At 56.9% G+C, this 82550-nt stretch carries 74 protein-coding genes (1 of these 74 cut by a window edge); 42 read left to right on the forward strand and 32 right to left on the reverse strand.

What is annotated here, in order from left to right; genetic code table 11:
- Positions 1-255, reverse strand: partial view of a coiled-coil domain-containing protein gene (locus ACFSAG_RS02615; RefSeq protein ID WP_381511123.1) — the start only. Its footprint begins 2037 nt before the window's first position; the window shows 255 of its 2292 coding nt (coding positions 1-255); its start codon is at positions 253-255; the stop codon falls past the left edge of the window.
- Between the two features lie 70 nt (positions 256-325).
- Here ACFSAG_RS02615 and ACFSAG_RS02620 point away from each other — a divergent pair, with 70 nt between their 5' ends.
- The 4 genes from ACFSAG_RS02620 (at position 326) to ACFSAG_RS02635 (ending at position 4282) form a co-directional block, all read left to right on the forward strand.
- The gene (locus ACFSAG_RS02620; RefSeq protein ID WP_374610943.1) at positions 326-631 is read left to right on the forward strand and encodes an Hpt domain-containing protein; all 306 of its coding nucleotides are present in this window, start codon (positions 326-328) and stop codon (positions 629-631) included.
- A 204-nt stretch (positions 632-835) separates the two neighbouring features.
- Positions 836-1909 (forward strand): hypothetical protein, encoded by a 1074-nt coding sequence (locus ACFSAG_RS02625; RefSeq protein WP_381511125.1) that lies wholly within the window; start codon positions 836-838, stop codon positions 1907-1909.
- Positions 1910-1982: 73 nt separating this feature from the next.
- The gene (locus tag ACFSAG_RS02630; protein WP_381511127.1) at positions 1983-2918 is read left to right on the forward strand and encodes a hypothetical protein; all 936 of its coding nucleotides are present in this window, start codon (positions 1983-1985) and stop codon (positions 2916-2918) included.
- Positions 2915-4282, forward strand: coding sequence for a sensor histidine kinase (locus tag ACFSAG_RS02635; protein ID WP_381511128.1), 1368 nt, complete (start codon positions 2915-2917; stop codon positions 4280-4282). The genes ACFSAG_RS02630 and ACFSAG_RS02635 overlap by 4 nt, the downstream gene beginning before the upstream one ends.
- Here the strand turns inward: ACFSAG_RS02635 and ACFSAG_RS02640 are convergent.
- On the reverse strand, positions 4279-5565 hold the full coding sequence (locus ACFSAG_RS02640; protein ID WP_374610951.1) for a citrate synthase: 1287 nt from the start codon (positions 5563-5565) through the stop codon (positions 4279-4281). The two genes, ACFSAG_RS02635 and ACFSAG_RS02640, sit on opposite strands and share 4 nt — an antisense overlap.
- 277 nt (positions 5566-5842) lie before the next feature.
- Here ACFSAG_RS02640 and ACFSAG_RS02645 point away from each other — a divergent pair, with 277 nt between their 5' ends.
- Entirely contained in the window at positions 5843-8068 is a 2226-nt protein-coding gene (locus ACFSAG_RS02645) for a ComEC/Rec2 family competence protein (RefSeq protein ID WP_381511131.1), read from the forward strand.
- Here ACFSAG_RS02645 and lexA read toward each other — a convergent pair.
- From lexA to ACFSAG_RS02685, 8 genes are all read right to left on the reverse strand, one after another.
- Positions 8062-8766, reverse strand: a complete 705-nt coding sequence (lexA, locus tag ACFSAG_RS02650; RefSeq protein WP_374610955.1) for a transcriptional repressor LexA — start codon at positions 8764-8766, stop codon at positions 8062-8064. The two genes, ACFSAG_RS02645 and lexA, sit on opposite strands and share 7 nt — an antisense overlap.
- Positions 8767-8851: 85 nt before the next feature.
- The gene (locus ACFSAG_RS02655; RefSeq protein WP_381511132.1) at positions 8852-10033 is read right to left on the reverse strand and encodes a molybdopterin molybdotransferase MoeA; all 1182 of its coding nucleotides are present in this window, start codon (positions 10031-10033) and stop codon (positions 8852-8854) included.
- The gene (gene moaC / locus ACFSAG_RS02660) at positions 10030-10500 is read right to left on the reverse strand and encodes a cyclic pyranopterin monophosphate synthase MoaC (RefSeq protein WP_381511133.1); all 471 of its coding nucleotides are present in this window, start codon (positions 10498-10500) and stop codon (positions 10030-10032) included. The genes ACFSAG_RS02655 and moaC overlap by 4 nt, the downstream gene beginning before the upstream one ends.
- Positions 10497-11276: an indole-3-glycerol phosphate synthase TrpC gene (gene trpC / locus ACFSAG_RS02665; RefSeq protein ID WP_381511135.1), complete on the reverse strand. Its 780-nt coding sequence runs from the start codon at positions 11274-11276 to the stop codon at positions 10497-10499. Before trpC ends, moaC begins: the two co-directional genes overlap by 4 nt.
- Positions 11276-12244, reverse strand: coding sequence for an anthranilate phosphoribosyltransferase (gene trpD / locus ACFSAG_RS02670; RefSeq protein ID WP_381511138.1), 969 nt, complete (start codon positions 12242-12244; stop codon positions 11276-11278). Before trpD ends, trpC begins: the two co-directional genes overlap by 1 nt.
- A complete protein-coding gene (locus ACFSAG_RS02675; protein ID WP_381511139.1) occupies positions 12241-12837 on the reverse strand; it encodes an anthranilate synthase component II in 597 nt (198 codons plus the stop codon). Before ACFSAG_RS02675 ends, trpD begins: the two co-directional genes overlap by 4 nt.
- Entirely contained in the window at positions 12834-14354 is a 1521-nt protein-coding gene (gene trpE / locus ACFSAG_RS02680) for an anthranilate synthase component I (protein ID WP_381511140.1), read from the reverse strand. The genes ACFSAG_RS02675 and trpE overlap by 4 nt, the downstream gene beginning before the upstream one ends.
- A gap of 16 nt (positions 14355-14370) precedes the next feature.
- The gene (locus ACFSAG_RS02685) at positions 14371-16314 is read right to left on the reverse strand and encodes a peptidylprolyl isomerase (RefSeq protein WP_381511142.1); all 1944 of its coding nucleotides are present in this window, start codon (positions 16312-16314) and stop codon (positions 14371-14373) included.
- Positions 16315-16470: 156 nt separating this feature from the next.
- Here ACFSAG_RS02685 and tpiA point away from each other — a divergent pair, with 156 nt between their 5' ends.
- From tpiA to ACFSAG_RS02700, 3 genes are all read left to right on the forward strand, one after another.
- Positions 16471-17214, forward strand: a complete 744-nt coding sequence (gene tpiA / locus ACFSAG_RS02690) for a triose-phosphate isomerase (RefSeq protein WP_381511144.1) — start codon at positions 16471-16473, stop codon at positions 17212-17214.
- Positions 17215-17340: 126 nt separating this feature from the next.
- Positions 17341-17721, forward strand: coding sequence for a preprotein translocase subunit SecG (gene secG / locus ACFSAG_RS02695; RefSeq protein WP_381511146.1), 381 nt, complete (start codon positions 17341-17343; stop codon positions 17719-17721).
- A 114-nt stretch (positions 17722-17835) separates the two neighbouring features.
- A complete protein-coding gene (locus ACFSAG_RS02700; RefSeq protein ID WP_381511148.1) occupies positions 17836-19470 on the forward strand; it encodes a CTP synthase in 1635 nt (544 codons plus the stop codon).
- 38 nt (positions 19471-19508) lie between these two features.
- On the opposite strand, the gene ACFSAG_RS02705 is transcribed toward ACFSAG_RS02700, so the two are convergent.
- The gene (locus ACFSAG_RS02705; protein WP_381511150.1) at positions 19509-19988 is read right to left on the reverse strand and encodes an Hsp20 family protein; all 480 of its coding nucleotides are present in this window, start codon (positions 19986-19988) and stop codon (positions 19509-19511) included.
- A 431-nt stretch (positions 19989-20419) separates the two neighbouring features.
- Between ACFSAG_RS02705 and ACFSAG_RS02710 the strand changes: the two genes are divergently transcribed.
- From ACFSAG_RS02710 to ACFSAG_RS02735, 6 genes are all read left to right on the forward strand, one after another.
- Positions 20420-21670: a lipoprotein-releasing ABC transporter permease subunit gene (locus ACFSAG_RS02710; RefSeq protein WP_381511152.1), complete on the forward strand. Its 1251-nt coding sequence runs from the start codon at positions 20420-20422 to the stop codon at positions 21668-21670.
- Positions 21663-22349 carry an ABC transporter ATP-binding protein gene (locus ACFSAG_RS02715; protein ID WP_417766382.1) on the forward strand — a complete coding sequence of 229 codons (687 nt, stop codon included), beginning with the start codon at positions 21663-21665 and terminating at the stop codon, positions 22347-22349. Before ACFSAG_RS02710 ends, ACFSAG_RS02715 begins: the two co-directional genes overlap by 8 nt.
- Complete coding sequence (locus ACFSAG_RS02720) at positions 22346-22825, forward strand: glutathione peroxidase (protein ID WP_381511154.1); 480 nt, start codon at positions 22346-22348, stop codon at positions 22823-22825. The genes ACFSAG_RS02715 and ACFSAG_RS02720 overlap by 4 nt, the downstream gene beginning before the upstream one ends.
- Positions 22826-22910: 85 nt before the next feature.
- Positions 22911-26396 (forward strand): DNA polymerase III subunit alpha, encoded by a 3486-nt coding sequence (dnaE, locus tag ACFSAG_RS02725; RefSeq protein ID WP_381511156.1) that lies wholly within the window; start codon positions 22911-22913, stop codon positions 26394-26396.
- A gap of 25 nt (positions 26397-26421) precedes the next feature.
- Positions 26422-28026, forward strand: a complete 1605-nt coding sequence (locus tag ACFSAG_RS02730; protein ID WP_381511158.1) for a long-chain fatty acid--CoA ligase — start codon at positions 26422-26424, stop codon at positions 28024-28026.
- On the forward strand, positions 28026-28466 hold the full coding sequence (locus ACFSAG_RS02735) for a DUF1330 domain-containing protein (RefSeq protein ID WP_381511160.1): 441 nt from the start codon (positions 28026-28028) through the stop codon (positions 28464-28466). The genes ACFSAG_RS02730 and ACFSAG_RS02735 overlap by 1 nt, the downstream gene beginning before the upstream one ends.
- On the opposite strand, the gene ACFSAG_RS02740 is transcribed toward ACFSAG_RS02735, so the two are convergent.
- The 4 genes from ACFSAG_RS02740 to ACFSAG_RS02755 are packed head-to-tail and all read right to left on the reverse strand — an operon-like array spanning position 28467 to position 32640.
- Positions 28467-29555, reverse strand: a complete 1089-nt coding sequence (locus tag ACFSAG_RS02740) for a PA0069 family radical SAM protein (RefSeq protein WP_381511162.1) — start codon at positions 29553-29555, stop codon at positions 28467-28469.
- A 40-nt stretch (positions 29556-29595) separates the two neighbouring features.
- On the reverse strand, positions 29596-30123 hold the full coding sequence (gene moaB, locus ACFSAG_RS02745; RefSeq protein WP_374610986.1) for a molybdenum cofactor biosynthesis protein B: 528 nt from the start codon (positions 30121-30123) through the stop codon (positions 29596-29598).
- Positions 30110-31873 carry a lytic transglycosylase domain-containing protein gene (locus ACFSAG_RS02750; protein ID WP_381511164.1) on the reverse strand — a complete coding sequence of 588 codons (1764 nt, stop codon included), beginning with the start codon at positions 31871-31873 and terminating at the stop codon, positions 30110-30112. The genes moaB and ACFSAG_RS02750 overlap by 14 nt, the downstream gene beginning before the upstream one ends.
- 2 nt (positions 31874-31875) lie before the next feature.
- Entirely contained in the window at positions 31876-32640 is a 765-nt protein-coding gene (locus ACFSAG_RS02755; protein ID WP_374610990.1) for a uracil-DNA glycosylase family protein, read from the reverse strand.
- 116 nt (positions 32641-32756) lie between these two features.
- Between ACFSAG_RS02755 and ACFSAG_RS02760 the strand changes: the two genes are divergently transcribed.
- Genes ACFSAG_RS02760 through ACFSAG_RS02790 form a run of 7 tightly spaced genes read left to right on the forward strand, consistent with a single transcriptional unit; the run spans position 32757 to position 41168 of the window.
- Positions 32757-34403 (forward strand): electron transfer flavoprotein-ubiquinone oxidoreductase, encoded by a 1647-nt coding sequence (locus tag ACFSAG_RS02760; RefSeq protein WP_374610992.1) that lies wholly within the window; start codon positions 32757-32759, stop codon positions 34401-34403.
- 43 nt (positions 34404-34446) lie between these two features.
- Positions 34447-35994, forward strand: coding sequence for a tetratricopeptide repeat protein (locus tag ACFSAG_RS02765; protein ID WP_381511167.1), 1548 nt, complete (start codon positions 34447-34449; stop codon positions 35992-35994).
- Between the two features lie 4 nt (positions 35995-35998).
- Positions 35999-36838 (forward strand): 4-(cytidine 5'-diphospho)-2-C-methyl-D-erythritol kinase, encoded by an 840-nt coding sequence (locus ACFSAG_RS02770; RefSeq protein ID WP_381511169.1) that lies wholly within the window; start codon positions 35999-36001, stop codon positions 36836-36838.
- Positions 36835-37569, forward strand: a complete 735-nt coding sequence (locus ACFSAG_RS02775; RefSeq protein ID WP_381511171.1) for an N-formylglutamate amidohydrolase — start codon at positions 36835-36837, stop codon at positions 37567-37569. The genes ACFSAG_RS02770 and ACFSAG_RS02775 overlap by 4 nt, the downstream gene beginning before the upstream one ends.
- A gap of 57 nt (positions 37570-37626) precedes the next feature.
- Positions 37627-39483: a dihydroxy-acid dehydratase gene (gene ilvD / locus ACFSAG_RS02780; RefSeq protein ID WP_381511173.1), complete on the forward strand. Its 1857-nt coding sequence runs from the start codon at positions 37627-37629 to the stop codon at positions 39481-39483.
- Positions 39484-39542: 59 nt separating this feature from the next.
- A complete protein-coding gene (locus tag ACFSAG_RS02785; RefSeq protein ID WP_381511175.1) occupies positions 39543-39917 on the forward strand; it encodes a hypothetical protein in 375 nt (124 codons plus the stop codon).
- A 48-nt stretch (positions 39918-39965) separates the two neighbouring features.
- On the forward strand, positions 39966-41168 hold the full coding sequence (locus tag ACFSAG_RS02790; protein WP_381511177.1) for a class I SAM-dependent RNA methyltransferase: 1203 nt from the start codon (positions 39966-39968) through the stop codon (positions 41166-41168).
- Positions 41169-41175: 7 nt separating this feature from the next.
- Here ACFSAG_RS02790 and ACFSAG_RS02795 read toward each other — a convergent pair whose 3' ends face one another.
- The 6 genes from ACFSAG_RS02795 to ACFSAG_RS02820 form a co-directional block, all read right to left on the reverse strand.
- Complete coding sequence (locus tag ACFSAG_RS02795; RefSeq protein WP_381511179.1) at positions 41176-41613, reverse strand: MAPEG family protein; 438 nt, start codon at positions 41611-41613, stop codon at positions 41176-41178.
- Positions 41614-41639: 26 nt separating this feature from the next.
- Positions 41640-42062: an MAPEG family protein gene (locus ACFSAG_RS02800; RefSeq protein ID WP_381511181.1), complete on the reverse strand. Its 423-nt coding sequence runs from the start codon at positions 42060-42062 to the stop codon at positions 41640-41642.
- Positions 42063-42130: 68 nt separating this feature from the next.
- On the reverse strand, positions 42131-43342 hold the full coding sequence (locus tag ACFSAG_RS02805) for a type III PLP-dependent enzyme (protein ID WP_381511183.1): 1212 nt from the start codon (positions 43340-43342) through the stop codon (positions 42131-42133).
- A gap of 186 nt (positions 43343-43528) precedes the next feature.
- Entirely contained in the window at positions 43529-44311 is a 783-nt protein-coding gene (locus ACFSAG_RS02810) for a hypothetical protein (RefSeq protein ID WP_381511185.1), read from the reverse strand.
- Between the two features lie 105 nt (positions 44312-44416).
- The gene (locus ACFSAG_RS02815) at positions 44417-45571 is read right to left on the reverse strand and encodes a carboxynorspermidine decarboxylase (RefSeq protein WP_381511187.1); all 1155 of its coding nucleotides are present in this window, start codon (positions 45569-45571) and stop codon (positions 44417-44419) included.
- The gene (locus tag ACFSAG_RS02820; RefSeq protein WP_381511189.1) at positions 45571-46779 is read right to left on the reverse strand and encodes a saccharopine dehydrogenase family protein; all 1209 of its coding nucleotides are present in this window, start codon (positions 46777-46779) and stop codon (positions 45571-45573) included. The genes ACFSAG_RS02815 and ACFSAG_RS02820 overlap by 1 nt, the downstream gene beginning before the upstream one ends.
- Before the next feature lie 54 nt (positions 46780-46833).
- On the opposite strand from ACFSAG_RS02820, the gene ACFSAG_RS02825 reads away from it, so the two are divergent.
- Positions 46834-47820, forward strand: a complete 987-nt coding sequence (locus tag ACFSAG_RS02825; protein WP_381511191.1) for a threonine ammonia-lyase — start codon at positions 46834-46836, stop codon at positions 47818-47820.
- A complete protein-coding gene (locus ACFSAG_RS02830; protein WP_381511193.1) occupies positions 47817-48407 on the forward strand; it encodes a GNAT family N-acetyltransferase in 591 nt (196 codons plus the stop codon). The genes ACFSAG_RS02825 and ACFSAG_RS02830 overlap by 4 nt, the downstream gene beginning before the upstream one ends.
- Here ACFSAG_RS02830 and hemA read toward each other — a convergent pair.
- Both hemA and murI read right to left on the reverse strand, forming a co-directional pair.
- Positions 48404-49624, reverse strand: coding sequence for a 5-aminolevulinate synthase (gene hemA / locus ACFSAG_RS02835; protein ID WP_381511195.1), 1221 nt, complete (start codon positions 49622-49624; stop codon positions 48404-48406). The two genes, ACFSAG_RS02830 and hemA, sit on opposite strands and share 4 nt — an antisense overlap.
- Positions 49625-49706: 82 nt before the next feature.
- On the reverse strand, positions 49707-50522 hold the full coding sequence (gene murI, locus ACFSAG_RS02840; protein ID WP_381511197.1) for a glutamate racemase: 816 nt from the start codon (positions 50520-50522) through the stop codon (positions 49707-49709).
- A 94-nt stretch (positions 50523-50616) separates the two neighbouring features.
- Here murI and plsY point away from each other — a divergent pair, with 94 nt between their 5' ends.
- From plsY to topA, 3 genes are all read left to right on the forward strand, one after another.
- Positions 50617-51210, forward strand: a complete 594-nt coding sequence (gene plsY / locus ACFSAG_RS02845; protein ID WP_374611024.1) for a glycerol-3-phosphate 1-O-acyltransferase PlsY — start codon at positions 50617-50619, stop codon at positions 51208-51210.
- Positions 51211-51216: 6 nt separating this feature from the next.
- Entirely contained in the window at positions 51217-52308 is a 1092-nt protein-coding gene (gene dprA / locus ACFSAG_RS02850; protein WP_381511199.1) for a DNA-processing protein DprA, read from the forward strand.
- A gap of 80 nt (positions 52309-52388) precedes the next feature.
- Entirely contained in the window at positions 52389-54926 is a 2538-nt protein-coding gene (gene topA, locus ACFSAG_RS02855; RefSeq protein ID WP_381511201.1) for a type I DNA topoisomerase, read from the forward strand.
- Here the strand turns inward: topA and era are convergent, their stop codons facing one another.
- The 3 genes from era to lepB are packed head-to-tail and all read right to left on the reverse strand — an operon-like array spanning position 54927 to position 57342.
- Complete coding sequence (gene era / locus ACFSAG_RS02860; protein ID WP_381511202.1) at positions 54927-55820, reverse strand: GTPase Era; 894 nt, start codon at positions 55818-55820, stop codon at positions 54927-54929.
- A complete protein-coding gene (gene rnc / locus ACFSAG_RS02865; protein ID WP_381511204.1) occupies positions 55817-56533 on the reverse strand; it encodes a ribonuclease III in 717 nt (238 codons plus the stop codon). The genes era and rnc overlap by 4 nt, the downstream gene beginning before the upstream one ends.
- Positions 56482-57342 carry a signal peptidase I gene (lepB, locus tag ACFSAG_RS02870; protein ID WP_381511206.1) on the reverse strand — a complete coding sequence of 287 codons (861 nt, stop codon included), beginning with the start codon at positions 57340-57342 and terminating at the stop codon, positions 56482-56484. Before lepB ends, rnc begins: the two co-directional genes overlap by 52 nt.
- A gap of 114 nt (positions 57343-57456) precedes the next feature.
- Here lepB and pgi point away from each other — a divergent pair, with 114 nt between their 5' ends.
- From pgi to ACFSAG_RS02885, 3 genes are all read left to right on the forward strand, one after another.
- The gene (gene pgi, locus ACFSAG_RS02875; protein WP_381511208.1) at positions 57457-58953 is read left to right on the forward strand and encodes a glucose-6-phosphate isomerase; all 1497 of its coding nucleotides are present in this window, start codon (positions 57457-57459) and stop codon (positions 58951-58953) included.
- Positions 58954-59035: 82 nt separating this feature from the next.
- Positions 59036-60379: a glutathione-disulfide reductase gene (gorA, locus tag ACFSAG_RS02880; protein ID WP_381511210.1), complete on the forward strand. Its 1344-nt coding sequence runs from the start codon at positions 59036-59038 to the stop codon at positions 60377-60379.
- Positions 60380-60434: 55 nt separating this feature from the next.
- Entirely contained in the window at positions 60435-61451 is a 1017-nt protein-coding gene (locus tag ACFSAG_RS02885; protein ID WP_381511212.1) for an SDR family oxidoreductase, read from the forward strand.
- Here ACFSAG_RS02885 and ACFSAG_RS02890 read toward each other — a convergent pair.
- Positions 61448-62851 carry a short-chain fatty acyl-CoA regulator family protein gene (locus ACFSAG_RS02890; protein ID WP_381511214.1) on the reverse strand — a complete coding sequence of 468 codons (1404 nt, stop codon included), beginning with the start codon at positions 62849-62851 and terminating at the stop codon, positions 61448-61450. The genes ACFSAG_RS02885 and ACFSAG_RS02890 overlap by 4 nt on opposite strands.
- A gap of 129 nt (positions 62852-62980) precedes the next feature.
- Between ACFSAG_RS02890 and ACFSAG_RS02895 the strand changes: the two genes are divergently transcribed.
- The 10 genes from ACFSAG_RS02895 to ACFSAG_RS02940 are packed head-to-tail and all read left to right on the forward strand — an operon-like array spanning position 62981 to position 73081.
- Entirely contained in the window at positions 62981-64513 is a 1533-nt protein-coding gene (locus ACFSAG_RS02895; RefSeq protein ID WP_374611041.1) for an acyl-CoA carboxylase subunit beta, read from the forward strand.
- Complete coding sequence (locus ACFSAG_RS02900; protein ID WP_381511216.1) at positions 64513-64752, forward strand: hypothetical protein; 240 nt, start codon at positions 64513-64515, stop codon at positions 64750-64752. The genes ACFSAG_RS02895 and ACFSAG_RS02900 overlap by 1 nt, the downstream gene beginning before the upstream one ends.
- Complete coding sequence (gene mce / locus ACFSAG_RS02905) at positions 64749-65189, forward strand: methylmalonyl-CoA epimerase (protein WP_381511218.1); 441 nt, start codon at positions 64749-64751, stop codon at positions 65187-65189. Before ACFSAG_RS02900 ends, mce begins: the two co-directional genes overlap by 4 nt.
- 26 nt (positions 65190-65215) lie before the next feature.
- On the forward strand, positions 65216-66001 hold the full coding sequence (locus tag ACFSAG_RS02910; protein WP_374611045.1) for an enoyl-CoA hydratase-related protein: 786 nt from the start codon (positions 65216-65218) through the stop codon (positions 65999-66001).
- Positions 66001-66612 carry a glutathione S-transferase family protein gene (locus ACFSAG_RS02915; protein WP_381511283.1) on the forward strand — a complete coding sequence of 204 codons (612 nt, stop codon included), beginning with the start codon at positions 66001-66003 and terminating at the stop codon, positions 66610-66612. Before ACFSAG_RS02910 ends, ACFSAG_RS02915 begins: the two co-directional genes overlap by 1 nt.
- Before the next feature lie 11 nt (positions 66613-66623).
- A complete protein-coding gene (gene scpA, locus ACFSAG_RS02920) occupies positions 66624-68756 on the forward strand; it encodes a methylmalonyl-CoA mutase (protein ID WP_374611048.1) in 2133 nt (710 codons plus the stop codon).
- A complete protein-coding gene (gene bioB, locus ACFSAG_RS02925) occupies positions 68693-69760 on the forward strand; it encodes a biotin synthase BioB (RefSeq protein WP_381511220.1) in 1068 nt (355 codons plus the stop codon). The genes scpA and bioB overlap by 64 nt, the downstream gene beginning before the upstream one ends.
- Positions 69757-70230, forward strand: coding sequence for a DUF6998 domain-containing protein (locus ACFSAG_RS02930; RefSeq protein ID WP_381511222.1), 474 nt, complete (start codon positions 69757-69759; stop codon positions 70228-70230). The genes bioB and ACFSAG_RS02930 overlap by 4 nt, the downstream gene beginning before the upstream one ends.
- Complete coding sequence (locus ACFSAG_RS02935) at positions 70230-72236, forward strand: ATP-binding protein (protein ID WP_381511224.1); 2007 nt, start codon at positions 70230-70232, stop codon at positions 72234-72236. Before ACFSAG_RS02930 ends, ACFSAG_RS02935 begins: the two co-directional genes overlap by 1 nt.
- Complete coding sequence (locus tag ACFSAG_RS02940) at positions 72233-73081, forward strand: aldose 1-epimerase (protein ID WP_381511226.1); 849 nt, start codon at positions 72233-72235, stop codon at positions 73079-73081. The genes ACFSAG_RS02935 and ACFSAG_RS02940 overlap by 4 nt, the downstream gene beginning before the upstream one ends.
- A gap of 16 nt (positions 73082-73097) precedes the next feature.
- Here ACFSAG_RS02940 and ACFSAG_RS02945 read toward each other — a convergent pair whose 3' ends face one another.
- On the reverse strand, positions 73098-74492 hold the full coding sequence (locus ACFSAG_RS02945; RefSeq protein WP_381511228.1) for a peptide MFS transporter: 1395 nt from the start codon (positions 74490-74492) through the stop codon (positions 73098-73100).
- A gap of 131 nt (positions 74493-74623) precedes the next feature.
- Here ACFSAG_RS02945 and ACFSAG_RS02950 point away from each other — a divergent pair, with 131 nt between their 5' ends.
- Positions 74624-75028: an MAPEG family protein gene (locus ACFSAG_RS02950; RefSeq protein ID WP_381511230.1), complete on the forward strand. Its 405-nt coding sequence runs from the start codon at positions 74624-74626 to the stop codon at positions 75026-75028.
- On the opposite strand, the gene ACFSAG_RS02955 is transcribed toward ACFSAG_RS02950, so the two are convergent.
- Genes ACFSAG_RS02955 through ACFSAG_RS02965 form a run of 3 tightly spaced genes read right to left on the reverse strand, consistent with a single transcriptional unit; the run spans position 75025 to position 77965 of the window.
- The gene (locus ACFSAG_RS02955) at positions 75025-75792 is read right to left on the reverse strand and encodes a cyclase family protein (protein ID WP_381511233.1); all 768 of its coding nucleotides are present in this window, start codon (positions 75790-75792) and stop codon (positions 75025-75027) included. The genes ACFSAG_RS02950 and ACFSAG_RS02955 overlap by 4 nt on opposite strands.
- Positions 75789-76865, reverse strand: a complete 1077-nt coding sequence (locus ACFSAG_RS02960; protein WP_381511235.1) for a phosphotransferase family protein — start codon at positions 76863-76865, stop codon at positions 75789-75791. The genes ACFSAG_RS02955 and ACFSAG_RS02960 overlap by 4 nt, the downstream gene beginning before the upstream one ends.
- Positions 76862-77965, reverse strand: a complete 1104-nt coding sequence (locus ACFSAG_RS02965; RefSeq protein ID WP_381511237.1) for an Rv3169 family protein — start codon at positions 77963-77965, stop codon at positions 76862-76864. The genes ACFSAG_RS02960 and ACFSAG_RS02965 overlap by 4 nt, the downstream gene beginning before the upstream one ends.
- 125 nt (positions 77966-78090) lie before the next feature.
- Between ACFSAG_RS02965 and ACFSAG_RS02970 the strand changes: the two genes are divergently transcribed.
- Together ACFSAG_RS02970 and alr are read left to right on the forward strand one after the other, a co-directional pair.
- Complete coding sequence (locus ACFSAG_RS02970) at positions 78091-79677, forward strand: MFS transporter (RefSeq protein ID WP_381511239.1); 1587 nt, start codon at positions 78091-78093, stop codon at positions 79675-79677.
- Positions 79674-80702 (forward strand): alanine racemase, encoded by a 1029-nt coding sequence (gene alr / locus ACFSAG_RS02975; RefSeq protein ID WP_381511241.1) that lies wholly within the window; start codon positions 79674-79676, stop codon positions 80700-80702. The genes ACFSAG_RS02970 and alr overlap by 4 nt, the downstream gene beginning before the upstream one ends.
- Positions 80703-80798: 96 nt before the next feature.
- Here alr and ACFSAG_RS02980 read toward each other — a convergent pair.
- A partial coding sequence (locus tag ACFSAG_RS02980; protein ID WP_381511243.1) for a TonB-dependent receptor occupies positions 80799-82550 on the reverse strand: 1752 nt, incomplete at its 5' end.

Consider the following 82550-nt stretch of genomic DNA (forward strand, 5'->3'; position numbering starts at 1 on the left):
TATTTCCGATTGGTGCACCCACAGGAAAAAGCCAGTCCATGCGGCCGTTGCCAGCAAAAGCAATGTAGCAATGACAATCTTGCCCCAGGGACGACGGGCTGCGGGCTCTTCCTCCCAATAATCGGGATATTCTTCGGCTTCATTATCATCGCTGGAAGCCTCGAAGCTGGTCACTTCGTTGGTCTCATCGACGTCAGAGGTTGCAGGATCGTTCGAGGAACGATTGATTTCGATGATTTTCGATTGTCCCGTCATGGAACACATTTACCATATTTTCACAGGGTTGAAACGCAAAGTTAACCTGCCTGTGGATAAAATTCGCATTATGTCGATGGATTATGGTGCATTTGATACTTCGTTGAACGCCGCTGCGGGCGATGATCCTGCCTTGGTCGAGGAACTTCGGCGTGCGTTTCTGGAGAGCGCAAAGCGGCAGGTGGACCTTTTGGGGCGCTCCCGCTGCGACGCCAACTGGCAGTATTGCTGCTACCGCCTGAAGGGGCTGGCAGCGAGTTTTGGCGTCACCGAAGTGATCTCGCTTGCAGATGAAGCCAATGCCGGTGCGCCGGGTGATCCGGTGGTCGTGCGCAAACTGTCGAGTTATCTGCAGCAATTGGAGCAGGCGCACTAGCCAACGCTTCTGTGCCAGTCTTGAACCGAATTTGCTTGGCAATTCGGTTGGCTTGGGCATAGCGGATGCATGTCGAGCACAGCGATCAGGACGGGGGGCGTCCACTCCGCATTATTATGTGTAGAAACGCCGCTAGATGCAGCAGGCAGCCCCACTGCCTTGCCAAGGCTTTACGGAAACCCTGTAATTTTTCACCAAATCAAGTTGTTGGAACGATGTGGCATTCGGGAGATCGCGATTGCTGTCGACTCGGTTCCGGCTGAACTTCCTGAATTGGTCGAGCGTGTCGCGGGTGCAAACCTGCAAGTCCGCATCATCAGATCTGGTGAGGTGCCTGCGCAGGAAGGGCTGCTTACCGGCGATTTCCTTTTGGTGGCGCCGGGAATCTGGATGGGTGCCGAGTTGATTGCAGAAGCCCTTTCATGGCCCAAAAACTCAATTGCAATCCTTGCTGAAAGCGCAGGAAGCGAACGCTTCGAACGTATTGACCTTAACAGGCGTTGGTCGGGTTTTGCTGTCCTGGATCCATCAGCCATCGGCCATTGCGCGAAAATGCCCGAAGGTTGGAGCATCGCATCATTCCTTTTGCGGCATGCTTTGCAAAGCGGCGCACGCGAAGAACTGCTCGATCAGGCCCTGCTGACCAATGGCAAATTGCGCAACATCAGCGATGGCGCAAATGTCGCCGATATCGCTTCGCAGCTTGCCAGCGAAAGCCCACAAGACGGTTTCCTTGAGAAAATCATACTCAAGGGCAGTCGCAGCTTTGTTCCGTCGATTGCCGGCTTGCCTTGGTTGTCTGCGACGATTGCATGGTCGCCGCTGGTATTCGCGTTGGCTTCCGCTTTGACGGCCTATCTGCGTTATTCCAGTGCCGCGCTAGCGCTTGTGGTTCTTTCCCTCGTCTTAGGGGTAATACGCACGAAAATGCAGGATGTTGAATATCGCAGCGGCAAACCCGATTATCCGCGTTTCGCCAGCTATTCAGCCATTTTTGTGACCCTGTGGCTGGTCATATTCAACAATGGTGCGGAACCGATCGATGCAACTTTCATAGGCCTTTTGCTTCTCGGCGCGTTGCTTCTGGGCCGAGGATCGTCAAGCGCGCTGGTTCGCGATGCAATGTCGCCCTTGAACCTTGGAGTCGTGCTGGTCGCGATTTGGGTCGCCGTGCCATTCTTGACCACCGTCAAACTCGCCATCCTCGCAATGTTTGGTGGACTGATCTGGGCGAGCTGGCGGGACAAGAGAATTCAGTCAAAGTTAAAACCAAATTAACCCCGTTATTCCTATATCGGGGCCGGGCTAAGGCACATCGGATCGGATATTGGGAGAAAAGGACTCAAATCTGTTGCTGGATGCAGCAACCGCTTCCGCAAATGATGCGCAAATGTTGTGCGAAGATATCGCCCAGCAATTGTTCCCGCGTGCCCAGCGCGCGCCCAGCGAAGCCATATTGGCTTCTACCCGACTGATCCTGCAGAATTTGGTGCAAGCGATCGAAGCTAAGTTGGGCATAAGCTCCGATGTCGCAACGCCTCTCAGTTGGGACATGCTCAGCCGTTCGGGCCTGCTTCGTGAGGCTGCGCTGCTGGAATTTGCGCTTGCTCGCATGGCGGAACATCACATCAGCCAGCGACTGGAAACCGGCGGTGCCGCCTTCCTCTCCCAATTACCGAACCGACTGCTCGATAGCGACGATCCGCTCGTCGCGGAATGTGCCCGTAAACTTCTGATTGCCCAAAATGCCGCGCAAATCCGATCCCCAGAATCCTTTCTGCGCCAGCTGCCCGCCGATGTCCTCCACCTTCTGGTCTGGCGCGTGGTCGCCGTTTTCCAGATGGATGGCAGCCGATCAGCGGGAAATCTGATAGCATCGGGCAACCAACTGCTCGCCACCCATGACGAAGCGGCCGCGGTGCATGCAACGGCTGCAAAGCTGGTGTATTTCCTGCCCGAAGAGGAGCGGGGATCGCTGCTTAATCCCAAAGATTGCGGCTTGGCTCTATATGCCAGCGGTCTCGCGCACGACTATCGCTTGCCGCATGACCGTATCCTGCGTTTCATCGATGAGCAGGATGTTGCGCCGTTGCTCCTGATGCTTCGTGGACGTGGACATCAAGCGCAAGCAGCCTTGGCAATTGTCCAGCATTTGCGTGGGCGCCGGTCAGATGATCACCTTTTGCCCGATTTGCTTGTTCAATATGAAGCGCTCGATCCGGAAGCTGCTCGTAGCGAAGTACTTGGATGGCGCCTTGCTGCCGCACCCGTCTGGAAGGCCGGATGATGCAGGCATCGCCGCGCCTTGCTTTGCCAATTAAATGCGTGGTCGACGCAGAGGGCAAACTGATGGCTGCAGATGCGGCTGTTCGCAGGCTGCACTTTGGTAATGGCGGGGTCGAAGGTGGAACGATCGCGGTACCGGGCCTGTTGGAACTCGCCTCGCTGTGCTGGCGCACCGGTTTGAAGTTTGAACGCACTGTCCATGTTGCTGACAAAGAGCATGACCTTGAATTATGGGTCGAGGCGGAAAAGCGCGAAAACTTGGTCAACCTGTCGATTATCGGATGGCAGGAACGAGCGTCTGCACCGCGCGCTTCATCGCCAATCCGCAGTCCAGAGCTGGGCATTACACAACGTACCAACTTGCCGGTCATGTATCTCAATGGAACGGGATTGATCTTGCGGGCTGACCCGGCGCTGCTGGGCATTTTTTCGACCGATTGCATCGCAACACCCTTTGTTCAGCATTTCCGGCTGATTGATGAAGCGGTCGATATCGCTGCGCTGTTGCGAACAAATGATATTCCGGGTCGAACCAAGATTGAGCATATCGGATCGCAAACGCGCCACGACGTGCTGGTTGATGCAATAAAGTCCGACGATGACCACCTACTGGGTGCGCGTCTGGTTTTCCTCACGGATGAAGCTAAGGCTTCCAAAGCCGAGGTCGACGAAGCACCGTCAGCGCCAGCCCATCCGGGCCTTGGCTTGGGGCGCCACTTCGCGACCGCGGTCCGCCAGCCTTTGGGGCGGATATTGGCAAATGCCGAAACCATTGGATCGGAATTGAATGGTCCGATTCTGGAGCAATATTCGAGCTATGCCAAGGATATCGCCTCAGCAGCGCGCCATTTGGCCGAATTGGTCAGCGATCTTGAAGACTTGGACGCCATCGACAAGCCCGACTTCAAGGTCGCGCAGGAACCAGTGGAATTTGGAGATATCGCAAAACGGGTGGCGGGCTTGTTGGCGCTGAAAGCCGCCGATCACCAGATTGAACTTTCGGTACCCGACCCCGAAATCCGCTGTCATGCGATGGGAGAATTCCGCCGCGTTCTGCAAATTGTGCTCAACCTGGTGGGGAATGCCATTCGCTACTCACCGGGTGGAAGCACGGTAACGATTGTGATCGATCCGAGCGACTGTTCGATTTCGGTAATCGACCAAGGGGCTGGAGTGGCGGAAGAAGATCGCGAACGCATCTTCACCAAATTTGAACGGCTTGGCCGTTCGGGTGATGGTGGCAGTGGCCTCGGTCTTTATATTTCGCGGAAATTGGCGCGCGCCATGCGCGGTGACCTTACGGTAACTGCAGCCGATGGCGGCGGAGCGAAATTCACGCTCCGCCTGCCGTCTGCAAACAATTAACGCTTGTCGACCGAAACGTAGGGACGCGCTGCAGGGCCCGTGTAAAGCTGGCGCGGGCGGCCGATTTTCTGGCCAGGATCCGAAATCATTTCGTTCCACTGGGCGACCCAGCCAACGGTGCGCGCAAGTGCGAACAACACGGTGAACATCGTGGTCGGGAAGCCGATCGCCGACAGGATAATGCCCGAATAGAAGTCCACATTCGGGAAGAGCTTCTTTTCGATGAAGTAGGGGTCATTGAGCGCCATTTCTTCGAGCTGCATGGCAACTTCGAAAATGGGATCGTTGACCTTTAGCGCGGCGAGCACTTCACGGACCGTTTTCTGCATCACGGTGGCGCGCGGATCGTAGTTTTTATAAACGCGGTGGCCAAAGCCCATCAGGCGGAACGGATCGTTCTTGTCCTTCGCGCGGGCGATGTAGTGCGGGATGCGATCGGGCGTGCCGATTTCGCGCAGCATGTTGAGCGCGGCTTCGTTGGCGCCGCCATGCGCAGGGCCCCAAAGGCATGCGATACCGGCAGCAATGCAGGCAAAAGGATTGGCGCCCGACGAACCGGCAAGACGCACGGTCGAGGTTGAGGCATTCTGTTCATGGTCCGCATGCAGGATGAAGATGCGGTCAAGCGCCTGTTCAACCGCCGGAATGACTTCATATTCTTCAGCGGGAACGCCAAAGGTCATGCGCAGGAAATTGCCGGTATAGGACAATTTGTTATCCGGATAGATGAACGGCTGTCCGACCGAATATTTGTAAGCCATTGCGGCAATGGTCGGCATTTTCGCGATCAGGCGATGGCTGGCAATCTTGCGCTGCACCGGATCGGAAATGTCGGTCGAATCATGATAGAAAGCTGAAAGCGCGCCAACAACACCACACATGATTGCCATCGGGTGCGCATCACGGCGGAAACCCCGGTAAAAGGTCGAAAGCTGCTCGTGCAGCATGGTGTGGCGTGAAATGGTGTAGCTGAAATCATCCAGTTCCTGCTTCGACGGCAATTCGCCATTCAGCAGCAGATAGGAGACTTCCATGAAGCTCGACTTTTCAGACAGTTCTTCGATCGAATAGCCACGGTGCAGCAAAACGCCCTGGTCACCATCGATATAAGTCAGTTGGGATTCGCAGCTTGCGGTCGAAGTGAATCCCGGATCAAAAGTAAAGCAATCCGACTGGGCGTAAAGTTTGCGGATATCCAGAACATCCGGGCCAACTGTTCCTGAAACAACGGGCAGATCGATTTGCTGATCGCCCAAGTTGAGAGTCGCAACCTTGTTTGTCATGCGTGTTCCATTCACTCATTTGGCCGGGGAAAGCCGATTATATATTACCCTTGCCAACCGCCAGTTTCTTATCGATTTCTCTATATGGCGGCCCAGCCAAAGGCGGGAGACCGTTATAGCGCGAGAAGCCCGAACAATGCCGTTCTGCGACCCCCGTCGCGGCCTCCTTGCGCAGTTTTGCGTTTACGTCAAGGGCATCGAAAACAGCTTGTTAATCGACAAATCACGCGCATAACAAAGCATGTGGTGGCGCACTGGTTTCAGGGCGGCCCGCAGCATGAAGTTTGCATCCCACATAGCCGATGAAATTGCCCGGTCGAATTCTGCACCGGCACGGGCTTCTTATGCCGAAACATTGGAAAACTGGCTGGATAGCGAAAGGGAACGGCTGCCCCTTCTGATACCTGTGGCATTGGGTTCGGGCGTGTCCTTCTGGCAAGCCTACGGGCCGGCAAACGGTTTGTTCTTTGCCATCTTGTGCATTGGTCTTTGCGGGATTGGACTGTCGTTAAGAGGGTGGACGCGGTTGTCGACCGTAATCATCGCGGGCGCGCTGCTTTTACTCGCGGGAATTTTTGTAATCTCCTTCAAATCCGCCAATGTTGGCGCGACGCCGCTGGAGAGGCCGTGGATCGGGCGGATTGCCGGCAAGATTGAAAGCGTCGAAGATGTCTCGGCACGAGACATTATCCGACTGAGGCTATGGATAGGGCCAAGCGGCCATTTGCCCTCCACGGTGCGCGTGAATGTCGAAGCAGACCAAGCCAATCCGCAGTTGCAACCGGGCGCAATCATCGTGGCGAAGGTACGCCTGATGCCGCCGCCAGGTCCAGCGTTGCCAGGTGGTTATGATTTTGCGCGTGCCGCATGGTTCAGCGGCTTGGGTGCGACCGGAAGCGTGATTGGCCCTGTTGAGATAGTGCAACCGCCCGTGACGAATGAAAATTTCTGGAACCGAAGTCGTATCAGTCTTTCGTCGCATATAGGTTCGGCGATGGGGCCCGAAACCGGTGCCGTTGGCAGCGCGCTCCTGGTCGGGACACGAGGAGGCATTGCCGAGGACGATGCCGAGGCGCTACGCGATTCCGGCTTGGCCCACCTGTTGTCGGTCAGCGGGCTTCATGTGACGGCTGTCGTGGGCGGAAGCTTCATACTGGTATCGGCGCTATTATCCTTATGGCCATGGCTGGCCCTTCGGATCAAAGTTCCGCTCTTCGCCGCCGCCGCCGCCGCTGTCATTGCCATTTGCTACACTTTATTGACGGGTGCCGAAGTGCCGACCGTCAGGGCGTGTATCGCCGCTTTGCTGATATTGGTGGCAATGGCCATGGGAAGGGAGGCGCTGTCGTTACGATTGCTCGCATTTGGCGCGACCTTTGTCTTGCTCTTTTGGCCTGAAGCGCTTGCCGGCCCCAGTTTCCAGCTCAGCTTTGCGGCGGTCGGAACGATAGTCCTGCTCCATCAAAGCAAGTGGATGACCGATTTTCGCGGGCGCCGTGATGAGGGCGTGTTTTTGCGCCTTGGGAGAACCGCTGCCAGCCTTTTGCTGACCGGACTGGCGATAGAGATAGTGCTGGCTCCGATCGCATTGTTCCATTTTCACAAGACGGGCGTGTACGGCGCGCTGGCCAATATGGTCGCGATTCCGGTGACGACTTTTTTCATCATGCCAGTGCAAATGATCGCGCTGTTGATGGACTCCATCCGTGAAGGTTTCGGCGCGCCATTTTGGTTGCTTGCATCGCAAGGAATAAAATTGATCCTGTGGCTGGCGCACAAAGTCAGCAACACTGCAGGCGCGGTTTTGCTGCTTCCCGAAATGCCGCTCTGGGCCTTTGCAACTGCGGTCTTCTCAGCACTGGTCATTGCAATTTTCAACGACCGACGGCGCTGGTTTGCTCTGTTGCCGTTGCTTGCTGCATTGGGTGCAATGGCTGTTGCCCCACGGCCCGACCTGCTCGTCACTAGCGACGGCCAGCACTTGGCCGTTATCATGGAAGATGGCCGATTGGCGCTTCTGCGCCCGGGGGCAGGGGATTATGTGCGTTCAACCCTGGAAGAAACAGCGGCGATCAGAGGCAATGTTCATGATCTCCAAACATTGCCAGCTGCGAGATGCAATGCCGATTCCTGCGCCTTTCAGATCAACAGTGAGAAAAGGCGATGGAACATACTCGCCTTGCGTTCGGGCTATATGATCCCGTCGATGGAACTGGCCGCCGCATGCACGCGAAGCGACATAGTCGTCAGCAGCCGATGGCTGCCTTTCAGTTGCAAACCGCGTTGGCTTAAGATTGACCGCAGGCTGATCGAGAAGGCAGGTGGGATGGCGCTATATCTGAACGAACCGCGCGTTGAATATGTAGCGAAGGAAAATGCGCATTTGCCTTGGTCGGCTTATTCGCCGGAGCGGTTGCAGATTTTGGCCACACAGCGCAGAAAACAAAAAGCGGCGGAAATCACTCCGCCGCTTTTGCAGAAACATTCAGTTCAAACTCAATGATAACGGCGGAGCAGGCCGGCCAAACGGCCCTGCACCTCTACCTCGTGCGCATCATAATATTGCGGGTCATAGCTGCTGTTCGCGGGGTCGAGCCGGATTTTCTGGCCCTCGCGGCGAAGATATTTCAGCGTTGCTTCTTCGCCGCGAACAAGGGCGACAACGATTTCGCCATCGCGCGCGGTTTGCGTCTTGCGGATCAGCGCATAATCGCCGTCCAAAATGCCCGCTTCGATCATCGAGTCCCCGGAAACCTCCAGGGCGTAATGCTCACCTGATCCCAACAATGCCATCGGCACCGAAAGCGAGTTCTGGCCTTCAAGCGCCTCGATTGGGACGCCGGCAGCAATTTTTCCATGCAATGGAATTTCAATCACATCATTGGCAGCAATCGGCAGCGATTTTTGCGGGGCAGGGCGATGGTCAGTAATGCTGACCACCTTATTGTTGACTGCCTCATCCTTGGTGAGGCCGCGTGCAGAGCCGCCATCAGGCATTTTCATCACTTCCAGCGCGCGTGCACGATTGGGCAAACGGCGCAAGAAGCCCCGTTCTTCCAATGCACCGATCAAGCGATGAACGCCGGACTTGCTCTTGAGATCGAGCGCTTCCTTCATTTCTTCAAAAGAAGGCGAGATTCCAGTCGCTTCCAGTCTTTCATGGATAAACATCAGGAGCGCGTGCTGCTTGGCGGTCAACATAGGTTTGTTCCAATGCTGTTGAACAGATGTGGAACGATTAGGAAACAAATAGGGGGGTTGTCAAGCCCTGCTATGGGCCAGCATCTCAACTGCCCAAGGGATAATAGAGCACTTCGCTCCTCGCATTGGCCATTGCCGCATTCGGATCACGTATAATCAATGCGTTAGCTTCGGATAAAGCCGCGAGCATGGCGCTATCGTTGATGCCGACGGGATGCAGGACTCCGTCGATCAACCGCGCCCGTAAATGATCGGTGCGTTCGCCGTTCTGGGCGAGTTCGACGCCGGTTTTTGCCTTGAGTCGCGTCGGCAAGGGCTGCGCAGCGCCGCAAAGATGCGCAATCAAGGGTTTCAGGAAGAGCGTCGCGGTGACGAATGCGGACACCGGATTGCCAGGCAAACCCAAGGCAATCGCATTGCCTATGCTTCCGGCAATCACAGGTTTTCCCGGGCGCATCGCGATTTTCCAGAAATCCAGCTTTCCCCCAGCTGCCTTTAGCGCGGGAACGATAAGGTCATGGTCGCCTACCGAGGCACCGCCCGTGGTGACTATGATATCGTGCTCTGACAAGTCACGGAACAAAGCGGTCAAGGCGTCAAGTTTGTCCTCCACCGCAGGAAATTCGCTGATGTCGGCAGGCAAGTGACGGAGCATCGCTGCGAGCATGAAACCATTGGACGAGGGGATTTGATCGTCAGCGCAAGGCAAGCCCGGTGTCACAAGTTCATCGCCGGTCGAAACCAATGCGATGCGGAGCTTTCGGGCAACGCGCAAGGCTCCATGGCCAGCCATTGCCGCCAATGCGATGTGGCGCGCGTGCAATTCGGCTCCTTTGGAAATGACGATTTTTCCTTCGATGAAATCGCCGCCTGCATGGCGGACATTTGCACCGGCCTTCTTGGGTACATCGCCGCTAAGCGTAATGGCGTCGCCATCGCGTGCGACATTTTCCTGGATGATCACGGTATCGGCACCCTCAGGAACCACCGCTCCTGTAAAGATGCGAACTGCTTCGCCAGCGCCGACTGTCCCGCTAAAACGCTTGCCCGCGGCACTTTCGCCGATCACTTTCCAGGGTCCGCCCTTATCAGCAAAGCGGATGGCGTACCCATCCATTGCGGAGAGATCGCGTGCGGGTTGGGTGCGCAGGGCGATGACATCCTCGGCCGCCCAGCGGCCCGCAGCGTCGGTGAGCGGCATTAGCTCTGTCTCAACTGGACCCTTGAGCGCAAAAATCCGCGACTGCGCTTCCTCGATTGAAATCATGCAGCCCGCCAGTCGCCCGACTTGCCTCCGCTTTTCGAGAGCAAGCGAACGCCGGAAATAACCATCGCTTTATCGAGCGCTTTGGCCATGTCGTAAATGGTCAGCAGCGCCACGGAGGCGGCTGTCATCGCCTCCATCTCCACCCCCGTCTGGCCGGTCAGCCGGGCAAGGGCGGTGACGCGGATTCCATCGCTTTCGAATTCAAAATCGACCGCCACCTTGGACAATGCAAGCGGATGGCACAGCGGTATCAACTCGCTTGTCTTCTTTGCAGCCATTATGCCGGCGATGCGCGCGGTGGCGAGGACATCACCCTTCTTCACGGCACCCTCGCGGATCGCTGCCAGCGCCTCTGCCGACATGGAAATCCGTCCTTCGGCCTGCGCTTCCCGGACGGTGGAATCCTTCGCCGATATATCGACCATTGCGGCATTTCCCGCGTCGTCGAGATGAGTCAGCTTGGTCATGCGCCTGACAATAGCATTTTCGTCGCGGCTTCAACATCCGCCTGTCGCATCAAGCTTTCGCCCACAAGGAATGTGCGAACGCGGCTTTCGGCCATGCGCAGGCAATCCGCATGGGTAGCAATGCCGCTTTCGCAGACCAGCAATACATCATCAGGCACCATGCCCGCCAAACGCTCGGTCGTTGCCAGATCAACCTCGAAGGTTTTGAGGTTGCGGTTGTTGACCCCGATCAGGCGGGATTGAAGCTTGGAAAGGGCTCGCTCCATCTCACTCTCGTCATGCACTTCAACCAGGACATCGAGTCCCTCGGCACGCGCTGCGTCTTCGATTTCCGACATCAGCGAATCTTCAAGAGCGGCGACAATAATCAATATCGCATCGGCCCCCATCGCCCTTGCTTCGGCGCACTGCCATGGATCGACCATGAAATCCTTGCGGATGACGGGCAAGTCGCACGCAGCACGCGCTGCGATCAGGTAATCCTCATGGCCCTGAAAATAAGGCGCGTCGGTGAGGACAGACAAACAGGCAGCGCCACCCGCTTGATAAGCCCGGGCGTGGGCGGGCGGATTGAAATCGGGTCGGATAAGCCCTTTTGACGGACTGGCTTTCTTGATTTCGGCGATCAGTGCGAAACCGGTTTGCGCCTTGGCGCGCAAGGCGTTTTCAAAACCGCGAACCGCGGACGGGGACTGCCAGTGTGACAGGCCCAAGGGCTTGCGTTGGGCAACTTCGACGCGTTTCGTCGCGCAGATCTCGTCCAGTTTGTTTGCCATCAGAAATTGATCCAGCAATCGAGCAGGGCTTTGGCCAGTCCCTTGTCAATGGCCTCGGCGGCCTCTTCGACCCCTGACTTCCAATCATTCGCATGGCCTGCAACCATCAACGCGGCGGCGCTGTTGAAAAGGACGGCATCGCGATAGGCGCGGTCCTGCCCGGTTTCCTGCAATCCTGCGAGCAAGCGGCGGAGTGCAACTGCATTATAGTCAGCATCGCCGCCTTTCAGCGCTTCGGATGCATGGCAGGGCAGACCGGCCTCTTCCGGGCTGACGCGCTCTTGCGACTGGCCCAACCGAACAAAACTGCTCGGACCGGAAATCGACAGTTCGTCGAGCGGTTCATCACCGGCAACGAGCATCGCATCCTCATAGCCCAGCATTTCAAGCGCGCCGGCATAAACTGGCAGAAAGTCTGGTCGCGCGACACCGATCAATTGGCGTTTTACGCCGGCAGGATTGCAAGCCGGCCCGCACAGGTTGAAAATGGTGCGTCGGCCAATTTCTTTGCGGATTGGGGCGAGACGACCGAGTGCGGGATGGTATTTCTGAGCGAAGAGGAAGGCGATGCCGAGGTCGGCCAAGGTTTGCTCCGCAGTTTCCGCAGCGCGGTCAAGATTTAGGCCTAGCGCCTCCAGTGTATCGGCACCACCAGCCTTGCTTGATGCCGCACGATTACCATGTTTGGCGACCGGCACCTCGCAGGCCGCAACTACGATGGCGACTGCGGTCGAGACATTCAGGCTGTGCGCGCCGTCACCGCCCGTCCCGCAGACATCAATGGCGCCTTCGGGAGCGATGACGCGTATCATTCGTGCGCGCATCGCGCGGATGGCGCCTGCAATTTCCTCTGACGTCTCGTCGCGCTCTGCCATTTCGACCAAGGTTTCCTTGATCTCGACATCGGACATCGCGCCATCGAGCATTTGGCCGAACAGCGCTTCGGATTGGGCGAGCGAAAGCGTCATGCCCTATCCTTTGGCGTCATTCCGGCGGCCTTCATGAAATTGGCGAGCATCGCATGGCCGTGCTCGGTAGCGATGCTTTCTGGGTGGAACTGCACACTATGGATGGGCAGTTCGCGGTGGCGGAAGCCCATCACATGGCCATCGTCGCTGGTTGCGTTGACGATCAACTCGTCGGGAATGTCTTCGACAATCAGCGAGTGATAGCGGGTGGCGGTGAACGGTGAGGGCAGGCCAGTAAACAGCCCAGTACCATCATGGCTGACTGGGCTGGTCTTGCCGTGCATCAACCCGCCGCGCACGACCTTGCCGCCAAAATGCTGGCCAATGGTCTGGTGCCCAAGGCAAACGCCGAGAAGTGGCTTCTTTGCCTCTGCACAGGCCGCGACCATATCGAGGCAAATACCTGCTTCATTGGGTGTGCATGGACCGGGGGAGAGCAGGAAAGCTTGCGCACCGCTCGATAGCGCCTGGCCGGCGGAAATCGCGTCATTGCGAACTACCTCCACCTCAGCGCCCAGTTCCTGCAGATAGTGGACGAGGTTGAAGGTAAAGCTGTCATAATTGTCGATGACAAGGATGCGGTTATTGCTCATTGTCCGAACCCTGCTTCTCCAGCCACGCGAACGGCTTCGCGGGCGGCGGCCATAAGGGCGCCTGCCTTGGCTTCGCATTCGCGCTGTTCATATTCGGGGTTGCTGTCGGCGACGATGCCGGCGCCCGCCTGAACGTGCAACATCCCGTCCTTGACGATGCCGGTACGCAGCACGATGCAGCTGTCCATATTCCCGTCCGGGCTGAAATAGCCGACACCGCCGGCATAGGCGCCGCGGGTTTCAGGCTCGAGCTCGGCGATGATTTCGCAGGCGCGGACTTTGGGCGCGCCGCTGACGGTACCTGCGGGAAAACCCGCGAACAGCGCGTCCAATGCGTCCTTGCCCTTTGCCAAGCGGCCGACCACGTTGGATACGATGTGCATTACATGGCTATAGAATTCGACCATATAGCTGTCGGTGACCGTCACACTGCCGCCCTCAGTTACGCGGCCGACATCGTTGCGGCCAAGGTCGAGGAGCATCAGATGCTCGGCACGCTCCTTGGGATCGGCAAGCAGGCTGTCACGGTTTTCGGCATCTTCGAGTGCAGTTTTGCCGCGTGGGCGAGTGCCGGCGATCGGGCGAATGGTGACTTCGCCATCGCGGACACGCACAAGGATTTCCGGGCTCGAGCCGATCAGCGCGAAGCCTGGCATGTCGAGGAAATAGAGGAAAGGCGAGGGGTTGATCCGTCGCAATGCGCGGTAGAGATCGACCGGAGGAAGGGTGAAGGGCAGTGAGAAACGCTGTGCGAGCACCACCTGGAAGATATCGCCTGCCGCAATATAGTCCTTAGCCTTCAAAACCATCTCGCGATATTTCGAAGGCGGAACGGCGGCGACCGGTTCTGGCAGTGCAGCAAGGTCGACATGCGCCGATCCGGTTGGAACTGGTTGCGCAAGTTTTGCAGCGACTGCATCAATCCGCTCAAAAGCGGCGTCGATCAAGCGCTCCGGGTCTCCGCCTTCTGGCCATATTGGGGCTGCGATATAAAGCCGGTCGGCCAAGCGATCGAAAACCAGCACCACCGTTGGGCGAACAAACATCATGTCCGGCAGATCAATCGGATTTGCCGGTGGTCGCGGCAGTTTTTCTACAAGACCGATGGTTTCATATCCGAAATGGCCGACAAGCGAGGCAAAGGCTGCAGGCAGCCCATCGGGCATATCAATCCGGCAAGCTTCAACCAACTTGCGCAGCGAAGCCAACGCGCCTTCGCCGGTCGTTACAAAAGCAGCCCTGTCAGTCTGCCAATTTCGGTTGATCTCGGCTGCATCGTCATTCGCGCGGAACACAAGGTCAGGGGCAAGGCCAATGAGGCTGTGGCGCCCGCGAACCGCCCCGCCTTCAACCGATTCCAGAATGAAGTCGCCGCGTCCGGCTTCGAACAATTTCAGTGCCGCGGAAACAGGGGTTTCGGTATCAGCGATAAGATCGCGCCAGACGATTGCCGATTTTCCTTCGGCAAGCTGGGCACGCGCAATATCGGCCTGACGGGTAGAGCTGTTGTCGTGCATACCCGTCCAAATAGCCTTACTGTGCCGCATCCTGATTGGTCAGGCGGCGGCGGATATCCTTGATTGCGCTTTCGTTCTTGCTCACGCCGACTTCGGTGCGTGCAGCATTGATAAGCTGGGCGGCATATTCCTGTTGCAACAGGCTGAGCATTTCTTGCTGTCGCGCTGCAACCAGTTGCGGGTCCTTGCTGGCGTCGCCCTTGATGACCTCGTTGAGGTGAACCACGAACCAACCCTGATTGCGTCCAGCATCCAAAGTCTTTGCAGTGCCTTTCTTCATGGCAAACATCATGGCCAGCGGAGGCGGCATCTGCTGGCCTTCGCGGTTGAGGTCCATCCGCGTTCCCGAAACCGTTTCGACACCTGGCAGTTTGACCGGGAGCGAAGCCATCGCTTCGGCCAGCGACTTCCCGCCCAATACGGCGCGCTGCACTTGTTCGGCTGCAGTTTTTGCGCGCTTGGAGCCTTCTGCCAGCGCCCATTGCTGGACAACAATATCACGTACCTCCGCGATGGGCGGCGGAGCAGCCTCTTCGAAATCGGCGACCGAAACCATTGCGAACTTCTCGCCCGGAACGATTTCGATCAGCTGCGCCTCGCCATCGGTTTCCATTTCAAATGCGGCGGGCAGTATACGCTGCATTTCGGGGATCGGCCGATAGGCAGGTGATGCCGGGTTCTGGCCATTTGCAAACAGCTTGGGGGTGGTTTCGACCTTCAGTCCATTGGCTTTTGCCATGTCGGCAATGGTGGCACCGCCAGCAAATTCGTCTTCTATCTCGGAAGTCAGGTCCGACAATAGTTCGGCTCTCTTTTCGGCTTCAATAGTCTTGGCGATTTCGGCGCTGACCGAGGCAAGCGGACGCGCGGCGATCTGTTTCACCGCATTTACCTTGACCAAATACCAACCGAGGCCGCCACGCGTCGGTGCGGCGGTTTTACCTGCTGCGGTTGCAAAAACGGCATCGGCAACCGCCTTGGATGCAGAGCTGGTCAGCGCTTCACGGGTTACGCCGCTGCTATTGGTTGCGCTGAGGCCCAGTTCGGAAGCGACAGCCGCCATTGACTGTCCTGCGTTCAATTTCGCGAGCGCAGCCTTTGCAGCCGCTTCGGTCGGGAAGACGAGCTGGCTAATGTCCAAAGTCTGCGAAGCCGCATATTGCTTGGCATTGGCTTTATAATAGTCGGCGATTTCCTGGGGGGTCGCGTCAGCTTTGCCCTCTACAATCGATGCGTCGAAAAAGGCGTAGCTGATGGCCCGCTTTTCAGGGATGGTGAAACGCGCCGAGTTGGCGCGGTAAAATGCCTGCAACTGTGCGTCGGTTGGCGGCGTGGTCGGCAGGAATGCCTGCGAGGGAACCAGCGCTACGTCGCCTGAGCGCCGTTCCAGAAGCAGCGAAGCATAAGGCAGGACAAGGCTGTTCGGTGCGGGCGCACCAACGCCGGCAACCGGCAGGATTTGCTGCGCGTACAGATTCTGCGTGAAATCATCACGGATCATCTGCTCGGTCAGGTCGAGTCCTTGCAGGAAGGCTTGGAACGCCTGTTCACTGAACTTGCCATCAGGACCATTGACGTTGGGCAGCTTGCGAATTTCGGAATCGACGAGGCGCTTGCTGACAGCAATTCCATGTTCTTCACCAAATGCCGACAGGGCATAACGATTGATCAAGCGATCCAGCGTGCCGTCAAGGCCGCCGCTCTCTACGAATTTGGCCATATCAAGCGTTGGGTTGTCGCGGCGCTCGGCACGAAGGCTGTTGTCTAGCAGGTCCTGGAATTCACCAAGGCCGATGCTCTTTTTACCCACCTTGGCTACATGGCCTTGGCCCAACCCGCCAAAGCTGCCCGAACCAGTAACGTCGCCCAAGGCAAAGGCAAAGCCGACGAGCACGACGAAGGCGAGGGCGAACATGGCACCCCAGCGTGAACCCAGAAGCTTGCGGATGAAACTGATCATATCGGTCCTGAAAATGGTATGGCTAAGCGCAATCGGTGCCCGCTTTAGGCGGCAGTCGGCGGGCAATCAAGCGCGAAGGCCATTTGGATTTGCACCTTGGATTTGCTAGCGCGCCGAATCACAATTTCCAGACACAGACCGCCAGGGGGATTAGACATGCGCAAGCTTATTGCGGGCAATTGGAAAATGAACGGATTGCAGGCTGAGCTTGCAGATATTGCCGCCATAGCCGATGCGGTTTCTGCTCATCTGGGTGTCGACACAGCATTGTGCGTTCCAGCAACATTGATCCAGACCGCGGCAACGCGGTTCGCGTCAATGGCTATCGGCGGGCAGGATTGCCATATGGCGGTATCTGGCGCTCACACTGGTTGCGTCTCGGCGGAAATGCTTGCTGATGCTGGAGCAAAGCTGACGATCGTCGGCCATAGCGAGCGACGTGCAGCCCAAGGTGAAAGCGATGCCGACATTCGCGGCAAGGCGCTAGCCGCCAAGCGCGCGGGAATAGGGGCCATAGTTTGCGTGGGGGAAACCGAGGCAGAGCGTGACGCCGGGCAGGCTGAGGCCATTGTGTTGGGGCAATTGGCCGGCTCGCTTCCGGATGAAGCAGCAAGCAATTGGCTCTCGGTCGCCTATGAACCTGTATGGGCTATCGGTACCGGTCGGATACCTTCTGTCGAAGATGTGGCCGCGATGCATGCCGCCATTCGCGGCGCGTTGGTCGCTCGTTTCGGTGAAGATGGTGCTGCCATTCGCATTCTTTATGGTGGTTCGATGAATGGTGAAAATGCCGCAAGCCTGCTGGCAATTGCCAATGTCGACGGCGGATTAATTGGCGGCGCGAGCCTGAAAGCGGAAAAATTCCTGCCGATAGTTCAAGCTGCCGCAGCTGCAGCTTGAGGAATTGGGGCAATCCGTTCGAACCTTTGCGGCTCCCACAAAACCAATAACATTTGAAAAACTTGGCGTGCGTCCTTATGTGGGCGGCATTCCAGCCTTCTGGGCTTCATTTAATCGGACATTCCAATGGGTCTTTTTCACTTTCTTCTCGTCGTATTTGCTGTGGTCGCGGCTGCGCTTGTCGGTGTCATCCTGATGCAGCGTTCTGAAGGCGGCGGCCTTGGCATGGGAGGAAGCCCGTCCGGCCTGATGTCGGCGCGTGGGGCAGGTGACTTTTTGACCCGTACAACGGCGATCCTTGCGACCTTGTTCATCGTTCTTGCCATTGCCATGGCCTTTGTTTCTGCAAAGCGCGGCGCGCCGGCGGGCGTTGATGAGACGCTGGAACGCGCTGCACCGGCGGCCCCTGCGCAGAATGTCGATCCTGCAGCCGCGCCTGCGGCCGATGGTGCAACCGGGCAGGCAGCTCCTGCCGCTCCTGCTAGCGACGTCCCGCTGGATAAATAAGCAGAAAATCCGGAAGCGCGGGCGCCGATGTGCTCGGGCTTCCACAATTATTTTACTTCGGCGGGCATTCGCCCCTTGCCGAATCCCCGAAACTCGTCTTAGGCCTTTCCTCCCATGGCGCGGTACATTTTCATCACCGGCGGCGTGGTCTCCTCGCTTGGCAAAGGTCTTATGGCAGCTTCGCTGGCAGCCCTTTTGCAAGCGCGCGGCTACAAGGTCCGCATTCGTAAATTCGATCCTTATCTTAATGTCGATCCGGGCACGATGTCGCCCTATCAGCATGGCGAAGTCTATGTGACCGATGATGGCGCAGAGACCGACCTTGATCTCGGCCATTATGAGCGCTTCACGGGGGTGTCGGCCCGGCAATCGGATAACGTCACCTCAGGTCGTATCTATCGTGACATCATAACGAAAGAACGACGCGGCGATTATCTGGGCGCAACGGTGCAGGTGATCCCGCACGTCACCAACGAGATCAAGGAATTCGCAAAGGCCGACACCGAAGGCCTCGATTTCGTACTGTGCGAAATCGGCGGGACCGTCGGCGATATCGAGTCGCTGCCGTTCATCGAAGCCATCCGCCAAATGCGCAACGAACTGGGGCGTGAGCAGACTGTTTTCGTCCACGTCACGCTTGTGCCCTACATAGCCGCAGCGGGCGAGCTTAAGACCAAGCCGACACAGCATAGCGTCAAGGAATTGACTGCACTGGGTGTGCAGCCCGATATCCTGCTGTGCCGCTGTGAACATCCGTTGCCCGAAGGCGAGCGCGCGAAAATTGCGGCTTTCTGTAACGTGCGCAAAGAAGCTGTCATTCCGGCGCTCGATGCGAAATCAATCTATGCTGTGCCACTGCAATATCATGCAGAGGGCCTCGATTATGAGGTGTTGCGTGCATTTGGCATCACTCCTGGCGTAGCTCCGGATCTGCGCCGGTGGGAGGATATCCTCGATCGACAGCAGAATCCCGAAGGGGAAGTCACCATTGGCGTGGTCGGCAAATATGTCGGTCTGGCAGATGCCTATAAGTCGCTAAACGAAGCGCTCGCCCATGGCGGTTTTGCCAACCGGGTGAAGGTCAACATCAACTGGATCGATGCAGAATTGTTCGAAAAAGACGACAGCGATATCGCTGCGGCGCTTGAACCGATGCACGCGATCCTTGTTCCCGGCGGATTCGGCGAGCGCGGTTCCGAAGGCAAGATTGCCGCTGTGCGCTTTGCCCGCGAACGCAAGGTACCGTTTTTCGGTATATGCCTCGGCATGCAGATGGCCTGCATCGAAGGTGCCCGGAATACGGCGGGGATCGAAAAGGCATCGAGCACCGAATTCGGCCCGACTGATGAACCGGTTGTCGGCATCATCACCGAATGGATGACCGAAGAAGGCTTGCAAACGCGCGAAGCGGGCGGCGACCTTGGTGGTACGATGCGTCTTGGTGCCTATGAAGCCAAGCTGGCGGGTAACAGCCATGTTTCGGGGATTTACGGCGCAACCACCATATCGGAACGCCATCGGCACCGTTATGAGGTCAATGGTGCCTATAAGGAGTCACTCGAAAAGGGCGGCCTGATATTCTCCGGCATGTCACCCGATGGCTTGCTGCCTGAAATCGTCGAAAGGCCTGATCACCCCTGGTTCATCGGGGTTCAGTTCCACCCCGAACTCAAATCCAAGCCATTTGATCCGCATCCATTGTTCGCCAGCTTCATAGAAGCAGCGGTGGAACAGAGCCGGTTGGTTTAATAGAAGTCCCCTCCCGCAAGCGGGAGGGGCTTTTTCATTCAGGCAGCCTTGCCGCCCTTTTTCTTTGCATCGTCATGTTCGATCACGGTCGGGGTTGAACCACCGATCAGGATCTTGCGCGGTTTCAGCTCTTCAGGAACCTGACGCTCCAGCTGGACGGTCAGAAGACCATCGGCGAGGTCAGCTCCGCGCACGAACACATGGTCCGCAAGCTGGAAGCGGCGTTCGAAATTCCGGTTGGCAATACCGAGGTGCAGGAAATCGCGATTGTCGTTGCTGTCGACCTTCTTCTGGCCGGAAACAACCAGCAGGTTCTGCTGAGCAGTGATGTCGATTTCATCGGGCTTGAAACCGGCGACTGCAATCGTCACCAGATATTCGGTTTCCGAGGTGCGTTCAATGTTGAAAGGCGGATAGTTATCGCCATGAGTTACGCCTCGGGCATTTTCCAGCATGTCGAACAAGCGGTCAAAACCGACGGTGCTACGGCGATAGGGGGTGAAATCAAAACGGTTCATGTCAAATTCTCCTGTTTGAGCAATTTGGTTCTGTTGAAAGCCCGCATGCACGGCGCTTTCGTTCTGGTTGAGGGACCGTCTCCGGCTCCCTCAACGCTTAGATGGATTGTGCGAAACAAAAATCAAGGCCGCCCAATCGAAATTGGACGGCCTGATTGACGAAAACTCGTCGAAGCCCTGCCGCTATGCGTTCTCGCAAGTCGCGCGGGGCTTAATCCCCCTGAACCATGGCCATTCAGCGATGAACCTATTCAGCCCGTGCAAGATGACGCAATCCGATGCGTTCGCAACGATTCTCTGGTTCGGACTGACGCTTTTTCCGAGAGTGTGTCCTGACTGCAACAATTGTGTAATATAGGCTTTGGCTTGCGCGTATCAGATACGCCCCCTAAAGGCTGGGGCAACAATACTATGCCGGAACCTAGACCGACATGATCCTCAACCGTTATGAACGCATGATCGCCAGGCGCTATGTGCTGCCAGGCAAGGGCGAAGGGTTCATCTTCCTCGTCGCGACGATCAGTCTAATCGCGGTTGCGCTTGGCGTCGCGGCGTTGATTATCGTCATGAGTGTGATGAACGGCTTTCGCGCCGAGCTCTTCGACAAGATTGTAGGGCTTAACGGGCACGCTGTTGTCCAGGGATATGGCGGTCGGCTCGCGGATTGGCGCGATGTGCTCAAGGATGTTCGCGAAACACCGGGCGTGGTCGAGGCATCCCCGTTGATCGAACAACCCTTGCTTGCCACCAGCGAAGGACGGGTCGAAGCCATCTTGGCGCGCGGGATGGAAGTGCGCGACATTCTCACTAACCCGACGCTCAAAGGCAAGACGCTGGCGGGAGACATGAAATCGCTACGCCCGGGCAGCGAACGGGTGGCGATCGGTTCGCGACTTGCACAGAATTTGGGCGTCAGGCTCGGGCAGCGGATTACCATCATTAACCCCGCAGGCCGAACCACCCCATTCGGCACCGTGCCGCGCGAAATATCCTATGAGATTGCGGCGATTTTCGAAGTCGGCGTCTATGATTATGACAAAGCGTTCGTAATCATGCCGATCGAGGATGCACAAATACTGATGCTGATGGGCGACCAGATCGGGATGATCGAATTGACAACCACCGATGCGGATCAGGTCAACGATATCCTTGCACCGCTGCAGCCGAAGATCGCGGACAAGGCAGTCATCGTTGATTGGAAAAGCATGAACGCCTCTCTGTTCGAGGCGCTCGCCATCGAGCGGGTGGCAATGTTCATCGTGCTGTCGATCATCGTGCTGGTCGCGGTATTCAACATTCTTTCGTCGCTGATCATGCTGGTGCGCGCCAAAACCCGCGACATAGCCATATTGCGGACAATGGGGGCATCGCGGCAATCGCTGCTCAAGATTTTCGTGACGGTGGGACTGTTGATTGGCGTGGCCGGCATGGTCGCCGGGCTCATCCTCGGTTTCATATTCCTGTTTTTCCGGCAATCGATCGTAACGGCTATCCAGTTCGTCACCGGCCTCGAACTGTGGGATCCTTCGATCCGCTTCCTTACCGAATTGCCGTCGCGTACCGACCCGTTCGAAGTATTGGCGATCTGCACATTGGCGCTGTTTTTCAGTTTCCTTGCAACGCTCTATCCCGCCTTCAAGGCTGCAGGAACCGATCCGGTGCAGGTGCTGCGCTATGAATAAGACAGTGGCCGAAATGCGCGATGTGCGGCGCAGTTTCACGCAGGGTGATGTCACGATAAACGTGCTCCGCGGCGTCGATCTTTCGATCCGCGAAGGGGAGTTGGTCGCATTGCTGGGGCCATCGGGCACGGGCAAATCGACATTGTTGCAGGCTCTTGGCCTGCTCGAGGGCGGCTTTACCGGTTCAATCCTGATCGATGGCGAAGAAATGCGGGATGCCGGGCCGGATCGTGCGACTGTGGTGCGTCGCGAGAAACTTGGGTTCGTTTACCAGTTCCATCATCTGTTGCCCGATTTCGATGCGCTCGAAAATGTTGTCCTGCCGCAACTGATTGCGGGAGTAGAGCCTGATGCAGCCCGCGACCGCGCTACACAGTTGCTGTCAACGCTCGGCCTTGGCGAACGGCTCGAACATCGCCCGTCAAAGCTATCGGGTGGAGAGCAACAGCGTGTTGCAGTGGCGCGTGCGCTCGCGAACAAGCCAAGGCTGGTGCTGGCTGACGAGCCTACCGGCAATCTCGACGAACATACCGCCGATGTCGTTTTGGGCGAATTTATGGCGCTGGTGCGCGAACAAGGCTCTGCCGCGCTGGTCGCCACGCATAATGAACGCCTCGCGGCCAAAATGGACCGCGTCGTGCGCTTGCACGATGGCGTGTTGGAGGAGAGAAGACCATGAATGTCCACGATTTCACAGTCGATATGCCGGGCGGCGCCAAACAGGACATGTCTGAATTTAAGGGCAAGGTGCTGTTGCTGGTGAACACCGCGTCCAAATGCGGCTTCACACCGCAGTATAAAGGACTTGAAGCGCTGCACGAGAAATATGCCGACAAGGGCCTGGTTGTCATGGCATTCCCTTGTAACCAGTTCGGTGCGCAGGAGCCTGGCGACGAAGAGGAAATCAAGAATTTCTGCTCGCTGACCTACGACGTCACTTTCCCGCTCGCGAAGAAGATTGAGGTCAACGGCGACAATGCGGACCCGCTTTGGAAACATCTGAAAGACCAGCAAGCCGGCCTTTTGGGAACGCGCGCCATCAAATGGAATTTCACCAAGTTCCTGGTGGATCGCGATGGCAAGGTGGTTGGACGCTATGGTCCGCAAGTTACGCCGGGTTCGCTCGAAAAGGATATCGAGAAGCTGCTCGGTTAAGTCTGCGGTTTCGCGGTATTAATTGTCCACAAATTAGCCGCTGGTTCTGATTGCAGAATCAGCGCCGCTGCACCACGTTGCTGTCATGGCAATTGCACCCTTCGTCCCTTTGCGGGTTTTTTCCGCCTATACGATGCTCGAAGGGGCGATCGAACCCAAGGCAATCGGCAAATATGCCAAAGGCCTCGGCTTTCCCGCAGTCGCAATCACCGATCGTAACGGCTTGTATGGCGTCATGCCTTTTGAGGATGGCTGCCGCGGCGTGGGCGTCCAGCCGATCATGGGGCTGATGCTCGGCCTGCAAAGGCCGCCCGAATTTAGTGGCGGGCAATCAGTGCGTGACTGGATTGCGCTCTATGCGCAGGATGAGCGGGGTTATGAAAATCTGTGCCGCCTGACGTCGATGGCGCATCTCGAAAATCCGGATGACAGCGAAGCACAGGTGCGCTTTGCGCAGTTGGAAGGTCATACCGATGGCCTAATCGCGTTAACTGCAGGCGGAGAAGGCGGCCTTGCTCGGCTTTTCGCAGATGGCCAACTCGATAGTGCTGCGGAATATTGCACCCGGTTACAGAAACTATTCCCGGATCGTCTCTATATCGAGCTTGCCCGTCGCGGCGATGCTGTCGAAGATGCAGCCGAAGAAGCGCTAATTGCGCTGGCTTTTGAGCGAAACCTGCCATTGGTGGCCACAAATCCGGCCTGTTTTGCCGAACCCGATTTCTATGCGGCGCACGACGCGATGCTCTGCATTTCCGACGGCGAATATGTCGAGAATGAAGATCGGCGGAAAAGTTCACCGCACGCATGGATCAAGACCTGGCAGCAAATGTCGGAACTGTTCGCCGATGTACCGGAGGCTTTGGCGAACAGTTTGGTCGTTGCGCAGCGCTGCGGCGTCGGGGCGCCAAAGCGCAAGCCGATCCTCCCCAGTCTCGCGGGCAACAGGGAGGCGGAGGAGCAGCAACTACGCAATGACGCTCGCGAAGGCCTGATCGCAAGGCTTGAGCATGCGGGGATTACCGATGAAGCAGCGCGGAAGCCCTATTTCGAACGGCTCGAGTTTGAGTGCGACGTTATCTGCTCTATGGGTTTTCCGGGCTACTTCCTGATCGTTGCCGATTTCATCAAATGGGCGAAGGCGCATGACATTGCGGTGGGGCCGGGGCGCGGTTCGGGTGCAGGCTCTGTGGTCGCATGGGCGCTTACCATCACCGATCTTGATCCGTTGCAGTTAGGCCTTCTGTTCGAACGTTTCCTCAATCCTGAACGCGTATCGATGCCCGACTTCGATATCGACTTCTGTGAAACGCGTCGCGGCGAAGTCATTCGCTATGTGCAGGAAAAATATGGGCGCGATCAGGTCGCGCAGATCATCACCTTCGGTAAGTTGAAGGCGCGCGCGGTTCTTCGTGATACCGGGCGCGTGTTGCAGATGAGCTATGGCCAGGTGGACCGGTTGTGCAAGCTGGTACCCAACCATCCAACAGATCCGTGGGATCTAGAAAAGGCGCTGGGCGGCGTTCCCGAGTTGCGCGAGGAATATCGTCGCGACGAACAGGTGAAGCGCCTGTTCGATCTTGCCATGAAGCTGGAAGGTCTTCCGCGCCACAGCTCGACCCATGCTGCCGGTGTGGTGATCGGTGACCGCCCCTTGTCAGAACTGGTGCCGCTCTATCGCGATCCGCGATCGGACGTGCCGGTAACGCAGTTCGACATGAAATTTGTCGAGGCGGCAGGGCTGGTCAAGTTCGACTTCCTCGGTTTGAAAACGCTGTCGGTGTTGCAGAAAGCTGCGCAAATGCTCGCCAAACGCGGGGTGATTGTCGAATTTGACAAGCTGACGCTAGATGACCCAGCGACTTACGAGCTTTTGCAATCGGGCGATACGGTGGGCGTGTTCCAGCTCGAATCTGAAGGCATGCGGCGCACGCTGGCGGCGGTGCGCCCCACAAATTTCGGCGACATTATTGCGCTCGTTTCACTCTATCGCCCGGGTCCGATGGATAACATCCCGATGTTTGGACGCCGCAAGAATGGCGAGGAGAAGATCGAATATCCGCATCCGCTGCTCGAGGGCATCCTTGCGGAAACCTATGGCATCTTTGTCTATCAGGAACAGGTGATGCAGGCCGCGCAGATCCTTGCCGGCTACTCGCTTGGCGGTGCAGATCTTTTGCGCCGTGCGATGGGTAAGAAGATCAAGTCGGAGATGGATGAGCAGCGTGCCATCTTCGTCAAAGGCTGCGCAGAGCATAACCAGATCGAAGCAGCAAAAGCGAACGAACTGTTCGATTTGATCGACAAGTTCGCCGGCTATGGCTTCAACAAATCGCATGCTGCGGCCTATGCTTTGCTTTCCTATCACACGGCATGGCTCAAGCGGCATCACCCGGAAGCCTTTTACGCAGCATCAATGTGTTTCGACATGCACCAGACCGACAAGCTTGCGGTTTTTGTCGACGATATGCGCCGCATGGGGACGCATTGCCTGCCGCCATCGATCAACCACAGTGATGCCGAATATAGCGTGGAAGAATGCGATCAGGGGTTGGCAGTGCGTTATGCCTTGGCGGGCCTCAAAAATGTTGGCGAAAAGGCGATGGATGGAATTGTCGCCGAACGGTTGGCCAATGGTGCTTATCGTGAACTGGACGATTTTGCCAACCGGGCCGATCCGTCGCAAATCAACCGGCGTAGCCTTGAAAACCTTGTTTCGGCAGGGGCTTTCGATGAATTCGAAGCCAATCGTGCATCGGTTTTTGCGGGTATAGAGACCATATTGGCGACCGCACAATCGGCCCGCGACCAGCGGGAAAGCGGGCAGGGCGGTCTCTTCGGCGGCGATGCCGCAGCAGATGCCACGAAGATGCGGCTTCCCAGTGCCGAAAAGTGGACGGTGGCCGAAACGATGGAGCATGAACGCGAAGCCTTTGGCTTCTATTTCTCCTCACACCCGATTTCACAATTTACCCAGATCGCCGCCAGCCATGGCGCCAAAAGCTATCTCGAAACGATCGATTGCGGGCCAATCCCGGAAGGCAGCCGAAAATCCGGTGTCATCGCCGCGATGGTGCAATCGGTCAAATGGCGTGAATCCAAACGTGGCAACCGCTTTGTCCAGGCCGAGTTTTCCGATAGCAGTGGGCAGTTTCAGGCAAGCTGTTTTGACGAGGGTGTTTGCACCAGTCTCGCCGAATGGGCGAAGAGTGCTGAATGCCTGCTGTTGAATGTTGAAATGGATCTACCCTCGGGCGAAGAAATTCCGCGGATTGCTGTGCGCAGTGCGCGGCCGCTGGCAGGCCTGGTTTCCAACACGCAGTTCAAGATGCTACTCGATATTGAGCGAGAAGACGCCTTTACCCGCTTGCAGGACCTGATCCTGCCGCTGGGTGGTGGACGCGGGGAAGTGGTGGTCCGTACCCGCGCTGCTAACGGCAAAACTGCAGACATTGTGCTTGGACGAAAATTCCGTCTTGACGTAGAGCTTGTTGACAAGGTGAAAGAAATCGATGGCGTTGGTCATGTCGAGCTGGCGCCGATAAAACCGCATCTGATGAGTGTCCGCTAAAAACAGACGGGCAGGGGAGAGTATAATGCTGGGTGGAATGCAGGATTGGGACCTAAGGGTCACGCATCTTATCGATTATGCAGAACGAGAGCATGGAACACGCGAAATCGTGACGCGCTGGGCCGACGGTAGCATTGAGCGAACGAATTGGGCCAATGTTGCAAAGGAAGCGCGCAAGATGGCGCAGGCCTTTGTTGCAATGGGACTGAAACCGGCCGATCGTGTTGCCACTTTTGCGATGAACCATCATCGCCACCTCGCTGCCTGGTATGGTGCAATTGGCTGCGGCGGTGTGATTCACACCGTAAACGTCCGCCTGTTCGATGAAGACCTGATCTACATTATGAACCATGCTGAGGATAAGGTGCTGTTGTATGATGCGCAGTTCCAGCCGATCATTGACCGGTTGAAGCCGCATTTGAAAACGGTTGAGCACTATATCGTGTTCGACAGCGAGCAATATGAGCAGTGGATTGGTGCGCAGGACGGCAATTTCGACTGGGTTTGGGGCGACGAACGCGATCCGTGCATGCTCTGCTACACCAGCGGCACGACGGGAAATCCCAAAGGCGTTCTATACCAGCATCGTTCGACAATGCTGCACGCTATGGCTGAAGTGGCGCCGACGATCTTCAACCTTTCGATGACGTCAGCCTTGCTGCCCATCGTGCCGATGTTCCATGCGGCAAGCTGGGGCCTGCCCTTTGCCGGCGCGTTGGCAGGCGTAAAGTTCGTCTTTTCGACCACCAACGAAGCAGCAGTGCTTCACAAATTGATGCTCGACGAAGGCATCACGCACAGCGCGGGCGTGCCCACTGTGTGGCTTGCCATGTTCCAGCACTTGGACGCTGAAAAGGCGGCAGGCCGCCGTTACGATCTTGGCAAGCTGCAACTCGTCACCATTGGCGGCACCGCAGCACCGCGGATGATGATCGAGCGGTTGATGGGGCAGGGCGTGCGTGTTGCCCACGCTTGGGGAATGACCGAAACCTCACCAATCGGAACGATGGGTGCGCCGATCCCGGGTTGGGATGAAATGACTCTCGACCAGCAGATTGACGTCGTTTCCAAACAGGGCAAGATTCCCTTTGGCGTCGAACTGCGGGTTATCGACAAGGACGGCAATGTTGCACCGCGCGACGGCAAGACTGAAGGCGCGCTTCAAATCCGTGGGCCCTGGGTCATCAAGCGCTATTTCAAGGCTGATGCCGATGCGACCGACGCGGAGCAGTGGTTTGATACCGGTGACGTTTCGGTGATCCATCCCGATGGCACGATGCAGATTACCGATCGCGTGAAGGATGTCATCAAATCAGGCGGCGAATGGATTAGCTCGGTTGAGCTCGAAAACGCCGCAGTCGGATGTCCGGGGGTCGCCCAAGCGGCGGCTATTGGCGTCTATCACCCGAAATGGGATGAGCGCCCGATCATCGTTGCGGTGAAAAAGCCAGAGGCTGAGACCCTGACTGAAACCGACGTAATCGAATATCTGCGCGAGCGTATCGCGAAATGGTGGCTGCCCGATGAGGTGCATTTTGTCGACAGCATGCCGATCACCGGCACGGGCAAAATTCAGAAGGCCGAACTGCGCAAGCAGTATAGGGATTACAAGCTGCGGAGCCTCGGCTGATGTCGGGCGAGGCCCATGTCGATCCGACGCGTGAGGCGTTCAATGCCTTTAAGGCGCTGCCTCGCGACGTTCCGATCCACATGCTCAACCTCATTCGCTATCGGGAGGTGGCCGCCTATCCCGAGAGGCATGAAAATGCTGGTAAGGGGTGGAGCGGCGAGCGGGCCTATCAGGAATATGGCAAGACAAGCGGGCCAATCTTCCAGCGTGTCGGCGGAAGCGTCGTTTGGCGCGGTGCATTCCAGACCGTGCTGACCGGCCCGGCCGATGAACATTGGGATGCGGCCTTTATCGCGCAATATCCCAATGCCGGGGCGTTTCTGGAAATGGTGACCGATCCCGAATATCGGGTTGCCGTCATTAATCGGCAGGCTGCCGTTCAAACCAGTCGACTGATCCGCTTTACACCTATGGAAGGCGATCCCGGCAGCTTTGGCTGATCAGAAAAGCGCCAATTGGCCGTCGCTGCGCGGCGGAACGAACAGGTCGCTTCGCAATTGTATTTTTGTCTGATTGAGGCCCAGCTTGCGGGCAGCGATCTTGAAACGCGTTCGGATCAAGTCAGCCCAAGGCCCTGACCCGCGCATCCGCTGGAAGAAATTGGGATCATTGTCCCGTCCTTCGCGGATCGAGCGGACGATTGACATAACTTTGCCTGCCCGTTCCGGAAAATGGACCTGTAGCCAATCCTGAAAAAGCGGCGCAACTTCATGCGGTAACCGCAACGGAATCCAGGTTGCGGTCTTTGCCCCCATCAGGGCGGCTTGTTCGAGAATCGCTTCTATCTCGCCATCATTGATCGCAGGGATGATAGGGGCGACATTGACGTGCGCGGCTATGCCAGCGTCAGCAAGCCCTTTTAATACAGCCAATCTTTTGCGTGGATGCGGTGCTCTGGGCTCAAGAATGCGATGCAAATCAGGATTAAGCATGGTCACCGATACAGCGACTGCGACCAAGCCTTTTGCGGCCATGGGCGCAAGTAGATCAAGGTCACGAAGCACGCGATCTGACTTTGTGGTAATTGTCATTGGATGGTTGGCCTCGGCCAGCACCTCTATGCATTGCCGCATGATCCGCCAGTCGCGCTCAATCGGCTGATAGGCATCGGTGTTGGTGCCAAAGGCAATTGGCGTTGGCACATGCCCTTTCTTGGCAATTTCTGCTCGCAGCAGTCTTGCTGCGTCTGGCTTTGCGAACAGGCGGCTTTCGAAGTCCAGACCGGGGGACAGATCATGAAAGGCGTGGGTAGGGCGTGCGTAGCAATAGATGCAGCCATGTTCACAACCGCGATATGGATTGACCGATTTGTCGAAAGGAATGTCCGGAGATGTGTTGCGCGCAAGAATTGTCTTGGGGCGCTCTGTGGTCACATGGGTACGGATAGGAGCAATGGCTCCGTCCAATACTTCTCTCTCGTCAAGCCAGTCACCATCGGCTTCGCGCGACTTGAGGTTGAAGCGGGTTGGTGTGGCGTTAGCGGGCGCACCCCGGCCAGAAACAAAGTCAGGATAACAGCTTTTGGACACCCCTGTAGGGTATCATGTCATTTGGAACATATAAAGAACATTATTGTTCGCGCAGGCGCGGCATTAACTCGACAAAGTTGCACGGTTTGTGGCGGCTATCTAGCTGGTGGACGAGGATTTTCTCCCATCCATCGCGCACAGCGCCGTTCGAACCCGGCAAAGCAAAAATGTAAGTCCCACGGGCAAGGACAGCGCAGGCTCGGCTCTGGATCGTGGAAGTACCGATGCTGTCATAGCTAAGCATGCGGAATAGCTCGCCAAAGCCGGGAATATCCTTGCTCTTCACCTTGTCGAGAGCTTCGGGCGTGATATCACGACCCGTCAGGCCGGTGCCGCCGGTGAGGATGACCGCATCGACATTGTCGTCATCGATCAATGTGTGCAATCGCGCCACCAACCGAGACGTATCGTCGCGTTCGATCATCCGATCGACCAGATGATGCCCCGCGCCGACGATGAAATCAGCGAGCAGATCACCACTGGTGTCGTTTTCGTATGTGCGGGTGTCCGAAACCGTGATCAACGCGATGTTGACCGGCTTGAATGGCTTGTTTTCATCGAGCGGCAATGCTGCCTCCATTTTTCGGGGGCGACATGCGCACAGTGGCCACGCGACCTTCCTTGGGAACGGTGGGCCACAAATATTGGGCAAGTCCCTTCATGCTGCCACCATTCTTGCCGCGCTGGATTTCGTACATCCAGTAGTTGCGCAGTACGATCGAGACATAGCCGCGCGTTTCCCAGAAAGGGATGGATTCGATGAACAGCAACGGATCTCCATTGTCGCGGATTTCGCTGTTCCAACGCGAAAGCGGGGCAGGCCCGGCATTATAAGCAGCGATAACCTTAGGCAGCAAACCGCCCGTCGCGTTCATGTCGCGCAGCTTTTCGATATAGCTCTGGCCATATTCGAGATTGACCGAAGGCCTGTCGAGATCACTCGCCGAGATGAAATCGCCGCGTGCCCGGGCCATTTCCTGCGCCGTGCTGGGCTTCACCTGCATCAGGCCGCGAGCACCGGCGCCGCTGATAACCGAGGTGCGGAACGCCGATTCCTGCAGCGAATGCGCGTAAACCAGCGAAGGATCTATCCGCCAGCCGCCGGCAGGTGTCCAATTGGGGTAGGGATAGCGCATCATCGGGTCGAGCTTCTGCCCCGACGGCCCATAATGCCCCATCCACAATTGCGTCGCGGGAAGGTTCAGTGCCCCTGCAACTTGCGCCAAGGCCGCGTGGTGTGCCGGATTGCCGATACGCGCCTGGTGCCGGAGTGCTTCTTCGGCGAGGTTTTCCTTGCCGATTGCGGCCAGAGCAACGGCGGTGCGGACATTTTCCGTTTGGCCTAACTGTTTCCAGTCGCCTGCATGGTAGCGCATAGTCTTGCGCGCAACAGGCTCCATGCCGAGCGCTTCGCTCGCCAGCAGCCCGTAAAATGTTTCCTGCAACCTAGCGGCTGCCTGCAAACGCGGCTGAACCTGCTGCGGTTGGCGCGATGCCATGGCAGCACGACTGCTCCAGAACAGAGCTGCGCTTCGCAACTCATCATTGCCGGCCATTCGGGAAACTTTGTCAAAGCTGGAAAACGCTTCGCGGTGATTGCCAAGTCGCCAGTTGGCCAGCCCATGCACCCATTCGGATTGGATGCCCCATTCACCTGCAGCGAGACGCCCTTCGGCTGCCACTCGCTGGGCGTTCGTGTCGTCATTTTCGATATAGTAAGACCAAGCTACCCGATAACGCAGTTCTGCCAAACCAGCCGCGTCAAGCGTCGCGGATTGATCGATGAGCAAGGCTTCGGCTTCGGACGGGTTGTCGGCCTTGATCAGTTCCTGGATTTGCGAACGCAAAGCGGCAGCGGTCGGGACGCTGCCCGGAAGGTCGCGTTTCGGGGCGCTTCCCAAAAAGGAGAAACGCCGTGTACCCGGGCGTTGCGGCAAAACCGCTGCACCACGCTTGATCGCCATGCGCTCAAGCTGTTCAGCCTGCGGAAGCCATGGGGCCTCTTGCAAAAGTTCTTCGAGTTGCGCGACTTCTACCTTCGGGCTGCCTGCTGCGAGATAAAGCTCTGCACGCGCCATGGACTTCATCGGTCCGGCCGGTGACCCGTCGATCAATCGTGCGGCTTCGGCCCAATTCCTGCCATCGATTGCCGCGAAAATGGAAGCAAAATTCTGGCGTTCCTTGCCGCTCGGCATAGCACCCAGCGCGTCCAACGCGCTAGGAGTAACGGCTTGACGCACATTGTCAGCCGTACCCGCCCAAGCCGGGCTGGTGAGCGATGTAGCAACAAATGCCAGTAAAACTGTCTTTTTGGACACGATTACGCCTGATCTCTCTTCACGATCCGCAGAAGATCCTTCCAAGCCTGCGCCTTCAAAGCCGGGCGCACTAACAGGGTTCGCGGATGGAATGTTATCACGCCAGCCAAATTGCCGCCATTTTGGTTAAAATCAGGTAAAATTCCGCGTGTTTCCATCAATTCTTTGCCCGTCAAAGCCTCCGAAACGGAGTTACCGAGCAGCAGCAATTTCTCTGGACGGATGATATTCGCCTGATGGCGGGCAAAACTGCCGAGCAAAGGAAGGTCCTGAGCAGGTAACGCACCGCTGGTAGGGCGGCTATGGGCGAGGGCGCCGATATGCACTTCGCCGCTATCGTAACCACAGGCTTTGAGCATCGCTTTCAGCAGGTTGCCGACTGGCCCATGGCCAAGGCTGCCTGCACGCAGGTCCTCCTCTTCCGGAAAATCGATGAGGACCATGAGCTTAGGCTCAATGATCGCAATCGGAGCGGCGCGGGCCGGGCTGTAGGCATTACCGGGAAGCAATTGGTCGGTTGCAATGGCGGCCATCAATTGCCCGAAGTCGGCGGGCCATTCGGTTCGGGCCGGTTGAACCGCAGCAACGGCGGCGGGTGCAATCGGTGCTGCGCGCTTGGGTTCTTCAAATGCACTTGGCTGGACGGTCTGCTCTTCAAGCCAGTTCACAGGTTGTTCAGCGCACAGATAGTCGACGCCGGCGTCACGCCACCAGCTGATTATCGAGTCTGCGAGGATTTTTCCCCTGTCCTGCGGCGCGACCTGCATGTTTCGTATCAGTCACCGGTTGACGTGAAGGTCAATTGCTTGGCATGGCGAATCCTGTCAGTTGAGGCATATTCGAGACAGCCCGATACGTCGGGCCAAGGGAAGGATGAGTTGAGATGAGCGAACGGGAGTCAATGCCCTATGATGTAGTGATCGTCGGCGGCGGTCCTGCAGGTCTTTCGGCGGCAATTCGCCTGAAACAGATCAATCCCGAAATCTCGGTCTGCATCCTCGAAAAGGGCTCGGAAATTGGGGCGCACATCCTGTCCGGTGCTGTCTTCGATCCCAAGGCGATTGATGAACTGCTGCCTGATTGGAAAGATCAGGGCTGTCCGATGGCGGAAGTTGCCGTCACCGAAAACCACCACTGGGTGCTTTCGCGCGGCGGTCACATGGCAATACCGCACCTTTTCACGCCGGGCTGGATGCATAACAAGGGCACCTATACGGGTTCGCTCGGCAATCTTTGCCGCTGGCTTGGTACGCAGGCCGAAAATCTGGGCGTTGAAATCTTCCCCGGCTTTCCGGCTGCGGAAATCCTTTACAACGACGATGGTTCAGTAAAGGGCGTCGCCACGGGTGACATGGGCGTTGCCCGCGATGGCAGCCATAAACCAGACTATATGCCGGGAATGGAGCTCCATGCAAAATATACCCTTTTTGCAGAGGGTGCGCGCGGACATCTGACAAAGACTCTAAAATCGAAATTCGATCTGGAACGCGACAGCCAGCCGCAGGTCTACGGCCTTGGCATGAAGGAATTGTGGGATATCGATCCTGCCAAGCACAAGCCGGGCCGGGTCATACACACGCAGGGCTGGCCGCTTTCCGAAAGCGAAAGCTGGGGCGGGGGCTTCCTCTACCATCAGGCCAACAACCAGGTTGCCTTGGGCTTTGTGGTCGCACTTGATTACAAAAACCCGCATGTGTTCCCGTTTGAGGAATTCCAGCGCTGGAAGCAGCACCCTGAAATCCGCAAGATTCTCGAAGGCGGCAAGCGCGTTTCCTATGGCGCACGTGCGATTAACGAGGGTGGTTGGCAGTCGATACCGAAACTTGCCTTCCCCGGTGGTGCGCTGATCGGTTGCTCGGCAGGTTTCGTCAACGTGCCGCGCATCAAGGGCAGCCATACAGCTATGAAATCCGGCATGCTGGCGGCGGAGAGCATTTCGGCGGCGCTCGCTGCTGGCCGTGCGCATGATGAACTCAGTGACTACCAGGCTAATCTCAACGAGAGCTGGATCGCGACCGAACTGAAAATGGTCAAAAACGCCCAGCCTGCGGTTGCAAAATATGGCGAAACCTATGGCACCGTGCTGGCCGGTATCGACATGTGGATGCGCACCTTGAAGATCGGCCTTCCAATCGAGATGAAGCATCATGCGGATAATGAATCGATCGGCCGCAAGGATTTGTATCGTCCGATCAACTATCCCAAGCCCGATGGTGTGATCAGTTTTGACCGGCTGTCATCGGTGTTCCTGTCGAACACCAATCATGAAGAAGACCAGCCTTGCCACCTGCAGCTCAAAGATCCTGAGGTGCCGGTAAAGGTCAATCTCGAGCTCTACGACGCACCTGAGCAGCGTTATTGCCCGGCAGGCGTTTATGAAATCGTCGGTAAGGAAGAAGGGCAACCTCGCCTTCAGATAAACGCGCAAAACTGCGTCCATTGCAAAACATGCGACATCAAGGATCCGACCCAAAACATCAATTGGGTCACGCCGGAGGGCGGAGGTGGCCCCAATTACCCGAATATGTAAGCCTCTATCTGCAGTTCTGTTGCTGGCACTGGGTGTGCCGGCAATGGCTGCACAGGACGTCGGTGACCTTTACTGGCTGGCGCAGCGGCACGAAATTGCGGGACGCGGTGATGAAGCCCTGAAAAGCTATGCCAAATTGCTGGCGAAAAGCCCGACGAGCGAAGCTGCCGCCAGCAACCTTTTTTCAGCGGCTGTGCGCGAAGGCAGCTTTGCTGATGCTTTGGCGGCGGTGAAAGCGGCGCAGCGGGCAGGACAGGTCGATAGCGACTTGCCCTTGATGCTGTTCGCAGACGCTTATCGGCGCAAGAAATGGGGCGAGGCTGAAATCGCGCTTCGTGAAGTGGAAGCGCAAGGCGACTTTTCGTTCATGATGCCGATGTTACAGGGTTGGCTCAATGTCGCACAGGGACGCGACTCCCGCGTTTCTGCGCAATCTCTGCAGACGTCGGGGCTTGCCGCTTATTACAGCGATGACCAGTTGATCTATTTCGATCTCGCTGATTGGAATATCGCATCGGCAAAGGTGCGGCTGCGCAATTTCCGCGGATATGACGAACCCTACGGCCGTTTCCTTGCGGGACATGCGATGGGCGAGTTTTCACGCGCGGGAGATTCCGAATTCGCTTCGGCACTTGGACGGCAAATCGGGTTGGATGCGGGCAATTATGGAACCCCGCCGGTGACGGCAGACCTTGGCCTCGCCATGCTTTTTGCGCGACTGGGTTTGGCACTTGATGAACAGCGGCAACCGCAAAAAGGCCTGTATTTCGCTCGGATTTCCACCTGGCTTGCACCATCGAGCGATGCAGCCAAGCTCGCATTGGCAGAGTTGCTCGACCGGCAGGATATGGACGCGAAGGCGTCTGCGATGTTGAAGACGATCGCACCTAATTCACCATTCTGGTTTCCTGCCGTAGTGAACCAGACCCAATTGGCGTCGACAGCAGAGGAGGCTGCAGCGATCGCGAAAGCTGCGACTGAAAGCCAGGCCGCATCGTCGCAGCTCAAACTGCTTTATGCACAAACGCTGGAAAAGGCCGGTAATCGGGATCTTGCGGTTACCGTTTATCGCAGCCTGCTCGACCAGGACAAAAGTGGAGCTGAACCAAAGAAGCGTGCCGTACAACTGCTACTGCTCGCCTCTGCTCTCGATAACAACGGAGATTGGGACAGCGCCCGCAATGCGCTGGAAGACGCCATGCAACTGGATCCCAAAAATCCGCAAATCCTGAACTATCTGGGATATTCGCTGCTCGAGAAGCGTATCGATGTGGTGCGCGGCTTTGAACTAGTATCGAAAGCATACCAACTGGCCCCCTTGTCGGCAGCGATAACGGATTCGCTGGGATGGGCGCATTTCCTGAAAGGCGATGTGGATACTGCCATTCCGTTGCTGGAACGCGCGGTAAAAGGGGCGATTGCCGATGCCGCTATCAACGAACATCTCGGTGATGCCTATTGGGCTGCAGGAAGGCGAAGCGAAGCACGTTTTGCCTGGAAAGCGGCCGCGCTATCGGCAGAAGGACCGGCGACCGAGCGATTGAGCAGAAAGATCGACTTTGGCTGGACCAAAGAGACCGCTGCACCTTGATCCAATGCAATTTCGCGAAACAGCCTATGCCAAGATCAATCTTGCCCTGCATGTGCGCAAACGGCGCGATGACGGCTATCATGAGCTCGAAACTTTATTCGCGTTTGTCGATGGTGGTGACGAGCTGACCGTCGAAACTGCCGATACGGACAGTTTGCACATCTGCGGGGAATTTGGCGAAGGCCTTTCAAATGGCGCAGATAACCTGGTTTTGCAGGCATTGGCAGTGATGCGGCAGTTAGCCGCCGATAAAGGTGTGCTAATACCCCCATTGTCGATTACGCTTGAAAAGCGGTTGCCAGTGGCAGCGGGTATTGGCGGTGGTTCCGCTGATGCAGGCGCGATGATCCGGATGCTCGACGCGCATTTTCTTCACAATGGAAACCAGGGCGAGCTCGTCGCTTCGATGCGTGGCCTGGGGGCAGATGTCGGTGCCTGTATCGTAAGCGAGACACGCATCGGAAGCGGGCTGGGCTGGGAATTGGCTGAGCCTGCGATTGATGATCTTCAAGGGTTCCCCGTGCTGCTGGTCAATCCGCGTATTCCGCTATCAACCGGGCCAGTGTTCAAGGCCTGGGATGGCTTGGATCGCGGGCCGTTACCGGAAGCCAGTGTGCGACAGGCCGCATTGTCTGGCCGCAACGACCTTGAAGCACCAGCGCTAATGCTTTGCCCTGAAATCGGCAGCGTCTTGGCTTCGTTGAGGGCAACCCAACCGATACTCGCCAGAATGTCGGGTTCTGGCGCCACCTGTTTCGCTCTTTATGAAACTATCGAACAGCGCGATGCGGCCCAACGCGAGATGCCGGGAATGTGGTGGATATTATCGGGGAGGCTGCGTTGAACGAGCATGAAGCCTGGCGCGTGGTAGGAACGCCGTCTGCAGGCGGCATATTGATCATCAGCGATCATGCGTCCAACCGCGTGCCCGACGATATCGATCTTGGTATCGATCCCCCGCTTTTGGACCAGCATATTGCGATCGATATTGGTGTTGCCGCTGTCGGACAGCAAATGGCGGAACAAAGGGGTTTTGCGGCATTCCAGGGTAATGTCAGCCGACTTGTCTGCGATTTCAATCGTGAAGAACAGCAGCCGGCTGCAATACCCATCGCCTCCGACGGCCATGCAATTCCGGGCAACGCACTCGATCATGCAGGGCATGAGCAAAGGCTTGACCGGTTTTTTCGCCCTTATCATGCCAAATTGGCCGAACTGCTTGGGAAATATCCGCCCGCGTTGATCCTGTCTTTGCACAGCTTTACGCCGCAATTGGAGAGTCATCCCGAACAAAAGCGCCCATGGCAGGTTGGTGTGCTTTATAATGAGGATGATCGCGCCGCGCGCGTCGCCATTCCCATGCTGGAGGCGGACGGCTTGTGTGTCGGCGATCAACAGCCTTATTCGGGCAAATTGCTCAATGCCACGATGAACCGCCATGCTGAAGCGCATGGGCGCGCCTATCTGGGTATTGAAATACGGCAGGACGAAATTGCTAACGCAGATGGCCAAAAGCTTTGGGCCGAACGACTAATACGAATTTGCAACGATGTGGCGTTGAAACTCCAAGCTTAGCACTGTAAGGCGCTGCAAAAGCCATAATGGCGAAATAAAATTTCAGGAGTCTCCCAAATGCCAGCCCTTCGCTCGCGTACTACCACTCACGGACGCAATATGGCAGGTGCGCGGGGGCTTTGGCGCGCTACGGGCATGAAAGACAGCGATTTCGGAAAGCCCATTGTGGCTGTCGTCAACAGCTTTACCCAATTCGTTCCGGGGCACGTCCACCTCAAGGACCTTGGCCAAATGGTCGCCCGCGAAATTGAGGCCGCAGGCGGGGTTGCCAAGGAGTTCAACACTATCGCGGTCGATGACGGAATTGCGATGGGCCATGATGGCATGCTCTATTCTCTGCCCAGCCGCGACCTGATTGCAGACAGCGTCGAATATATGGTCAATGCCCATTGCGCCGATGCGATGGTTTGCATTTCGAACTGCGACAAAATCACGCCCGGCATGCTGATGGCGGCGCTTCGGATCAACATCCCGGTGGTCTTTGTCTCGGGTGGCCCGATGGAAGCGGGTAAGGTCGTGCTTAAAGGCAAGGAAGTAGCACTCGATCTTGTCGATGCCATGGTTGCTGCGGCCGATGAGAGTTACACCGACGAAGAAGTGGCAACGATCGAGCGCTCTGCTTGCCCGACCTGCGGTTCCTGTTCGGGCATGTTTACCGCCAATTCGATGAACTGCCTTACCGAGGCACTGGGCCTCTCCTTGCCGGGCAACGGTTCGACGCTGGCGACCCATGCTGATCGCAAGTCGCTATTCCTGAAAGCAGGGCGCCTCGCGGTAGAATTGTGCCGCCGTTATTATGAGGAAGAGGATGAAAGCGTCCTTCCCCGCAATGTGGCGAGTTTTGAAGCTTTCGAAAATGCGATGAGCCTCGACATCGCCATGGGAGGTTCCACAAACACCGTTCTCCACTTGCTTGCCGCAGCTTATGAGGGCGGCATAAACTTTACGATGGCGGATATTGACCGGCTTTCGCGCAAGGTGCCTTGCCTGTCCAAGGTCGCGCCGGCGAAGAGTGACGTGCATATGGAAGATGTGCACCGGGCGGGGGGCATCATGTCCATTCTCGGTGAGCTGGACCGCGCCGGCCTCATCCATCGCCATTTGCCCACCGTACACAGTCGCACCATGGGCGATGCACTCGACAAATGGGACATCACGCGCACCAACGATCCGGAAGTGCACGAGTTCTTCAAGGCAGCGCCCGGTGGCGTGCCGACGCAAACCGCATTCAGTCAATCGCGCCGTTGGAGTGAATTGGACACAGACCGCGAAAATGGCGTCATTCGTTCGGCTGAGCACGCCTTTTCCAAGGATGGCGGTTTGGCGGTGCTTACCGGCAATATCGCGCTCGACGGCTGCATCGTGAAAACTGCGGGCGTTGACGAAAGTATTCTGAAATTCACCGGTCCTGCGAAGGTTTATGAAAGCCAGGACGCGGCGGTTACCGCAATCCTGACTGGTCAGGTTGAGGCCGGCGACGTGGTTGTTATCCGTTACGAAGGGCCGAAGGGTGGCCCTGGCATGCAGGAAATGCTGTACCCGACAAGCTACCTCAAATCGAAGGGGCTTGGTGCCGCTTGTGCCTTGCTGACCGATGGGCGCTTTTCGGGCGGCACATCGGGCCTGTCGATCGGCCATGTTTCGCCAGAAGCCGCAGAAGGTGGAACGATTGGCCTGGTCCAGAATGGTGATCGCATCGAAATCGATATCCCCAACCGTACGATCCATCTGGCGGTAAGCGATGAAGAACTGGCGCAACGGCGTGCGGCGCAGGATGCCAAGGGTTGGCAGCCCGCAAAGGAGCGTCCGCGCAAGGTATCGGTCGCGCTACAAGCTTATTCCGCGATGACCACCAGCGCAGCACGCGGAGCAATCCGGGATATTTCGCAATTGGTGGGCAAACCCCGTTCCTGAAGCAAAGCAAGGTTAATGGGCTAGGGCGAAAAGGCCGGTCGCGTTATAGCGTTGGGGTCATGAACCGACGCATCTTCTTCCCTGCCTGCCTTGCCAGCTTGGCACTTGGTGCCTGCGGCGCAGATAGTGGCTCCCAGCCCACGCAAAGTGGGGAAGCGGACCGTGTCGAATGCGCGTTGGCGGGATCCAAGAAGTTTGAACGCGTCTGTCTCACCGAAACCATGCCCGGAGAAAAGGGCCGGATGCTGGTTGTGCGTCATCCTGATGGCGGGTTCCGCCGCTTCAATATCCTGACCGACGGGCGCGGACTGGCACCTGCGGATGGCTTTGATGAAACGACAATCAAGATTTTGGGTGGGGGGATGATCGAAGTCAGTTCTGCCGACGACAGCTATCGCCTTCCCGCGAGCATCAAGCCAAGCGCCGAAAAATAAGCGGCAGCAAAGCTTGCTTCGAACGCATCACACGGGCAAGGCGCTGTAGTGACCGATACCGGGGAAATCATTCGCATAGCATCGCGCGGCGATGGCGTAACTGCCGACGGGCGTCATGTGCCTTTTGCAGCACCCGGAGATCGGTTGAACCCGGGTGGTGGACTGATCCACGGGCCGCACCATGCGGAGCCGCCTTGTCCGCATTTCCAACTATGCGGGGGATGCCAGTTGCAGCATCTCGACGATGCAACGCTTGAAATATTTGTCCGCGATCGGATTATTCACGCGCTCACAGCGCAGGATATTCCGATGCCCGAATTCATGCCGGTGCATGTATCGCCGCCGCAGAGTCGTCGCCGCGTGGCGGTTCGGTCGGCATGGGCAGGCAAGCAGTTCCAATTGGGGTTCAGCTCGGAAAAGAGCCATCGCATCGTCGATCTCACCCAGTGCGATACGATGGTGCTCGAACTGTTTGCCGTGCTTCAGCCGCTTCGCGCTTTTCTTGCGCCCCGCATTGGCCCAAAGCGCAATGTCGAAATCAAGCTGGCCCTGGTTGACCAAGGTGTGGACGTCCTGATCGAAAATTGGTCGCCTGAAGGCCTTGAAACGCATGAGGCCATGACGGGGTTTGCAACCGCGAACAGGCTGGCAAGACTGTCGATTGATGATGGCTTTGGCCCGACAACCTATTGGGAACCAGAACCCGCGACCGTGACTCTTGGCGGGATCGCCGTGGCATACCCGCCTTATGGGTTCCTGCAGGCCACAAAAGATGGCGAGCAGGCTTTGCTGCGTGCCGTTCAAGACATTGTTGGCGAATCTAAATTGGTTGCCGATCTGTTTTCCGGTCTGGGCACATTTGCCTTCGGCATTGCGAGCGGCCGTAAAGTGTTCGCCGCAGAGGCGGAGCGGGCCGCGTTGCTGTCAATGAAAGCTGCTACAGGCAAGGCTGGGCTACAACTATTTGCAGAGCATCGAGACCTGTTCCGGCGGCCTTTGATTCCGGCAGAGCTCAATCGGTTTCAAGCGGTGATTTTGGATCCGCCGCGTGCGGGCGCGCGCGAACAAGTGACTGAACTATCAAAGTCGGAAGTTGCGAAGATTGCCTATGTCAGCTGCAATCCGTCGAGCTTTGCCCGCGATGCGAAGATGTTGATTGCGGCAGGCTATAAGTTGCAGCGTATTTGGCCCGTGGGGCAGTTTCGCTGGTCTACGCATGTCGAACTGGCGGGTGAGTTCACCCGCCAGTAGCGATCAATCAGTGGAATACCGCCAAGATTGCGTGCAGCACGAGCGCCATCAGCGCGAGTGATGACAGGGCGAACAGCAGGAAGCGGACAGCCACCTTGTTCACCAGCGATTGCCACAGGCTGTGTGCAATGCGCAGGCCGACATAGGCCCAAGCCATTGTTGCGTTAAGGCCGTCACCCTGACCAATCATCGCAAGCAAAAGAGCAACGGCGTAAAACACCGTCGGCGCTTCGTGCAGGTGGTTATAATTGTGCGCTTTCCATTGGATGTTGCCGGGCAGCAGGCCTTCAAGCTTCGCCCCGGTCCAGCCCACATCGGCACCCGGTGTTGCATCCTTGGGAAGCTTGTTGATTGCCGGAATACGTGTTGCGTACATCCAGATCCACATCAACATCGTCCAGCCCGCAAGTAGCGCGACCGGTTTCAGAATTTCAGCATGTTCCATATTCAATCTCCCCCCGTGTTAAATGTTTATAGCGTGGCCATCAGAGCATTGACCGCAAGCACGATCAGGCAAACCGTTGACAGCATGAAGATCGAAAAACGCACCATCACTTTGTTGATGGTCGACTGATAGACCGAGTGGATTATACGCAGCGCGACATAGGCCCATGCGAATTTGACCATCAGCGGCGATGCCGCCTGTGTGATGTGCAGGATGAATACAGTCGCGTAAAAGATGGTCGGCTGCTCCATTAGATGCGCATAATTGTGTGATTTCCACGCGGCAGTGCCAAGCATCGGATCGATATCCTGGCCGCGAAGCCCCGGCGCTGGTGGTTCCGATGTCTTGATTTTCGCCAATTTACTGAAGCGTGCGAAGGCCAGCCAACCAAGCATGACCAATGACCATGCGACGAGCACCGCCGCTGGTGCGAGTATAGTTGTATCCATAAAGAAAACCCTCCCCGTTTTCGATGACGGGGAGGGTGCTTCAGTCTTGGTTGATTGTCAAATGCAACTTATTGCGCGGAACGTTTGCCGATCCGGTGGACATTGCCAAGGTCATTGGCGGCGACACGCGCGTAAAGGCTCGCCATCGGTTCATCTTCGACGGTGAAGTCTTCGGTCTCGCCAAAGCCGTTGAATTCGGTGCGCATTGCACATCCATATGCGCCGAGCATCCCGATTTCGATATAGTCACCCGCTTCGATATCGGCAGGCAACACAAAGGGGCCAGCCATATAATCCATGTCGTCGCAGGTGGGGCCATAGAAGGCGAATTCACCATTTTCGGCGCCATCGCTTTCGCGCATCATCTCGACCGGGAAACGCCAGCCGACATGCGCTGCATCGAACAGCGCGCCATAGGCACCATCATTGATATACAATTCGCTGCCGCGGCGCTTTTCGACGCGCACGAGCAACGACGCATATTCGGCGCACAATGCCCGACCCGGCTCGCACCACAATTCTGCGGAGTAGCTGATCGGCAGATCTTCGAAACAGCGATGGATCGTTTCGAAATAGGCTTCGAGCGCCGGCGGCTCCATTCCCGGATAGACTGACGGGAAACCGCCACCGACATCGACGATGTCAACGGTAACCGATGCCTCGACGATCGCGGCGCGGACCTTTTCCATGGCTTCGGCATAGGCAACGGGTGTCATGGCCTGGCTGCCAACATGGAAGGCGATACCGAGGCTGTCTGCAACCTGGCGGGTGGCGACGAGCAAAGCCGCAACTTCGGAAGGCTCTGCGCCGAATTTGGAAGCAAGGCTCAGCTTCGCATGATCCGAAGACACACGGATGCGCACGCACAGTTCAAGATCTGTTGCGGCAATGCCATCTACCGAAGTGGCACGTACGATCTTCTCCAGCTCTTCATGACTGTCGAGGCTGAAAGTACGCACGCCATGATTGTGGTAAGCCTGCGAAATCGCACGCTCCGACTTCACCGGATGCATGAAGCACAGCTTCGCATCGGGCAGGAATTTGTGCACGAGGCGTACTTCGCCAAGCGATGCTACATCATAATGCGTGATGCCAGCTTCCCACAGCGTTTCCAGCAACGCCGGCGAAGGATTGGCTTTCACGGCATAGAGCGAGCGTCCCGGAAACTTCTCTACAAAGAAGCGGGCGGCGCGCGTCGCAGCATGCGGGCGAAGGAGTGTTACGGGCTCGTCCGGGCGCAGGGCGCGGACTAGGGACGCAGCATCAGGATAGTTGTGCAACTCAAGGGACCCCCAATAGTCTGTTAAACCGATAAAAGCGAACAATGCTGCCTTGCGGTTATTGGAAGTCCCCCTGGGGCAGCGGCAGGGCGCTATATGATTCGGGGGGGTAAATGTAAAGAAAAAATGGACCCCATTTGCCCGGTCATGATTGAATGTTTCCGCATGGGGTGGAGTGACTTTCGGTCAGGCCTTCGCCATTTTAACTGAAGGCTTTTTGACGCCGCCTGCACGCCAGCCAAACCAGGCCGCTAGAACGCCGGCCAGAAGACCGGCAACCATCGTTAACACTAACGGGATATGGGCATATGCCCGGAACAGGCCCCCCAATTCTGGGAAGAATGGAGCAAACCACATCACGATTGCTTGCAAAGCCATGAAGAACGCTGCGACCAGCCACGGCGCACCATGCTTTCTGTCCATGAAATACAGAATAAGTGCAAACAGGATGCCGAGACCGTCGCTGATCGCGATAGTATCCTGAACGGCCTGCGGGCCTTCACTGCCAATGAAATTCATCCAAGGCATGAACTGTTCAATCACCCTGGAAAATGGCGATTCAAACAGGATCAGCGGCGTGGCCAGCATATAGCCGGCATGCAGTTTGACGTTCCTTCGCGTTTTCAACGCCTGATAATAGAGGGTCAGGTAGGCGGCGATGGCGATCGCCATGCCCAATCCGAATGACGGGCCATTGTGCAGGATGAATTCATTTTCTGCCGACGCAAACCGATTGGCGGAAACATCAATGATCATCATGAAGCCAAGGATCAGGAATGGAAACAGCGCAAAGCTGGCTAGCCCCATCTGCTTGTGAAAGGCGTTTTCCCGCCTGTGTATCGAAATGCTTTGAACGATTAGCAGCAGCAGCCAAGTCGATGAACTGATCGCGTGCATGTGAAACGCAAACGGGACTTCGCCGATTGCCGACCAATAGCTGGCCCAAAAGCCGCCAAGGATGATCAGCAATACAAAGCCAACAAAATAATGTGCGTGACGGTAAGGCATCGAGAAACTCCCCCGAACTCGATGCGACCCTGTTTTTTCCTAAGTTACATGAAGAGAGATTGCCGGTCAACTTAACCGGTCGCGGAACTCTTCCCAGCCAAATTCGCGCACACAGCGCAGCTCATCACTCTCGCTGTTCCATAGCCAGATAGAGGGCAGGGGGACGCCATTGAAAGTGTTGGTCTTCACCATCGAATAATGTGCCTGATCGAGGAAAGCGAAGCGCTGGCCCGGCTCGGCTGCGACGGGAAGGCGATAGTCGCCGATGATATCGCCCGCGAGGCAGGATGGACCGCCCAAGCGCACAGCCGGGCCATCTGAGAGTTCACCCAGCATGGCAGGGCGATAGGGCGCTTCGATCACGTCGGGCATATGGCAGGTGGCGCTGATATCGGTGATACCAATGGGCATCCCATTTTCGAACACATCGAGCAATTCGCCCACCAATATTCCCGCATCAAGCGCAATCGCTTCGCCGGGCTCCAGATAGACCTCGCATCCGGTTTCGTTGCGGACCGACTTGATGAACTCAACCAGTTCATCACGCTGGTAATCAGCGCGTGTGATATGATGGCCCCCGCCGAAATTGAGCCACTTCAGGCGATCGAAATAGGGCGCGATTTTTGGTTTCAAGCTGTCCCATGTCCGCTGCAGGGGCTCAAAGTCCTGCTCGCACAATGTGTGGAAGTGGAGGCCTGATACACCATCCAGATGGTCCGGCTTCAACTGGCTGACAGGAAAGCCCAGCCGCGAACAAGGCTGGCAGGGATCATATTTTGCAACCTCCCCTTCGGCATGTTCGGGGTTGATGCGCAGGCCAACATCGACACTGCCATTCAGATAGCCAGCAAAGCGGCGATGCTGGGCAGGTGAATTGAAAATGACATGGTCAGAGATCGCAACAATCTCTGCCATGTCCGCTTCCTTGTAGCCGGCGCAATAGGTAGCGATCTCACCCTTATAATGGTCCCTCGCGAGCCGCGCTTCCCACAAGCCGCTAGTGCACACGCCGTCGAGATATTCGCCAACCACATCAGCAAGCGACCACATCGAAAAGGCCTTGAGCGCCGACAGCACCTTTGCCCCCGACCGTGCCCTGACGTCTGCCAGTATTGCAAGGTTTCGCCGCACCGCGACCTCGTCCACCACAAAAGCGGGCGTGGGCACACGGTACAGGTCAAATCGGGCAAAAGCCCCGGGGTCGCCAGCTCTGGTCTCCATCAGAAGTTCAACGGCCCTTCAAGTTCCTTCACCTGCCAAGGCAGGCCATGCTGGTTGAGCATGTCCATGAACGGATCTGGGTTGAACTGTTCCATGTTGAAAACGCCATGCCCGCGCCACAGGCCCTTCACGATCAGGGCAGCGCCAATCATCGCGGGTACGCCGGTAGTATAGCTGACCGCCTGGTTGCCGGTTTCGGCATAGGCATCTTCATGATCGCAGATATTGTAGATGTAGAGAGTCTTTTCCTTGCCATCCTTGCCAATGCCGGTTGCGATGCAGCCAATATTGGTCTTGCCCTTGGTTGTCGGGCCGAGGCTGGCAGGCTCTGGCAGCACGGCCTTGAGGAACTGCAGCGGGATGATTTCCACGCCCTGATATTTCACCGGATCAATGCGGGTCATGCCGACATTCTGCAGCACGGTGAGGTGCTTGATATACTCGTCTCCAAAGGTCATCCAGAAACGGATGCGCTTGATTTCGGGCAGGTGCGTTTTCAGGCTTTCGATTTCCTCATGGTACATGAGGTACATGTTCTTCGGGCCGACGCCCTCGAAATCGAATTGCTGCTTCACCGACATTGGCGGGGTTTCGACCCAATCGCCATTCTCCCAGTGGCGCGCGACTGCGGTCACTTCGCGGATGTTGATTTCCGGGTTGAAGTTGGTGGCAAAGGCCTGGCCATGGTCGCCGCCATTGCAATCGAGGATGTCTAGCGTGTCGATCCGCTCGAAATGATGCTTGTGCAGCCAGGTTGTGAATACGCTGGTCACGCCAGGGTCAAAGCCTGATCCGAGCAATGCCATCAGGCCGGCATCCTTGAAACGATCCTGATAAGCCCATTGCCAGTGATATTCGAACTTGGCCTCATCCTTGGGCTCATAATTCGCGGTGTCCATATAGTGCACGCCGGCGGCAAGGCAGGCGTCCATGATGGCGAGATCCTGGTAGGGCAGGGCAAGGTTGACGACGAGCGCAGGTTCGATCTTCTGGATCAAACGGGTGAGCGCGGGCACCTCTTCTGCATCGATTTCATAGGTGTCGACGGTAACACCGGTGCGTTCCTTCACTGATGCAGCAATCGCGTCGCACTTGCTCTTGGTGCGGCTTGCTAGGCTGATATGGCTGAAGATATCGGTGTTCATTGCCATCTTGTGCACCGCCACCGATCCGACGCCGCCAGCGCCGATTACCAAAACCCTGCTCATCTGTTACGTCCTTCGACAAAGATTCGTTATGGCGACGGCATATAGAGGGCTTTAATGACAGAACAAGAATTGCGCGACCCGAAACGTAAGCCGAGCCATGAAGGTGTGCTGCGCGCGATGACGAAAATCGCCGCAATATTGCCGCCTACACCTCTCTTGCCACTTGAAGTCGACGGCACGACTATCTGGTGCAAGGCGGAAATGCTGCAGCCGATCGGTGCGTTCAAGATCAGGGGCGCCTGGAACCGGCTTACCGATTTGACCGATGAGGAGCGTGCGCGCGGTGTGGTTGCCGTTTCGAGCGGAAATCATGCGCAGGGCATTGCCTGGGCGGCGCAGCGGCTTGGCATAACGGCAACCATCATCATGCCGGAAAATGCACCCAAGGCGAAGATTGAAGCGACGCGCGGCTATGGAGCCGAGGTAGTCCTCTACCAGCGCCCGGGGCAGGATCGTGACGCTATTGCTGCGGAGTTGATCGCTCGAACGGGTGCAACTTTAGTCCATCCCTTTGGCGATCCTTGGGTGATGGAGGGACAGGGAACCTTGGGCTTGGAGGCCGAAGCGCAATTGAAAGCGCGAGGTGTCGAAGGCCCGCTCCACATCATTGCCTGCTGCGGCGGAGGCGGGCTTTCGGGCGGGCTTGCCTTGGCTTGCCCCGATGCAACCCTGTCTATTGCCGAGCCGCAAGGATGGGATGACATGATCCGGTCGATAGCGGCGGGCGAAATATTGTCGGTCGAGGATCAAGCCTTTCCCACGCCATGCGATGCGCTGCAAACGCCGCGCACCTTTCCGATCAATTTCGATGTGTTGCGTGATCGTGTGCACAGTAGCGCTGTTGTCACCCCGGCTGATATTTCCGCTGCAATGCGGGTGACATTCGAAAAACTGCATCTTGTCGTCGAACCGGGTGGAGCTGCAGCACTCGCCGCAGTCCTTTCGGGAAAGATCGATCCAGTCGCTACGCCGGTTGTCACCTTGTCGGGCGGAAATGTGGATTGGGAAAGTTACCGACAGATGGTGGGAGGAACAGCATGACCGAGATTATCGATGCCCAAGGCGCTCACTACCCAATGGTAGCGGAAACACTGGCGCAAGCCTTCCACACTGATCCTGCCCTATCTTACATATTGCAGGATGAAGGATCACGGCCGCGCCGCCTGAAACGCCTGTTCGACCTCATCATCGCGGACGATGCGAATGTTGGCCGGGTGGTCCAATCAGCAGGTAATGAAGCTGCGGCCTTGTGGCGATCACCGGGAAATGCAGATAGCGGAGACGAGCCGCTCATAGCCCAACTCATGCCGATGTTGCGCATCTTTGGTTTTGCCCTTCCGCGAGCCATGCGCGTTGTCGAGGGCATCGATAAGAACCGACCCAAAGGCGATTTCTGGTACCTGCATTTCGTTGGCGTGCGTCCAGCCCATCAGGGCAAGGGCTGGGGCGGTCGCATTATCCGCGAAGGGCTAGCGCGTGCTGACGCAGAAGGGCTGCCCAGCTGGCTGGAAACCGCAACGCCTGAAAATGTGCCGCTCTACCAACGACTCGGATTCGTTATCCAGTGCGAATGGGATGTGCCCAAAGGCGGCCCCCATTTCTGGGGTATGATGCGCGAAGCGGCTTAAGCCGCCTCGGCGAGTTTCAACTCCATCCGGTCCCAGATCTCGACCAGCGCCTGCGTCAGTTCCTGCATCATTTCTTCGGTATGTTGCGGACCGGGGGTGAAGCGTAGGCGCTCTGTGCCGCGCGGCACCGTCGGGAAGTTGATCGGCTGCACATAAGCGCCATATTCGGCGAGCAACGTGTCGCTGATCTTCTTTGCCTTCACCGGATCGCCAACCATCAGTGGAACGATGTGCGTCACGCTCTGCATCACCGGCAGGCCTGCTTCAGCGAAAAGCTGTTTCAGGCGCGCGGCATTGGCTTGCTGGGCGATGCGTTCTTCGCTCGATTGCTTGAGGTGACGGACTGACGCCAATACGCCCGCAACGAGCACTGGCGAAAGGCTCGTGGTGAAAATGAAGCCCGGAGCATAGCTGCGGATCACGTCGACTATCTTCTGATCGGCTGCGATATATCCGCCCATCACGCCAAACGCCTTGCCAAGCGTGCCTTCGATAATGGTGACGCGGTCAGCAACTTCATCGCGCTCGGTAATACCGCCGCCATGATCGCCATACATACCGACGGCATGAACTTCGTCGCAATAGGTGATGGCGTTATACTTGTCCGCAAGATCGCAAATCGCTGCAATCGGCGCGATGTCGCCATCCATCGAATAGACGCTTTCAAATGCGATCAGCTTGGGCAGCGCTGGATCGTCATTGGCGAGAAGTTCTTCGAGATGCGCCAGATCATTGTGCCGCCATACGCGCTTTTCACAGCCCGAATTGCGGATACCCGCAATCATCGATGCGTGGTTGAGCTCGTCGGAATAGATGATGCATCCAGGCAGTATCTTGGCGAGTGTCGCCAGCGTCGCTTCGTTCGAGACATAGCCCGAGGTGAACAGCAAAGCCGCACCCTTGCCATGCAGGCTGGCCAGTTCGGCTTCGAGCTCGACATGGTAATGGGTGTTGCCGCCGATATTGCGGGTGCCGCCAGAACCAGCGCCCACATCGTGCAGCGCCTCTTCCATCGCCGAGATTACCTTGGGATGCTGCCCCATGCAGAGATAGTCGTTCGAGCACCAGACGGTGATCGGCTTCGGGCCGTTATGGCCCGCAAAGCAGCGCGCATTGGGGAACTTGCCCTTGTTGCGCAGGATATCGATAAAGACGCGGTAGCGACCCTCGGCATGCAACCGGTCGATAGCCTTGTCGAAAATTTCGTCATAGTTCATGGCAAGCAAAGCCCTGTTGGTTGCCCGCCCAATAATGCGGGTGAAACCGGAAATCCAGCGAGAACGATTCGCAATATTTCGATTAGAGTGACATGATCTGGGTCAAATTATAGCGCAGCAAAGCAGGACGGTAGGGCTCGATCTGCTCAACTGGCCCCGTGGAGATGAATTTTCCGACTGACGGTTTTGCAGGCCAAGGCTGACCTTCGGTGAGATTTGCAACTCTGCGTGCGATTCCGTCAGAGCCGTCTACAAATGCCAGGTCCTCGCGCAATCCAGCCTCTGCTGCGGCAGCAGCCAATTCTTGCTCAACCAACGGAAAGTGCGTGCAGCCCAGAATGATCTGATCGATCTGGTCGCCGCCTGTCTGATCGGTAAGGCCGCCTATAGCATTGGCGAAAATTACGGGATCGGGCGCTTCGCCGCGCAATTTCGCTTCTGCCGCTGCGACCAGTTCAGGCGCGGCATGGCGAAGCAAGGTTTTACCCTTTGCATGTTCTGACTCGAGCCGATCGACATAAGCCTGCCGGATTGTTGCCTTGGTTCCCAACAGGCCGATAACACCGCTTTGCGTTTGCTCTGCCGCAGGTTTGATTGCTGGCACGGTTCCGACGATAGGCACGCCCAGCACGGCCCGAGCATGTGCCAGGGCGATGGTGGATGCGGTATTGCAAGCGATTACAACAAGCCGCGGGGCGTATCTTTCCGACAAGCGGCCAAGGAAAGCGCATACACGGGTTGCGACCTCGATTTCGCTTTTCTCCCCATAGGGTAGCCCTGCATAGTCGGCCGAATAAATGACCGGCGCTGTAGGCAGTACCTTCTGGACCTTTGCCAAAACCGACAGGCCGCCAACGCCGGAATCGAAAACGAGTATCGGGGCGTCAGGCGCGATCATGCTGGCGGAGATAGACGCGGTGCGGTGTTGAGGCAACCGGCCTTGAGTGTCGCGCGGGATAACGATAACCATCTGACAACAGAGGGAGTCGATTATGCCTACAGGCTGGATGGAAATGGGAAGCGCGGCCTTGTTGGGCTATTTGCTGGGTTCAATCCCGTTCGGGCTGTTGCTCACCAAGTTGGGTGGAGCGGGTGATATCCGTGATATTGGATCGGGCAATATCGGCGCCACAAATGTGTTGCGTACCGGGCGTAAGGGGCTCGCAGCGCTGACATTGCTGCTCGATCTTTTGAAAGGGTTGGCCGCAGTTTTGATCGCTCGGCAATTGTTTCCTGGTTTTGAAGTATTTGCTGCCGTTTCTGCCTTTTTCGGACATCTTTATCCGGTTTGGCTTGGGTTCAAGGGCGGTAAGGGTGTGGCAACCTATGCTGGTATCCTGTTCGGATTGAATTGGCCGCTGGGCCTGATTTACGGTGCGGTCTGGATCAGCATGTTGCTGCTGACGCGTATTTCATCGCTGAGTGGTTTGATTGCCGCCGCTGCCGCTCCACTGGCAGCTGTTTTCTTCGGCTCCGTCACCATTGTTATCCCGCTGGTCGCATGCAGCCTGATCGTTTTCTGGAAGCATCGCGAAAACATCCAGCGTCTTATGGCCGGCACTGAACCGCGTATCGGGCAGAAATAAGAAAGCATGGTGCTCGAGGCGCAGGATGCTTTCGACAGACTGCGGTTGATCCGTTCGCCTAATGTCGGGCCAGTAAGCTACCGCCAGCTCATCGCGCGTTTCGGAAGCGCATCGAAAGCACTTGAGGCGCTTCCCGAACTTTCAGGTCGGGCGGGTGGCCGCAAATTTGTGGCGGCATCTGTCACGGACATCGAGAATGAAATGAAAAGGCTTGCCAAAGCCGGTGCGAGCTATCTCTTCATCGACGATGCCGATTATCCATCACTTTTGAGCGAAATCGAAAATGCACCGCCAGTGCTGACCTATCAGGGGAACATTGGGCTGGCCGGCAAAGTGAATGTTGCCATGGTGGGTGCGCGTAACGCATCGGCTGCTGGCTGCCGGATGGCCCGGCAAATTGCGCAAGAGTTAGGTGACCGCGGTATCGTTGTGACTTCGGGCTTGGCGCGAGGTATCGATGCAGCCGCGCACCAAGGCGGGCTGGCAATGGGAACCATTGCCGTCATCGCGGGCGGCATCGACAATATCTATCCGCCCGAGCATGCCCAATTGCAGGCGCAAATCGCCGAACAAGGGCTTTTGATAGCTGAGATGCCTCCGGGCACCGAACCCCGGGCGCGACATTTCCCCTATCGCAATCGTATCATTGCCGGGATTTCAGCTGGGACAGTGGTCGTAGAGGCAATTCCCAAGTCAGGCTCTTTGATAACAGCAAGGCAGGCGGGCGAAGCGGGTAGGGAAGTGATGGCGATCCCCGGCTCTCCGCTCGATCCGCGCTCGCGTGGGTGCAATCAGTTGATCCGCGACGGCGCAACGCTGGTGCAGGATGCTGGAGAGATTGCCGAACTGATTGCGCCGCTCGATCATCGTGTGCGGTCACATGCTTCGACACAGCCGCAATTCGAATTTGTTGCCGAGGCGGGAGATGGTGAACGCAAGGCGATTTTCGAACTGCTCAGCACGAACTTCGCGGCTATCGATGAACTGGTGCGCCTTTCAGGCATGCCTTCGGCGCAGGTGCAGATGGTTTTGCTCGAACTCGAACTGGCCGGACGGCTTGAGCGTGGCGCGGGAGCCAAGGTGCGCCTGACTGCATGATATTTGCCGCTTGACGACCCCGAAACCACCCCGCCAATTTATGCGCGTACGTGAGAGTGTGAGAAAAGAAACATAAATCCATGAAGTTAGTCGTTGTCGAATCACCCGCCAAAGCGAAGACAATCGAGAAGTATCTGGGAAGCGGATATAAGGTGCTGGCCTCCTATGGCCATGTCCGCGATCTGCCGCCCAAGGACGGATCGGTAGATCCCGAAAACGGCTTTGCCATGTTGTGGGACAATTACCCAGACAAGGCCAAGCAACTGAAAGCCATCGCAGACGAGGCAAAGAAGGCCGATGGCCTGATCCTCGCAACCGACCCTGATCGCGAGGGGGAAGCAATCAGCTGGCATGTGCAGGAAGTGCTGGAGAAGAAAAAGGCACTGCCCAAGAATGTCGCACGCGTCACCTTCAATGCAATCACCAAACAGGCGGTTACCGAGGCAATGGCCCATCCGCGCGAACTCGATCATGACCTGATCGATGCCTATCGCGCCCGCCGTGCGCTCGATTACCTTGTCGGCTTCACCCTGTCGCCTGTGCTGTGGCGCAAACTCCCGGGGGCGAAATCTGCCGGGCGCGTGCAATCGGTGGCGTTGCGCCTGATCGTCGAACGTGATCGTGAGATTGAAGCCTTCCGGCCGCAGGAATATTGGTCAGTTACCGCCAAGATGGAGCATAAGGGACAGGGCTTTGATGCCCGCCTGGTTCGCTTCAAGGGCGAGAAACTCGACAAAATGGCATTGGGAGTAGAAGGCAGCGCCGAAGAAGCGCGCGCCGCCGTCGAAGCCGGACATTTCAGCGTCGATAGCGTTGAAACCAAGCCGGTGACGCGCAATCCACAGCCGCCTTTCACGACCTCAACGCTGCAACAGGAAGCAGCCCGCAAGCTTGGTTTTTCTGCCAGCCACACGATGCGGATCGCCCAGAATCTCTACGAAGATGGTGCGATCACTTATATGCGTACCGATGGCGTCCAGATGGACCCGAGCGCTATCTCGGCAGCGCGCGGTGCCATCGCTAGCCGCTATGATGCCGGCTATCTGCCCGACAAACCTCGGGTTTACCAAACTAAGGCAAAAAACGCGCAGGAAGCGCACGAAGCCATTCGTCCCACCGATTTCGGTAAAGACAAGGCGGGGTCGGGCGATCATGCCAAGTTGTATGACCTGATCTACAAGCGCGCTCTGGCCAGCCAAATGGCGTCGGCGCGGATGGAGCGGACGACGGTCGACATGCTTGACGGTACAGGCCGGATCGGGCTGCGCGCGACTGGTCAGGTTGTGAAGTTTCCTGGCTTCCTTGCGCTTTATGAGGAGGGTATCGACGACAAGGACGACGAAAATGGCGCCTTGCTTCCCGTGCTCGAAAAGGGCGACGTGCCGGCAAAGAAATCGGTCGAGAAGGTGCAGCACTTTACCCAACCGCCGCCGCGCTATTCAGAGGCGAGCCTTGTCAAAAGGCTGGAGGAATTGGGTATTGGTCGTCCGTCAACCTACGCCTCGATCATCCAGGTCCTCAAGGATCGTGCTTATGTGCGAGTGGAAAAAAATCGTTTCTTTGCAGAGGAATCTGGCCGCCTTTTAACAGCATTTCTCGAAAGGTTCTTCGATCGCTATGTCGCCTATGATTTCACCGCTGGCCTTGAGGACCAGTTGGATGAAATCAGTGCGGGCGATGCCGACTGGCAGCGCGTGCTCGAGGCGTTCTGGCGCGATTTCAAACCGAAAACCGCCGAGGTGCTGGAGCAAAAGCCCTCGGATATCACGGCAGAACTCGACAAGTTCCTCGCGCCTTACCTTTTTCCTGAACGGGAGGATGGCACCGATCCACGGATTTGTCCTAAATGTGGCTCTGGCAAACTCGCGCTGCGCGGTGGTCGTTTTGGCGCATTTGTCGCTTGTTCCAACTATCCGGAATGCAAATTCACCCGCAAATTCGCCCAGCCCGGCGGCGCTGACGGCATGACGTCAGATGGCCCAGAAGTGCTTGGAAATCATCCGGAAACTGGTCAGGAAATCAGCCGCAAGTCAGGTCGTTTCGGCCCCTATGTAGAAATGGGCGAGGGCAAGGAAGCTGCGCGTGCCTCTATCCCAAAGGATATTCCGGCGGAAGATTTCGGGCTCGATTGGGCAATCAAACTGCTGTCCTTGCCACGCACGATCGGCAACCACCCCGAAAGCGGAGAGCCTGTTACCGCCAGCATCGGCCGTTATGGACCCTATCTGGCGCATCAGGGCAAATATGCGCGGCTGCAATCGACCATGGACGTCTTTGAAACCGGCATGAATGCTGCGGTTGTCAAACTTGCCGAAGCCGCCAATGGCGGTGGCCGCGCGCGCAATGGCGGCTCGCGAGAGCCTTTGAAGGTGCTGGGCAAACATCCGCGCACCGATGCCGAGATCAAATTGATGGATGGCCGCTATGGCGCCTATGTCACCGACGGCACGACCAACGCAACATTGCCCAAAACCGTGGCTCCCGATGAACTGACGCTTGAAGAAGCCGCGCAGTTGATCGACGAACGCGCAGCAAAGGGGCCAGCGAACGGCAAGGGCAAGAAAAAGGCTGCGGCTAAAAAAGCGCCTGCCAAAAAAGCGGCCGCTAAAAAGAAATAGCTACTCGACCCAATCGAGCCCCATGTCTCGATAGACCCCGCGGTCTTCGTCCCATCCTGCCTTCACCTTGACGTGAAGGTAGAGATGGACGGGAACGCCCATCAAATCGCCAATTTCTTTGCGCGCTGCGGCACCAATCGCTTTGATCCGGCTGCCGCCCTTGCCAAGCACGATGGCCCGTTGTGTTTCGCGCTCGACCAGAATCTGCTGGTAGATTTCGATGCTGCCGTCGGGCCGTTCCGAATATTTTTCGGTTTCGACCGTGCTCGCATAGGGCAGTTCCTCATGCAATTGCAGGTAAAGCTGCTCGCGGGTGATTTCGGCCGCGGCGAGGCGTTCGGACGCATCGGAAACCTGATCTTCGGGGAAATGCCATTCGCCTTCCGGCATCGCTGCTCCAATGGCTGATTTCAGCTCTGCCAGGCCGTCTGCCGTCGATGCGCTGACATAATATATTTGCTCAAACGGACACAGGCCGAGGATTTTTTCGGTGAGCGCGAGCAGCTTTTCCTTCGCTGCGATATCAACCTTGTTGAGCACCAGCCATTTCTTCTCGGGCCGGTTTACCAATCCTTCGAGGATTTTCTCGACCTTAGGCCCAGCTCCGGCGCGGCCATCGACCACCATCAGGATCAGGTCCGCGTCAGACGCACCTTCCCACGCAGCGGCCACCATGGCCCGATCGAGCCGGCGGTTGGGTGCAAAAATGCCCGGCGTGTCGACGAGGATGATCTGCGCGTCCCCCTCCAAGGCAATGCCCATCAGGCGGGTGCGGGTCGTCTGCGCCTTGGGGCTGACGATCGCCACCTTTTGCCCGACCAACGCATTGACGAGGGTCGACTTGCCTGCATTGGGCGCGCCGATAATGGCGACATGGCCGCAACGCTGTGTCATGCATTTTTCTCCAGAAAGGCCTTGGCGGCGGCAGTTTCAGCCGCCTGTTTGCTATTGGCTGTTGCCGATACCGGGTCAAAGCCTTTTACCGTAACTGTCACTTCAAAGCGCATCGCATGCGGCGGGCCTTCTTTGTGCGTCACCTCATATTCGGGCACTTTGCGATTGTTCGCGGCACACCATTCCTGCAACGCCGATTTCGGGTGCTTTGGTGCGGCTTTGGCGGATTCGAGCAAGGGGCGCCAATAACGCTCAATAAAGCTGCGCGCGCGATCAAGGCCTAGGTCGAGGTAGATCGCCCCGATCAACGCTTCGACCATGTCACCCAGCACATAGTCGCTTTCCTTGGCACCATCATCGCGTGCCTGCTTGCCGAGCCGCATATGGGCCTGTAGGCCTATTTCCCGGGCAACCTCAGCACAGGTGCTTCCAGCGACCAATGCATTGAGGCGATGCGACAGGCGGCCTTCTGGTTCTTCTGGAAAGCGCTGGAAGAGCATCGAAGCTGCGACCAATCCCAAGACGCGGTCCCCCAAAAATTCGAGCCGCTGGTAGTGCGCCGCACCCGTGCTGCCATGGGTCAGCGCCTGTTCGAACAGTCGCAAGTCGGTGGGCGATGCGCCTACGATATCCTCAAGCCAGGTTGAAAGGTCAGGCAAGGTCAAAAGCCTTTGCCGATGCGATCCCAGCGCGCTGCGGAGAACCAAGTCCATGGGAGCAACCAACGGGCAGAGCCATCGGTCGAAAAAACGACGAATTGCGCGCGGCCTATAAGGTTTTCTGTGGGGACAAGCCCAAGCCAAATGCCATCTGCGGGATAGCGGCTATCGGCGCTGCGATCGCGATTATCGCCCATCAACAGCAACTGGTTTTCCGGCACTATGATCGGATCGGTGTCATCGCCTTTTTGATAAGGTTCGATATCGAGCGAGAGATAGCTTTTCCCCTCGGGTAGCGTTTCGCGATATTGCGGATAGCGACACTCGGTTCCGCCACCGCTGGCTGGCTGCTCATATTCAGGTTTCCAGCACGGATAGGCTGTCCCTTCCAGCGCCGCCGCATCGCGCATCCCCTGAGTGACCGGGGTGACAAAATCGCCAACCCGTTCTTTCTTCACAGGCTTGCCGTTGATCTCCAAAATGCCGGCACGCATCTGCACGACATCGCCGGGAAGGCCGATTACACGTTTGATATAATCGACATTGGCATCGCCTGGCGCACGCACCACAACCACATCACCGCGCGCGGGCAATTGGCCGAACACCCTTCCCTCGAAAACTTCCGGTGACAGCGGGAAGCTATAGCGAGAAATGCCGTAGGGCCATTTGGAAACGAGCAGGTAATCGCCAATCAAGAGGCGCGGATGCATCGATTCCGACGGAATGTTGAAAGGTGCAAAGATAAAGCTGCGGAAAATCAGGACCAAAGCCGCCAGCTTCAGCAGGAAAAGCCCATATTCGCGCCATTCGGAGGCGTTGCTTTTGCCGGCATCGGCATTTTGGGTCTCTGTGGTTTCAGTCAATTGCGATGCCCCGACATTCGATTTCATGCATTTGCCGATGTTACGGCACTGGCCTTCTAATAAGCGTCCGCGCTATTGGCCAGTGCCGAGATTCTCCGTTCCAAGGAAAATACAATGACCGCAAATATATGGGCTGCCATCGAAAACATGCCTGCCAAGACTTTGGAAGCATTGTTCGATGAGGATGCGACGCGCGTCGACATGATGACTATTTCGCAATCGGGACTGCGTTTCGATTTTTCAAAGACCCATCTGGATGCTGATTTGCAGGCGGTCTTTGCAGAACTGGCAACTGCGATGGACATCGATGGAGCCCGTGAGAAGCTGTTTTCGGGCGCGGTGATCAACACAACCGAAGGTCGGGCCGCCACCCATGCTGCCGAACGCGGCAATGGTTCGGCAGATGATGTGGTACAGGCAAAGGCGCTGCAAAACCGGATGCGCGGGCTGATCGAAGTGATCGAAGCGGGCGCATTTGGCGAGATCAATCATATCCTGCATATCGGTATTGGCGGTTCAGCGCTTGGCCCGAAGCTGCTCATCGATGCCCTCGGACGCGATGGTTTGCGTTTCGACACAAAGGTCGTTTCCAATGTCGACGCGACCGCACTCGCCGAAGCAATCAAGGATATGGACCCCAAGGCGACACTGGTTGCGGTTGCTTCCAAGACCTTCACAACCACAGAAACGCTGATGAACGCGGAAAGCGCACTCGAATGGTTACGCGATGGCGGCGTTGAAGACCCCTATGGACAGGTCATCGCGCTGACTGCAGCGCCCGAAAAGGCGATGGAATGGGGCGTCGATCAAAGCCGCATCCTGCCTTTTGCAGAGAGCGTCGGTGGGCGCTACTCGCTTTGGTGCTCAATCGGCTTTCCGGTTGCGGCGGCTTTGGGCTGGGCTGCGTTTGAGGAGCTGCTTGAAGGGGCTGCGGAAATGGATCGCCATTTCCGCTCCGCGCCGCTGGCGCAGAATGCTCCAGTACAAGCTGCATTTGCGGATCTGTATTATGCGCAAGCGCGAAAGTGCCAGACCCGCGCGGTTTTCGCTTATGATGAACGCTTGAGGTTGTTGCCCGACTATCTCCAGCAGCTTGAGATGGAATCTAATGGCAAATCGGTAACCGCCGATGGCAAGCAGTTGGATCGCCCTACCGCTCCGGTGACGTGGGGCGGCGTTGGCACCGATGCCCAGCACGCGGTTTTCCAGTTGCTGCACCAGGGCACACATACCATCCCGGTGGAATTCATCGCCAGCAAGACCCCGGGGCATGATTTCGATCCGGCGCATCATGAAACCTTGCTCATCAATTGTTTCGCGCAGGGCGCAGCATTGATGCGGGGACGGGATAGTGCAGACAAGGCGCGGAGCTATGCCGGCAACCGGCCTTCGACCACGATCCTGCTAGACGACGTCACGCCGTCAGCCGTTGGTGCCCTTATTGCCTTTTATGAGCATCGCACCTTTGCAAATGCGGTATTGCTGGGGATCAACCCATTCGACCAGTTCGGCGTGGAACTGGGCAAGGAAATCGCGCGCGGCATAGCGGAAAATGGGCCTGATGGTTTTGATCCATCAACCTCTGCCTTGATCGCCGCAGCCGGATTGTAACAATCAAGCCTATCAGGCCAAACAGCATTTTCGATTGGCATTTCTGCCTCGCGTTGCCATATGGCACGCAAAGGAATGAAATATGGCATTTGATTACGACTTGTTTGTCATTGGTGCGGGTTCAGGCGGCGTGCGTGCCGCGCGCATTGCTTCGTCGCACGGCGCAAGGGTAGCAGTCGCAGAGGAGTATCGCGTTGGTGGCACCTGCGTCATTCGTGGCTGTGTTCCCAAGAAGCTGCTCGTTTATGGTTCGCACTTTGCCGAAGACTTGGCCGATGCGCAGCGTTTTGGTTGGAATACCACCGGTGCGACCTTTGACTGGCCAACGCTGCGCGACAATGTTGCGTCCGAAGTCGATCGGCTCGAAGGGCTGTACGGCCAGACACTGGGCAATGCGAAGGTGGAGATTTTCCGCCAACGTGCGGTAATTGCCGGGCCGAACTTGGTCCGCCTGGCGGACGGCACGGAGGTCAGCGCGGCCAATATCCTGATTGCAACCGGTGCTTGGCCCTCGATACCGGATATTCCAGGCGCGGAATTTGGCATCACCTCCAATGAGGTGTTCCATCTCCAACAACTCCCCAAACGCGCGGTGATTGCGGGGGCAGGCTATATCGCCAATGAATTTGCAGGCATCTTCAATGAACTGGGTGTTGAAGTGACGCTGGTGACACGTGGCGACAAGATGCTGCGCAGCTATGATCAGGAAATTGTCGAAAAACTAGTAGGAATCAGCCGAGAAAAGGGCATCGACATCAGGTTCAACTTCAAATGTCCCGCCATACGCCAACAGGCTGACGGTTCGTTTATGGTCGAAAGTGGCGATGGTGCCGATGTCGAAACCGACTTGGTGCTGTTCGCCATTGGACGTGTTCCCAAGACTAAGGATCTGGGTCTGGAGGCACTTGGCGTTGCGCTCGATAAAGACGGCGCCGTAATTGTCGACGAATATAATCGGACCAATGTGGCCGGAGTTTTTGCCGTCGGCGATGTCACAAACCGGGTGCAACTGACGCCGGTTGCCATTCGCGAAGGTCACGCCTTTGCCGACACCGTGTTCGGCAAAAATCCGCGGACAATCGACTATGGGGCCATTCCAACAGCGGTATTCTCAAATCCTCCAATCGCTGGCGTCGGCTTGACTGAGGAAGAGGCCCGGGCGACGCTTGGCGATGTCAAAGTCTATAAAAGCGATTTCCGAGCCATGAAAAATGTCCTCGCGGGGCGCAACGAACGCGCACTGTACAAGATGATCGTTGATGGAAAGACCGACAAGGTTGTGGGGCTGCACCTGATCGGCCCGGACAGCGCCGAAATCCTGCAAGCTGCCGCTATCGCCGTAAAGGCGGGGCTCACCAAACAGGCATTTGATGATACTGTGGCACTTCATCCCAGTATGGCGGAAGAGCTTGTTCTGATGAAATAAATCTGGTTGCAGGTTGCAACCTATCTGCTAAATCTCCGTATAGAGGAGATGGCAGATGGCGGGACAGGTTTTTGTATCGGGCGGTAGCGGCTACATCGCGGGCTTCCTCATCAAGCAACTGATTGCCGAGGGCTGGACGGTTCATACGAGCATCCGAAATCTCGCGCGTGAGGAAGAGGTGCGCGGATGGCTTGGCGTCGATAACAGCAAACTCAAATTCTTTGCCGCCGATTTAATGAGCGATGATGGCTGGGCAGAAGCTATGGCAGGATGCACCCATGTCGCGCATGTCGCATCTCCGCTTCCGTCGAATGCGCCGAAAAGTAACGATGAGCTGATCGTTCCTGCGCGTGAAGGCGCACTCCGGGCACTTCGTTTTGCCCATGCTGCGGGGATAAAGCGCTTTGTGATGACCTCGTCGGTTGCCGCAATTGCTTATGGGCATGGCAAGGGAAAACAGCATTTCACCGAGGCTGATTGGACCGATGTTAACAGCCCCGATGCCTATGCCTATGTGAAGTCCAAAACCATTGCCGAAAGAGCGGCGCGCGATTGGGTGGCGGCCAATGCGCCGGAGATGGAATTTGTGACGATCAATCCATCGCTCGTACTCGGCCCATTGCTCGCCGCGGATTTTTCCACGTCGCTTGAGGCGATCAAGAAACTGCTCGATGGTTCACTGCCTGGCTTGCCCAATCTCGGCTTTTCGGTTGTCGATGTGCGCGATGTTGCTGACCTCCACGTTCGCTGCCTCACCGCGCCGAACATGGCCGGCGAGCGCTTCGTTGCCGCAGGTCCGTTCTTATGGATGCGCGATGTGGCAGCCATCATGAAAAAGGGCCTTGGGCCAGATGGCCGGAAAGTGCCGTCGCGCAAGCTGCCCAATTTCCTTGTCCGGCTATCGGCCCTTTTCGACCCGGTAATCCGTCAGGTCGTCGGTGAACTCGACAATGTCCGCGATACGTCTGCGCAGCATGCGAAAGATGTATTGGGCTGGCAAACCCGCGATCCCAAGGAAAGCATCCTTGATACCGCGCGCGACATGATCCGCTTGGGTTTGGTGAAAAGCTAACCGATCCGGTAAGGCACCACACTGCGACGATCGGGATCGACGATGATTTCGCGGTCGCTGGGTGGGAAAGCGCGCTGGTCGCAGTCGGGGCGTGGACAAAGGCGGCAACTGATACCGATTTTTGTAGCGTTGCGCCCGGTTAAGTCGAGCCCGTCGGCGTAGATGAATTCGCGTGCATGGTCGATTTCACAGCCCAGCGCGACGGCGTAACGGCGTGGGGCGCGGTCATAGCTGCCCGACGGCTTCACCAATCCCTTGGCCATTGAGACATAGCGCACGCCATCGGGTGTTTCGGCGAGCTGGACGAGGATGCGGTCAGGTATCGCCACTGCTTCGTGCACAATCCATAAAGGGCAGGCGCCACCAAAGCGGGCAAACTGCAGCCGCGTGGCGCTGTGCCGCTTGGTGATATTGCCCGCCATATCGACCCGGCAAAAGAAGAAGGGCACGCCGCGCGCATTGGGGCGTTGCAGCGTCGACAGTCGGTGGCAAGCTTGCTCAAAGCTGACATTAAAGGCTTGGCATAGCCGGTCGATATCGTGTCGCACCGCGCGCGCTTCTTCGCGAAAACGCCGGTAGGGCATCAGGATCGCGCCTGCCGCGTAATTGGCGAGGCCGACTGAGAGCAATTGGCGCGACGCCGCGGCACGTAACTTTGCGCCCTCAACAACCTGGCTGATTTCGCTGCGTAAGGCAGTCGCGGCCAATTGGTGCGCCAACTGGAAACGGCGGCTCTCGGCGGGCTGGCTTTGGTCGATCACCAGATGGCCCATTTGTGGGTCAAAATCACGCAGGCCGGCATGTTGTGAGTAGATCAGTGAAATCGAAAGTGCGCTACGGATGTGCTGTTCGAGTGCCGTTACGTCCGGGGTTAGTTGTGCTCCGCGGAGCTTATCGCCCAGTGCCTCTGCGGCACGGTCGAGAATATCGACATAATTTCCTGAATTGTGGAACCAGTCTCGCACTTCCTCCCACGGCAATCGGGATCCGCCTGCCGTGTCGTTCGATAAAGCCTCATCGACGATTTGCAGGCGTTGCCCAGCATGTAGATAGGCCTGGTGCAATGCAATGAACTGGTCTGCGAGCGCTGGCTGTTGTTCCGAAATTCGTGCCAGTTGCTCGGGCGAGAGCGGGTTGGGAAATAGAGGATCGGCTGCTGCTTCGCGCAGGGCTGCAAAGCGGCGCGTGGCGGCATCGCCTTCATCGACATTCCAGTCTAGCGGGAAGTTGCGCGAAAGCATTTCCAACAAAGCAGGGGTCAAAGGCCGATCGTCATGTTCGATCTGCGAAAGATAGGATACCGAAATACCCAGTTTCTCAGCCAGTTCCGCCTGACGCAGGCCATGTTCGGCGCGGAGCGATTTGAGTTTATCGCCAGCAAAAACCCTGCGCTTCGACATGTGCAGTCTCCTGTTTCCTGCAAATTCACTACTTTGCAAACTGCAACTTTGCAACTTTGCAATTTCACATTGGACATGACCTCAAAAATCGGGTTGAGCACATGCTTTGTTGAATTTTCGGGGGAGTATATGTCCGCAAATATCGCCGAAATGGAGAAGCGCCGCGCGCAAGCGATGCTGGGTGGCGGGCAAAAGCGCATAGATGCGCAGCATGCCAAAGGCCGCCTGACTGCACGCGAACGCCTGTCGATCCTGTTGGATGAGGGCAGCTTTGAAGAGATCGACATGTATGTCGAACATAACTGCACCGACTTCGGCATGGAGGAGCAGAAGATCCCCGGCGATGGTGTGGTCACCGGCAGCGGCACGATCAATGGCCGTCTGGTCTATGTCTTCAGCCAGGATTTCACCGTCTTCGGTGGTTCGCTTTCCGAACGCTTTGCACAGAAAATGTGCAAGGTGATGGATATGGCGATGAAGGTCGGCGCTCCGGTTATCGGCCTTAACGACAGCGGCGGTGCGCGCATCCAGGAAGGTGTGGCGTCGCTCGGCGGCTATGCCGAGGTGTTCCAGCGCAATGTGCTGGCCAGTGGTGTGGTGCCGCAGATCAGCGTGATCATGGGGCCTTGCGCAGGTGGTGCCGTCTATTCGCCAGCGATGACAGACTTCATCTTCATGGTGAAGGATTCGAGCTACATGTTCGTCACTGGCCCCGATGTTGTGAAGACCGTGACCAACGAAGTCGTCACGCAGGAAGAATTGGGAGGTGCGGTGACGCACACCACAAAATCGGGCGTGGCCGATAATGCATTCGAGAATGATATCGAAGCGCTGCTCGCAGTGCGCGATTTCTTTGACTTGCTGCCGGAAAACAACCGCAGCGGCGTTCCCGAACGGCCCACCGACGATCCATGGGATCGTATCGAGCCCAGCCTCGATACGCTGATACCGGCTAGCGCGACCGTTCCCTATGACATCAAGGAACTGATCACCAAGGTGGTCGACGAAGGCGATTTCTTTGAACTGCAACCGGGCTATGCGGGCAATATCGTTATCGGCTTTGGCCGGATCGAGGGACGCACCGTGGGTATCGTTGCCAACCAGCCTTTGGTGCTGGCGGGCGTGCTCGATATCAACAGTTCGAAAAAGGCAGGGCGCTTCGTCCGCTTCTGCGATGCCTTTGACATTCCGATCATCACCTTTGTTGACGTGCCCGGCTTCCTTCCCGGCACCGCGCAGGAATATAATGGCATCATCAAACATGGTGCGAAGCTGCTTTTCGCCTATGCCGAGGCGACAGTTCCCAAGATCACCGTCATCACCCGTAAGGCCTATGGCGGCGCGTATGACGTGATGGCGTCAAAGCATCTGCGCGGCGATTTGAACTATGCCTGGCCCACCGCCGAAATCGCGGTGATGGGCGCGAAGGGCGCGGTGGAAATCATCTTCCGCAGCGACATTGGCGACCCCGAAAAAATCGCCGAGCGCACCAAGGAATATGAAGACCGCTTCGCAAACCCCTTCGTCGCTGCAAGCAAGGGCTTCATCGACGAGGTGATCCACCCGCATTCGACGCGGCGGCGAATTGCGCTGGGGCTTCGCAAACTGCGCAACAAGCAGTTGGAGAACCCTTGGAAGAAGCACGATAACATTCCGTTGTGATGATTGACCGTTACGCAGTGTTGGTGCTCCTCGGCATTGCATTCGTGTTCGGCTACACTGCAACGAAAGGTCTGCGTGACGGATTTACCCGAATTCCAATCGCATTTATCGAATTTGAAGAGTTTGATCGAATTGAAAATCCAGCCAATTTTTGGGGAATTACAGTTTTGAACTCGGGCATTGCAATCAGCATGGTTTGCACAATTAGCTACTGGTTTATGAATGGAATGATCGAATGAAACTAGGCCGTCTCAATCATATCGGCGTCGCAACGCCCTGCATTGCGGATAGCATCGTTTTTTACCGTGATGTGATGGGCGCGGCGAAAATCCATGAACCGTTTGACCTGCCCGAGCAGGGGGTGAAGGTGTGCTTTGTCGATACGCCGGGTGCAAACGGGGCGCTCAACGGCACGCAGATCGAGTTGATCGAGCCGCTTCCCGGCAACACCAGCATCGCCGGTTACCTTGAGAAGAACCCGCAGGGCGGGCAGCACCATGTCTGTTACGAGGTGCCTGATATCCATGTCGCTAAGGCCGAGTTCGAGGCGATGGGCAAACGTGTGCTGGGTGAACCGCGCATCGGCGCGCATGGCACGCTGATCTTCTTTGTGCATCCCAAGGATATGGGCGGGGTGCTGACCGAAATCATGGAGACGCCAAAAGAGGCGCATTGAGATTTGAGAGAGGAAATGGAGAGACAATGACTTACGAAACCATCCTGACCGAACGCAAAGGCGACGTTCTGGTAATCACGCTGAACCGCCCCGACCGTTTGAATGCGGCATCGATCCCGTTGGCTGAGGAACTGGGCGCTGCCTTTTACGACCTCGACGGTGCGCGTGCGGTGCTTATCACCGGCGCAGGCAAAGGCTTTTGCTCGGGCGCGGACCTTGCGGCACGCGGCGAAGTCAGCCCGATCCAGCAAAAGGGCGGCAGCCACCGTGCGCTCCAAAATTACTATAACCCCTTGATCACGCAGATCCTGCGCTGCCCGGTGCCAGTCATCACAGCGGTCAATGGTGCTGCTGCGGGTGTCGGCTGCTCGATCGCTCTTGCAGGCGATTTCGTGCTGGCGGCAAAGAGCGCCTATTTCCTGCAGGCCTTCGTCAATATTGGCCTCGTGCCCGATGGCGGTTCGACCTGGCTTCTCGCCCGCGCGATTGGCCGTGCCCGCGCGACCCGCATGATGATGCTCGGTGAAAAAATCGGCGCGGAGCAGGCGGAGGATTGGGGCCTGATTTACAAGGCGGTCGACGATGCTGCCCTGATGGATGAAGCCATGGCGCTGGCCACCAAGCTGTCCGAAGGGCCGACCGTTTCCTATTCGACGATGAAGGCGAACATCCAGACCGCGCTCGACGGCAATCTGTCGCAAGTGCTGCTCGCCGAAGCTGAAGGCCAGCGCGTTGCCGGAGCAAGCGAGGATGCCCGCGAAGGCGGCCTTGCTTTCCTGCAAAAGCGCAAGGCTGAATTCAAGGGACGTTGATGCTGTTCTATAACAGCCCTAATCCGGCGCCTAACCCGCGGCGGGTCCGCATTTTTGCGGCGGAGAAGGGGATCGCGCTACCCACGCGCGACCTCTCAATCCCCGATCGCGAGCATAAGTCCGACGAATTTCTGGCATTGAACCCGCGCGGCCAAACCCCCGCATTGCAACTCGATGACGGGACGGTGATTGCCGAAAGCGTTGCCATTTGCCGCTATCTCGAAGGCATGCATCCCGAACCGCCTTTGTTCGGTCGCGATCCGCGCGAGCAGGCCTTGGTCGAAATGTGGAGCCGCCGTGTTGAAATGATCCTGATGCCACCGGTGGGCGCGGTCTGGGTGCATACCCATCCGTTCACCGCCCGCTTGCCAGGCCGCAATACCGAATGGGGCGAAGCCAACCGGCCACGCGCGGATGAAGCCATGCGTTTTTTCGATACGGCTTTGCAGGGTCGCGAGTTTATCGCCACCGACGAATATACAATTGCCGACATATTGCTTTTGACCACGGTCGATTTCGCCAGTTTCATTGGCATCGCCATGTCGGGCGATCTCACTTCCTTGCGCGCTTGGCATGCGCGCGTATCCGCCCGGCCCAGTGCCGCAGCTTGAATGGTGCATTGATGAGTAAGAACAGCCTGTCCGATTGGCAGACCGCCGCCGCAAAAGAGGTCAAAGGCAAAGACCTGACTTGGCACACGCCCGAAGGGATTGCCGTGAAGCCGCTTTATACGGCAGAGGATGTGACGGCCGATCCGGGTCTGCCTGGTTTCGCGCCATTCACCCGCGGTGTGCGTGCGTCGATGTATGCAGGTCGGCCTTGGACAATCCGCCAATATGCAGGCTTTTCGACCGCTGAGGAATCGAACGCCTTTTATCGCCGCAACCTTGCTGCCGGGCAAAAGGGCCTTTCGGTGGCTTTCGACCTTGCCACCCACCGTGGCTATGACTCGGATCACCCGCGCGTTGTCGGCGATGTCGGCAAGGCGGGTGTGGCGATCGACAGCGTTGAGGATATGAAAATCCTGTTCGACGGCATCCCGCTCGACCAGATGTCGGTTTCGATGACGATGAATGGTGCGGTGATACCGATCCTCGCCTTCTTCATCGTGGCGGGTCAGGAACAGGGCGTTCCGACCGAGCAGCTCGACGGAACCATCCAGAACGACATCCTCAAAGAGTTCATGGTTCGCAACACCTACATCTACCCGCCCGAACCAAGCATGCGGATCATCTCGGACATTTTTGCCTACACTTCGGCGAACATGCCCAAATTCAACAGCATCTCGATCTCCGGCTATCACATGCAGGAGGCTGGGGCGACGCAGGTGCAGGAACTCGCCTTCACCATCGCCGACGGCATGGAATATGTGAAATATGGCGTCGCGTCGGGCCTCGATATCGACAAGTTCGCAGGCCGCCTGAGCTTCTTTTTCGCCATCGGCATGAACTTCTTCATGGAAGTTGCCAAATTGCGCGCAGCACGCGTGCTTTGGCACCGGGTGATGACCAAGCTGGGCGCGCAGGACGAACGTTCGAAGATGCTGCGCACTCATTGCCAGACGTCAGGTGTGTCGCTGCAGGAGCAGGACCCCTATAACAACGTCATCCGCACCACGATCGAAGCGATGGCTGCGATGCTGGGTGGTACCCAGTCGCTCCACACAAACGCGCTTGATGAGGCGATTGCGCTACCCACCGATTTCTCCGCACGCATCGCGCGCAACACGCAGATCGTGATCCAGGAAGAAACCGGCATGTGCAATGTCGTCGATCCGCTGGGTGGGTCCTACTATATCGAGGCGCTGACGCAGGAACTGGTCGACAAGGCGTGGGAGATTATCGAGCGCGTCGAAGCCGAAGGCGGCATGGCCAAGGCGGTCGCCGCAGGTTGGCCCAAGGCGATGATCGAGGAGGCTGCTGCCGCGCGCCAGGCCCGTGTTGACCGGGGCGAGGATGTGATCGTCGGCGTCAACAAATACCGCCTCGCCAGCGAAGACCAGCTCGAAACGCTGGAAGTGGATAACCACGCAGTTCGCGAAGGCCAGATTGCGCGCCTGAAGCGCGTTCGCGAGACGCGCGATGAAGCCAAATGCCGTGCTGCGCTGGCTGCGCTGACCGAAGCTGCGAAGGGGAAGGGCAACCTCCTTGAACTTGCCGTCGAAGCGGCCCGTGAACGCGCGACGCTGGGCGAAATTTCGGATGCCATGGAGGCGGTCTTTGGCCGTCATGGCACTACGCCAACCCCGGTGAAGGGCATTTACGGCGCGGCCTATGAAGGCGACGCGCGCTACAATCAGGTGTTGGAAGGCGTCGCCGCTGTTGAACGCCGCCTTGGTCGCAAGCCCAAGCTTCTCGTCGCTAAGATGGGGCAGGACGGGCATGATCGCGGGGCGAATGTCATCGCCTCGGCCTTTGCCGATATGGGCTTCGACGTGGTGTCCGGCCCGCTGTTCCAGACACCCGAAGAGACGGTGGTGCTGGCATTGAGCGAGAATGTCGACATTGTCGGCGCTTCGAGCCTTGCCGCCGGGCACAAGACGCTTATCCCCGAACTGATCAACCGCCTGCGCGAAAATGGCCGCAGCGACATCAAGGTAATCGCCGGCGGTGTCATCCCGCCGCAGGATTATGATTTCCTCCGCGATGCAGGGGTTCAGGGCATTTACGGCCCGGGCAGCAATGTCGTCGAATGCGCTGCAGATGTGCTCACTCTGCTCGGTCACAACATGCCGCCATTGGGAGAAGCCGCGTGACCATTCGTACCGATTGGACGCGCGAAGAAATCGCCGCACTGTTCGACCTGCCTTTTGATGAGCTGGTCTTTCAGGCTGCAACCGTGCACCGCGCGCACCATGCGGTTGGGCAGATCCAGTTATGTACCCTGCTCAGCATCAAGACCGGCGGCTGCCCTGAAGATTGCGGTTATTGCAGCCAGTCGGTGAAGGCCGACAGCGGCGTCGAGGCCACCAAGCTGATGGAAGTGCAGCAGGTCCTCCAAAAGGCAGCGCAAGCCGCCGATGCAGGCTCGAAGCGATTTTGCATGGGGGCTGCCTGGCGCAACCCCAAGGATCGCGACATGCCCGCAATTGTCGAGATCGTGAAATCGGTGCGCGCCATGGGCATGGAAACCTGCATGACGCTGGGGATGTTGACGCCCAAACAGGCCGATATGCTCGCCGAAGCGGGGCTCGATTATTACAACCACAATATCGATACGTCGCCCGAGCGCTATAACGACATCATCACCACGCGCACGATGCAGGACCGTCTCGACACGCTCGATCATGTCCGCAAGGCGGGCATCAATGTGTGTAGCGGCGGCATTGTCGGCATGGGCGAAACTCGCGCTGACCGGGTAGGCTTCATCCACACGCTGGCAACATTGCCACAGCATCCAGAGAGCGTGCCGGTAAACGCGTTGGTGCCCGTGAAGGGAACCGTGCTGGGCGATATGCTCGCGGATACGCCGCTCGCCAAGATCGATGATATAGAATTCGTCCGAACCATTGCCGTTGCCCGCATCACAATGCCGCTAAGCATGGTGCGCCTGAGCGCTGGCCGTGAGAGCATGAGCGAGGCAACACAGGCGCTGTGCTTCATGGCGGGCGCGAACAGCATCTTCACCGGCGACAAGCTGCTGACTGCGGCCAATGCAGGTGACGACAAGGATGCGGCGTTGATGACGAAGCTTGGGCTGGTGCCGATGGAGGCCGAGGAACCTTTGCGGGCTTGCAAGGCGTTGGAGGCAGCGGAGTGAGATTTGAGCTTCCCCCTTCCGTTCGCAAGTTAGTGGCGGCAAGAAATGAGCTGAAAGCGCATTTTAGTGAGATAGACCTCCATTTCACTTTTGACGGAAATCTCGTTGGCGATCTAGGTGAGGCTGTCGCTTCTGAGTTATTCGCATTAAAACTGACTGGACGCAGCAATGAAGGAATAGACGGTTACGCGCCGGATGGCCGCTCGGTTCAGGTAAAGGCAAGTGGAACTGCGCGCGGCGCAGCTTTCCGGTTGGTCGAAACCAAAGCAGATCACTTGCTCTTTTTCCATTTCAACTACGACGAATGTTTCGGTGAAGTCATATACAACGGCCCAGAAGAGCCAATAAGAAAATCTCTTCCCGTTTTTCGGACCGGGCAACGAAGCGTTAGTGCGACAACTTTTCGTAGACTCAATGAAAATGTGAACGCAGCAGATCGGCTGCCAATGCAGTCACAGGAAGAAATATAATGTTCAAAAAAATCCTCATCGCTAACCGCGGGGAAATTGCTCGCCGTGTTATCAAGACCGCCCGTCGCATGGGTATCCAGACGGTAGCTGTCTATTCGGATGCTGATGCACGCGCGCCGTTCGTGCTCGACGCCGATGAAGCAGTGCATATCGGGCCTTCGCCTGCCGCACAGTCCTATCTGATCGCCGACAAGATTATCGAGGCGTGCAAGGCAACTGGCGCCGAAGCGGTGCATCCGGGCTATGGCTTCCTGTCGGAACGCACGAGCTTTGCCGAGGCGCTGGCGGCAGAAGGCATCGCCTTTATCGGCCCGCCGGTGAACGCGATTGCGGCGATGGGCGACAAGATTGAATCCAAGAAGCTCGCGATGGAAGCGGGCGTCAATGTCGTCCCCGGTTTCGTCGGCGAAATCGAGGATACCGAGCATGCGGTGCGCATCTCGAACGAGATTGGCTATCCGGTGATGATGAAGGCGTCTGCCGGCGGCGGTGGCAAGGGGATGCGGCTTGCCTATAGCGAGCAGGAAGTGCGCGAGAATTTTGAGAGTGTGAAGCGCGAAGGCCTCAACAGCTTTGGCGATGACCGCGTTTTCATCGAGAAATTCATCCTCAACCCGCGTCATATCGAAATCCAGATCCTCGGCGACAAGCATGGGAACATTCTCTACCTCAACGAACGCGAATGCAGCATCCAGCGCCGCCACCAGAAGGTGGTCGAGGAAGCGCCGTCGCCCTTCGTAACCCCCAAGATGCGCAAAGCGATGGGTGTACAATGCGTCGCACTCGCCAAGGCGGTTGGTTATTATAGCGCGGGTACGGTCGAACTGATTGTATCGGGTGCAGACCCGACGGGGGAGAGCTTCTACTTCCTCGAAATGAACACCCGCCTTCAGGTGGAGCATCCGGTTACCGAATGCATCACCGGCATCGACCTGGTCGAACAGATGATCCGCGTTGCCTATGGCGAGAAGCTCGCCATGTCGCAGGATGACATCAAGATCGATGGTTGGGCGATCGAGAACCGCGTTTATGCCGAAGATCCCTATCGCGGCTTCCTACCGTCGACGGGCCGTATCGTGCGCTACAACCCGCCGGTGCCAGGCTGGGCAGGGGATATTCGCGGCGTTGATGGGGTGCGCGTCGACGATGGCGTTGCCGATGGCGGCGAAGTCAGCATGTTCTACGACCCGATGATCGCCAAGCTGATCACCTGGGGCAAGACCCGTGACGAAGCGGCGGACAAGCAGGTCGCGGCGCTTGACCGCTTTGAACTTGAAGGCCTCGGCCACAATATCGATTTCGTCTCCGCAATCATGCAGCATCCTCGTTTCCGCTCGGGCGAGCTGACCACAGGCTTCATTGCCGAGGAATATCCCGATGGTTTTGCGGGCGCGCCTGCTTCGGAAGACCTGATCCGCAAATTGTGCGCGATTGGGGGCGTTGTAGCGACCAGCAATTCGGAACGTGCGCGCTACATCGATGGCCAATTGGGCGATAATCTCGCCGCTATCCGCCATTGGCAGGTTTCGGTCGACAAGCAGAAGCATGACGTGATCGTCCACAATGGCCAAGTCACGGTCGATGGCCAAAAGATGGAACTGCAGACCGATTACACCCCCGGCGCGCGGATGGTGCATGCCATTGCCAATGGTGAAAGCCTGGCAGTCAAGGTGAGCAAATCCGGGTCCGGTTTCAAGATGACGACGCGTGGAGCGAGCCACAGCGTGGTCTGCTTGCCTGCGCACATTGCACCGCTATCGGCGCACATGATCGAAAAGATCCCGCCAGATCTCTCCAAGTTCCTGATCTGCCCGATGCCGGGCCTGATTACTGCCGTGCATGTCGATGTCGGCGACAAGGTGGAGGCAGGGCAACCGCTGGCGATTGTCGAGGCGATGAAGATGGAGAATATCCTGCGCGCCGAAAAATCCGGTGTGGTCAAATCGGTCAATGCCAAGGCGGGAGACAGTCTGGCGGTTGATGCGATCATCCTGGAAATGGAATGATACTCCAACTCGCAAGGGGTGACAGCGCGTGCAGCCTGTTGCCTCTTGCAGGTGGAAGCATTGGAAGCTGGCGTGTTGCCGGCCAGTACATGTTGCGGGCAGCGACGTCTCAAGGCGATCCCTTGCAGGCCGCATCCTATCCGCTGGTACCCTATTCAAACCGCATTATGAATGGTCGGTTCGAATGGAATGGCCGGCAAATACGACTGCAACCACATCCGATCGCAATGCCGCATTCCATCCATGGCGTGGGTTGGTTGCATGGTTGGGATGTCGTCGAGAGCGAAGCGGATTTTGCCGTGCTACGATATTCGCATATTGACGATGCCGATTGGCCTTGGCCATTTTTGGCTGAGCAGCGGTTCAAGCTAGGGCCTGATAGTCTTACGTTGGATTTGTTAGCCCGAAATCTGGCAGACGAAGCCGTGCCGCTTTCATTCGGACACCATCCCTATTTCGACAGCGCAGGGGCCAGCTTGCAGTTTACGGCTTCCGGCTTTTGCGAAAATGGTAATGACGATTTGCCGGTGTCCGAAACTGCAGTTGAAGGCCCCCGCAATTTTGCGCTCGCCCGGCCTGTTGGTGAGCAGCCTTTCGACAATCTCTACACCGACTGGCATGGCGAGGCTGAGATTTCATGGGCGGGTAGAGCCCTTGGCCTGGATATAGAGTCGGACTTGCCGCACGCGCAGCTTTATGTACCGCAAGGTCAGACATTTTTCTGCTTTGAACCCGTGGCGCATCGCACGGATTCTGTGAACAGAGACCAAGGCGATATGCCTGTTGTTGCTCCCGGTGAAACCTTTTCAGCGAGCATCCGCTTCAGTGCTTTAAAGGCAAGCTGAAGCGGAAAGCGATTAATCAGGCCGTTTGGGTGTCGCCCATCAGACGCTTCGCCAGCACGAATTTGAAGAAGGCGAAAGCCACAAGGCCGACAGCTGCGCTCGCCACATGGACCAGCCAGAAAGTGGGTGTATCCATCGTCGAATACCATCCGCCAATAGTGCCTACGATCTTGTTGGCTGCGAAAAAGGCGAGATAGTAAATCCCGATAATCGTTGCGTTGATTGCCTTGGGCGCCAATTTGGTGAACAGCGCCAGGCTGACAGGCAGGATGTGCGAAAAACCGATGCTGTTAAGCAGGTGGAACATTAGCGGCCAGAACAATCCGATCTTGCCATCGCCCTGCGTAACAGCGGCGATATACAGGCACAGCCCGCCACCAATGGTGAAAAAGCTACCAATTACCATCTTGCCCAGTTCATCGGGCTCTTTCCACTTCGTGCCATACCATTTGTAGAAAGCGGCAACGGCAACCAGCATTGAAAAGCTGAGCGTTGCATCGACGGTGATCATCCAACTCGTCGGCAGTGTTTCTCCCATGAAGGTCAGCGCAAAATGCTCGTCGGCCCAGACGAGATAGGCGTTGAAGATTTCCTGGTTGGTGAGAAGTGAAACCGCGAGAACCGGCACGAGCAGGACGAGTGCCAACACACGCAACCAATCCTTTTGGCTCATCGGAACCGAGGCGGCCTTTTCCCCTTTGGCTGGTTTGTTATCAGCAGGTAGCCATGGCCCGGCAGCCAGGTAGATGAAAAGGCCCGCAACCATCACAATGCCCGCAGTGCCAAAGCCCCAGTGCCAGCCTACCTTTTCACCCAGCGTGCCCGATACCAACGGCGCCGCGATGACGCTGACATTGATGGCGATGTAGAAAATCTGGAACGCCATCGCCCGGCGGAGATCTTTGTCATCATACAGTTCGCCAACCTGGCTCGCGATATTGCCTTTGAAGAGACCTACGCCGACCACCAGTGCGAGCAGTGCAAACAGGAAGGTGCCTTCGAACGCCATCAGGAAATGGCCGAGGGCCATGATTAGCGCCCCCCAGATCAGGGTAGCGCGCCGCCCCAGCCATCGGTCTGCGATTATTCCGCCCAAAATCGGGGTCAGGTAAACCAGCGCGGTGTAATCTCCGAAAATCGCCGAGGCCAAAGGCTGTCCTTCGAGCCCACCATAATAGCTGTTTTGCAGAAAGGAGAGGCCAATCACATTGCCCATATTTTCTGGGAGCAACAGATATTTGACCATGTAGAGCACGAGCAGTGTCTGCATGGAGTAATAGGAGAAGCGTTCACAGCCCTCGACGAATGACAGGTATCCGAGTCCTTTAGGATGTCCCAGAAACGCGCGGTCATCCGGTCCGCGATCGACCGGCGCCGCGTCCATCCCTGGTGTCGCTTCGGATATGCTCATGCGCTAATTCTCCCGAGTATCATTCTTTCCCTTGCAATATCGCTTTGCACCGAACTTGCCAGTCATTTCCGCGATTGGCGATCCGACGATAAGCGGCTAAACTATAACTCTTTTCTGGGGGAGAAGTTCACATGCCCGTTCCGGTTACAGCATTTGTCGCCGCTGTCTGCGCTCTATTGCTGCTCTTCACCGCGATTGACACCGTTCGTCAGAGGATGCGCGCGCAAGCTGCATTCGGAGACGCTGGTGACGCCAAACTGATTAGCGCCAGCCGCAGCCATGGCAACCTTGCCGAACATGCGCCTATCGTGATCCTGCTACTCGCCTTTCTGGAACTCAGCCATGCGTGGCATATGGGCTTGATGGCGATTGGCGCGTTGTTCCTTTTTGGCCGTGTGCTGCATATCTGGGGGCTTTATTTGCCTGTAAGCACCAAACCGCCATTGCCTCGTTCTCTGGGGGTCATCATCACCTGGCTGACGCTGGCGGTGTTGAACGGTTGGACGCTTTATTTGCTCGCAAGCCGGAACCTCTAGTCGATCAAGGCCACAGCGCGGATCCACCCTGCGCTGGCTCGTTCGATCTTCACCGGGAAACAACTCAGCTTCCATCCGAATGGGGGCAGGGCATCAAGATTGGTCAGTTTCTCGATCTGGTAATAAGGCTGGATGCGTCCGGCCTTATGGCCTTCCCAGATGATCGATGGATCGCGCTTTTCGGCCCAGCGTTTGGCCGTATGGCTGAAAGGTGCATCCCAACTCCACGCATCGGTGCCGACCACCTTCACGCCGCGTTCGGTCAAATAGAGCGTCGCCTCCGCGCCCATGCCGCAGCCCTGGTCGGTGAAATTCTCGGTGCCATAGATTGCACCCGACTGCATAAGCACGATGTCGAGCGGTTTCAGTTCATAGCCAATGCGCGACAGTTCTGCCTCTACCTCCGCGGCGCTAACCACATGGCCATGCGGTTTGTCCGAAAAATCGAGCTTCACCCCGGGCCGGAAAAACAGATCTAGCGGCGCTTCGTCTATCGACGGGGCGGGGGAGGCACCGCTGTCAGTTGTTGAATGGAAGTGCCAGGGCGCATCCATATGCGTGCCATTGTGCGTGCTCAGCGTCAGGCTTTCGACCGCCCAGCCTTCGCCATCGGGAAGGTCTTCGCGGGTAAGCCCCGGGAAGAACATTGCGATCTGCTCCCACGTATTTTCATGGGTCATATAGGTGATTTGCGGACGCATCACCGGTGGATCGGAAACCACATCGTTGGTGATGGGGATCGACAGGTCAACAAATTGCGTCATTGCGGTAATGCCTTCTCGCCATGATCGAGAACCATCGCAGCCGAACGGCGTGCCATGGCGAGAAACATGTCATCGCCGCGGTCGGTGCGTTCAACAACCATGGCAGCAGTCACGCCCATCAGGAAACCCGCAACTGCTGATCGGCAATAATCGTCATCGATATGCTTCAAATCGCCATCAGGAACACCACGCTCCAGCAACTGTGCTTTGTACCGAGCAAGCAATTGAGGCTCAATCTCACGGCGGTGTGCTGCATCGAATGCGGTGCCAGTGTAATAAGCAATATCGCCAACCCCGATACCGACACCAGTGGTCTGCCAATCGACGATCACAATCGGCTTTACCGGATCAGCCACGTTGAACAGCATGTTATCGGGGCGGAAATCATTGTGTGTCAGGCAACGGGGGCTCTGCCGCGTATCATAATTGCTGTTGAGCTTGCCGAGAAATGCTTCGCCGACAGTAAGCATATTGGCGTCGACGCGATCGCCGTAACGATCACAAAAGGCCGGCCAGAACATCCCGAACAAAACATCGCTATCAAGCTGCGGTGGCACCGCCTTGGTTCCATTCGGCCAATCCAGCGTGTCGAGCGTCGGATCACCCCACCAGGCAGCGTGGATACTTGCGGCGGCGTCAACGGCAAGTAACGCTTCCTCTTTGCTCGGCTCGCCAAGCTGGTTGCCTTGCACATGCCCCGGCAGGTCGTGCATGATGAGGGTGAATGCATGGCTATCCTCATCAAAGGAGATGTAGAGATGATCGGGCACCGCCATCGGCTTTTTGCCGGCAAAGGTCTGGTAGAACCTGCTTTCGCGCAGATAGGTCAGATGCGATTTGCCGGTAGTGCGGCTAAGCTCGTCATTTGATGGCAGTTTTGCCACGATGGTTGGCGGAAAATTGCCCGGGTTGCTCTCAAAATCAAGCGCAATGCGGTAGGTTGCACCAACTTGCCCGGTGCCTATTGCTTTGGCCTGGATTGCAGCGATTTGGACGTCATGCCCCTTTTGACGGAGCATATCGGACAACCATTCAGCGGTGATCTCGTCACGCGAAAGTACAGGTAGGCTCATACGCCATACCCGTCGTTAAGCCCCTTGAAGCCGCTCGGGCCATGTGGACCGAATACAAGCTGCTCAACAATGCCGATGCCTTCGGAACTTGCCCCGCCACCTTCGTGCCGTGCCCTTGCAACATGCTGGATATGCAGATGGGGCATCAAGAGCGGATCCAGATCGGCAGGACGGAAATCTTCACGTTCCACGGCCAATTCACCCTTGAAGCCGCCATGCACCCACTCGCTATGGCCATAACCGATCCCTTTCATCATGAAGAGATCGATGGGTTCCCATGTGACCACATGGTCGCGCCGGGCATCATCGCGTACATCCAGCCGCGCCGCGGTTGCATGGCGTTTGCCCTTTTCCCATGTCATGGTGAAGCGGTCTTCGTGGAAATGCATGCCGCCTTCCTGATTGGCGCCATCCATCATCAGCGTTGCGCGTCGGTTCCAGGCCTCACCCTTTTCGTCCTCGTTGACATGGGCGTAGAGTGAAAGATTGGGGAAGTTGGTAGGCGCCCAGAGCCAGTAGAATTGGGGCATGGCCGCTGGGATTACCGGTTGCGGGTCGGCCGCACCGATAGGCCGTACGCCCCAGCTTCGATCGCGCGTACCATAAGCGCCTTCATAACTTTCACGCTTGCCGTCTACTTCGACCCATCCGGTAACATGGCAATTCACGGTGAAGCGGGTGAGGTCCATCATCATCCGGCTGCCGTTGCGCCGTGTGAAGCGCGGCTCCTGCACCGGTGCGGAGCGCACCTCGAATGTAATGTCGGCGGATATGCCTTCGTGATTGTCCACGACAAGGCGAACGGTTTTTAGCGGCTCGACCACTTCAATGCGGATTGGACCGCAATGCATGTCCATTCGTTCGAAACCAAGGATGCGGGAAGCATGAACGCAATGTTGCGTGCCATCGCGGATGACAGAGAAATGTGCATCGGCAATGTTCAGGTGCGGATACACGCCAAAGGCTGCCCCAAAATAGCCCGAACCATCAGGGCGATAGCCGCAAAAGAAGAAACGATCGTAGAAATTTCGGTCAGTACCCGAAAAGGCAATTGGCTCTGCGGTCTGGTGGATTGGGTACTCGTCGCCCTTGGTCAGCATTTCTCTCTCCTTCTCGTCTCTCGAAACTTTGTTAACCGCTCGATTAAACAAGCGCAACAAGGCTTGAACGATGCGCGGTTGCAACTAAGAGAATGTCAGCAACCAAAAACGGGAAGGGGATGCCCATGGCGAACGGCGCAAATGCTGCTGAAGAGGTGATTGATCCGAAGCGCGACAGGCTGGTGATCACGGCTTCATCGCTGGGCACGGTGTTCGAATGGTACGACTTTTTCGTCTACGGCATATTGGGTGCCTTGATCGGAAAGCTGTTCTTTCCATCGGATAACCCCACCGCCGCAATGCTGGCGAGCCTTGCAGTTTTTGGTGCCGGCTTTGGCGTCCGCCCGCTGGGTGCGATCGTGTTCGGTTATCTGGGGGACAAGATTGGCCGTAAATATACCTTCCTTGTCACGATATCACTGATGGGTGGGGCGACCGCGGCAATCGGATTCCTGCCCACATTCGCATCGATCGGCGTAACCGCGGCCGTACTGCTCCTGATTTTGCGCTGTTTGCAAGGCCTTGCACTGGGCGGGGAATATGGCGGCGCAGCAATTTATGTCGCCGAGCATGCGCCGAAGGGCAAGCGCGGGCAGTATACCAGCTGGATTCAAGCTTCGGTTGCTGGCGGCTTCCTCCTCGCTGTAACCGTCGTTTTGGTAACGCGCACCTCGATGAGCACCGAGGCATTTGAAGCATGGGGATGGCGCGTGCCGTTCCTGATTTCTATCTTGCTATTGGCGATTTCTCTTTGGATCCGCCTCAAGCTTTCCGAAAGTCCTGTGTTCAAGGCGATGAAGGAAGCGGGAACGGTTTCCAAAAACCCGTTTGTCGAAAGCTTCCAATATCCGGGTAACGTCAAGCGCATCCTTGTTGCCCTGTTTGGCGTAGCTGCCGGTTTGACGGTGATTTATTACACCTCGCAGTTCGGCACCTTGTATTTCTTGACGGGAACGGCGCGCGTGCCGGAAACTGATGCACTGGGCTATATGGCGGTAGGTGCGCTGCTGGCTGCCCCCCTTTATGTCGCTGCAGGCTGGCTGTCTGACCATTATGGTCGCAAGAAGATCCTGCTGATCGGCTATGCCTTGTCGATTGTTGGCACTTTCCCGCTGTTCCATATGATGGCGGATGCGGCCAACCCGGCGCTCGCACGAGCAACTGTAAGCGCGCCAGTGACTCTCGTGTCACCAGCATGCGACTTCAACGTGTTTTCGAGCAAGCATGAAAGTGATTGTGCGAAGGCGCTCAACTTCCTTTCCAAGCGCGGCATCAGCTATTCCAAAGCTGAAGGTGACGACTTGATGTTAAAGGTTGGTGCCGCGGAGATTAAGGGTTTTGATGACAAGGCCTATATCGTTGCGCTCGAGAAAGCGGGATATCCGGACAAGTCGGATCCGGACCAGCGTAAGCCATTGATCATCATTCTGGCCGTCGCCATTCTCGTAGCATTGTCGGCGATGACCTATGGCCAGGTAGCCGCGATATTGGTCGAGATGTTCCCGGCGAAAATCCGCTACACCTCGATGTCGATACCTTACCATATCGGTACCGGCTATTTCGGCGGCTTCCTGCCATTCATATCGCAATATATTGTCGTGAAAACTGGCGGCGCCTTCATGGGGCTTTGGTATACGATTGGCGTTGTTGCGATGGCATTCATCGTCAGCCTGATCTGGTTGCCCGAAAACAGGGATAAGGATCTCGATTGAGCTTTCCTGCCCCTTCGCGATTGCGCCTTGATGGTGCGGCGCTGGTCGCCAACTGGAAATATATGGCCGAGCTGAGTGGATCCGCTGCCGCAGGTGCAGCGGTGAAGGCCAATGCTTATGGTCTCGGCGCCCGTGAGGTTGCGCCCAGGCTTTGGGCTGCCGGTTGTCGCGATTTTTTCGTCGCCCATTGGGGAGAAGCCGCGGAGATTGCCGATCTGGTTCCGGCACAGAATATTTACGTGTTGAACGGCATCTGTGAGGAAGATGTTGTGCAAGCGCGTGAACTGGGTGCTATTCCGGTTCTGAATACTCCTGCGCAGATTGCGCTGTGGCGAGCATCCGGCGGCGGACGATGCCATGTCATGCTCGACAGCGGGATGAACAGGCTGGGGCTTGGGCCAGAGCAGTATGATCCCATGCTGTTTGATGGAATGGATATCGATATCGCGATGTCTCACCTTGCATCGGCCGATGAAATCACGAGCCAAAACGCTGCGCAATTGGTCAACTTTATAGCCATGTCGCAGCACATCGGATTTCGACGGCGGAGCTTGGCCAATAGTTGCGGAATAACATTGGGCGCGGATTATCATTTCGATCTCACCCGACCAGGGATATCGCTTTATGGTGGATTGGCGTTGGATGGTCTCCAACAGGTCGCCTATCCTGAAGCCCGCATCCTGCAGGTGCGAGATCTTCCGGCCGGCAGTCCGGTTGGATATAATTACACTTATGTCGCAAAATCCGATATCCGCGTTGCGACCGTGGCGATCGGTTATGCCGACGGATATGTTCGTGCCTTGAGCAATGTCGGCACGGCGTTAGTGGGCGGCGTGGAGTTGCCCGTTATTGGACGTGTGTCGATGGACCTGGTGACACTCGACATCAGCAATGCGCCATCACTGTCGGAAAATGATTGGGTCACAATGCGGTTCAATCTGGATGCTCAAGCCAAGCTGTCTGGTGTTTCGCCTTATGAGTTGTTGACTGGAATGGGTAGCCGAAGCGACCGTCACTGGAATTAGCATTTACTGCTGACCGACGCTCAATTTATTTCTAACCCAAACTAAAAAAAAGGGGGCCGCAATTTGCAGCCCCCTTTGCTTGTTGGGTTGGCTTTATCAGAACTTGAACGTCGTGTTAACGAAGAACTGACGGCCAGTGTAATCGTACCCCGAGTAAAGCGGAGCATTGCCGACGGTGTTTACCGCAGCAGAAACCCGGGGAGGTTTCTTATCAAACAGGTTACGTGCACCGATCGTTACAACGAAATCTTCTGCAGCCATGACTTGCATCGATGCCGAATGCAGGAAATAGGCAGGAGTTTCGAGCAGGTAAAGGTCACGGTAAGATTGCTCAAGTGCAGTATCGACCAAACCTGTTTGGCGACTTGTTGAAAACAACTTGTATGTACCGGAGCTACCATCAAACCATTCAAGCCCATAGCGGAACAGGAATGCACCCTTGCGATAAGTCGCATCAAATGATCCAACCCAATCAGGTGTGTTGAGGGTGCCATTAGAATCGAGAAGTATCTCCTCAGGGAACAAACGATCCGACTGCTCGGTGTATTTCGTCAAACTAGCGTTGAACGTGAAACGCCCTCCGAACAGATCAGCGCCAAGGCGACCGGTGAACTCGAAACCTTTTACCACATCGGTCGACAGGTTCACGAATCCGCTAGTAACGGTCAGCGCATTGTTAGCATTACGCTGAACAAAACGGCAAAAACCCTCGGTCGGGCTAAAATCAGTTGCCGAGTAGCAGCGACTCAAAATTGTACCGCCACCCAGTGAAGACACACCATTTTCGACTTTGATGTTAAAATAATCAAGAGCAAGGCTGATCGAAACAGGACCAGACATACGCGGTGCTACAACTGCACCTACCGACCAGTTTGTCGAAGTTTCTGCCTCCAAACCGGTTTCTGCACCACCCCGGTTAAATACAGTAATTCCGTTGTTTTGCTGAAATGTGGCAACGTTAATTCCAATCGCTGCGCAGTTTGCAGCGCGGGTTCTCTGGGTTGTATTATATGCGTTCGGATCAAGCGGGAAATTGTCAGCATCGCAGGGGTCACTTCCAGCACCAATAAAGCCACTGGTTGCTCCCAAGAATTGCTCCGCGAGTGCGGGCGCTCGATATGATGTGCCGTAACTGCCACGGATGCCGATGCCTTCAAAGAACTGCCATTCGCCAGCGACTTTGTAGGTTACGTCACTTCCATACGATTCGTAGTCTGTATAACGCGCAGACGCGTTAATATTGACATTTTCCATAAACGGACGGTCAGCTATCAGCGGCAAATAAAGTTCGCCGTAGAACTCCTTGACGCTATCACTGCCGCGTGTCGGAACGGATGCCGTTAGCCCATAAAGGTTCCCATTGATGGCCTGTTGGTCCGGCGTATCGTCGATACGTTGCTTGCGATATTCCAATCCCAGTGCCATTTGGGCATCACCACCGGGAAGGGCGAATAAAGGCCCATCGACGCCGAATGAAAAAGTGGTTTCTCGGAATAATGTTGTGCCGATCGTATTATCCAAGATGTAATCGCGATAAGCGGGTGACAAATTCCCACCAATTGATGCCGCGTTTAGTTCCGGTGCTGCCACACAATTTGGAATTGAAGCTTGCGCAACGCAGCTAAAAGTACCGTTGGCATTCTGAACCACGTTCAGTGAAGTAGCGAGTCGATCAATGAGGAACGATTCTATTTCATAGGTACCGTCAGTCCACGATTTGCCAGCATATGCATCATAACGCCAACCCGGCGCAAAAAAATCCCCGCGAAGGCCTACACCCGGGTCGCGTCCGTCAAGGTGGTGTAATTTCGGCTGTGGCCGTGGGCCATCGTCAGGCGGCTTTGGCGG

The sequence above is a fragment of the Sphingorhabdus buctiana genome (assembly GCF_042680825.1).
Classification (GTDB): Bacteria; Pseudomonadota; Alphaproteobacteria; order Sphingomonadales; family Sphingomonadaceae; genus Sphingorhabdus_B; species Sphingorhabdus_B buctiana.

What these genes read in the sequence shown, in the direction of transcription:
- ACFSAG_RS02620 (WP_374610943.1), top strand. Translation starts at nt 326, where the DNA reads ATGTCGATGGATTATGGTGCATTTGATACTTCGTTGAACGCCGCTGCG.
- ACFSAG_RS02635 (WP_381511128.1), top strand. Translation starts at nt 2,915, where the DNA reads ATGATGCAGGCATCGCCGCGCCTTGCTTTGCCAATTAAATGCGTGGTC.
- ACFSAG_RS02640 (WP_374610951.1), bottom strand. Translation starts at nt 5,565, where the DNA reads ATGACAAACAAGGTTGCGACTCTCAACTTGGGCGATCAGCAAATCGAT.
- ACFSAG_RS02645 (WP_381511131.1), top strand. Translation starts at nt 5,843, where the DNA reads ATGAAGTTTGCATCCCACATAGCCGATGAAATTGCCCGGTCGAATTCT.
- lexA (WP_374610955.1), bottom strand. Translation starts at nt 8,766, where the DNA reads ATGTTGACCGCCAAGCAGCACGCGCTCCTGATGTTTATCCATGAAAGA.
- ACFSAG_RS02655 (WP_381511132.1), bottom strand. Translation starts at nt 10,033, where the DNA reads ATGATTTCAATCGAGGAAGCGCAGTCGCGGATTTTTGCGCTCAAGGGT.
- moaC (WP_381511133.1), bottom strand. Translation starts at nt 10,500, where the DNA reads ATGACCAAGCTGACTCATCTCGACGACGCGGGAAATGCCGCAATGGTC.
- trpC (WP_381511135.1), bottom strand. Translation starts at nt 11,276, where the DNA reads ATGGCAAACAAACTGGACGAGATCTGCGCGACGAAACGCGTCGAAGTT.
- trpD (WP_381511138.1), bottom strand. Translation starts at nt 12,244, where the DNA reads ATGACGCTTTCGCTCGCCCAATCCGAAGCGCTGTTCGGCCAAATGCTC.
- ACFSAG_RS02675 (WP_381511139.1), bottom strand. Translation starts at nt 12,837, where the DNA reads ATGAGCAATAACCGCATCCTTGTCATCGACAATTATGACAGCTTTACC.
- trpE (WP_381511140.1), bottom strand. Translation starts at nt 14,354, where the DNA reads ATGCACGACAACAGCTCTACCCGTCAGGCCGATATTGCGCGTGCCCAG.
- ACFSAG_RS02685 (WP_381511142.1), bottom strand. Translation starts at nt 16,314, where the DNA reads ATGATCAGTTTCATCCGCAAGCTTCTGGGTTCACGCTGGGGTGCCATG.
- tpiA (WP_381511144.1), top strand. Translation starts at nt 16,471, where the DNA reads ATGCGCAAGCTTATTGCGGGCAATTGGAAAATGAACGGATTGCAGGCT.
- secG (WP_381511146.1), top strand. Translation starts at nt 17,341, where the DNA reads ATGGGTCTTTTTCACTTTCTTCTCGTCGTATTTGCTGTGGTCGCGGCT.
- ACFSAG_RS02700 (WP_381511148.1), top strand. Translation starts at nt 17,836, where the DNA reads ATGGCGCGGTACATTTTCATCACCGGCGGCGTGGTCTCCTCGCTTGGC.
- ACFSAG_RS02705 (WP_381511150.1), bottom strand. Translation starts at nt 19,988, where the DNA reads ATGAACCGTTTTGATTTCACCCCCTATCGCCGTAGCACCGTCGGTTTT.
- ACFSAG_RS02710 (WP_381511152.1), top strand. Translation starts at nt 20,420, where the DNA reads ATGATCCTCAACCGTTATGAACGCATGATCGCCAGGCGCTATGTGCTG.
- ACFSAG_RS02715 (WP_417766382.1), top strand. Translation starts at nt 21,663, where the DNA reads ATGAATAAGACAGTGGCCGAAATGCGCGATGTGCGGCGCAGTTTCACG.
- ACFSAG_RS02720 (WP_381511154.1), top strand. Translation starts at nt 22,346, where the DNA reads ATGAATGTCCACGATTTCACAGTCGATATGCCGGGCGGCGCCAAACAG.
- dnaE (WP_381511156.1), top strand. Translation starts at nt 22,911, where the DNA reads ATGGCAATTGCACCCTTCGTCCCTTTGCGGGTTTTTTCCGCCTATACG.
- ACFSAG_RS02730 (WP_381511158.1), top strand. Translation starts at nt 26,422, where the DNA reads ATGCTGGGTGGAATGCAGGATTGGGACCTAAGGGTCACGCATCTTATC.
- ACFSAG_RS02735 (WP_381511160.1), top strand. Translation starts at nt 28,026, where the DNA reads ATGTCGGGCGAGGCCCATGTCGATCCGACGCGTGAGGCGTTCAATGCC.
- ACFSAG_RS02755 (WP_374610990.1), bottom strand. Translation starts at nt 32,640, where the DNA reads ATGCAGGTCGCGCCGCAGGACAGGGGAAAAATCCTCGCAGACTCGATA.
- ACFSAG_RS02760 (WP_374610992.1), top strand. Translation starts at nt 32,757, where the DNA reads ATGAGCGAACGGGAGTCAATGCCCTATGATGTAGTGATCGTCGGCGGC.
- ACFSAG_RS02765 (WP_381511167.1), top strand. Translation starts at nt 34,447, where the DNA reads ATGGCTGCACAGGACGTCGGTGACCTTTACTGGCTGGCGCAGCGGCAC.
- ACFSAG_RS02770 (WP_381511169.1), top strand. Translation starts at nt 35,999, where the DNA reads ATGCAATTTCGCGAAACAGCCTATGCCAAGATCAATCTTGCCCTGCAT.
- ilvD (WP_381511173.1), top strand. Translation starts at nt 37,627, where the DNA reads ATGCCAGCCCTTCGCTCGCGTACTACCACTCACGGACGCAATATGGCA.
- ACFSAG_RS02785 (WP_381511175.1), top strand. Translation starts at nt 39,543, where the DNA reads ATGAACCGACGCATCTTCTTCCCTGCCTGCCTTGCCAGCTTGGCACTT.
- ACFSAG_RS02795 (WP_381511179.1), bottom strand. Translation starts at nt 41,613, where the DNA reads ATGGAACATGCTGAAATTCTGAAACCGGTCGCGCTACTTGCGGGCTGG.
- ACFSAG_RS02800 (WP_381511181.1), bottom strand. Translation starts at nt 42,062, where the DNA reads ATGGATACAACTATACTCGCACCAGCGGCGGTGCTCGTCGCATGGTCA.
- ACFSAG_RS02815 (WP_381511187.1), bottom strand. Translation starts at nt 45,571, where the DNA reads ATGGAGACCAGAGCTGGCGACCCCGGGGCTTTTGCCCGATTTGACCTG.
- ACFSAG_RS02820 (WP_381511189.1), bottom strand. Translation starts at nt 46,779, where the DNA reads ATGAGCAGGGTTTTGGTAATCGGCGCTGGCGGCGTCGGATCGGTGGCG.
- ACFSAG_RS02825 (WP_381511191.1), top strand. Translation starts at nt 46,834, where the DNA reads ATGACAGAACAAGAATTGCGCGACCCGAAACGTAAGCCGAGCCATGAA.
- ACFSAG_RS02830 (WP_381511193.1), top strand. Translation starts at nt 47,817, where the DNA reads ATGACCGAGATTATCGATGCCCAAGGCGCTCACTACCCAATGGTAGCG.
- hemA (WP_381511195.1), bottom strand. Translation starts at nt 49,624, where the DNA reads ATGAACTATGACGAAATTTTCGACAAGGCTATCGACCGGTTGCATGCC.
- murI (WP_381511197.1), bottom strand. Translation starts at nt 50,522, where the DNA reads ATGATCGCGCCTGACGCCCCGATACTCGTTTTCGATTCCGGCGTTGGC.
- plsY (WP_374611024.1), top strand. Translation starts at nt 50,617, where the DNA reads ATGCCTACAGGCTGGATGGAAATGGGAAGCGCGGCCTTGTTGGGCTAT.
- dprA (WP_381511199.1), top strand. Translation starts at nt 51,217, where the DNA reads ATGGTGCTCGAGGCGCAGGATGCTTTCGACAGACTGCGGTTGATCCGT.
- topA (WP_381511201.1), top strand. Translation starts at nt 52,389, where the DNA reads ATGAAGTTAGTCGTTGTCGAATCACCCGCCAAAGCGAAGACAATCGAG.
- era (WP_381511202.1), bottom strand. Translation starts at nt 55,820, where the DNA reads ATGACACAGCGTTGCGGCCATGTCGCCATTATCGGCGCGCCCAATGCA.
- rnc (WP_381511204.1), bottom strand. Translation starts at nt 56,533, where the DNA reads ATGGACTTGGTTCTCCGCAGCGCGCTGGGATCGCATCGGCAAAGGCTT.
- pgi (WP_381511208.1), top strand. Translation starts at nt 57,457, where the DNA reads ATGACCGCAAATATATGGGCTGCCATCGAAAACATGCCTGCCAAGACT.
- gorA (WP_381511210.1), top strand. Translation starts at nt 59,036, where the DNA reads ATGGCATTTGATTACGACTTGTTTGTCATTGGTGCGGGTTCAGGCGGC.
- ACFSAG_RS02885 (WP_381511212.1), top strand. Translation starts at nt 60,435, where the DNA reads ATGGCGGGACAGGTTTTTGTATCGGGCGGTAGCGGCTACATCGCGGGC.
- ACFSAG_RS02890 (WP_381511214.1), bottom strand. Translation starts at nt 62,851, where the DNA reads ATGTCGAAGCGCAGGGTTTTTGCTGGCGATAAACTCAAATCGCTCCGC.
- ACFSAG_RS02895 (WP_374611041.1), top strand. Translation starts at nt 62,981, where the DNA reads ATGTCCGCAAATATCGCCGAAATGGAGAAGCGCCGCGCGCAAGCGATG.
- ACFSAG_RS02900 (WP_381511216.1), top strand. Translation starts at nt 64,513, where the DNA reads ATGATTGACCGTTACGCAGTGTTGGTGCTCCTCGGCATTGCATTCGTG.
- mce (WP_381511218.1), top strand. Translation starts at nt 64,749, where the DNA reads ATGAAACTAGGCCGTCTCAATCATATCGGCGTCGCAACGCCCTGCATT.
- ACFSAG_RS02910 (WP_374611045.1), top strand. Translation starts at nt 65,216, where the DNA reads ATGACTTACGAAACCATCCTGACCGAACGCAAAGGCGACGTTCTGGTA.
- ACFSAG_RS02915 (WP_381511283.1), top strand. Translation starts at nt 66,001, where the DNA reads ATGCTGTTCTATAACAGCCCTAATCCGGCGCCTAACCCGCGGCGGGTC.
- scpA (WP_374611048.1), top strand. Translation starts at nt 66,624, where the DNA reads ATGAGTAAGAACAGCCTGTCCGATTGGCAGACCGCCGCCGCAAAAGAG.
- bioB (WP_381511220.1), top strand. Translation starts at nt 68,693, where the DNA reads ATGCGCTGCAGATGTGCTCACTCTGCTCGGTCACAACATGCCGCCATT.
- ACFSAG_RS02935 (WP_381511224.1), top strand. Translation starts at nt 70,230, where the DNA reads ATGTTCAAAAAAATCCTCATCGCTAACCGCGGGGAAATTGCTCGCCGT.
- ACFSAG_RS02940 (WP_381511226.1), top strand. Translation starts at nt 72,233, where the DNA reads ATGATACTCCAACTCGCAAGGGGTGACAGCGCGTGCAGCCTGTTGCCT.
- ACFSAG_RS02945 (WP_381511228.1), bottom strand. Translation starts at nt 74,492, where the DNA reads ATGAGCATATCCGAAGCGACACCAGGGATGGACGCGGCGCCGGTCGAT.
- ACFSAG_RS02950 (WP_381511230.1), top strand. Translation starts at nt 74,624, where the DNA reads ATGCCCGTTCCGGTTACAGCATTTGTCGCCGCTGTCTGCGCTCTATTG.
- ACFSAG_RS02955 (WP_381511233.1), bottom strand. Translation starts at nt 75,792, where the DNA reads ATGACGCAATTTGTTGACCTGTCGATCCCCATCACCAACGATGTGGTT.
- ACFSAG_RS02960 (WP_381511235.1), bottom strand. Translation starts at nt 76,865, where the DNA reads ATGAGCCTACCTGTACTTTCGCGTGACGAGATCACCGCTGAATGGTTG.
- ACFSAG_RS02965 (WP_381511237.1), bottom strand. Translation starts at nt 77,965, where the DNA reads ATGCTGACCAAGGGCGACGAGTACCCAATCCACCAGACCGCAGAGCCA.
- ACFSAG_RS02970 (WP_381511239.1), top strand. Translation starts at nt 78,091, where the DNA reads ATGGCGAACGGCGCAAATGCTGCTGAAGAGGTGATTGATCCGAAGCGC.